Source organism: Stenotrophomonas sp. 610A2 (assembly GCF_030549615.1).
GTDB classification, from domain to species: domain Bacteria; phylum Pseudomonadota; class Gammaproteobacteria; order Xanthomonadales; family Xanthomonadaceae; genus Stenotrophomonas; species Stenotrophomonas pigmentata.
Window position 1 is genome coordinate 4110283 of sequence record NZ_CP130832.1, and the last position, 114506, is coordinate 4224788.

Genomic DNA, 114506 nt, shown 5'->3' on the forward strand with positions numbered 1-114506 from the left:
GCCTCGCTGCCCAGATCGGACTTGCGCTCGTGCAGGTTGGGATTGAACGCAACCTCGGGCGGGCGCCGTGCCTGCGCCGGTTGGATATCCGGACCATGGATCAAGCGCGCGCCCATCTGCCCAAGCGTTGGCGGCTTTTCCTTGTCCTCGAACATGCCGGAAACCATTTTCTCCAGCGGTCGATCACCAACCCCGGTCGCCAACTCGTCGCGGTGCTCGAACACCCGCTCGGTCGCGCTCTTCTGCCGCGTGGCGTTGCCGTCCGTGGGCACCGCCAATGTGCCGTCCTTGCCATACAGGCGTTGCGACCAGCCAGCCTGCGCTGCCGATGGCTTCGCTGCAGGCACTGCAGTCACCGCAAGCTGCGGAGTTGCAGGCGGTGCATCGACGGTAGGCGCGTTGTTGGTGGCTGCTGTCGGCGCACGCTGTGGACTATCCGGCAGCGCTGAAGCTGCGCGTTGCTGCGGCGGTGCAAGTGCGGCCGCCTGCGGTGAGGTCAGCAACCAACGCAGCTGGATCCGCGTTTCTTCCCGTGCAAGGTTCAGCTCCGGCAACTGCAGCAACAAGCGCACCAGCCCGGACATGAATGCAAGGGCAATCATGCCGGCAGTCAGTCGGGTCCATAGCGGTTCGGCAGCAGATTCGGAACGCATGCAACTCCATCAAGAACACGACGCAGGGGAACAACCGCCCTGTCACGGTACATCGGCACACTGCAAAGACCGATAAGAGCACAACGAGTTCCACGATTGTGCCCATTGAATGTGTGAACCTGTGGCAAGAGTGGGTCATCATCGGGCAAACGCCGTCACCGTTCGCAGCACAAGGAGCCGTACGTGAATACCGTTGCAGCACAGAACCTGGATGAAAGCATCGCCAAGCAGCTGTTCTTTGGCCATATCGCCGAAGATGTGTTGTTCCCCTACCCGCAGATCCGTGAGCGCGACCGCGAGATGCTGGGCGCGATGACCGACGCCATCGACCAGTTCCTGGCCGACAAGACCGCCGACCTGCGCCAGTACGACCGCGACGCCGAGCAGCCACCGGAGTTCATCCAGGCGTTGCGCGACATGGGCCTGTTCGGACTGATCATTCCCGAGGAATACGGCGGACTGGAGCTCTCCAACGGCGCCTATGCGCGCGTGCTGGGCCAAACCAGCAGCCATGACAGCTCGGTATCGCTGACCATCGGCGCGCACAGCTCGATCGGCATGAAGGGCCTGCTGTTGTTCGGCAACGACGAGCAGAAGCAGCGCTACCTGCCCAAACTGGCCAGCGGCGAGATGATCGCCGCGTTCTGCCTGACCGAATCCGGCGCTGGCTCCGACGCGGCAGCCATCCGTACCAAGGCGCATCGCAACGATGACGGCAGCTGGACGCTGAGCGGTGAGAAGATCTGGATCACCAATGGCGGCATCGCCGATTTCTACACCGTGTTCGCACGCACCGACACGCCGGAAGGCAAGGTCACCGCCTTCATTGTCGAAGCCGGCTGGGAAGGCGTGAGCCACGGCCCGCACGAAGACAAGATGGGCATCCGCGCCTCGTCCACCACCACCGTCGCCTTCAGCGATGTACGTGTGCCCGCAGCCAATGTGCTGGGTCCGGTTGGCAAGGGCTTCAAGGTTGCAATGAACATCCTCAACAGCGGCCGCACCGGTCTTGGCGGCGGCGCTGTCGGCGGCATGCGCGCATTGATACGCATGACCTGCGCCCAAGCCAGCGAGCGCAAGCAGTTCGGCCAGCCGATTGCCGAGTTCGGCCTCGTGCGCGAGAAGATCGCGCAGATGACTGCCGATTGCTTCGCCGCCGAAAGCACGGTGTGGATGGTGGCGCACCTGATCGACAGCGGCCGCACCGACTACTCGGTGGAAGCTGCAATGAGCAAGATCTTCGCCAGCGAGGCGGTTCAGCGCAGCTGCTACGAAGCACTGCAGATTGCTGCCGGCAATGGCTTCATGCGCGAACTGCCCTACGAGCAGATGACCCGCGACACCCGCATCCTGTCGATCTTCGAAGGCACCAACGAGATCCTGCGCCTGTATGTGGCACTGAATGGCCTGAAGGGCGTGGGCGCAACCCTGAGCGAACTGCAGAGCGCGGTCGGCGGCATCTTCAACGACCCGATCAAGGGCTTCGGCGTGCTCAGCGACTATGCCGGACGCCGCGTACGTGAAGCCACGGGCTATGGCACCGGCCGCATCCGCGCGCCACTCAACGATGCGCTGCGACCGCTGGCGCGCTTGTGCGAGAAGTACACGGTGGAGCTGTCCAAGGCCTCGGACCGGCTGCTGCGCAAGCACGGCAAGAAGATCGCAGACCAGCAGCACGCGCAGAAGCGCGTGGCGGATATCGCCATCGACCTGTTTGTCGGGCTGTGTGTTCTTTCACGCGTTGAGAGCCTGCTGCAAGCGGGTCACCCTGCTGCGGACGACGCGGTGAAGATCGCCCGTCTATTCGCCCGCCAGGCACGCCGGCGCATGGCGCGTAACGTACGCGGACTTGAGCGCAACGAAGATGAGATCGTCGAATCGCTGGCCGCATCGGTACTGGAGCGCGGCGGCTACGCCTGGGACGTGATGTAAGCCCCCGGATGTTTGCAGGAGCGGCGTAAGCCGCGAAGCTGGCGCGCCATCCGCCAAGGGAGTTCTTGCAATTGCAAACTCCCAGGCAACCGGCAAGTGCATCAGCTTCGCGGCGGATGCCGCTCCCACAACAGCAACACGCGCGGCCAACGCTTGTGGGAGCGGTGTAAACCGCGAAGCAACCGAGCTATCCGCCGAAGAAGATTCTGCAATTGCAATCAACCCGGTAATCGGCAGCTCCACCGGCTTCGCGGCTTACGCCGCTCCTACAAAGCTGGGTCATCCGCCGCCAACTCACCGTCACGCAGTACCCGCCGCAGCAGTGCCCGACCCTGTCGGTCCAGCCCCAGCACGCGCGGCTTCACGCCATGATGGCGATAGCGACTGACCACTTTTTCCAAAGCCGCCACCGCAGTGATATCCCACAGCTGTGCGCCGGACAGATCAATCACCACAGCGCGTCCTTCAGCAACACGCGGATCGAACGCATCAATGAAGGCGTCGGCAGACGCAAAGAACACCTGCCCGCGCACCACATAGCGAAGGCTGCCATCGGCCTGATCCTGTGCTTCCACGCGCAGCAGGCGCGCCACCTTCAGCGCGAAGAACACCCCGCTCAGCAGCACGCCTACGCCAACACCGGCCGCCAGATTGTGCGTACCCAAGGTCACCGCCACCGTCGCCAGCATCACCACACCGGACAGGCGTGGATGCCTCACCAATGCACCCAGGCTGCGCCAGTCAAACGTGGACACGCTGACCATCACCATGATCGCGACCAGCGCGATCACCGGCACCTGGCCAACACAGGGCTTGAGCAACACCATCAGCACCAGCAGGAACACGCCAGCAAACAAGGTCGAAAGCCGGCCTCGGCCACCGTACTTCACGTTGCCGACGGTCTGCCCGATCATGCCGCAGCCGGCAATGCCACCGAACAGGCTGGCGGCGATATTGGCCACGCCCAGACCCGTGCACTCCCGGTCCTTGGAACTGGGCGTATCAGTGAGCTCATCGACCACCCGCGCCGTCATCATCGATTCCAGCAAACCCACCATCGCGATCGCCAACGCCGGCATCGCGATGATACGCAGTGTGTCCAGATCGAACGGCAGCGAGGGCAGGCCCAACCACTGCGGCAGCGCATCCGGCAACTTGCCAAGATCGGCAACCGTAGGCAGATCCAGCTTCAGCCAGGATGCCAGCAGGCTCAGCACAACGATGCAGATCAGCGGCGAGGGAATCGCACGGACGCCGGGCAAAGGCAGCCGTGGCAGCCCATAGATCACCAGCAAGCCCAAGGCCAGCATCGCCCAGGTAGCAGCGGTGGCACCGTGCAGCTGCGGTAGCTGGGCAGCAAAGATAAGAATGGCCAGCGCATTGACGAAGCCGGTACGCACCGAGCTGCTGACAAAGCGCATCAGCACGCCCAGGCGCAACACGCCGAACACGATCTGGATGACGCCCGCCAGCAGGCCGGCGGCAAACAGATACGGCAGACCATGCGCGCTGATCAGCGGCGCCGCCACCAAGGCCACCGAACCGGCAGCCGCCGTGATCATCGCCGGCCGCCCGCCGAACACCGCAATGACGATGCTCAGCACGAAGGAAGCGAACAGGCCAACCTGCGGGTCCACCCCGGCCACGAATGAGAACGCGATGACCTCGGGGATCAGCGCAAACGTGGCCACGGCTCCGGCCAACATTTCACGCAGGGGATTGGCGCGCCATTGCGCCAGTTCAGAATGCAGGGAGGACATACGGGCTGGCCGCCGGTGCTGGCAAAGCAGGCGGAATCAAAGTAAGGGGCGCGAATTATGCCTGCTTGGGTTGCTGGGCGCTGGTTAGGGCAGCTTCCGTGAACGTCCAAAGCTACCCCTCCCCAGCCCTCCCCTTTTCTACGCAAAAGGGAGGGGGCAGAAGCTCCCTCCCTTTGCCGCAGGCAAGGGGAGGGCTGGGGAGGGGTGTTCTTCGAGCAGAACCAAAGCCCCAAATTTCCCCCTGCGGTAGCATTCCCTCCCCCGCATCACCTTCGCCCCCCCATGCCCCACTACACCGGCCCCCTGCTCACCCGCCCGCTGCTCGAGCAGCTGCAAAACGCCCTGAAGAAGGGCAACAGCGAGCTCGGCACCTCACTCGACCTGGGCCGCAGCCAGGAAAGCATCAGCGTCAGCGCCGACAGCTGGCAATACAAGGGTCAGCACTACCCGTGGCCGGCCAAGCTCAAGGACCGCACCATCTACTACTGGGACGGCGAGGAGTTCAGCGCTGCCTCGCGCTTCGGCAGCGGCTTGTACAAATTGGTACCCACTGATTGGGGCATCCCCACCTTCGAGATCGACGGCATCAAGATGCTGGTCAGCGCGCAGATCTCGCCGCTGGACGACGCCCGCCGCAAGGTGGCGCTGGTGCAGCCACGCGGCAAGCAGCTGCTCGATACCTGCGGAGGCATGGGGTATTTCGCCGCCTGCTGCCTGGACGAAGGTGTGGCCAGCATCCGCTCGTTCGAGAAGAGCCCGGAGGTGCTGTGGCTGCGCACCCTCAACCCATGGTCGCCGGATCCCGATGCTGAACACGCAGGCGGCCGGCTGCAGTTGAACCACGGTGATGTCTCCAAGGAAATCGAAGGCATCGCTGACGCCTCGATGGATGCGGTGCTGCATGACCCGCCGCGCTTCGGCATCGCCGGCGAACTGTATTCACAGGTGTTCTACGATCACCTTGCCCGCGTGCTGCGCAAGGGCGGCCGTCTGTTCCATTACACCGGCGCCCCCAACAAGCTGACCAGCGGCCGCGACGTGCCGCGCGAAGTCGCCACCCGCCTGCAGAAAGCCGGCTTCAAGGCCGAACTGGCGCTGGATGGCGTGCTGGCGATACGTAAATAGCCGACCTTTGTAGGAGCGGCGTAAGCCGCGAAGCTCGTACCCCTTCATGCCCCAGCCCAATGGCTGTCTCATTGGCACCAGCTTCGCGGCTTACGCCGCTCCTACAAAAAGACGCCAAGCTGTATACGCAAGCCTTCACCTCGCCTGCGCGACACTGCGCATTCCGAAGCGGAGGCAGCCCATGGCAACCGAAACCGTACGCGGCAAAACCGTCACCATCCATTTCGACAGCGAGCGTTGCATCCACTCACGCAACTGCGTGTTAAGCCATCCGGATGTGTTCGTACCCAACGTGGTGGGGGAATGGATCCACCCCGACGCGGTCGCCCCGGAAGAGGTGGAGCTGATCGCCCGCAACTGCCCCTCAGGCGCCATCCGCTACGAATACAACGACGGCACGCACAGCGAACCGGCACCGGTGGTGAACCTGGTGCATATCCGTGAGAACGGCCCCCTCGCCTTCAACGCGCCCCTGCTGATCGCCGGCAAGGATGAAGGCATGCGCGCGACGCTATGCCGCTGTGGCGAATCGCATAACAAACCGTTCTGCGATCACCGCCATGTAGAGTGCGGTTTCGTCGCTACTGGCGAACCCGCTGAAAAGAAGTCAGAGGCACTATCGCAGCGCGATGGTCCACTGCAGATCAAGCCGACCACGAACGGTCCCTTGCACGTGATTGGCAACCTCGAAGTCGTCAGCGGCACCGGCCGCACCATCGACCGCCTCAGCGAGACCTGGCTATGCCGCTGCGGTCACTCCAACAACAAGCCCTTTTGCGATGGCAGCCATAAGAAAGTTGGGTTTCAGGCTGAGGGTGAGTAAGTCGCTGCATTGCCCGACTCGATCCGAGCCGAGCCAGTGGCTTCAATTAGAACGCTGCAATTTCAACAACCGGACCGACAATATTTCTGTCCGCGTCTCCTGAAGATACTGAAAGCCACTGATACGAAAGCAGATCGACTAGAGATCGTAAGACAGCAGGTCATACCCTGTAACCGAACGCACCACCCGTTGGTGCACCAGCGAACCGCTGCCGCCGTTGGTCAGGACCACGATGCCGCGCCGTCGCTGCGCATCACCTATCGCGAAATTCTTGAAGATGCCGCTGTTGCTGCCTGAGTGGTAGAACACCGGTCCGTCACGGGTCTGCTCGGTGTTCCAGCCCAGGCATTTCTCGGTCCATCGACCGGGCAAGCTGATCTGTGGCGTCAACATTGCCTGTCGTGAGGCTTCGCTTATTTCCCATGTCGCACACTTGCGGCCGGCCATCATCAAACTGAGGAAGGTCGCGTAGTCCTGCACTGTCGTACGCAGGCTTGCAGCGGCATTGGCGAGGATATCGCCAGGCCATGCCACCAGACCGGCAGGGGCCAGCGCCAGCACTTCGGGCATTGCACGTTCGGCATCGGCGTACTTCCATGCGGACAATGGCTTACCCCAGCGGTCCGCGACCTGCTGAGCGACGCTCCACTGCTCGCGGATCACCTGTCGTGGCGCGCCGCCATCGGTACGATCATGCGCTGGATATCCAAAGACAGAGCGCGCAGCCAGGTCCGCATTCCACGTGTAACTGCTGTCCTTCATCCCGGCCGGGCCAAACAGATACATCTGCATAGCCTCATCCAGACTCTGCCCGGTGATGCCCTCAACCACAAGTTGCAGCCAGACGAACGCCTCGCCGGAGTAGTTGATGCGCGTACCAGGCTTGACCATCGGCACCAGCTTCTCGGTCGCTGGCGATTTGCGCCAATCCGGAAGACCCGTCGTATGCCGCAATACATCGCGTGCGGTGATCAGCGCAAGCCACGGGTGATCACCGAGGTAATCAGGCCTGCGATAAGCCACCAGCGGCGCATCCAGATCAATCTTCCCCTGCTCCACCAACTGCATCACCAGATAGGCAAACACCGGCTTGCTGAGTGATGCATCCTCGAACACCGTGCGTGCATCCACAGGTATTTTCGCCTGCACATTTGCCAGGCCGAAGCCTCGACTCCACGCCACTTCGCCGTCCTCGACAACGGCGATGCCAACACCTGGAACCGCGAAGGCCTGCATGATTCGCGGGAGCTCGGCGAGGAGTGTTTCATCAGGAATCCACGAACTGCTGCTGGTGTCCTTGCGCGGCGCGGCCAGCGCTCGCACCGACGGCAGTGCGGCGAGCATGCCCATCGTGGCAGATTGCATAATGAAGCGACGGCGGCTTGGAACTGTGCGAGTAGGCATTGCCAGCGGTCTCCCTGGTGATTGCTGAGCTTAGCCGGTGTTCCGCCAGTGTTGGCGGACAAACACCGCGATAAATGCCCGAACCCGCCGGGGATGGCCCCGAGGCCGTCGCCTCTGGCGTCCCATAGGAACCAGAAACGCACGCGAGCAACATCAATTGCTGCGAGGTGAGCCATTGTTTACCACCGCCGCCAGCGAACGCTAGCGCGCCGTAGTTTTACCTAGACCGCATCAGCAATCTTGCGCATGAAGTCCCCGCGAGCGGCGCTCAGCATTGGCGTGGTCGAATCACGACGCTTGATACTCTGGTGAATGACGTGGCCCCTACCGCATCGACTGCCTCCAAAGGCAAACCCAATATCCTGGTGATCTTCGGCGACGATATCGGCATTCCACAGATCAGCGCGTATACGCGCGGGCTGATGGGTTACCAGACGCCAAACATCGATCGCATTGCCAATGAAGGCGCTTTTTGTACCGACTCGTATGGGCAGCAAAGCTGCACCGCCGGGCGCGCCTCATTCATTCTTGGCCAGGAGCCGTTTCGAACCGGCTTGTTGACCATCGGCATGCCCGGCGATCCGCACGGCATCGCCGAATGGATGCCGACGATTGCCGACGTGCTAAAGAGCGAAGGCTATGCAACCGGCCAGTTCGGCAAGAATCACCTGGGCGACCAGGATCAGCATCTGCCGACCAACCATGGATTCGATGAGTTCTTCGGAAATCTCTATCACCTCAACGCCGAGGAAGAGCCGGAAAGCTACTTCTATCCCAAGGATCCCGCGTTCAAGAAGAAGTACGGGCCGCGCGGCGTGATCCACTCCTATGGCGATGGCAAGGTCGAGGACACCGGCCCGCTCAACAAGGCGCGCATGCCAACCGTGGATGAAGAATTCCTCGGTGCGGCGCAGACCTTCATCAAGAAGAGCGTCAAGGACAAGTCACCGTTCTTCGTCTGGTTCAACACCACGCGCATGCACGTGTTCACCCACCTCAAAGAGGAGTCGCTGGGCAAGACCGGCAAGGGCATGCATGCAGACGGCATGGTCGAGCACGACGGCCACGTCGGCCAGCTACTCGACCTGCTGGACAAGCTTGGCGTCGACGACAACACCATTGTGGTCTACACCACCGACAACGGCGCAGAAATCGCATTGTGGCCCGACGGCGCAATGACCATGTTCCGTGGCGAGAAGGGCTCGACCTGGGAAGGCGGCTTCCGCATTCCGATGGCGATCCGTTGGCCTGGCGTGATCAAACCTGGCACGGTAGTCAACGAGCCAATTTCCCTGATCGATATGTTCCCAACGCTATGTGCGGCGGCTGGGGTACCGGACATCAAGGAGAAGCTGGCCAAGGGTGTCACGCTCGGCAAGAAGAAGTTCAAGGTGAAGCTGGACGGCTACAACTTCATGCCCTTCCTGCAAGGGAAGGAAAAGGAAGGCCCACGCAAATCGATCTTCTACTTCGACCAGGGCGGAAACCTCAACGCCGTGCGTTACCAAGACTGGAAGCTGAGCTTCGCCGTGCAGGCGCACGGCAATATCGCCACCGGCTCAAGAACGGTGACCAACTGGGCCACGATCACCAACCTGCGCATGGACCCGTACGAACGCGGCCTGGAGGACGGCGGCGGCGCGGTGGATTTCCTGGCCCGGCAGATGTGGTTGATCGTGCCGGTGATGGGTGCCATCAAGTCCTTCTTCTCGGACTTCAAGGACTTCCCCTATCAGCCCGGCAGTTCACTCAATGCAGGCAGCATCAACTACGACCTGATCCGGCAGACTGAAGCGCTGACTCGGCTGAAGGATTTGGAATCGCTGCATCCGAGCAGTTGAGCGCTACGGGAACAATCCCCCGTGAAAGAAAGCAGCGCAGAGCTCACGCTCTGCGCTGCTGCCATTGCCCCGGAGGCAATGAACTCAGCCCCCGCGACTCAAAACGAGTACGCGACGGTGACCCGGGCATTGCGGCCCGGCTCGCTGTAACGCCCGATGCCGTCATCGTTGACGTAGCCGTACAGGGTGTTGGTGCCCTTGTTGATCACCCGTACGCGCTGCCACAGGTAGTATTCGCGATCGGTCAGGTTGTAGATGCCTGCCGTCACCCGCAGCTGCGGAGTGATGTTCCAGCTGCCGGTCAGGTCCAGCACCGTGTAGCCATCGGCCTTGCCTGTCCATGCCGGCACCACCTGCGTGCCATTGGCCGACGTGGTGTAGGCGTCGCTGGCACTCTTGCCCCAGGCGTGGGTCAGGTTGGCGCTGACGTTCCACAGCGGCGAAGGTGCATAGCGCACGCCCAGCACCGCGCTGGCCGGCACGATGCTCTCCAGCGGATCACCATTGTGCTTCTCGCCCTTGCTGTACGCCGCCGCCACTCGCGACGACCACGCGTCGGCGATCTGCCAGCGCCCTTCCAGCTCGGCGCCCTTCACCGTCACCTTGCCTGCATTGACCGGCATCGTGCTGTTGTAGCTGTACTGCACGGGGCCGGTTGCCGTTGTGCGGTAGCCATTAGCATACGGCACCGCCGTGGTCACCGTCTCGATGAAGTTGTCGTACTGGTCGCGGAACACCGAGAACCCCAACTGCGCGCGATCGGTGGTCCAACGGTAGCCCAGTTCGATGTTCAGGCTCTTCTCCGCATCCAGATCAGGATTGGACATGGAAGTGTCGAGTTGGATCGGTGCACCGCTCACTGCATCAAACGCGGCGCTGGCGCTGGTCGGCGAGTACAGATCTGCCACGCTCGGTGCACGGAAGCCACGGCCCAGCTGCGCCCACAGTGCATGGTCGGGCAGGAAGCGGAACTCCGCCCCCACCTGCCAGCTCGGCGCCGAGAAGCGAAGGTCGCGCACGCTGCCGGTCTTGTCGACGAACGTACTGTCTACCTGCGGCGAGTAATCGTAGCGGTCATAGCGCAGGCCACCGCTGAGCTGCAGGCGCTCGTCGAACAGGCTCAGGCTGTCGCGCAGGTACAGGTTCCAGGAGCGGGCATCGGTCTTGGGCACCTGGCGCGGATCATGCTCCACGCTTGCGATGTCACCGGCCGCATTCCAACGGGTATCCACCGCGGTGTAGTCGATGTCGCGCTGCTGCCAGGCCAGGCCGTAGCCGATGTCATGCCGCACCGGACCTTCCACCACCTTGCTGAAATCCAGCGCTGCGCGGTCCAGGGTCTGCTCGGTCGCGCGGTCTTCACTGCGCTTGCAGGGAGCACCACCACCCGGGCAGCCGCTGCCGGCCAGAATTCGGGTAACGCCGCGGCTGTCGGTGATCTGGCGGTCCAGCTGCGCATCAAGGGTGTCGAACAGAGCATTGCCTGCACGCCACTGCCAGGTCACGCCATAGCGATCACGGTCATTGCGATCGTCGCCCTTGCGCTCCAGGTAGCCCGGCGCGTACACGCGTGAAAGATTGTCGACCTCGTTGTGGGCGCGGCCGCGCTCGTACATGAAGCCCAGCGTGTGCGCGTCCGACAACTGCAGATCAACCTTGCCCAGCAGGTTGTCGCGCGTGCTGTCGACCGGATCCGGCGTGCGCCGACCGACACCGATGCGGTCCACCGTACTGTCGTACCAGCTTTCACTTTCATGGCCTTCGCGGCGGGTGTAGACCAGCATCGACTCGACGATGCCAGTGCGGTTGGCCAAGCTCAGCGTGCCCATGCTCTCGTCGTTGGAGCCGCTGTAACCGAACTTCACCCCGACATGGGTGTCGTTGCCTTCGGGCTTGAGGTAGTCCGCCGGGTCCTTGGTGGTGAACACCACCGCACCGCCGAGCGCACCGCTGCCGGAGGTGATCGAATCGGCGCCCTTGACCACCTGCAGGCTCTTCAGCGTATCGATATCCACATCGCCGCGACCGCTGCGGAAGAACTCGTAGGAACGCGCCGTCTCCACCGATTCGGCCAGGCTCAGGCCATCGACGGTGATTGCCACGCGATCGCTTTCCAGGCCACGGATGTTGAAGCCGTTGTCACCGAAGCGGCCCATGTCCACGACGCTCACGCCCGGTATGTAGCGGATGGCCTCTTCCATGTTGTTGGCCATCTCGGCATCGAGATCGGCGGCGCTTAGAACGGTCACGTTCTGGTTGCGCGACTTGCTCTTCTTTGCCCGTTCGGCCTCGACCCGGACGGTGTCCAGGTTCGACGCGTCCGGCGCCTCGGCACGGGCGACGCCGGACAGGCTGGCCAGCACGGCCAGCGCAAGCACGGATACAGCTGCATTCATCAGAGATCTCCACAGAAAGGTAATGGCGGGGACTACGCCGTTCCTGGCTGCTCGATCACGTGGACCATGCCGGCTGGGGGGGCAACGGCGCCACACCGGCGCCGTGTCATTGCAGAAACTGGGGTGACCGGTCGCAGGCAGCGACCGGTACGCGGGGCTCAACGGTTGCCGTTGGCCGAATGGGCACCGGCAACCGGCTCCGGATCGCGTGCGTCAACGATGCCGTCGCGATTGCTGTCAGCACGGTCAAACAGGCGCTTGCCGGAAACCTGATACTCGGCAAAGGTCATGCGACCATCTTTATCGGCATCCAGCGAATCGAAACGTACGCCGGCCTGGCGGCTTGCCGCGTCGCGAACCTTGCTGCGTTGTGCATCCAGCCGACCTTCGAACTCGGCGGTGTATTCGGCCAGGTCCAGCACGCCATCGCCGTTGGTATCGGCAGCAGCAAAAGTCGCACTGCGTGCGGCGTCGAACTCGGCGCGCTCCACCAGTCCGTCGCCATTGCGGTCGTACAGCTCGATCATGCCGTTGGCGGTATGCGAGGTAGGCATCTTCAGCGGATCACGGTTGTCGCTGGCGGCGGTCTCCTGCGTCGCGTCCTGACTCTTCTCGTAGCCGGCCCAGGTACGCTCACCGGCGGCATCGAACTCGGCCCGGCTGATGCTGCCGTTCTTGTCGCGGTCCAGCGCCTTGAAACGGGTATCGGTCTGACGCAGATGGCCGGCACGCGCGTCGGCCAGCCGAACATCAAAGCGCTGCAGGTATTCGTCTACGTACTCCTGGCGATCGACGTGCCCGTCATTGTTCGCATCGGTGGCGTCATAACGCTGCCGACGGAACTGCTCGAAGGCTTCCCAGCTCACTGCGCCGGTCTTGTCCGGATCGAACTGGGCCAGGAAGGCGGTAACTGTCGGCGATACCACGGGCGGCGCGGCGGCCTGCGCCGAGGCAAGCGGGGCCAGCACCGCTGCCAGCATCGTGGCAACAGCAAAGGAGGTTTTCATCGGGGATATCCCTGTTGGAAAGCGGCTTAGGGTTCGAGCACGCGGAAGCTGAGCGTGTAGTTGTTGCCGTGCTCCGGCGCTGCGGCCCCGGCCGGTGCCGGTCCGCGGTGGCGGATCAGGGCCAGGTAGGTGCCCGCTTGCTGCAAGGCGAACGAGGTCTTGCCGGCAGCGTCGGTGGTCAGCTCGACCGGAGCCGGCTGGATTTCGTCATCACCGCGTGCGGCGTGGATTTCCACCTTCTGTGCCGGCAACGGCTTGCCGTCGTAATGCACCTCGAAGACGAATTGCTCACCGACATACAGGTCCGATGGATGGGTCACCGGCACCAGTTCCAGACCCTTGCCGTAGGGCGTCAAGGCCTGCCGGGTCGGTGCACCGGCCGTCAGGTAAACCTCGGAGCGCGACAGGCTCTGGTAATGCGAGAGCACGGTGGCACCAGCCGGCAGCGGCTTGGCCGGATCGCGGCTGGTTTCCTTGCGGCCATCCACTTCCCAGGTGCGGAACACCGCGCCAAGGCGGTTGCCGGTAGAGAAGCGGTACGTGCCCTTCTTGCCCGGCAGGGTCTGTTCGACCACGGCACGGGTCTTCAGTCGCTGCACCACATCGGGCGCATGCTGCACGCCATCAGGATCGGTGACGACGAACTCGCTGTTGTCGAACACCACTTCGGGCACGAAGAAATGCTCGGCGAAGCTGGCATCCAAGGTAACCGTGCTGGTCGGCTGCACCTTGAAGGTGGCCGGGGCGAGGTACGGCGTATGCGCCTGGGCAGGCAGTACCGCAGCGGCCAGCAGCAGGCAGGCCAAAGGACGGAAGTTCATCGAAGGGTCTCATGGAGGTGACCGGCGCGATGCCGGCGGCCGATACGTTAAGTCAATTGCGAATGATTCGCAATCCCGTTTATCCATGAGCGGCAGGGAATGGCCGGCCTCTGATGGCTGGCCGTAGTGCGGAGCCGGACCAATGGCAACGGCTGCAACAACCGATTCGCACTGGTCGACCGACGCCCTCCCAACCTTCCTCGCGCCATACCGCAATTTGACCGCACGGTGGACGCGGCAAGATGCCCTACGTCAGGCATTACTGCAGTGAGGACCGCGGAAGCAGCAGCTTGGCATCTCCTTGCAAGGATCTCAGCGGCTCAGCGAAAAATGCCCGGCGGAGCAACGCGTGGAATTCGGGCGCCTCAGGCATGGGGACGGTGCCGAGCTGATGGACAGCGACGCAAGGCGTCCAGGAATTCATCACTGCTGCACCTTTCAGGCCTGGCAGGCTATCGATCCCGATCTCCATGTTCCGCTGGGGAATTCCCATGGCTTCCAACTGCCGCTTAACGATGGACATCGTCGTACCGAGCAACATACGGGCTTGGGGCCACACCACGCTTTGACCATCCCAGAACACGATGTTCCAGATGGTCCCCTCGCTGATGTGTCCCTGCCTATTGAGGAAAACAGCGTCATCAAAGCCCCGCGCCACCGCTTGGCGCAGCAGATACTTTTTGGCGATCTCACCCACATGTTTGAGGTGCGGTAGCATCCGCTCGTGCACTACCAAGGCCATCCTCATCGGCCCAACTGGACCATTCGAAGGCGCACTTACTCGCACCAACACATCCGGTACATGCCGATCCACCGCCGCTGTGAACTCGCCAGCGGGGGAGTACACGGTAGCGGTCAAGGAAACATCAGCATCTTCACTTGGCAGCGCAGCGCTGAGATGGCCCAGAATCGTTTCATTGGGCAGCGTGTGGTCAAACATCGCCTGCGATGCCGCTCGCAAGCGCGCCAGATGCAGATCGAGGCCACGCACCTGACCGCCGCGAACCTGCATGGCGGTGAAGTGCGCATAACCGGCGAAGGCCAGTGGCGCGAGGTCGCTGGCGCTGGCGAGATGCCCGTTACGCTGGGCTGGATTCAATGTGGACGGTTGTGGATCTTCGATGGACATGCGCGTCTCCTTTCAAAGGCAGCATCCAGCCTAAACCTTGACAGCGCTGTTAAAGTCAAGCGCCGATGGAAGGAGTGTGAGATGCGTATTGGAGAACTGGCCCGACGCAGTGGGGTGAGCGAAAGGATGCTGCGCTACTACGAACAGCAGGGACTCCTGCGACCAGCACGCACCGAAGCGCGCTACCGTGACTACGGGCAGGCCGAGCTACAAGCTGTCCAGCGCATCAAGCTCCTGAGCGAATCTGGAATCAAGCTCGACGCCGTCAAAGTATTGCTGCCCTGCATGGTTGACGGACCAGAAGTCTTCGATCTGTGCGACGACATCGTCGCCACCCTTCGCGAGGAAGTAAGAAGGCTGGACGAGAAACTGGATGCACTGACCGAAAGCAGGCGGATCGTTGCCAACTTTCTAGCAGGCCTTGATGGCGCCGCACTGGATCCTCGGGCCTGAGCAGCGCCCCATCTTCATCGCCGAGAGCGGCAACCAGCTGACGAATACGGTTTGGATACGGCGTGGCAGAAGATGATTACATCTGCGATGGCCGACGGCGTCATTGCACAAACCGAGCGATTCAACCTGCACGGACTCAAGCACCGCGGCTTCACTGACACGCCTGTCTACGGAGCCGATAGACAGCAGGGTAGCGGGTACAAGTGCGAGAGCATGCTCGACACCATCTCTTGAGTCGGATGTGCGCCGTATTGTCGACACGCTCCCTGCGTCACTAAGATCAAACTGTATCAAGGGAAGATTCCATCGGGCATGAGTAGTGTAACCGCCCCTCGGGGCCGTCTTTTAAGTAGGTTGGCAATATGAGATATGCACCCGAGTTCCATGAGGCGATGGCACGAATGTATCGCTCCATCGATGTTTCACCAAAGAACGAAGCGGCGCTAAAGCGTGCCAAGCAACTTATGTTTGCCAGGAGCATGGATGCTCTCTTGGAGAAGCTCGAAGGGAAGCCTGTCATTGAGTTCATTGGCAAAGAATTTGTCACATCAAATGTGAAAGTCAGATTCTCCGTTGCCAAACTTCAAGAATTACTGGACAGCTATGCTGCCTGAAAATTCTTTCCAGCCGGACCTGCTGCGCAGGTCGGCTTGATTCCAGAGTTATACGTCTGCTCCTGCTCGGCACAGAACCAGAGCAGCTCTGAAATTATCCTGTTGGCGCAGCCATGAGATGGTCTGCGCCCGCGCGCTCCAATGCATCAGTCAAGATCAGCGATGGGATTTTCCGAAAAAAAGCATCCCTGCATCTGCTTCAAGCAGAGAAAAGCAGTGCTAAGCAATTGATTCCACGCTATCCGCATTGGACGGAGCTGATGTATCAACCGCAGAATTCTTCCACGAATTTTTCCAAAAAACCTTGTTCTAACTCGATAAGAGCAGAGCTAAGCGACTGATTTCATGGTGGGCCCACCACCAATCAAAAAGACGACCTATCCAACTGAATTTAAACGATATTAAGCCAGAGAACTATAAGCGTTACTCACTCAGTTACTCACACCGGAAAAACCAAACCAACTTCGAATCCAGCACACAGTAGAAGCTCTTTTCGGCGCGGGAAGCAGTGTTCCGTTAGGGCACTTTCGCGGCGACCAGCAACGAGGGCTCGAGCGTCACCACTGTTGATGGAAAGGCGGCACAGCTAGCGGGTCGCGGACGGCCGTGGGACCATCTTGCCAGCAGGAAAAGAGGTCGCTGTTTACGAGGTTTTTGTCAAATCCTACCGGAGCATTCTTGGGGGAACCGGACACGTAGAGACTCTGGTTCCGCCCAAGGCCTACTACTTCGAGGAGCGAGCCTCTGAAGCGGCCGACTTTGCTCCGTCATCCGGCTGACCGCCAAAAGCGATACCTCTCCCGCCAACGAGACTTGGCCTGCATGGAGCCACACTAGTATTCTCCATTGGGATCAACCGAGTTGTCTCGGAGATCTGCCCTGTCTTCGGGTCAAATGGTTTCAGAATCCACTGGTCAGATCGGACTCCTGCAACCAGCTGGTCCGCCAGAGCACAATCGAACATCGAGCGTCCGCTCACTGAAGTAGCCGAAGCCCGACACCAGCCACGCTCCCATGAGCGACATGAAGGCCAGCCAAAGCACATTGGGAACCCAAGGTGGCAATTTAGGCCGATCTGCCGGCTCTGCTTTTTCGGTCGCGTCAGGGTCCATGCCAAGCGCCAGGAAGAAGGGGAACAGCAACGAAGCTACAACGGTGGACCACGTTGTCGAATGGAACAACGAGGGAAGTCCAAAGACGATGAAGGCAGAAAGGTAGATCGGCAGCGATCTCCCAAATCTAGTTTTCGAGGTCATCCAGCGGCTCATGAATGCCACCAGCGCGAGCAATGCCGTAAGCAATACAGCAAGGCCGACTCCCCCCATCAGCAGGCGATTTACGGGTAGATCTATTAGCTCAGTCGGCACCATAAGGAACCGATAACGGCCAGATTCGTAGGCGTAGACGCCGATCAGCCCGATGCCAGGAGCAATAGCGGCCACGTACGTCTCTTTCTTCCAAATGCTCAATGCCCTTCCCTCCATGGTGTTTAAGAAGCTGATATCCACCCACGCAGACCGCGAAGACAAGCATCTTGAAGCGGAACGTGCGCTTTTTTTACAAAGAGCAAATGGCAGGGGCCTTGTGCCCCGCATATACGCCCCCAATTGGATAAAATCCTGACCGCTTCTGAGAGAGCCGCTATGCCCGAGTACACCATTCCCTGCCCCGATGGTACCGACCGCAAGTGCTGGGGTGAAGTCACCATTGAGATCGATAAGAAGCTCCACCCAAGCGAAGTTGAGCAGTACATCGAGGACAACAGCATCATTGTCGATTCGTGCGGAGCTTGCGGCTCCGACTCAAATCACGAGGACGAAGATGACGAATATTGAGCCTGCTTGAACTAGCAGCCCCCACAGCCCCGCCAAGTGCGGGGCTTTTTCAAAGCTATACGGTCTAGCTCTTCACGCATATGCGCGTTTTTTCCCAAGTACATCTTCGAAAGCCTTCGGGGCCCCTAACCCTCGAGATCCCTGCAACCCTAGCGCAGCCTATCAACCGCGCAGAGCTACCGGTAGCAGATCTTTCAAAGGAATGCCCCTATCCCGTTTCCACAAGAATCTGCACACGCTCGTTCGATGAGATCCAGTGCGACGTTTTTGCGATCGGCCCATTCCGCCAACGCCAAGGCGATTAACTCAGGGCCATTGTCCAGGCGAAGCTTTGCGCGGTACCGGCAGGCACCGACACATCAGCCGAACCGGAAACGCATCGCGGCAACGTTCGATCACCTGATACCTCAGGATGATCCCTTAGCAAAGAACGTGGCCGCTTCTCGCAAAAAATCCCGTTCCTTCTTCACCCATGCCAGCTCGCGTTTGAGCTGGGCCAGTTTCTCGTCCCACGGTGTGCCTGCACCTCAAAGGCCACTTGGCCCTGGCTCAGGACCTCACGCCTCTAGCGGGTCAACAGTGTGTCCCGAATCCCCAATTCCGTGCTATTTGTGCACAACTGACCCCGGGATGGTTTGCCTGTTCAACTGCGCAACGTTTGAACTCTGCACTGAACTTCCTTCGCTTCGACATGAACACTCATCAAGGCCTCGGTTGGACCGTCTCGTAAGTGTCCGTGATAAAGGGGATGAACCCGCAATAGCATCATCCACCAAGTATCGGCGGGCAGCTCCTTGCACAATCTTTGGTCTCGCAGACCGCAAACTCATACACCCAGCCTGCTAGCGCTGACATCGCCTGCGTGATCCTGGTTCTAGCCGTGAATTGCTGATGCTTGTTCTTCAGGAATACATGCAAGACCTGCCCTGACCATGCGGCCAGGTCATTCTCTATCGTTGGGAATGGCTCATGGGCAAGTCTATTGCGCAATTTATTCAAGCCCGCCAGGAAATCAAGCGCCTCCATCAGGCCATGATCATCCTCAGCCAGCATCGCAAGCTCATTGATTTTCTGGCGAAATGACAACTTTCTGATCTGCGGATCAGTTAGTGAAAGACGTGTCCGTAGAACCTCAGAAAGCATGACCTCCAGCAGCAGGTGACCTTTTAGCAAGATCAGCTCAATGTCTCGATAACGATCAAGTTTTGACCAGACTGCCCAATCGATAAGTGGTGTTGGAATCACAAACAGAGTCCTTTTGACTACCCTGTCAGGCAGGTGGCAATGGAGAGATTATTGACCACCTTCTAGCTTTACGGTAGCGCCATACCTTCCTCAACTCCCTTCCGAGTCGATCCAAACCTAATGGCCCTAGGCCAAGTGCGCTTGCATGCCACTCCCGCCGATTGAATGCAGCCCCCTTACGAGCAATCGTCTCGGCGCGCACCTCTAGCCAGGTCCCTTCACCAAGCTTGTAGGAAGGAGCCTGAGCAGGCCACGCCAAGTAGCGTGAGACCTCCATGGTAGCCGAGCCCCTATCAAAACCCGAGGCTCGCATGATTACCTTAACCGCACGCTCATAAGTCCAAGCGGTGCCGGCACCATCGAGCCCCTTGGGAATAGGCCGACCGGTATGCAAACCGATGTAATGACCCACTGATTTCCTGCTCAGGTGTTACTTTCCCCGAAGGAGACACCGATGAGCGAAGTGATGGGAGAAGAGATCAAGCGTTGGACGGCCCGTCGCAAGTCGGCACTGGTCCTTGAGATCATCCAGGGCAAGACCACCGTGGCTGCGGCCAGTCGCCAGTTCGACCTGACGCCGGCGGAGATCGAGAGCTGGGTGGACGATGGCAAGCGCGGCATGGAGAACGCGCTGCGGGCCAAGCCGGAGGACGTGCGCGAGCAGTATGAGCGCCAGCTCAAAGACCTGCAGGAAGCCTACGGCGAGGCCATGCTGGAGATCCGCGCCCGAAAAAAGCTGGCGTCCCTGTTGGGAAAGGACGAGAGCTGATGCTCTCGGTCCAGCAGGGGCTGAAGGACGAAGGTGTAGCGATACCGATGACCAAGCTGTGCCAGTGGTTCGGCGTGGCGCGGCGGACGACGTACTACAAGCCGACCCGTTCGCCTGCAAAGGTCAAAGCGGAGCTTGCCGAGCCGATCAGGGAGATGATCGAGGCGGAGCCGTCGTTCGGCTACCGCACGGTGGCTGCATTGCTGGGCATGAACAAGAACACCGTCCAGCGGATCTTCCAGCTCAAGGGCTGGCAGGTGCGCAAGCGCGCACTTGGGCAACGGCCCAGGATCCAGGCAAAGGTCTCTCGTGCCGAACGACCCGACCAGCGATGGGCCACGGACCTGTGCCGTGTATGGGGCGGCAAGGACGGCTGGCTGAGTCTGGCGCTGGTGATCGACTGCAGCACGCGGCAGCTGCTGGGCTGGCACCTGTCACGCACCGGCAAGGCGAGCACTGCCTCAGCCGCTCTGGAGCAGGCCTTGATCACCCGCTTTGGCACGCTGGGACGTGTGCCGGAGCCTTTCCTGCTGCGCTCGGATAACGGTCTGGTCTTCACCAGCCGTGACTACACGCGCCTGGTGCGCAGCTACGGCCTGAAACAGGAATTCATCACACCGCACTGCCCGCAGCAGAACGGGATGGTGGAGCGCGTAATCCGGACACTCAAGGAGCAGTGCGTGCATCGCCACCGCTTTGAGAGCCAAGTCCATGCCCTGCGGATCATTGGCGACTGGATTGGCTTCTACAACCAACAGCGCCCACATCAGGCGCTGAAGATGATGACCCCGGACGCGGCTTATGCCGCTACATTAACCGCATGACCTGAGCAGAAACCGGTGGGTCATTACACCAGTGAAGTCGCTGAAAAAGTGGCTCATTGCCAGCAACAGATCACCCGCCAAACCAGTCGTACCATCTGCGCGGGTGAACGTTCCGCGGTTATCGACCACATTCCCATTGCCTAGGTCTAGATCGACCGTTGTGGAGGGAGTCAAGTTAATGGACGCGATGCCTAGTTGGTCAAGCGTGAATAGCTCTCCCGCTTGAGAAATGCCGTCCTGATTCAGATCCCTCCAAACCCGGACGTCAGCGAACTCAGAGTCGCCAGCGTCAAAGACGCCGTCTTCGTTACTGTCCAAGTCCGCCAGCGCAGCAAAACCTGAAGCGGCCTTACTATCGTCAGACAAAACGGTGTCTGCACCGAACAACTCACCACCGTTGTCTATCAATCCATTGCCGTTGCGATCGAGCACTAACATTCCGTCATCGCGAGCGATCCAACCCGTGCCGCTTCTTATTCCATCACCATCATGATCGAAGAGAACAGCCCCTGTTGCAGCTACGGTTTCGATGCCGTCCCCGTCCAGGTCCAGCACAAGCGGATCTCTGCGCGGAATGAACTTTTTTGCATTGTCGAACAAATCGCGAACCGAGTCGTATACGTCCTCGATGGTATCTCTTATCGAATCAGTTAACTCCCTAAGCTTTTCTAGTGCAGCTCGACGCACATCATCCAGCAAATCCAAAACTGCATCCGTGGCATACTTAATAACCTCTTGGGCCCACTCCCACCCTCGCTTCACGAATTCGGCAATCGTGTCATATATCGTCTCGGCCAGTGTCTGTGATGCCTCAACGAATCCAATGTCATCAAAAACATCGGAAGGAACGATTCTATCCGGATCCATATCTAGCGCATGTGGCCAATCATAATCCCCACCCGTTACTGTGCCGACAGATTGTGTAAAAACACCATCAAAAGCGGTCGAAGGTGGTAGCCCGTAAAATTCGACGGATTGTCGATAGCTACCTTCAATTTGTTCCGACGTGGGCCATCCACCAGTATTTTCCATTACCGTCAGGTAATTATTGAGATGCATCGACGCAACGCTATCGAAGTATTGGCTGTAAGCCGATTCGCCAGCGGTATTTTCCCAGTGCTGGCGGACCATCTCATTCATGAATTCCCCATAAAAATCAGAGGGCGCCCCAGTCACATTGGCTGCGTCGTCAGCGTATGTATCACCCCACTTCGACAGCTGCCGCCAAGCCTCCGCATAGTTTCCTTGCTGCTGAAGCGACCTCAAGGTACTCAGTTGCGCACTATTCAGATTATGAGCCGGAATCGCCATGATCCATCCCCTATATGCAATGATTACTTTATGTGATCACTTGACCATAAAACTTTCAATTGACTTAGCGACATCATCATCTATCTCCCTCCACGACCTCAGATGAGAAATGGAAAAAACATACTCGACCTGCAAACCGCTATTGGTTACCGTCATGACGGTGCATGAAGGAGAGGGACCCCCTACCCGCGGACATTGCAACCTGAAATACTCGCCATCGCCCTCCTTGATATAGAGGTCAGCGCCCTTACTTTTGTCGCTCGCTCCTTGGTTATCCCAGTAGTGCGCAAGTCCATTCAGATCACTGGGAAGAAGGTCTAACCTATTCATACCCCTCATGCGCTGAACATACTCATCGCTTGGGTATAAGCTAATTCTTGGGCTTATTATTATTGATATCTTGTTGCCGTGCCCAAGCCGCTCAAACTCCGCCCGAACCGACTCATCATACGGCCTTACCCCCGGGATCAAACCAGTTATGGATATACCCCCCGCCTCAGTGAATTCATCCTTTGGATTTGGCCACCTATTTTTCCTCTTCAAGAAATCATCATAGTGATATCCGAGAGGAACCTCATATTTCTTTCCCGCAAGCATATACCTAACGGGCTCATTAAGGTTTACTTCTTCACTCATACGCCCCCCGCAACCAGAAAGAAAAATTGAAATAGCGGCAACACTCTGCCACCAGATCGCTATGTTTAAGTAAGGAAATTTCACCAACTCTCCCGATTAGCAATATTAGAAATACTAGATTTCGCCAATCCCACAGCTAAGCGGCAAGGAATTAGCTTGTAGCGAATAGCGCCTGCAACCGTTTCGCTCATCGTTCTCGCATTGCCTCAACACCATGCCGTTTTAGAGGACTAAGCAGGTAATCGATCACCCGCCGCTTGCCGGTCTTGATCTCCGCGCTCAGCGTCATGCCCGGCGTCAGCGTTGCTTCGACACCGTCAATCACCAGACCCGCATCTGCCAGCTTGATCCGTGCCGGAAAGACTAGTCCAAGGTTTTCGTCCTGCGCGGCATCGTGTGAGACCGTTTCCACGATGCCTTCTAGATAGCCATAGCGGGTGTAGGGGAAGCTTTCCACCTTGAGTGTCACCGGTTGCCCCCGCTTGATGAAGCCAATGTCCTTATTCAATATCGTTGCCTCCACTTCCAGCGATTCCTGATTCGGTACTACCGCCATCAGAGCCTGAGCTGGCGTCACAACACCGCCATTGGTATGAATCACCAACTGTTGCACCGTGCCGTCTACAGGCGCCCGTAGCAGCATGAGTTGATCGCGCTGCTTGGCCTTCGTTACCTGCGGCGCATACTGCCCAACCTGCTCGCGGGCCTGGCGCAAACCATCTAGGGTTTGCTGGCGGGTATCAGCCTCGAGCACGCGCAACTCTTCGCGTGCACCGACCAAAGCAGAGCGAGTTTCCAGCAAAGCAGCCCTTTGGGCAGCCAGTGCTCGCTCTAACTCGACCATTTCCTGCTGACGGGCGAGGTATTCATGACGGCTGACGTATTGCCCACCCAGTAGTCGCTTCAAGTCGGCTACCCGCTCGCGCGAGATAGCCAGACTCTGCTCCATCGGTCCGATCTGTGAGCGTACGGTGTTGGCTTGTGCTTCACGCTGGGCTATGGCCGCAAGCAAGTTCTGGCGCCTTGCCTGATATTCAGCAAACTCACTGTTGGCCAAGTCCCCCGCTGCTCGCAAGCGCGGAGAAGGTACAGACGGGTCATCCGGTAAAACCGGCAGCATGCCGGTGTCCAGCGATTGCATCATGGCGGTTTGGCGCAATTCGGCCAGCTTTGCCGCAACCAGTGCATCGCCTGCCTGCTGGGCATCCGCACCGGTGGCCGTGGCATCTAGCTCGACCAGAACTTCCCCCCGTTTCACGACTTGGCCGTCGCGGACCAAGATGCGGCGGACCACGGCTGTTTCCATCGACTGGATCACCTTGGTTCGCCCCCCCACGACAGTCTTGCCGGGGGCGACGGCCACCACGTCCACCTTGCCGATACATGCCCACAGCAGCGCAATACAAAAGAAGCTGACAATGATGCGCAGAGTCCAGCGTGCCGCAGGGGAAACTGGGGTTTCCGTCAGTTCCAGGTGTGCTGGCAGAAAGGCGATTTCGTCCTGTGTGCGTGACGGTGAATCCAGTGACTTCCGCTCCGACCATACGGCACGAAAGATCGCGGTGTAACGTCGTAGGAAGTCCCCCACGCCTTGCAAGACATGCCTCATGAAGCCGTACCTCCTTGTTGCAGGCGGTGCAGATGTGCGTAATAGCCATCGGGTCGCGCCAACAGGGCTTCATGGTTGCCGGCTTCGACGATCTCCCCCTTCTCCACCACCACGATGCGGTTGGCATGACGCACGGTGGAGAGGCGATGAGCAATGATGAGCACCGTGCGTCCCTTGCAGATGGCGCGCATGTTGGACATGACCGCGTGTTCGGACTCGTAGTCCAACGCACTGGTCGCCTCATCGAAGATCAGAATACGGGGATCGGCGATAAGCGCACGGGCGATGGCGACACGTTGACGTTGGCCGCCGGAAAGCCCCGCACCATGCTCGCCCACCTTGGTGTCGTAGCCCTCGGGCAGTTCCATGATGAAATCGTGCGCACCGGCCAGCTTAGCGGCGCGAATAACCCGTTCCAACGGCATGCCCGGCTCGGCCAGCGCAATGTTCTCACGGACGGATCGGTTGAACAGGAAGTTCTCCTGCAACACCACGCCCAACTGGCGGCGCAGCCAGGCCGGATCGGCCACGGCTAGGTCCTGCCCGTCTACTAATACCCGGCCGCGCTCGGGGGCGTACAGCCGCTGCACCAACTTGGTTAGGGTGCTCTTACCGGATCCGGAGCGACCAACGATGCCGATGACCTCACCCGCCTGAATGTCCAGATCAATGCTACGCAGAATCTCGGGAGCATCGGGTCGGTACCGAAAAGTAACCCGCTCGAAAGTTACCCGCCCGTGGATGGGCGGCAATGCCAAACGACTCCCTGGAACTTCGGTCTTGGTGTTGAGGATGTCACCAAGGCGTTCTACCGAGATTCCCACTTGCTGAAAGTCCTGCCAGAGCTGTGCCAGCCGGATAATCGGTGCGGCGACTTGCCCTGACAGCATGTTGAAAGCGATCAACTGGCCAAGTGTTAGTTTGTTCTCGATGACCAGCTTGGCACCGAAGTACAGGATGGCGACACTGACCACCTTCTGGGTCAACTGCACGCCTTGCTGACCCAGTGTTGCGATCTTGGTGACGCGGAAGCTGGCGCCCACGTACCCGGCCAGTTGGTTGTCCCAGGTACGGATCATGCGCGGCGAAACCGCCGTGGCCTTGACCGTGCCGATACCACTGACCGTTTCCACCAGGAAAGCTTGGTTGTCGGCACCGCGTGCGAACTTCTCGTCCAGGCGCTTACGCAGTACTGGCGTGATGCCGCCGGAGATTAGTGCATAGACGGGGAGAGACAGCACCACGACCAAGGTCAGCCAGCCGCTGTACCAGAACATCACCGCAAGGAAGACCACAGTGAACAGCAGGTCAAGCACCGAGGTCAGTGCCTGCCCGGTCAAGAACTGGCGGATGTTCTCCAACTCGCGCACGCGGGCGATGGTGTCGCCTACACGCCGCGATTCGAAGTAGGCCAACGGTAGGTTGAGCACATGGCGGAACAAACGCGCGCCCAATTCCACATCGATCTTGCTGGTGGTGTGGGCGAACACATAAGTACGCAGGCCATTCATCACCACGTCGAACACTGCCATTGCGATCAGACCGATGGCGATAACGTGCAAGGTAGTCATCGCGTGATGCACCAGCACCTTGTCCATCACAACCTGGTAGAACAACGGCGTGACCAGCGCGAAAAGCTGTATGAACAGTGAGACGACGAAAACCTCGGTCAACAGCTTGCGGTACTTGACCACAGCCGGGACGAACCAAGTGAAATCGAACTTGGCCAGCTCCCCGAGCACTGACGCGCGCGAGGCAACCTGCAACAGACGCCCGGCATAGCGAGCTTCGAACTCGTCACGCGTCAACGCTTTTGGACGGCGTTCGACCAGATCGTGGATCAGTATCTGCGTGCCATCGTGCGAGACTTTGGCCACCACGAAGGGCGGTTCTTCCTCCATGCCCCACGCGAGTGCCGGGAGGTTGGTGCTCCCGATACGGGAAGCCGGGTGAAGATGGAATTTGGCCTTTAAGCCAAGCTGTTTGGCCGCCAGCAGCAGGGTGCTCTCGTCGAACGCCTCACCGCCACGACCAAAATCATGGGTTAACTGCTGCTCGTCGGCTGCTATACCGTGGAACTGTGCCAGCAGCACCAGTCCACGCAGACCATAGTCAGGCTGTGGCCCATGCAGCGGCAAAGGCACGACCACATTGGGCGAACCATCGACATCCATGTCTTGCTTCCCAGCCCAATCAGGACAATGAAGATGTCGAATCTATACGCTTGAGGAAAGACAAGCGCAAGTCGAAGAATTGACAAGCACATCATCGGTAGCGCGAGGCAACTGTGTAACCCCATGAAATATAAATAGAATATTCCTATCCGTGATGAGTATCACGCATGAAAGACGCGCCACTGTGGCTCGCCGCCGATTACCGGTGCATTTCAAATGGGAGAACCTGATGCTGTACGGTTCCGAGGAATTCACTTGAGGCCCGTGTTTCAGGGCGAATTCCGGCAAAGACCAATGCTCATTTAGGTAGGGTTTGAACCATCCGCTCAGCGCTCGATCTCTTCATCCATAACTTCGCTCATCGGAGTCCTCTGCAGGGTTGTAACACCCGAACGGTTTTCAGTTGGTCATTCCTCCGAGCCTGACCTCAGGGCATTGGTGCTCGGCTAACGCCAGCTACGACGAAGTCCTGCGCAGCACCTGACGGTTTGCACCGCACCCCTCCTGAAACCTTCCCCCACGGCCCGCTTACGCACCTCAAACCTCGCCTCTTCGGCGGTTGGCAGAGCGCCGACTAGCAACTCGGACGTCTTTGGATCTCGTCAAATTAACCCCGTAGACCGCCTCACAGCGCTCCGCTTACACGGCATCTACATCGTGGTTGTCCCGATCTGAAACACTTCTCTCAAGTGGGTGGCGAGTCCGAAGTCTTCGGAAGTTTCGGCAAAAACTTCGCAAGAAATCGGCGTAGGTGGCAGCCTTACCTCCGACCTCACTGGACGCTTTATCCATGAACTACCGTGAACCCTGCCATTCATCGAACGACTGCGATTCGGCTCCGACCGCCAAGTCCGAGCTGTGGGCTGCCGTCCCAGCTATCCGTGACACCGGCCCCCTGCGTCTGGCCACGACGTCGCTGGCAAGCAGTCAGCGATATGCCGAGGCGAACCATGCGTTTGATGCTGACTCCTTCCTGCGCATGAAAGTCGTGATTGAGCTGAGCGGCTTGAGCCGCTCCACGATCTACAGTTTCATCAAGGACGGCAAGTTCCCCGCGCAGTGCAAGATTGGTGAGCGTGCAGTCGGCTGGCGTGCAAGCGAAATCTTCGAATGGATCTCCACGCGCGCACGTGGCGTGTAGTGAAAAAGCGTTAATTTAACGAGCACACGCTCGAGTGTTACACAGGCACCGCGCCATCGTCACAACTTCCCCGCGGGGAAAACCCATTGATTCCGGCCTGAATCAATTCCGGTATTTATTTAATAGCAATGGCACTGGCACTGGCACTGGCAATTAGTAGCAGCTAGAAATAAGTAGCCGCAGCTTGCAGCCATAGCCAGTTAACGATGCATCTACTTATGCCAACCCGCCACACCCACACGTGAGCGGAGAGATTGGCAACACCTTGCACTCAGCTTCACCGGTGCAACCGCTAGTAGCGAGCCGTCCTAGTTCAGGCATGACCTTTACCGAGGTCACACCCGATGCCGGAAGTCCTGGTACGTCAACGCTCTCGCTTCGCCACTAAATTCATTTACTACGGAACGCCTGTTAATGAACAAGCTCAATGATGACTGTTGCATTTACCCCGGTATGCCCGACCGCGAACCAGCTGAACTCTCGGAAAAAAACAAACGCGCCGTGCGCCACCCTGCTCAGCCGATGCTGCAGATGGCTGCGCGACGGGCTGCGCAGGTTGAAGCGCTGCACAATCGCTTCTCGGATGGCTACATGGTCCAGGAAGGCCCCAACCATGCGACTTTCCGCGGTGAGACAGCGGATACCAAGTTGAATCACCTGTTCCGCCTATTGGAGCTCTCCCATGAATACGTCATGGGTAGCACTACGACGGCATGCCGACGGATACGGACGAGAGCTATCAGCAGTCGCACGCTGCACTACTGCTACCGGCTCAGCACGGTTGGCAAGGAAGTTCTCGCATGCTGCAAGATCTACGTTCTGCGCACAGATGAGCTGAAGGACTGGACCACCAAGCACAGCAACGACCTCTTTAGCCCGACCATGACCGTAATGCTGCGCGCGATGGGCCGCTGGGCCAAGGACGCCTGCCACTGGCTGAACAAGAACGACGATGTGATCGAGGGCAGCTTAGATATGGATGCCGTCACCGCTCTCGAGCGCATTCTCGCCTTCGTGCGTCGGGCTTGCGGCACTTGGCGCTTCAAGAACGCCCGAGCCGAGTACGAGCGCCAAGCTGGCAGTAACTTTGCCAGCGCTTGCAAACTGATCCTCGACTGCTTCGCCCGTCCCACAACACGTTTACTGATCTTGCGTGTGGACCTGTATCTGCGCAAGGGCGAGCACCTTTGGGATATGGCCAAGGAGGGTGATCGAGCAGCAGCTCGCTTCCGCCGCCTACTGTATGACGGCAAGCGCTTCCCCAAAGCCATGAGCTGGATCTGCAAGTGCGTGCACGGCATTGACCGAGGCCTTCACTGGCATTGGATGGTGATTCTGGACGGCAGCCCGCACCGCAACGCCATGGACCTGACGAAGCAGCTGGGCCTCTTGTGGCAGCAGATCGTTGGCCCGGACCGAGGTAGCTACTTCAACTGTTACGTGCGCCGAAACCATCACAAGTTCAACGGCCTGGGTCTGGTGCATGCCACGGAAGCCCATAAGCTCTTGGACATACGTCATGCCATCTATTACATGACCAAGCGCGATTGCGTGCTCAGAACCACGACGGACAAGCACCAGGACTTCCGGCGCAGCAAACCGCGCTGGAAGCCCGTCTCCACGCGCGGTGCGCCCCGCAAGAACGAGGATGACCTCGACTTGGCTCGACGCCTTTTAGGGGGGCAGCGTAGTGAGTACCCGAAAGACTATGTTTTGCCTTGAGCCCCATGCCCACCATGCTGCCCTACCCGAATACCTCAACCCACTGCCCCATTGATGCACTGCCGGATCTGCTTTACGACGCAGCCTTTGCAGTGCACGCAATGGATGACGAAATTCCCGCCCCGATTCTCTTGCTTGAAGCAGTTGCAGCCAGCGCTGCGGCGGTACACCTGAGCTACGACGTGCGTGGCTTAGACGAAAGAACCATGCCGACGACCATCAATACATTGCTACTGGCCCCGAGCGGCCATGGCAAGGGCTCGTCGTATCAGGCCTTTTTTATGCCCTTTATGCAGTTTGAAGGGCATTCTGACCTTGACCCTATGCAGCAGGACGTGACGTACCGAGCACTGATGGAAACGCTCAACGGCCGTCTCCGAGGCACCAACATCCAACATGAAGACGGAGTCGACTTCCTGCAGAGCGACCTGTTCAAGAAGCACCTCGGGAAACTGACGCAGCTGTACAGCGGAATCATTCAGCTTAGCCACAAAGTGCACCGAACTGAGTTGATTGCCATGTACGCACGTTGCTCTCTTGGATTTCGTTCACAGCAGGACATCTTCTACCCAACCCTTAGGAAGCCCTTGGACGTCAGCTACGCTCAGGGACTCTGGCCGCGAACGATTGCTGTTCAGTGGCTTCCCGGAGACGGCATCTGGAGGCCTGCATATCTCCCAACTTCGGAGGACGGCCTGATCCGCCTCCGTGGCCGAATCGTGGAACTTCTGGAGCGCGCAGCTGAGCTAAGCACTGACACCAACGGCGCTCGACAGTGCATACAGTTGGACCGCCGGGCCGACGCCTTTATGAGAGAGCTCAAGTACCGCCTGAAGGACTGGAGGGAACATGACTACCAGGATGTCCGCGAGGCGGCGTCCCGAGCTTGGGAAAACACTCTGCGGCTTGCCGCTGTGTTTCATGTCATCTGCAACCAAGATGGGGATATCAGCTTGGATTTCGCACAACGCGCCTGGGAGATAGTGCAATGGTCCCTGACTCAGCATCGCATTATCTTGACCGAGATCAGATACGTTCCAACGAAAACCCAAATCGTTCAGACGAAGCTCCTGCTGAAGAAGACTAAGGTACCGCGCCCCGCGCAGAACGCACGTGAACTGATCCAATGCTTGGAGCATCTCTGCCGCAGCCGCTGCATCTCTTGGGTCAACAGAGATGAGGTCGAGTTTCTCGCCAACTTGACCCCAAAGCAGGTCCCAGCGGCATGGAAATGGCTGACGGTTGAGGGGGCAGTCGAGTTCCGTGGTAGTGGCGGCCGGACACTTGTTCGCAAGTTATGGACTTCCAATTCTGGAGCGCTCTGATTCGCCTCACGCTCTCGACGAAAGTCGATCATCATGACCTGAAGTATTCAGGGGCTGGCCTTCCAAAAGAAGGCCAGCCCCTAAGTTTACTCCGAAATTCTGGTGTCTACGAAGGCTGTTTTTTGAAAAACCTGACACTTCTGGGCTCCCTACCCGTCTCCTCCATCCATTTTCGCAACATGTTGTTCTGCTCTTCCGTAACTACAGACCCACTAATCAGCCGAACTAGATCACCAATCTCTAGGCCGGCAAATCCGTTCAACACAAAGTTCTTGGCAAGGTCGATGATCATGAAATCGCTACCTTTCCTCCGCCCGGACCACCAGTCGGCGATGGCCAAAGTCATGGAGAGCCCCTCGCTCGCAAATGGAAAATCATAATCCTCCCTATGCGCTCGAAATCCTTTTATATCATCAAGATCCATCGGATCCCTCTGAGGACCACCCTGAGAACGATTCACCTCCTTCCTAATAAACTTGAAAGTAGTCTCCAGCGTAGAATGCGTGAAAACCCCCCTCTTATTACACCGCCGCTTTAGCCACCCGCAAACCTGATCTCTATTCAACTCAAAATTTGAACCAGAGCCATTGAATCGATGTGCAGCCTGAAACATCCAGTAAATCCCAGGCATTCTTAATCCAAATTCATAAGGAAAATCTGCAAGGTCATCTACAGGCTTTAGGAACTGATCAAGACCTGAGACATCCTTAACATCCAGAAAGAGATCTTCCTTGTGGACCTTCATTTCCTTCGCAACATAGTACCGCCGATACGCGGGATCCTTCAGTAAGCCGAGAGCATTACCACTGCCCCATGCCTCGCGATCAATGAGAAATGCCTCATAAAACCCCTCACGCTTCAAGCCATGAATGCGATCTATGACCCGTGAAGATTTCCTTTGCCCCCGCGCCTTGGGGCGATTGTCCTGATCGATAGACAGGCCGAATTCGCAGAACTGTGGAGACTCGCACAAACCAGAATGCCCTAACTCCTCCAGTGAGCTATCGTCCAACCGGAGGTACATCAAATCATCACTAAACCCATGCATATCAAAGCTCAGAGCGTTAGCCGAGCGGTTCTCAAGATCGTCCAACGCACCGTCGCCCGGGCTCCCAGGGGGTGACAGCAGATACCCATTGAAAGATCGATAGACCTTGTAGCGAACTTGATCGACCTTGAGGTAGATCGGAATTTTCCTACTGAGGAGAAGGGAGAGTGGCTGGTCCTCATCAGGAAAGTAGCGCTTCCGCGCTTCATCAAAAGGGAGCATTCGCCCTTCACCGCTAATTGCCTCCATCACCGAACATCCTCCAAGCCCACACATCCGAGCTGGTGAGTATCAAAGATATCTGGTGTTTTCGGAACACGAAAAGCGCAGGCCTCCGCGCACCAAGCCTGCGAGCAAGGCGAGAGTTTCGCATGGGGAGGGCGGATCAAGCGGGCTCGCTACGACCGGCACGCTGCCGGCAAAGCCATCCGGGCTTTCCCGCTCGATCCCCCCATGAAGTCGTATATCGATAGGCAGGCGTTGAAACCTACCTGCATGCCTAGAGAACGTCAAAGTTCGCCTGCCTACTACTCACCTGTGTCCAGAACACCGCCACAGCCGCGCAGCCAAACGCTTGATTGAGTTCAACCCCGCCTTCGTTGATCGCTCCGGGGCGCTCTGACCTCAGTTGTCCGCACAATAAAGGCCGCCCCCTGAGGGGCGGCCTTTCTCTATTCTGGCGACCACCAGGGCGGAGCGGCATCGGACTTTCACACAGAACGAGCATGCACACGATGCGACAATGCCCCCGTTGGGGCAGAATCGCTCGGTTTTCCAGGTTCCTGGTCCATCCCTAGTCAAAGCTCGCCTCGCCCGCGCATGACTTGCCTGGCGATCACGTAGGCTAGCCGCTCGTCGCCGGACATCCCCTGAATCCGGAATGCTCCCAAGTGACGCTCAGCCTGACGTTCGATGCCCTGCTCTTTCAGTGTCCGGTGATCAACACGCTCCGCAATGCCATTGCGTTCCAAGTGCTCGTTGATGATCTTCGCAACCATGTAACGGCTTTCAATCACGCTCTCACTGACCTGCACGTTGGTTCTTCCGCACGCATCCTTCCTGCGTCCGCCCGCTTCGGGTCTGTCAGGGTTGTACCTGCGGAACATCTGCGACGCCGGTCGATCGATCCCATCCGGCATGCGATCTGAAATCATCAAGTGCAGGTGCAAGTTGATCCCCCCTTCGAGGGATGCCTCGGGTGCATGGACCGCGAACTGATAGGGCTTCGTACCTGCCAGGTAACAAATGAGATCCTGCACTAGGTCCCTCGACCCGCTGCCGACAAGCTCATTTGGGAGCGCAATGATGAACTCCCTGTACGCGACACCATTCATGCGCTCGTGTGCATCCGCTGCGGCCCAGAACGCTCGAGCATTACCCTCTGCCCAAGAAGGTAGGTTCCCGCACCCAACGTCGATCAAGTCTTCCCGTGACCGATACCTTCCTTCGCGGCGTATGTAGTCACTATGCCCTACGGCTTTACCCTTGGCGCCAGTCTTTAGCTGTAAATGGAAGATCTTCATGGTTAACCTCTATGTCGGGAATGAAAAAGGCCAGTGACGTTGGTCACTGGCCTCTGTGGGGTGGCTTGAAAGCTACTTAGCCTGATGGTTTTGGAGAAACGGTAAGTGCGCGCTCTGCATTCCCCCCTCCCTTCTATTGCATGTAGTGCACGTCATTGGGGGTAGTCATGTAAGTACCAGTAGCCGGCTTCTCTCATACCTTATGCACCTAGGAGTAAGAAACTACTCACCCTGCTCCGAGCAGTAGTTCAATCAGTACGCCGCACTGACAGGCTTAGCCTCAATCAACTTCCCGTTATGAATAACGTAGTTCACATTCTTCTCCACAGAGGGACAGCAGGTAGCATCACCCGGTCCTTGGACCAGTATCTTCATGACAACCATTCCGCCCTGCACTGCGAACTCCTGAACTCCCTCCCCATACCCCGACACAGGCAATGAGTCTGCATACGTCAAACCATTACCTTCTTTGAGGAAGACCGCCAGGTGCGTGGCGTAAGCGTTACCGCCATCAGTGGCCTGCAGTACGAACAGCACGGCCTTGTCACTGACACCGTCGCCATTGAGGTCACCCTCTGCGAAGCGCCTAGCTTCGACGTCTTCCTCTGACTGATTGAAGATGAAAGCATCTCGAGCCAGTGCTTCATTGATGACACTCTCCACCGGAGCAGCTGCAGAGGGCTCTGCTATGATCTGCGGCTCTGCTTGCGCAGGTGCGCAGCTAACCGCTTCTGCCTGCACGGGCGTCAAACCCGCCGGCACTTCGCATCCAGCAAGGTTGATGTCACCTGCCTGGGTGAGGGTCGATTCCTTCTTGCAGCCCACCAGCGCCAGGACGGCCCACATGGCGCCTACCAACATACCTACCTTCTTCATCGTCTCTCCTGAGATTCTTTGGCAAAAATCAAAACACGCGCACGCAGCGGGCGTGCATCGGCACGCCCGCTATGTACCCTCTTTACCCCGTCAGTTCCTTTTGTCCGATCCGTCACAGACCCAGCAGTCCGGATCGAGTCCGCGAGCGATCTTGTCGGCCCGGATGCTCTCCTGCTCCGCCTGGTACTTCGCTTCGCGCTGGGCTGGCGTCAGCAGGCGTACTGCGTTGTATCGTTTCTCCGCCTCTGTAAGCAGAACTTCCTGCTTGGGCGTCAGAGTGAAATCATTACTTTCCGAGATCGAACGATGGAGCGCCCACATCTCCGGTTCCGTCAGGTATTCAGTACCGTCTTGCAGATAGTGGGTCTGTGAGACCAGCTTTCCACCCTCGTACAGGCCCCGCTCCGAGACGGCTCCGTTCTCCTCCCAGTAGGCTTCCCACAGCCCTACAGGCACGCTGCCTTTGAAGTTGGCCTTTACCTTGACCTGACCATTCAGGTAGTAGCTGATCGCTTCTCCTTCCAGACCGTTGTTCACAGCCGTGGCCTGGTAGGAGAGTTGTCCAGGCTTCTCGGCGAAGTAGATCTTGATCGGCCCTTCCACGCGCCCGTTCTGCATCGTCAGGATGACGCCAGGACTGCCCGTTTTTGTGTGGAACACGGTCTCCCCATCCAGACCGCCGTCGGTCCGCTTACCTTCGTAGGCGACAACCTGTGACTGCGGATAGCGGCAGGTGTACTTGCCGCCTACCAATCCTTCTTCCACATCCACATCGCAGACATAGTTCAAGTTACCCAGCAGTGCGGTCATGCTGGTGGCCTGATTGGTGTTCAGGTTCTGAAGGATGGTCCTTAGAGAGCCCAGGAGCGGTTCGAGCTGCTTGTGCGGCACACCGGTAACCCGTCCATCAAAGGGTTCATTGGAGCCGGCTTCGTAGATTTTGCCGTTACTCAGCTCTGCGTTGCGCCAGTCCAGGACTGGCTTGCTGCAACCCCCAAGAAGAAGCGCAGCCAGCATGGCTGCAACGTAGTTGATGCGTTTCATGAAATTCCTTGTATGTATTGGTTGAACGGCCAACGTTAGGCCACCAGGGTTAACCAGCGTCCTTGTCGGCACGCTATTTCTTGAACATGGCGCCATGGGTGCGTCAGCGGTTTCGACACTGACCCGCTGCTACAAAGAGCCGGTCGGAAAGATCAGGTGGCGGGGTGCTCTGCTTCTCGATAGCCAGCAACCCCTGTTCCCCGTAGTGTTCCTGCAACTTGTCAAAGGCACATTTACAGCTGGATTTCGGTGCCCCACCGGCCACACAGTTATCGACGAATTGACCACGCAACTTGTCCAGCTCGCTGCTGCAGGCACTGAGTGCCAGCACGACGATCACCATTGGGAGAAGTGCTCGTTTCCGAAGAGTCATGTCTATCGCCTCTTCACCAGGACAAGCAGGGCGAAGATCACCACGATCCAGACCACACCGCCGATCAGCTTTCCGAATGACGGGAAGACCACTACGGGCCAGACCAGGCCCTGCCCGAGGTTGTAGAAGAACCCCTTGTAGGCATAACGTCCCCAGATATCGAAACATATGGCCGCGATCAGCACGGTCACGCCGTATAGGCCTATCAGGTACTTCATGTAATTCCCCTGTTGGTTGAGATCAGTTGGCTTCTTGCAAGTAATGGCTGACGGCGCTGAACAGCCGTCGCAGGTCATCGGCGTTGGGAACACTCAATGTGATGAAGGGCTCGCCATGGATCCGGATGTGCGCCCCCTGGGCGGTGATCTCCGTCAGACAACCCAGTAACCGGATCTCAGCCTGCTCGAACTTGGCCTTGCGCCGAATCTGGGTTTCGGTAATCAGTACGCCCTCGCTGGCACCGCCGAACACGGTGTCGTCGATGAGCACGACAACGTCCTGGGCCCGCAGCCTCTCTCCGTAGCTGTCCAGAGCGCCCAGGAGCTTCTTCCTGGGGATGTGCGGAGCCACGAACACGCGTTCGAAGGGCTCGTTACTGAACTCCAGCCCTTCTAGTGCTTCTCGGAGTGAGCGGAGCGGTGGAGGCTCTGGGGCCGTGGCTCGCTCCGTCCGGGGGCCTGGATCAGCCGGCTTCGCCGACGCTTGCGTACGGTCGAAGCGCTCGCGTTGGTCCGGGTCCTTGAGGACCGAATATGCCCTGTTGACCGCCTGCATCTTGGCCGTCGCCCATGCGACGGCGGCCTCGTCCCCTGCCTCATATCGGTCCGGGTGGTACTGGCTCCGTCGGCCTTTGTAGGCCAGCTCAATTTCCCAGAGCGGCGCCTCGGGGCGGACCCCGAGGACTTCGTAGTGGTTTTCATCCGCCATCAGGCCCTCTCCTGAGGATGAGCCATCGATGTGCCTCCATTCGTTGTGCCGGCTATTTCCATGGCCATAGCTCTCCCACTTCTTCCTTCCTCAACATGACCGCTCGATTCCCCCACAACGCAGTAGCGAACACAGAGCTAAGTTCAAGGCTTGCAATAAACTTACGTGATACGTAGAGTCTACCCGGGGCGTAGATCATCCGTCATCCTGTTGGTATGACTACATCGGTCACCTCCTGCTAATGGCCGGCCCTGCCCTCGAACCCCGGGGCGTAGTGGCTGCGCGCCTGCGCCAAGCCCGACTGCTTCGAGGGCTTAGCCAACGCGAAGTCGGAGTTCGAATGGGACTTGATAAGGACACTGCCTCGGCACGCATAAGCCGCTACGAGAGCGAGTCCATGGCCATAAGCTTGGAATCACTATTTTCGTTGGCTGACGCTCTTCAAGTGCCGGCCGCGTATTTGCTGGCGTCATCGGCAGCTATGGCAGACGCTATCCTTTTGATAGGTGATGAAAGCGAAGTACAGCAGGCTCGTCTCGCTCAGGCCTTGGCCGCTCTTGCTAGCCTTCCAGCAGTACGCCGGAAGGCACTACTCGAAGAGATCTTGGGTAAGCCGGGCATCTAGCCCTTCTTCTAGTTTCAGGGCCTTCACCAAGTATCGGCCTGCCATTCGCCGTAGACGTTCCGCAGCCTCTCTAGCCCGCGCCTTCGTGCGCCAGTTTCCGTCGGTAGCTGAGCGCTCTACCTCCCGTGCCTGTCGGTCTAGATCAGCCGCTTTGGCACGAGCTATTGCCGCCCTGGTCGATGCCCAGGACGTCTCCGTTTCCTTCATGCTGTTCTCCTGGTATCCGGGCCTTATATCTGCCCGAGCTGAGCCATCGAGGTACCTTGGCTTGCCGAAACCACAAGGTGATCGACGACCCTCACTTCCACCATCGCCAGGACCTCCTTCAACCGCTTGGTGATGGCTCGATCCGCTGCTGACGGCTCGCAATGCCCGCTAGGGTGGTTGTGAGCCAGTAGGACCGCTGCTGCGTTCAGGGCCAAGGCACGTTGGACGACAATCCGGGGATGGATCTCAGCACCATCTATCGAGCCTGAGAACAACCTTTCTACGGCGATCAGGCGGTTGCGGGCATCGAGGAACGCCACCTCGAAGTGCTCGCGGATCTCATTCCCAAGACGCAGGCGGAAGAACCTGCCGGCAACATCGGGATCTCCCAATAGAAGGCCACTGACCATTGCTCTGCTCTCAAGAATTTCCAATGCTTGAGCGAGGACGGAGCTGTCACGTTCGTTCAAACCGCGAGGTAGCTCTTCCAGGCGTTGCTTCTGCAGCGAGACATTCATGCGGCTTCCCCTAGCAGTTCCTTCCAAGCCTTCTGCTTTACCAATGCCCCTTGGCCGAACCACGCAGCATCCAAGCGGTTCTCCGTACTCTGCGCCCGCCGATGATGGTCTACGAACTCGGTAATGCTGTTGAGCAAACCAAAAGCCGTGCCCTTGCTGGTCTTCAAGCTAGCTCCCCTACCCTGCCCGTCATACAGCGCCCGTACCTTGGCAACAGCCTGCTCATTCACGACTGCCCTCCCATTCTGAGCAGCCGGATACGTGAGCAAATTCCGCAGCACCCCATCAACCGAATCAGGGTTCACAGGTGTCTCACAGAGAATCCGCATCCGCTCCACGAAGCCGTGCCAACCCTCAACAGCAATACCTAACTGACTTTTGACCCTGTCAGCATCGAAGGCACTGCGGTGCGGGACCTTGATGGCTCCAGTTCGATCCCCAACAGCGATCTGCAGCGTGTTGTTACACACCACGCGAACTGAGGTGAACTGAGCGGTGGTAGCCAGCGTTCCGTCACAGGCCGTAGCCAGAAGAAGATAGCCATTTACCTGATCTTGGCCCTTTAAGGCCACACCCTGCCCAGTACGGGCCAACGCCCAGAACTTCCGCCCGCCGCGAAGCACGCCTGCCGTTTCCAGCTCGAAACCACTGTACCGCGTCAGGTCGCGGTAGAACTCAAGAATCTCCTGCGGCTGGACTACTTGATAGCGCTTGGACACCACGGCCAGCGGTCGCTTGGTGTCAGAGCGATAAAGCACCTTCTGCCCGGGGAATGCCCGAACCGGATACTGATCTTCAGCATCGGCGGCGAATCGCACTTCGGCTTCCTCCAAGGACCAGTTCATGCCGGCGCGCTCGCGCCATACTTCAATGGACTGCCCTGGATCCAGCTGGCTTCCGATGCCATGCCATGGGACTTGGCCTGCATAGGCCATGGTTTCAACGTGATGCATCTCGGTCTCCTTTCTTAGACGGCATAACGCGCAAGGCCCGGACAGTGCCGGGCCTTGCGGGTCTATCTAGATAGTTGGTTTAGTCGTAGGAATCCCGGCCGAATTGGTCGGGGCGGGTGAACGAACAACGGGCCACGGCCGACAAGATGGCCGCAGCCACAATGAAGACGCAGTAGAGGAACTCGGATTTATCTTTCATGCTTAGTACTCGAAGCGATACGCCAATGCGCGGCGCACACGCAAAGCAGGGGGATCCTGCTTCACTGTGGTACTAAGGGTCTGAAACAAGTTTCAATCAAAGACAGCATCTCGATGAGGCACAACATTCAAGCTCGACACGCCGAACGGCAACTCCCGGCCAGAAGCAGACGTTAGGTTGCGCTGCCAAAACGCGCCTCACCGAACTGGCGGCGTTACCACGTCATCGCCCAACCCGCCATGGCAGCCAGTAACACGACCAGGACCGGCGGAGCACGCGCAACGACCAGCAGCCCGAATGCGACCAGTGCCATCGCGATATCCCATCGGTCATGGATCGCGCTCGTCCACACCGGGTCATACAACGCCGCCAGCAGGATGCCGACTATCCCGGCATTGACGCCTGCAATCGAAGCTTGGAGATCCTTGCGGTGGCGCAGGGACTCCCAGAACGGCAGCACCCCCACGAGCACAAGAAGGGCTGGCAGGAAAATGACCACCAGCAGTGCAAGGCCGCCTGCCCAGCCACCCAGCGGCCCCTCGGCCATAGCCCCCAGATACGCTGCAAAGGAGAAGAGAGGGCCCGGCACCGCCTGCGCCGCACCGTACCCGGCGAGGAGATCCGCCGTGCTCACGGTGCCGCTCTGGACGACCGCGGTCTGCAGCAACGGCAGCACGACATGGCCGCCGCCGAAGACCAGGGCGCCAGCGCGGTACACACCCTCCAACAGCACGGCCAAGGGGGAGCCGCTAACCACCGCCCACACGGGCAGCAGAACAAGCGGCAGCACCAGTAGCACCAGTGCCACTGTGCCGGTTCTTCGCGAGACGGGATAGCCGCCGTCTGATTGGCCGGAAGCAGGTTCGATCTTCAGCATCCAGCGACCGAGCAGTCCGCTGAAGATGATCACCACGATCTGGCCGACGACCGAGGGTATGGACAAAGTCAACACAGCGGCAAAAAGCGCCATCCCTGCCCTCAGACGGTCCGGGCACAGGGATCGGGCCATTCCCCATACTGCTTGAGCCACCACAGCAACTGCCACGATCTTCAGGCCATGCAGCCAGCCGGATTCAACGATGCCCTGGTATTTGGCAACCCCCAAAGCGAACAGGATCATCAGCACGGCCGAAGGCAGCGTAAAGCCAGCCCAAGCAGCCAACAGGCCAGACCAGCCAGCGCGGCGCAAGCCCAACGCCATCCCAACCTGGCTGCTGGCCGGGCCTGGCAGTAACTGGCACAGGGCCGCCAAATCAGAGTAGCTACGGTCCGTCAGCCAACGGCGGCGTTCGACGAACTCGAGGCGGAAGTAGCCCAGATGGGCGATCGGACCGCCGAACGACGTCAGCCCCAGCCGCAGGAATACCAGGAAGACGCGCCACGCGCTGTCGCTTGTTGTGGGATCGAGCGCCGACATGGACCATGACCTCCTGTGGTTCTCAGCGGCGGCAAGCCCAGCCAGGCACTGGGATCACGGCGTGGAGCTTCCGGCGTGCCCGGTCACCAGCTCTCCATCTTCCTTTCGGAACGGCCCGGGCAGCGGCGACAGGATCTCCAGCACCACTTCCGAAGGCCGGCACAGACGAGTACCCCTATCGGTTTGTACGAGAGGACGATTGATGAGTATCGGGTGCGCCAGCATCGCATCAAGCAGCGCGTCGTCGCTCAGTCCTGCGTCGCCTAGCCCGAGCGCTTCATACGGCGTCCCCTTCTGCCGGATGGCATCGCGCATGCTCAACCCCGCCGCCGTAATGAGCTCGACTAGGCGCGCACGGCTGGGTGGGTTGGCCAGGTAGTCGATCACTTCCGGCTCGATGCCGACGAAGCGAATCAGTGCCAAAGTATTGCGCGAAGTGCCGCAGTTGGGGTTGTGATAGATGACAGCGTTCACGCACTTTCCTCTTTGTTCAAAACGGTCTCCACCACGCCTGCGGCAGCGGCCAGCGCCGTCGCCTCAACGGCCCCCTTGCGCTCGCTGTATCGGTCCACCAGGTAGTCGCTACGCCCGCGCACCAGAAGGGTGAACTTGATCAGTTCCTCCATCACGTCCACGACGCGATCGTAGTACGCCGAAGGCTTCATTCGACCGTCGTCATCGAACTCCTGCCAGGCCTTGGCCACCGAGGATTGGTTCGGGATCGTGACCATGCGCATCCAACGGCCGAGCACGCGCAGCGCGTTGACCACGTTGAACGACTGAGAACCGCCGCAGACCTGCATCACAGCCAGCGTCCGGCCCTGAGTGGGTCGCACGCTGCCCTCTTCTAGTGGCAGCCAGTCGATCTGATTCTTGAATACTGCAGTAAGGGTGCCGTGGCGTTCCGGGCTGATCCACACGTGTCCTTCTGACCACAGCGAGGCCCTACGCAGCTCCTGCACCTTCGAGTGAGTGGCCGGCACCGAGTCAAGCATCGGTAGCTCATGTGGATCAAAGAGGCGGGTTTCCGCCCCAAGCTGCTCCAGCAGCCGCTGCGACTCAAGCGCCAGCTTGCGGCTGAACGACTGCGGGCGCAGCGACCCATACAGGATCAGGATGCGTGGTCGGTGTGGCTGGGCGACCGGATCGCTGAGCTTGGCGGCCGTGGGGATGTCCAAGGCACCCGAGACCACGTTAGGGATCTGCTGCACGGGGGTTGTCCTGTCATTTTAATTTGATTATTCTAGAATCATGGAACACAAAAAAGCAACCCACGCCTTGGCTGCCCTGGGTCATGCCACCCGCCTGTCGATCTTCCGCCTCCTGGTTCAGGCGGGGAGCGTCGGCAAGCTGGCTGGCGATATTGCGCATGCGCTCTCTTTGCCTGGCGCCACACTCTCTTTCCACCTGAAGGAACTGCTTGCTGCGGGACTGATCAGCGCCGAGCAACGTGGCCGGACCATCTGCTACCGAGCCGAGTTCGTGGCGATGAACGAGCTGGTGGCCTACCTGACTGAAAACTGCTGTGCAGAGGAACAGGCCTGTGAACGCCCCGCAGGATGCTGACCCCATATCCCAGAGTTCGCCAAAATGACCCGTCGTGTTCTCTTTCTTTGTACCGGCAATTACGCGCGCAGCGTGTTGGCCGAATCGACCCTGACAAAGTGGGGCGAAGGCCGCTATCGGTCCTTCAGTGCAGGCAGCCAGCCGGCCGGTCGGGTCAATCCGTTCGCCATTGCTCAGTTGCAGCGCGAGGGCTTCCCGGTGGAGGGCCTGCGTAGCAAGTCCTGGGATGAATTTGCCGAAGCGGATGCTGCTGCCATGGACCTGATAGTCACCGTGTGCGACAGCGCGGCTGCCGAAGCGTGCCCGGTCGTGTTTGGCGATTTCGTGCGCGTGCACTGGGGCTTGTCCGATCCGGCCGGCGTAGAAGGCTCGGATGCACAGAAGGCTGAAGCATTCGATCGGGCACATCAGATCATCAAGGCCCGCCTGAAGGCCTTCCTGGAGATTCCTGACGGGGCATGGGATGACCGTAAAGCTCTCAAGGCACAGCTCGATCAGATTGCGCAGATCAACTGACCGTCCTCCCGGAAACTCCCATGACTACTGAAACCTCCCGCCTGTCCTTCCTGGACCGGTATCTCACGCTCTGGATCTTCGCCGCCATGGCGCTCGGCGTCGGCCTGGGCGCGTTGTTCGAGGGCGTGCCCAACGCGTTGAACAGCCTTTCGATAGGGTCGACCAACATTCCGATCGCGATCGGCTTGATTCTGATGATGTATCCGCCGCTGGCCAAGGTGAAGTACGAGGAACTGCCCACGGTCTTTGCCGACAAGTGCGTGCTGATGCTCTCGCTGCTGCAGAACTGGATCGTGGGCCCGTTCCTGATGTTCGGCCTGGCGGTGCTGTTCCTGCGCGACTACCCCGAGTACATGACCGGCCTGATCCTGATCGGCCTGGCGCGCTGCATTGCCATGGTGCTGGTGTGGAACCAGCTGGCACGCGGCGACGGCCAGTACGTGGCCGGCCTGGTGGCATTCAATTCGATCTTCCAGATAGGGCTGTTCAGCGTTTACGCATGGTTCTTCCTTTCCTGGTTGCCGCCAGTGTTCGGCCTGCAGAGCAGCGTCATCGATGTCAGTGTCTGGACCATCGCCGAGGCGGTGCTGATCTACCTGGGCATCCCATTCCTGGCCGGCTTCCTCACCCGTCGATGGCTGAAGGCTCGCAAGGGCGTGCAGTGGTATGAAGAGAAGTTCCTACCTGCCATCAGCCCGATAACGCTCGCCGCACTGCTGTTCACCATCGTGGCGATGTTCAGCCTGAAAGGCGGTGACGTGCTGCGGATTCCCATGGACGCGGTGCGCATCGCGATCCCGCTGACGCTTTACTTCATCATCCAGTTCGTCATCAGCTTCTTCATGGGCAAGCTGATCGCCAAGGACTATCCGCGCACCACTGCGATCGCGTTCACCGCGGCAGGCAACAACTTCGAACTGGCCATCGCGGTAGCCATCGCGGCATTCGGTCTGGCCTCGCCGGTCGCCTTCGCCGCCGTCATCGGCCCGCTGGTGGAAGTGCCGGTATTGATCCTGCTGGTCCATGTTGCCTTGCGACTGGGCAAGCGTCACTTTCCTGCTGATGCACGGAGCCGCTGATCTACAGTAACTCTTGGTATGTTCATACCGTTAAACCTTCCGTTCCAGTACAAGGAGCGACCGGGATGTATTGCACCAAGCGTCCATTTCTGCACATCGGCTAGCTGACGTTTCTCTCGTCACGATCACAATCGCCGCATCGGCACAGGCACCGGAGTTTGATCACATCAACACTTGATTCTGAACGAGACGTCTACTGCGAAACGGGAAGACCGCTCAAGTACGAGAAGCTGGGAACCAACGCAAAAAACGCGCTAGCGGCCACTTTGATTACCAGGTAACCCGCATTCCTGTCGCCTAAAGGCAACCTCACTGCCTGGCGCCACCCAACTTCGTCACACACGGACGCTAGAAAGGGCCTATGGTGGTTGCTCAAACGCGCACTTCGCGCACGGATCAGCCATGAACCATGACGATGCACGGGCCGACTTAGATGATTTCGCGGCCGATATGATGGCGTCTACCCATTCTTGGAGCTATTCCAAACGGCTGGACACCTTACGCTCTCTGGAAATCCTCTCAAAGAAGGCTCTGCGCTCGATAGTGGGTCTACCCAATGAAGCTGAGTGCCGAAATGGCATTGAAGCAGTGCTGGATAGGATCAAAAGCATGCTGACAGCCACCGAGCAGCTCGAGTTGCTGAGAAGCAAGTATCGGCATTGAGCCATCAATCTGGTTCCAGGGAAGAATTCGCTGCATTCATTGGCTCGTGAAGCGTATTCAGCAGCCAACCCTCTTTTCTCCCAAAGTAGTGGTACATCGGCGTATCTCTCAACTTGCATCCTCTCGCGTGAAGCGGTCGCGCCCTTTGCGAACCCGAACTGCCCACATCATTCAGTCTGCAGCCGGGTGATCGTCACAAAAAACACAGAGTTATCTGCGGCACACGGGTACTGAATTCGGCTTTGCCATACGTGGAGCTAAGGATCAATCCTGAGACGTGCTAGCATCAGATCACAGGTCTAGCCTGCTTCGCGTTCGGTGCAGCTGTTTTGATAGTTGCGCATATCGCTCCTTTTCATGCGTTACCTGCCCAGATCCTTGGGTGGTCGCTCGACGGGAGTGCGCAATGCCCGCTTTTAAGACACGAAACGTGAAAGTCACCATCGGTGGCGACTCCTACTTGCTACGCATCCTCAGCGATAAGCAGCAGGTCAGCGACTTGGAGGGGCATAGGAAGCGTCTTCATATTTCCTCGGCGCAATGGGGCTTGTTTGGTCAGCTGTGGCCATCAGGTCAATTACTTGCCCAGGCCATGTGCCGCTTCGAAATTTCGGGCAAGCGAGTACTTCAGCTTTCTTGTGGAATCGGGCTCGCTAGCATTGTGCTGATGCGACGCGGCGTCGAGGTAATTGCCTGCGATGAGCATCCATTGGCCGAGCCTTTTCTAGCTCACAACGCTGCTCTGAACGGATTGCCACCCGTACAATTCCATCACTTTCGTCACGGGCGGGAACCAACCGCGCTAGGTGCCTTTGACTTGATCATAGCCAGTGACGCTCTACATGATCGATCACAAGCTGAAGTCATAGCGAATGTCGTGCTCCACCATGCCAAACCTAGAGCCGAGGTCGTGATAACGGATCCTGGCTTGAGTAGCAGCGAAGAATTCTCCCAGATGTTGATCAAGCAAAGGTTCGCTCTCAAATCGACAAGATGTCGAATGGATGACTCCGACCAAGAGCCATATCGCGGCCAGCTGTTGCACTACTCGCGCAACATGATCACGGCTACGACATGAACCGTGCTAAGCGGGAAAGCAACGCCAGTATCACGTGCGCTACTTGTGATTCATTGTGCTGCAAACTCACAGTCATTTTGGGCAAAGATGATTCAGTGCCTGCCCATCTAACAACCCATCAGGTAGGAGGCTTGCATGTCATGGCCAAGGACCAAGATGGGTGGTGCGCAGCACTAGATGGGAAACAGATGAAGTGTCGCATTTATTCCAGCAGACCTATCGTCTGCAAATCCTTTGCCATGGGCGGCCCCTACTGCCGCGCTGAACGCGAAGAACATGCCAAGCAGAGTGCTCGCCTCATCGCAATGAAACTCATAGGAGAAACAAGTCATGATGGCAACAAAGCGCACTAAAGGTCGATACCCGGCTACAAAATCGGACTCGGTCTACGCCCCGAAGGCCCATACCAATGATCTAAGTCACGACCGCATCGCCGAAGATGTCGCAGAATTTCAAACATCGGGAGGGAAGATTGAAGTGCTCGGCAACACACCATTCCGGTGGAAGCCTCCTGTTACCAAAGCTACGACTAATGGCCGAATGCCCTACCGCGCAACAACAGATGGTGCAGCTGCTCCGAAGCGAACAGAACCTAAACCGTAACACAAGGTGGTTCCTCTGTGTCCACTGCCACCTAGTTCGGCTAGAAGCCTGCGTATCCAGGCGACGCAGCGCTAGCTCAGTCCGTGCCATCGTGGGCAGCAGCATTAGCTAATCGGGCAGAAAGCGCAGGAGGAACTGGTACGCCAGCTACTTTCATATGCGAATGCAGGCCTTCGAGATGTCGTCCAGCGCCATGCGGGCACTTCGTGTAAATCCATTCCAGCTCGGGAGAGCTTATAGCAACGCTCCGGAACGGTCAGGGGACGCGACTGGAATCAATGACGACCGCTTCCGACCAGATCGCGACCTTGGTCGAGCGCAGCACGCGCTACGCGATGCTGGTAATCCCCACGGCACAATCGTAGCCTGCGCATACCTCGATCGCTTTGGGCATTCCCTTCCACACCTTTCGGGGGATGATGCGAGGTCACCAAGCCCTCGATCCCGCAGCCGTCAAACGCTTCATTGCGGGGGAGCGGAAGCGCCGAAATGTACATTCAATGAACTAGCTCCAGTTCGCACTTACTCGATCTTCACAGAGATGAAGGAATCATCTGCGCTCCCTCCTGCGGGACCGGAGGATGTCTTGAAAAATTCAAAGGGAGATTTTCCATGGGGTCAGTCGCAATGTACCTGGAAGGGCCAGGTCAGCAACGCCGTTCGGTGAGCATTCTGTCGCGCCAAAACAAGCGATTGTTTACCGGCAGTGTCGACAGCATTCGCATCAAGAATCGCTCGATCTCAGAGATCGAAGTGAAGACGTTGGTAGACGAGAATGGAAACATTGCCGTTCAGTCTGACTACGACGGATTCCGCTTCAAATACCCGGACTCTGAAATCCACTGGAGCCTGGTAATTGGCTGACCAAAAGCCCGGCTCCCGCCGGGCTTTTTCTTTGGTGAGAGCAGCAGGTAAGGACACATCAACTTCACCCCCCTGAATCGCCCAGGATTTCGTAGACACCTCGCAGCCATAAACTATGGCTTAGGCGGAGGTGGTTATGAGCACGAAGCGTTATACGGATGAATTCAAGATCGAGGCGGTTCGGCAGATTGTCGAGTACGGCCGACCGGTAGCTGAGGTGGCTGAGCGACTAGGTGTGTCGGTCCATAGCTTGTATGGGTGGAGACGTCAGCACGGCCAGGGAGAGGTAGGGCGTCGCGTTGAGCAGGACCAGAACGCTGAGGTTCGTCGACTTAAGGCTGAGTTGCGTCGCGTCACTGAAGAGCGAGACATCTTAAAAAAAGCCGCGGCGCTCTCAACCGGTCGATGCAACATCATAGGTGTTGCTGCTGACCGGGAGGGCAAGTGCGATGATGGGTCGACCTGGATTGTCATTGGCGCAGAAGCAGGCACTGTGGATGCGCTGGCGAGAAGGTGCTTCGTGCAGCGAGATTGCCCGTGATCTGGGCAAACATCCGGCTTCGGTATGGGGTGTGCTCGCCTCGCGAGGCGGTATCGCTCCAGCGCCTCGCACGCGCTCGCCTCGTACGCTGACGCTACATGAGCGTGAAGAGATCTCGCGCGGCCTGGCAGGCAGCCTTTCCCTGAGCGAGATTGCCAGGCGCTTGGGGCGACCAACGTCTACCGTCAGTCGCGAGGTGAGGCGCCACGGCGGCATCAAGGGGTATCGCGCGACGTGGGCCGATGAGCGCGCCTGGGATAACGCCCGTCGCCCGAAGCCTTGCCGTCTGGCCCGATATGGCACACTGCGGCGGCGGGTAGCAGGCAAGCTTTCGCTGCAATGGTCGCCCCAGCAGATAGCCCGCTGGCTGAAGCGGCATTTTCCTCATGACGAGACACATCAGGTGTCGCACGAGACCATTTACCGGAGCCTGTTCATCCAGGCGCGTGGCGTGCTGAAGAAGGAGCTGGTGGCTCATCTGCGCACCCATCGCCTGATGCGCCGCTCGCAGAAGGCCACACGCCAGCCACGAGGCGGTATCAGGGACGCCGTTTCCATCCGCGACAGACCTGCCGACGTATCGGATCGGGCCGTGCCCGGCCACTGGGAGGGCGACCTGCTCAGTGGTGCCAGGAACAGCCACATTGCCACGCTGGTGGAGCGACACTCGCGCTTCACGATGCTTGTCAAAGTCGATGGGAAGGACACGCAAAGCGTGGTCAGTGCGCTGAGTCGTCAGGTGCGTCGTCTGCCAGCGCGCCTGCGAAAATCACTGACATGGGATCGCGGCATGGAAATGGCCAGCCACCGCGACTTCACGATCGCCACGCAGGTGGCCGTGTACTTCTGTGATCCACAGAGCCCCTGGCAGCGCGGCAGCAACGAGAACACCAACGGGTTGCTACGCCAGTACTTCCCCAATGGAACGGATCTGTCGGTCTACTCGCAGGCGGAACTGAACAAAGTTGCGTTACGATTGAATCAACGTCCGCGACAGACATTGGACTTCATGACGCCGGCTGAGAAGCTCAGCCAGGCGTTGCAATGACCGGTTGAGAGCGCCGCCGCGTACTTTGCCAAGGGGTAAGAGCAAAGTACGCCTTCATGAAGTGCCATGTGGATCAGTTCGGGTTGGCAGCCATGTGTCGGGTACTGAGTGTCCATCGCAGCGGTTACTACGCTTGGCTTCGAGGCCCAATAAGCCCCCGAGAACGGGATGACCAACGACTGCTTGGACTGATCAAGCACAGCTGGCTTGAGAGTGGCTCGGTCTACGGACATCGCAAGATCACTTCGGATCTTCGCGAGCTAGGGGAGACGTGTAGCAGGCATCGCGTAGCGCGATTGATGAAGAACGAAGGGCTTCGGGCGATGGTTGGCTATGGCCGTAGACCGCGCCCATTGAGCGGGCCCGTGGGCTCAGTGGCAAAGAACGTCTTGGCGCGCGGTTTCAAAGTAAGTGAACCGAATCGCGCATGGGTAACGGACATCACCTACATCCGAACCTACGACGGCTTCATGTACTTAGCCGTTGTGCTCGATCTGTTCTCACGCCAGGTGGTGGGTTGGGCGACGCGCCCCACGCAGCACACCGACTTGGTTCTGCAAGCGCTGCTCGCTGCGGTTTGGAGGCGCAAACCCGCTCCAGGTTTGCTTCTGCACTCTGACCAAGGAACGCAGTTCACCAGCGAAGACTGGCAGTGCTTCCTGCGTGAGCACGACATCGTATGCAGCATGAGCCGACGAGGAAATTGCCACGACAACGCAGCAATGGAGCGCTTCTTCCAGCTGTTGAAACGCGAACGGATTAAGCGGCGGATCTACAGCAATCACGACGAGGCACGCGCCGATGTCTTCCAGTACATCGAGATGTTTTACAACCCGACACGGCGACACGGTTCCAATGGCGGCCTGTCCCCGATAGAGTTTGAACGGCAGTACGCACTAAACGGCTGAAGAGTGTCTACAAAAGCCTGGGCGATTCAGTCGATGGGAGCACGAACACGTACTTGAGGCGATGCAGCTCCGCCTCAACGCTAGGCCACAAGTCGCTATCTTGCGAAAGCAGACCGTAGAGCACGTGTTCGGCACGCTCAAGGCGTGGTTGGGTACGACGCCACTGCTCACGAAGACGCTTCCGAAGGTCAGAACAGAGATCAGCCTGGCGGTTCTGGCTTACAACATGAAGCGCATGATCAAGATTATCGGAATGCAAGGCATGCTGAGAGCGATCGCGGCTTGAGAACTCCGGATGATTGTTTTGACCAAACTGCGTGAGTCGTATGCGCTCTCCCCGAAAGATCATCCGCAAAGGGTTTTTACACAGCCTCGGCCAAGAGCGGACGTAAGGCTGGGAAAACGCGTTTGCCAGAGGGAAATCGAGCAGCGCCTCGGTCAGCGTGAGTACAGCGCGCGCTGCAGGTAAGGCGCTGTGGCTCCGACGCCCCGGCTCGCTACGTCCTGCGGCACGCCCTCGGCGACGATACGACCCCCCTTCTCCCCGGCGCCCGGGCCTACGTCGATCATCCAGTCGCTGTCGGCGACGACCCGCATGTCATGTTCGACGACGACCACGGTGTTGCCTGCGTCAACCAGTTCGTGCAATTGCACCATCAGCTTGTCCACGTCGAAAGGGTGCAGTCCAGTGGTCGGCTCGTCGAGCACGTATAGCGAGTCGCCACGCTGACTGCGCTGCAGCTCGGTGGCCAGCTTGATGCGCTGGGCCTCGCCGCCGGACAGTTCCGTCGCAGGCTGCCCGAGCCGCAGGTAACCCAAGCCAATGCCGTGGAGCAATGCCAGTGCACGGTGCACGGGCACTTCGTCGGCAAAGAACGACAGCGCCTCGTCCACCGTCATCCCCAGCACTTGGGCGATGTTGCGCCCGTTCCACTCGATTTCGAGGGTCTTTTCGTTGTAACGCTTGCCGTGGCAGGTAGGGCATGGCGCGTAGACGCTCGGCATGAAGAGCAGTTCGATGCTGACGAAGCCTTCGCCCTCGCAAGTGGGGCAACGTCCCTGCGCCACGTTGAAGGAGAAGCGACCCACGCCATAGCGGCGCGCCTTCGCAGCGCGCGTGGCTGCGAACAGCTTGCGCACATGGTCGAACAGGCCGGTGTAGGTCGCCAGGTTGGACCGCGGCGTGCGGCCGATGGGCTTCTGGTCGACGTTGACCAGGCGGCGGATGGCACCCACGCCCGCACCCAGCCGGCCCGCAGTACGCGTTATTGCGTCGGGCAGCGGCATGTCGTCGCTGCTTTCCTCCACCGCCGGCTCGTGGCCGAGGTGCTCGCTCACGAGTTCCACCAGCGCCTGGCTGACCAGGCTAGACTTGCCCGAACCGGACACGCCAGTGACCGCAGTGAAGACCCCCAGTGGGATCCGCACATCGAGGCCATGCAGGTTGTTGCGTTGGATGCCGAGGAGCTCGAGCCAGCCTGACGGGCGCCGAGGCGTGCGCCGACGCGTGGGCACGGAGTCGAACAGATAGCGCCGCGTGTGCGACGCCTCGATGTCGCGCAACCCCAACGGCGGCCCGCTGTAGAGCACGCGGCCACCATGCTGGCCTGCATCCGGCCCCACATCGACAAGCCAGTCGGCGCGGCGCAGCGTATCCAGGTCGTGCTCGACGACGAACAGGGTGTTGCCGGCCGCCTTGAGCTGGCCCAGCACCGCGTGCAGGGCTTCCGCATCGGCGGGATGCAGCCCTGCCGACGGCTCGTCCAGCACGTAGACCACGCCGAACAAATTGGAGCGCGCCTGCGTCGCCAGGCGCAGCCGCTGTAGCTCGCCCGAGGAGAGCGTGGGCGTAGACCGGTCCAGCGCGAGGTAACCGAGACCCAGCCCCTGCAACGCCTCAATCCGCTCGATCAGGTCGCGAGTGATGCGTTGTGCTGCGATCCGCTTCTCCTCGGACAGGTTCGCGGTGCGCCGCACGTCCGTGCCGCCGGTATGCGGCGATCCGCCGGCGGCCACGCGACGGGCGATGTCCTTGCGTCCAGCGGCGCGGCTGCGCGTGGCGGTGGCAACTGGCGTGTCGAACCGGTGCTTCGCCGCGGGCGCCAGGAGTTCGGCGATATCAGCGAGCGGCAAACGCGACAAGGTGCCGATATCCAACCCGGCGAATGTGACCGACAGCGCTTCGCGCTTGAGGCGGCGACCGTCGCACGTCGCGCACGTGGTACCGGACATGAAGCGCGCGACACGCTTCTTCATCAGCGCGCTCTGCGTGTTGGCGAAGGTGTCTAGCACGTAGCGGCGCGCGCCGGTAAAGGTGCCCATGTAGCTGGGCTCGGTTTTGCGGCGCAGCGCCGCGCGCGTTTCAGCAGGTGTGAAACCCGCGTACACCGGAACCACTGGCTGCTCGTCGGTGTGCAGGATCCAGTCGCGGTCCTTCTTCGGGAGCTCGCGCCAGGGTTTGTCGATGTCATACCCCAACGTCACCAGGATGTCGCGCAGGTTTTGCCCTTGCCACGCCGGTGGCCACGCTGCGATCGCCCGGTCGCGGATCGACAGCGACGGGTCGGGAACCATGGCCTCGTCCTTGACTGTGTAAACGTAGCCCAGCCCGTGGCAGGTAGGGCAAGCACCCTGCGGCGTGTTGGGCGAGAAATCTTCCGCATACAGCATGGGTTGCCGGGGCGGATAGGCGCCGGCGCGCGAATACAGAATGCGTAGCAGGCTCGACAGCGTGGTGATGCTGCCCACAGTGGAGCGGACGTTCGGCGTACCGCGCTGCTGCTGCAGCGCGACTGCCGGCGGCATACCGTCGATGGCGTCAATGTCGGGTACGCCAACCTGGTCGATCAGGCGCCGCGCATAGGGCGACAGCGATTCCAGGTAGCGCCGCTGCGCCTCGGCATAGAGCGTGCCAAACGCCAGCGAAGATTTGCCCGATCCCGAGATGCCGGAGAACACGACGATTGCATCCCTCGGGAGGTCGACATCGACATCCTTGAGGTTGTGCTCACGCGCGCCTCGCACGTGCACGAAGGCGTCGAACCCGACCGGCGACGGGGACTGGTGTGGCATGGGTTCGCACTCCTGCAGATTCGTGACTATGGTAAATCTGCGCTCGCCGTCCGCGTGAAGGGGGCGTCGAGCCATCCTCACACCGTCGCAACACATCGCTCCACGGAAGCGACTAGTTTGTCAGGCAATAGCGGCCAACTGGCTAGGCGCGCCGATCCGTTGATTTCTTGGCTCAATCAAGTCCTAGGCTTCCAAGTAAGGGAGGGGACGTCGTTACTCCGTCAGACCAACAGGAGACAGCTCATGGTCAAGGTTGCGCTATTCGTTCGCTTCGAAGCGAAAATCGGCAAGGAGAAAGAAGTTGAAAGCTTTCTCCTGAGTGGTCTGCCACTAGTTATGGACGAGCCCGCCACGACCGTCTGGTTCGGAATTCGCCTCGGGCCAACAACCTTCGGCATTTTCGATGCCTTTCCCGACGATGCGGGCCGGGAGGCCCATCTCGCCGGCAAGGTTGCAGCGGCCTTGATGGCCAAGGCCGGGGAAATGTTCTCCGAGCCGCCGACCATCGAGAAAGTCGACGTGCTCGCGGCAAAGCTACCCAGCTAGGCAAGTGGGGCAAGCCGCCACTCGGAGACGCCTTCGGGCGGCTTCGTTGTTTGCCCAACCAAGTCATTGCCATGCCCTCCCCGTCCCTACGTTCGAAATCCATCCCACGGCTCTGCAGCAACCAAGCCGTGCCTCGGAAATCACTGGTCTCTTAGACGGTCGCACCGCACACGGGCTTGTGTATCGACTTATGCGCGACCCGCGTCCGATTTCTACGATGCCTCCTGCATTTCCCTAGCCTCTCAATCGTTGGCTTCGCCGAGGGCCAAGGCCGACGCCAGAGGCCTCGACGATTCCAGCCTCCTGTGGAGCGGGACTTCGCCCAACGCGATTCCACAGGGCGTGGCTCCGGGACTTGTGACCTGCGTGCTCGCAGGGATTGCCTAAGTTGTCGCTGTCCGCTTCGGGTCGCACGCCCTGCGGCCCGATGCACTCGTTGCGAGACGTAAACCGAAGGTGGCCTGGTCGAACTCTATCGAGGAAGCCACATCACTCTCCGTTGACACTTCAGCAAAGGCAGTCTCGGTTCCAGTCGGTACTGGGACTGGCATCACGAACCTAAGCTGCCTCTAGATCGCTAAATACCTCGAGCGGAATCCGTACAAGCAGCAGATTGCAGAGCGAGCACCCGCTGCTTCCGGATGAGCCTGCACTTATGTCCTGCGCGCTGCCGAAAACCCGGAGGTTTGCTCAAGCCCCATGAGATCGGCCCGACGACCGCTAGCAGACGCTCAATCGCTTGGTCGTCGCCGGTACGGCGCGAACCAGCATCCGATCGGCAAGAGCCGGGACGGGGAGATGCCGCCCCAGTAGTGGCGTTACCTGCTGGTCGGCGAGAAATTGTGAGCTCCACGCGTCCTTCGCCACTGGATCCACGCGATCGCGGCGACGAAGAAAACGCTGCACAGGTAACTACCTTCCGGCCCTTGTGCGCCACCGGTGAAGGTGTCGAGGCCTTGCGGGCGCAGCGCCACCAGGAGTGCCGGCAAGTGCGCATGCATACCGGCGACGGGCAGTTCGAAGCCGGTTGCGAGCAACCAGTTCCACCCCGCGTGCCAGCCCATCACGCCCCAGATACTGCCAGTCCACAGTGCCCAGGCGCAGGCGCAGGCGAACAGCGAGAACAGGGACGTGCTGAGGATGATCAGGGGCGGCTGGTGCGGACTGAAATGCAGGAAGCAGAAAACGAGCGACACAAGCAGCACTGCCACGGCGACATTAGTCTTGCGCGGCACCACCGACAGCATCCAACCGCGGAAGATGACTTCCTCCACGGTCGCTTGGAACATGAAACTTACTAGCAGCAGACTCACGGGCGAGCGCCATGCTTGCCCCAAGCCTGCGGCCTGCATGCCGCCTGCCATCCAGATCGTGACTACGACCAGCGCGACTGTGCCGAATCCAACGGCAAGTCCGCGCAGGACGGTTTTCAGCCGTACCGGACCGGTCAGCCCGATGCTCGCCAGCGAGCGCCCTTCGACCAAGCGTACCCAGGCGAGCACGCCCGCCAGCGTTGGCGGGAAGGCGCAGTCCGCGAGGAAGGGTTCGACCCGAGCGATCTGTTCCAGCGTGGGCCTGTCCTCGGGTCGTTTCGTGTGTTCGATGGCCCGCTCTACGGTTTCCCGCGCATCGGCCTCGCCATCGAGGTCGGCCACCAGCACGTAGAAAATTGCACCGGCAGCACCAGCATCGAGGCCCGTCTCCGTGCGTCAGAAGTCCAGCGCATAGGCGCCGACGGAAGGCGATGAACCGAAGGCCTTTACGTAGCCTTTGCTGAGGACGACGGGGACATTCTCGAAGGCGATCGCACCCTTGTGCTTCAGATTAAGGAGTCGCTCCTTGAGGAAGCTGTAGACCTCGCGTTCCAGCGTCGCGAGCGCGCTGCCCTTCTGGCCGATGAAGGCCTCGGCCTGTGACCAGCAGGGTTGGAACTTTGGCACGTGGTACTGGTCTTGCGGGAGCCCCTACGCGAAATTACAGCACCCAAAGTTGCATCCCCGCCCTCGCTGGTCCATGCTGGGGGGGAGCGCTTGTGGGGCCAAATCATGGTTACGCGTTCTTTTAACTACTTTGCTCTTCGATCAGACTTTGATCGTTCAGCCCACCATCTCGTCGCCACCTGCACAGCATTGGCGTCTAACGAGCGTCAGGCGTTGCTCGAGGGCTTGGCTGATTTAGCAGCGAAAATTGCAGACGGAGTCCAAGGTCATCGGGAAGAAGCGGCCATCCTCATAAGCATTCAACGAGTAATGCAGAGGGTGAAGCGTGAGGTATTCACACACGCAACTTCCCCACTCGACCACAATCCTTCATGGCTCCCTGCCTATCAGTGTGTTATCGAAGCAAGCCAAGAACGATGAAACCGTGCCTCACAGAAACCGAGTTGGAAATGATCCAGAGTGCCTACAAGCTCTATGGGGCAAGTGACGGTTTCTGGATTACTTTCAATATCATCACAGAAGCGGTTACTCAAAGAAGCGATTGTTCCGGGAAGGAAGTGACAGACATGGTCAAGAGTGCGTTTAAAGAGTTGGCTCGAACAGACAGCGCGTTCGATGAAGCTTTTTGAATAACAGTAGAGAAAAAGAGCCCGGCGTACCGGGCTCACGGTGCTACTCCCCAGTAGATGCCTCGGATCATGGCCCCCGCCCTCAGTTCAGTCAACCATTTCTGCGCCCTCGGCCAGGAGCTCGGCTGGGTTGCTCTTAAAGCAAGCCGAGCTGCAAATGGGGGATATATAAGGCCCTCACCCGCCCGCTGCGCCATGGGATTGAGTCTGTGCGGGTCCGGTGCTCGTTCGGTCTGGATATGCAGCACTTGGTGACCCCGGTGCACTAGAAGGTCCGAAATCAACCGCCGATGGCAGCGCCACCACAGTAGCTCTGCACACATCAATGCCGTCCGACTTCTCGCGGCAGCAGCCAAGGCTTGTTCAAGCCCATCAGCAAACCCTGCGCTGGCCATGTGGTCTGCGTAGCCCTGAAACGATGAGTTCCTCCACCCGCCGTTCGCCGACCTTGACTGCACTGTTCGCCGCCCCCTAGCCGGGAACCCAATGATAGCCAATGCCTTCCCGAGGCAATTGCGCACTCATCGCGTCGCTGCCGAACCAAGGAAACTTTCGGAAGCCAGGAAACCGTCTGACACCCGGAACTGAGTCGATTTGGTTGGCTTGCAGAACATCGATAAAAGCGCCCCACGTGCCCGTTGAGTACCCCATCGTCCAAACAGTCAAGGGTTTTTCCTGCCATCGATCTCAACCCGACTACGCTGGAATTCTTTGCCCAAAGAGCGGGGGCGGGTAGTCTAGAACTTACCTCGACACCTTCGCCTCAGCTGCCCGCTCACCTCTGGCAACAGCGCCAGACCCGGTGATAGGATTTTCCGGTCCGACCGCCTGGCACCTTTCATGAACGAGCACACTTCAACTCAGTGCTTAACTCTGTCCGAGCTTGCCCAGCTGCGGCTCGCGTTTGAGCGCTACGGGACCGGGGATGGGTTCTGGCTCGCTTATACCGACATCCTTGATGCAGCCACCAACAGGCTTGGGTGCGACCGAAATATCGTGAACGAAGAAATGCGGAACGCTTTCCGGAAGTGGGCTAGGGAGGACCCTCAGTTCCTCTGATCGGCCAGAAGCGCCGGCCGTTCCGTCCCCCTGATCAGCGCCTGCCAGACCGTTCCAACGACGGATGCCTATCGGACGATGAGCTGACCGCGCTGCGCCAAGCCTTCGAGCGCTACGGTTCGGGCGATGGGTTCTGGATGGCCTTTGAGGACGTTATGGAACAGGCTGCTACTCGGCGGCGTTGCAGCTGCCAGATCGTGCTCAATGAAATGCGGGCCACCTTCCGCACCTGGTCGAAGAGCGACCCCCGATTCTAGTAGGGGCAAAATGCCTTTCGCCTCCCCTCTGCCAAGCATGGCCAGCCGCCCGGTCGCATGCCCCTCTTGCGGGACGGCGGCCGGAGGTTTCAAATACCGTCTTTCATACCTGTACCGCCGATGGCCTCCTCCCCTCATTTCCAGCTCCTGGAAGAGCTCGTCCACTCAATGGAAAATGAAGTGCAAGACCTCTCGACTGGCGACCGCGTCAGCAAACTCGAGGCCGTACGTCAAGCTGCAGCCCGAGCATTTGCTTGCTGTGAGCAAGCAGATGAGGAGGCAATAGATGCGCTGGTACAGCGCGCCTGCGAAGCGAGCGTGTGCAGATTTTTGTGTAAACGGGATTCGGGTTACAGCTGAGGGAGCCGCCCCTCAAACTGGATGGTAAATCGGTTCAGGGCTGCCTTCCAATCACGGATGGGTAAGGTCCATCGTTTGCTGATGTTGCGCAACGCGAGGTAGAGCAGTTTGACGAGAGCTTCGTCGCTCGGAAACGCGCCGCGGTGCTTGGTTAATTTTCGTAGCCCCATGTTCACCGACTCGATTGCGTTGGTTGTATAGATGACCTTACGGATCTCGGGTGGATAGTCGAAAAATGGGGTTAACCGTGTCCAGTTACGCCGCCAAGACTGGCCAATCGGCAGGTACTCCTTGTCCCAGCGTGCCTCGAACTCGGTGAGCCGTTGCTCAGCTTCCTCGGCGGTGGCGCAGGTGTAGATGCGCTTGAGGTCGGCCGCCACTTCTAGTCGCCGCTTCCACGACACATAGTTCAAGCTGTGCCTGACCATATGCACGATGCATAGTTGCACCGTGGTGTACGGAAACACTGCCTCGATAGCCTCAGGGAAGCCCTTCAGGCCGTCGACACAGGCGATGAAGATGTCTTGCACGCCACGATTACGTAGCTCCGTCACCACTTGCAACCAGAACTTCGCACCCTCGGTTTGGGCCAGCCACAGGCCCAGAACTTCCTTCTCACCGCTCATCGTTATACCGATGGCCAGGTAGACCGCCTTGACTCGAACTGCACCGTCTCGAACTTTGACGTGGATGCAGTCCAAGTACACGATCGGATAGACCGGATCGAGCGGGCGCGCCTGCCACGCCTTGACCTCATCCACCACTGCGTCTGTGACCGATGAAATTAAGCTCGGCGACACCTCGGCCCCGTACATCTCCTCCAGGTGTGCCTGGATCTCGCGCACGGTCATCCCGCGTGCGTACAGTGACAGGATCTTGTCGTCGAACCCACTCCAACGGGTCTGGTGCTTCGGAATTAGCTTGGGCTCGAAGGTGCCTTGGCGATCGCGTGGCACCTCGATAGGCAGCTCACCAAACTCACCCTTGAGCGTCTTACGACTGCGGCCGTTGCGGGTGTTGCCAGCACCGTTGGCCACCGGCTCGTGCTTCTCATGCCCCAAGTGCTCGGTCATCTCTGCATCGAGCGCCTTCTCTACCAGCAGCTTGGTCAACTGCTTTAGCAAGCCGTTCTCGCCGATCAGGTCCTCAGGTCTCTTGTAGTTCCGTGATGGCGGCGTCAGTGCGCAGAGCCAACGTTCGTGGCAACCTTTGTTGACATTCCTCTTCAACCAACCCATGGACTTGGATTGCATCATCGTCGGAGGCGGCCCAGCGGGCTTGACGGCCGCCACCTATCTTCGGCGCCTGCACCGGCGCGTCGTCGTGTTCGACGACCGCCGAAGCCGGGCACGTTGGATCCCAGAGAGCCACAACTGCCCTGGCTTCCCACTGGGCGTCTCGGGGACTGAACTCCTCCAACGCCTACGGGACCAAGCGGCCAACTACGGAGCTACCTTCCACCCCACTCGGGTCACATCCTTGCACCAGGTCAATGGAGGATGGGAAGCTGAATCGGACGACGGGCGGTTCGCGGCACCCGTTGTGCTGTTGGCCACGGGCGTGGTCGATCGGCTCCCGGAGCTCACGTCTGGGGACGCGGAAGAAGCCTTGAGGAGCGGCCTGCTGCGCTCGTGCGCGCTGTGCGACGGCTTCGAGGCTACTGATCGCCGCCTAGCCGTGGTGGGGCCACTCACCAGGGCAATTGCCCACGCCCGTTACATGCGTACGTTCTCCGGCGACGTCAGCGTCGTCCCGATTCCAGACCAAGGCGACAGCAACTCCCAGACCGAAACCGAGGGCCTGCTCGTTCTTCCCACCCTTCGGTCCTTGGCTTGCCGGGATGAAGGGTGGGACCTTATCGACGCCAACGGAGACACGCACCGCTTCGATTTCGTTTACGCGGCCATGGGAGCCCCCGCGCGCGGGGAGTTGGCGCGGCAAGCAGGGGTCGAGATTAACGACGAAGGTGCCGTGCTGACCAATGAGCACATGGAAACCTCTCGCGCAGGCCTTTACGCCATTGGAGACGTGGTCACCGACCTTAACCAGATTGCTGTAGCGTTCGGCCATGCCGCCATTGCTGCCAGTGCAATCCATCGCGCTTTGCCGCCGGCTCCCCGCCCTTCCTACAAAGCGGACGACAGCCCGCGCGTCGCCGAGGATTGACAGCCCCCCCGCCCGGCGCGATAGATCTCCCGCCGCGCAGGAGCTTACCCCAGGTGATTTGCCTGCTTAGTTCTGGCAACAGGCCCAAATCGATCTGACCTAGAGAAGCCAGGAATGCTGTTCCTGTTCTTCCTGAAACTAAGCATGCCCAAACTCCAACGCCTAGCGCTTTAAAAAGGCCGCGGCAACGAACCCTTCGGCGTGGGACGGTAGACGTGCCCAGCAAAGTAGGCGTAGCGGTCGGCGAATTGTTTGGCGGCGCGGACCTGGAAGGGTTTGAGCAATCTACATCCGTGCCACCTTCGTTGTTGTATGCGTCGCTCGTGCGTCCGAGCCGATGCGCACCAACACTTTGTCGGGAACTAGGGCGTGGAGAGGGACCGTGTTTGAGCAGTTGGGAGCGCCGCTGTAAATGAGACAGACCGAGGTCCACTAGTCAGTTTTCTGACCTCGCAGATTATCCAGATAGTCAGCCCATCCCTGCATCATCTTCCTACGCTCTTTTAGGTGCGTCGTACGATTGTACGCTCGGCCAAGAGGGTCTCGAACCGCATGGGCGAGCTGATGCTCGATGAAGTCTGGCCTAAACCCAAGAACCTCGTCTAACAACGTTCGAGCCATGGCTCGGAAACCGTGAGCAGTCATCATCGTGCCGTCGAAGCCCAGATTTCGCAGGGCAGCATTGATCGTGTTCTCGCTGATCGACTTCGAAATACTCCGGACACTGGGAAGCACGTACTCACTGCGCCTCGAGTACGGGCGGACCTCCTCCAGAACTTCGATGGCCTGACGTGCCAGAGGGACGATGTGCGCCGTATGGGTCTTACTGGTGGTGTAGCGCCACTCAGCAGCTTGCAGATCGATGTCTGACCAACGCGCTGCTCGGAGCTCCCCGGGGCGAACAAACAGGAGCGCAGATAGCTTCAAGGCCGCAGAAACAATAGGGGATCCCTGGTAGCCATAAATGGCTATGAGCAACTTGGCGACCTCTTCTGGCTCGGTCAGGCTCGAGAAATGCGTCGTCTTCGCTGGAGACAAAGCACCCACAAGGCTAAGAGCAGGGTTGTTCTCAGCGCGCCCCGTAGCAATGGCGTAGCGGAAAACAAGGCCTGCTGCAGCCCTGGTGCGGTGCGCCGTCTCCACCGCTCCGCGCGTTTCAATCTTCCTGAGTGCCTTCAACAGCATCGGCGCAGTGATACTGCGGATCGGCAACTCAGCGATGCCTCCGAGATCTCTCTCAAGCATCCGACGCTCGCGAACAACCGAACCAGGACTGAGCGTCTTCGCACGTTGAAGCATCAGCTCTTCGGCGAGGCTACCGAACGTGTTGCCTGCTTCTTCTTGCTTAGCAGCACGCTCCACTTTCGCCACCAGACTCGGATCCACACCTTTTTTTACCAATGTTCGGGCGCGATCACGCTCAGCGCGCGCCTCCGCCAGAGAGACAAGCGGATACTCCCCGATAGTCAGCATGTTGGCCTTGTCGCCAAATCGGTAGCGGTAGCGCCAGATCTTGGCGCCCGTCGTCCGCACTTCGATGCAAAGCCCATTGGCATCTGCGAGTCGAAAAACCTTGTTCTGAGGCCTGAGACTACGGAGCTTGGTGTCAGTCAGCATGTGTGTGAGTAACGCAATTGTGAGTAACGGAGGCCAGCCCCGCAATCTTACTCACACCGTTACTCACAATCCAATCGGATGCCGCCGGACGACATCGAACTAGATCGGACGAAAAACCCCTATAAAACCCTATATTTCAGTCACTTTCCGGGCTTCACTGGACTTCGCCGGACTATGAAATGGTGGGCCCACCAGGATTCGAACCTGGAACCAAAGGATTATGAGTCCTCTGCTCTAACCGTTGAGCTATAGGCCCGTAGCGACGACACAGTGTAGTGGAGCGCGCTGCGTGCGACTACTTCCATGTGTCTGCTTTTGATGTGCGCCTGTTGTGCAAAGCGCAACGCCCGCGCATGGCTGCAGTATTGGCCAGGTCCTTGCGATGATTCCCGCCCAATGCGCCGCCACCCACCCAAAAGAAAACCCCCGCCAAGGCGGGGTTTTCTTTCCAGCGCTTACGCGCCAGCAATCACTTGCAAGCCACCACTTACTCGATGTCGAGGAAGCTGCGCAGCTGCTCCGAACGGCTTGGGTGACGCAGCTTGCGCAGCGCCTTGGCCTCGATCTGGCGGATGCGCTCGCGGGTCACGTCGAACTGCTTGCCCACTTCTTCCAGCGTGTGATCGGTGTTCATGTCGATGCCGAAGCGCATGCGCAGCACCTTGGCTTCCCTCGGGGTGAGGCCAGCCAGCACGTCACGCACGGTTTCAGACAAGTTGATGTTGGTGGTGTTCTCGATCGGGGACTCCACGTTGGTGTCCTCGATGAAGTCGCCCAGATGCGAATCCTCGTCGTCGCCGATCGGGGTTTCCATCGAGATCGGCTCCTTGGCGATCTTCATCACCTTGCGGATCTTGTCTTCCGGCATGTCCATTTCCTTGGCCAGCTCCTCCGGCGTGGCCTCGCGGCCGTACTGCTGGAGCATCTGGCGGGAAATGCGGTTCAACTTGTTGATCGTCTCGATCATGTGCACCGGGATACGGATGGTGCGGGCCTGGTCGGCGATCGAACGGGTGATCGCCTGGCGGATCCACCAGGTGGCATAGGTCGAGAACTTGTAACCACGACGGTATTCGAACTTGTCGACGGCCTTCATCAGGCCGATGTTGCCCTCCTGGATCAGATCCAGGAACTGCAGGCCGCGGTTGGTGTACTTCTTGGCAATGGAGATGACCAGGCGCAGGTTGGCCTCGACCATTTCCTTCTTGGCCTTGCGCGCCTTGGCTTCGCCGTAGGCCATGACGCGGCTGATTTCCTTCAGCTCGTCCAGGCTCAGCTGGGTGTCCTTCTCAAGGTCGATGGTGGCCTGCTGTTCGGCAACAATCTGGTCCTTGACGTCACGCAGGGCCGACGACCACTTCTGCTTACGCTTGATGGCGTCTTCCACCCACTCCAGATTCGTCTGGTTGCCTTCCCACGAGCGGATGAAATCCTTACGCGGCATGCGGGCAGTAATGGTGGCGAGGTGCAGCACGCGGCGCTCCTGCGACTTGACCTGGGCCATGGTGTCGCGCAGCAGGCGCACCAGCACGTCGGTCAGCGGCAGCGGCAGCTTCAGGGTCACGAACGTGGCGGAGATCTCCTCGCGCAGCTTGGCCTGGGCCTTGACGTCGCCCTTGGCGTGGGCCTTCTTGAACTTGGCCATGTCGGCGGCCAGCTGTTCCATGCGGGCAGCCACTTCCACCGGGTCCGGACCGGTCGGGCCGGCTTCTTCCTCGACGTCGTCGCCGTCATCGTCTTCGTCGCCGTCTGCATCAGCGTCGTCGCTGGTGTCTTCGGCAACGGCCGGTGCCGGCGCTTCCTCGACCAGGTCGTTGAAGCCGACGATCACTTCGGCCAGGCGCTTCTTGCCTTCCTTGTGCAGTTCGTAATCGGCCAACACCGATTCAACGGCGAGCGGGAAGGTGCCCAGTGCAGCCTGCACCTGGCCCAGGCCTTCTTCGATGCGCTTGGCGATGGCGATTTCGCCTTCGCGGGTCAGCAGCTCGACCGTACCCATTTCGCGCATGTACATGCGCACCGGGTCGGTGGTGCGGCCACCTTCGGTGTCGAGTGCGGTAAGTGCAGCAGCAGCTTCTTCAGCAGCGGTATCATCGACTTCACGGTTGCCGGTGTTGCCGTCGCTGAGCATCAGCGTGTCGGCGTCGGGGGCAACTTCGTGGACATCGATGCCCATGCCGGTGATCAGGCCGATGATGTCTTCGATCTGCTCCGGATCGACCATGTCGTCGGGCAGATGATCGTTAACTTCGGCGTAGGTCAGGTAGCCCTGTTCCAGGCCCTTGCTGATCAGAAGCTTGATGTCGTTTTGCTGGGCAGGACGTTCGTTGGCCATGTAATGCTCGCGCCACCGGCGATTGTGAAGATGGGAACCTAGCATTATACCAGCGCAGCATAGCGCTTGCCGGGGCGGTGGGTTCGCGGCGCGCTACGGTCTGAGCAGAAAGGTTACGGGCCCATCATTGATCAGGCTGACAACCATATGGGCACCAAAGCGGCCGATTTCCACCCCAGAGCTGTGTTTTTCACGGCAGATAGCCACCAAACGGTTGAAAAGCCGTTCAGCCTCGGCCGGCGGCGCGGCACTGGTGAAGCTCGGGCGCATGCCTGAACGGGTGTCGGCGGCCAGGGTGAACTGGCTGACCAGCAGCAGCCCACCACCGGTATCGCGCAAGGAACGGTTCATCTTGCCGGCATCGTCGGCGAAAACCCGGTAACCGAGCAGCCTGTCCGCCATCCGCGACAGCATCGCCTCATCGTCTCCCGGCTCCACCCCCACCAGGGCCAGCAAGCCAGGGCCGATCTGCCCGACCACGGCATCGTCGACGGTGACCGAGGCCTGGGTGACACGTTGGATCAGGCAAAGCATTGGCAGCTCCTGCTGTGGGGCCGGGCACCATAGCACCGGGCGCCAGCGGCTAAACTTGCGGGAATGAAACCGCAATCCACCGCCAAGCTCTATTACCGCCTCGCCCGTGCCCTGACCCACCTGCCCTGGTCCTGGCAGCGGACCCTGGCCGACACGGTGGCCTGGCTGTGGCGCAGCATCAATGCCCGCGAAAGCCGGGTGACCCGCCGCAACCTGGAGCTGGTCTACCCGGAACTGGACCCCGCCCAGCGCGCGCGCCTGCACCGCGAGGTGCTGCGCACCACCGCCCGCCAGGCACTGGAAACCCTCTACCTGTGGACCCACGACCCCGCACAGAACCTGTCCCGGCACCTGCGCGAACGCCACGGCCAGGAGCTGTATGACGCTGCGCTGGCGTCGGGCAAGGGGGTGATCGTGATTGCCCCGCACTACGGCAACTGGGAGCTGCTGAACCAGTGGCTGGCCTCGCGCGGGCCGATCGCAATTGTTTACGCGCCGCCCGAGAACCCGGTCGGCGATGAATTCCTGCAGCTGTGCCGCGGCGGCGACAACGTGCGCCAGGTGCGTGCCGAAGGCCCGGCCGTGCGGCAATTGTTCAAGGTGCTCAAGGACGGCGGCGCCACCGGCATCCTGCCCGACCAGCAGCCCAAGAACGGCGACGGCGTATTCGTGCCGTTCTTTGGCATGCAGGCGCTGACCATGACCCTGGTCAACCGTCTGGCCGAACGTACCGGCGCCACCTTGTTGTACGGCTGGTGCGAGCGCACCGGGCCCAACCTGGACTTCGCCCTGCATATCGAACCGGCCGAGACCCAAATCGCCGACCCGGATCTGCAACTTGCCGCAGCTACCCTCAATGCCGGCATCGAACGCATCGCCCGCCGCGATCCTGCGCAGTACCAGTGGACCTACAAGCGCTACACGCTGCGGCCACCCGGCAGCGGCGAGCACGACCCCTACGCCACCGCCCGTCACCCGCACTGAACCTGCTGCTGCAACACTGCGTCACCCGTGCCGCTCGATTGATTCGACTGCCAACGGCCCCCATAAGGTTTCAAATGAACAACCCCGCTTCTGCCAGCCCGTCCTACTTCGGCCAGACCGCCGCCATCCGCTGCGAGCGCGCCGCCGCCGAATTGCGTGCTGGCCGCCCGGTAGTGATCAGCGATGGCCAGCAGCGTCTGGCCAGCATTGCCCTGGACAGCAGCTCGCCGGAAGGCTACGCCGCCTTTGCCGAGGCCGCGCAAGGCCGCCACTACCTGTTCCTGAGCGCAGCGCGCGCGCAGACGCTGGGCATCAACGCTGCCAACGGCATCCATCTGCCATTGGCTGATCGCGCGTTTGCAGAGCTGCCTGCACTGGCCTACCTGCGCGATGCGGTCGCGCCGGCTGACGCGCAAGCCAATGGCAATGCATTGGATGCAGCCACGGTGGAAGTGGCGCGACTGGGTTTGCTGTTGCCGGCCATGATTTCAGTGGAACTGGATGCTGCAAGCAGCCCATTCGATGATTGCCTGCAGCTGGACACCACCGCCCTGTACGAAGGTGCTGGCCAGGCCGGCCAGGACTACGAACTGGTGACGCGCTCGCCGGTGCCGCTGCGTGACGTCGGCATGAGCGAGTTCGCGGTATTCCGTGGCGGCGTGGCGCAGCGTGACCAGGTTGCGGTGATCGTTGGCAATCCGGACATGAGCGGCATCGTGCCGGTGCGCGTGCATTCGTCCTGCCTCACCGGCGACCTGTTCGGCTCGCTCAAATGCGATTGCGGCGACCAGCTGCGGCGCGGCCTGCGCACGCTCAAAGAGCTGGGCGGCGGCATCCTGCTGTATCTGGACCAGGAAGGCCGCGGCACCGGCATCGCCGCCAAGATGCGTGCCTACGGCTACCAGCACGAAGGCCTGGACACCATCGACGCCGATGCCCAACTGGGCTTCGGTGCCGACGAACGCCGCTATGGCAGCGCGGTGGCCATGCTGCGCGCGCTGGGCGTGCAACGCATCCAGCTGCTGACCAACAATCCCACCAAGGTGCAGCATCTGCGCAAGGCCGGCATCGAAGTCGTGGGCTGCGTACCGGTCACCGGCGAGATCACCCACGAGAACGAGCAGTACCTTCGCACCAAAGCCGCACGCGCCGGCCATCATCTGGATGTGGATGCGCTGATCATGGCGGCGCAGTAAGCGTTTTGATTTTTTTGTAGGAGCGGCGTCAGCCGCGAAGCCACAGATACATCCGGCGCCCACAATGGCGCCCCCACCTTGAAACTGCGAATGCAGGCCTTTCGGCGGCCTGCAGCCTCACCAGCTTCGCGGCTTACGCCGCTCCCACAACTGCGATTGCGGCCCCACCTACCGTTGTACGGCCCCGCCGGTATATCGTCTGCGCATGACTGAACCTCCTGCCTTCGATACGCCGCTGCCGGACGAGATCCAATGGCAGCCACTGCCGCCACGCGGCGCGCTGTTCGCAGCCGTCGGCGCGGCGCTGAGCATGGCCTTGCTGTTCGGCGCAGCCTGCGTGGTACTGATGCTGGCCACCAGGCAATCGAGCTGGCCGCTGATCCCCTCGGCTGGTGCCGTACTTGGTGCACTGCTCGGCGCATGGTTTGGCTGGCGCCGGCATCGGCTCACCTTCTGGCGACTGGACGCACAATCGCTGGGCGTACGCCGTGGCCATATGTGGCAAAGCGAAAGCCACGTTCCGGTCTCGCGCGTGCAGCACCTGGACCTGCGCCGTGGTCCGCTGGAGCGCATGGCTGGCCTGGCGACCCTGATCGTGCATACCGCCGGCACCCGCATGAACACCGTCGCCGTGGCCGGCCTGGCGCACGCCGATGCCGAACGCCTGCGTGATCGCCTGGCGCGGCAGCTGGACCACGACGACGACGCGCTGTGAGCGAACTGCCTCCACCCATCCCCAGCGACGAGCAGCGACTACATCCGTGGTCGTGGCTGTTCGCCCTGCAACAGCAGGTGCAGCAGTTCCTGCTGCCGCTGATTGCCTTGCTGGTGTTTGGCAGTCGCCGCGACGATGACCTGCCCTACCACCACTGGATCAGCGCCGCGATCGTGATCGCGCTGGTCGCCACTGCGGTGCTGCAATACCTGAGTTACCGCTACCGCATCGGCAATGATGCGTTGAGCATCCGCAGCGGCATCTTCGAACGCACCCGTCGCGAGATTCCGTTCGCGCGCATCCACAACGTCGTTGTGCACCAGAACCTGCTGCACCGCATGTTCGGTGTGGCCGAGCTGCGGCTGGAATCGGCCGGCGGCGACAAGCCCGAAGCGGAAATGCGCGTACTCAAGCTGGCGCAGGCGCTGGAGCTGGAACGGCTGATCCGCCAGGGCGGCAGCGAAGCAGCGATAGTCGAGCAGCGGGCCGACGTCCCCACCGATGGTGTACTGCTCAGCCTGCCCTTGTCCGAACTCGTGCGGCAGGGCCTGATCTCCAACCGCGCGATGGTCGTTGTGGCGGCAGCAATCGGTGCGGCCTACCAGCTGTTCCCACGCCGGGCTACCTCCGATTTCATCGAAGAACAGGGCCGCCATGCCTTCGGCTATGCCAGCCAGCTGCAGCTGGGCACGCTGACCATGGTCGCTACCGGCGTCCTGCTGCTGGCCTTCGCGCTGGTGCTGATGCGGCTGCTGTCGGTCGGTCTGGCGATCGTGCAGTACTACGGTTTCCGTCTGAGTGAGGCCGACCGACGCCTCACTGTCGAACGCGGCCTGTTCACCCGCGTGCGCAGCAGCGTGGCGCGCAGGCGCATCCAGGCCTGGACCTTGCGCGAAGGTGCGTTGCATCGTCTGTTCAAGCGCCGCCAGTTGCGCGTGGATATCGCCAGTGGCGGCCAGCAGCAGGAGCAGGACGGGCGCGCACTGAAGGAACTGGCACCGCTGGCAACGCCGGACACTTGCGACGGCCTGCTGCAGCACCTGCTGCCGCAGCTGCAGTGGCCGCCCACCCAATGGCTGCCGGTAAGCACACGCGGCTGGTGGCGATTGTGCCTGCCAGCACTGGTGTTGATGAGCCTGCTGTCTGCACTGCTGGTATACGAAACCGGCAGTGCATGGGGTCTGCTGCCACTGCTCTGGCTGCCATGGTCGGCGTTGAAGGCGCACCGCCAGGTAAGCCGCATCGGCTACAACATCGACGCGCAGCGCGTGGCCATCCGTGGTGGCTGGTGGAACCGCTGGTGGCGCGTGGCCGAGCTGGACAAGCTGCAGGCCCTGCGGCTGGATCGTTCACCGCTGGACCGGCGATTCGGCACCGCAACGCTGACCCTGGATACAGCCGGTGCAGGTGGCGCGCCGGCCCTGCAGCTGCGTTTTCTGGAAGAAGCGCAGGCGCGTACATTGATGGCGCAGCTTGAGCGGGAGATGGTGCGGCGCAAGCTGCGCTGGTGAGGCACCCCCTCTCCCGCAAAGGGAGAGGTGAACACTTCGCGCGATCAAACCCGCGCCGGGCCCCAATAACCAATGCGTTTGCGCAGCTTGATCTTGCGCCACCAGTTGCGCGGCTTGGGCTTGCGGTTGCGACCGCCCTTGGCGATGAAGTCGTCGATCGCCTGCAGGATGCGCTCGCTGGACTGCCCGTCGCGGTAGGGGTGCAGCTGGTCGGCGAACTGGCGCACCGCAGCCATCAGTTCCGGCGGCCGCGACAAGGCGGTACGGATTGCACCCTCAAACTGCGCCGGGTCGTCGATATCCAGCAACTGCGGGCCCGGGCGACGGTTCTTGAAAGTCACCACCGGCTTGTAGGTCAGCAGGAATTCGTTGAGTGCCGAGGAAGTGTCCGAACACATCATGTCCACCTGCGGGAACAGGTCCAGGATGTTGTCGTCATCGGCGAAGCGCAGGTACGGGCCTTCCAGCGCGCGGTACTTGGCAGTGATCTCCGGGTCCATCTTCGGGTGGAAGGTGACGATCCAGCGCCACTCGCCAGTCTGCGACAGCCGCTTGATCTCGTCGTACAGGATGCCGGCAGCACTCCAGGACGGTGAGAAAGTCGAGTGGTACAGGATCACCGGCGGTTCGCGCACCGGGTCGGGCTCGTCCTTCAGTTGGCTCATGAACGGGTCGATCTTCGGGAAGCCGGTCTCAACCACCGAAAAATGTCCGGTCTTTTGTGCCAGCTCCGAGAACGCAGCGGTATCGCGCGGGCCGGTGGTGCAGTACAGGTCGAAGAAGCCACGGATGTAGATGTGGCGCGGCTTGCCAGCATCGAAGCCGTGGAAGGTCTCCACCTTCACCCCGGGGAAGAAGTGCGGCACCGCGTTGGACGAGGTGATCACTGCGCAGGGGTTCCAGGCACGCACCTGCTCCACCGTCAGCAGGGTTTCGTCGGCGGTCAGGTCTGCCGCGCCCGGCCCATCGAAGAACCATGCCGCCTCATCGCCACGCGCGCGGATCGCCGCCTGCAGCGGGCGGAGGATGGCCAGCGCATAGCGCTCGGACCCGTACAGCAGATAGTGGCGTGGCACGGTGGGGAACTCCTGAATATCCCGGATATGCCGAAATTATCGCATCGCCAGTGAAAGCCGTCGCTGCTAGGCTTTGGCCCGATCCCACGCGCCAGACGCCGCATGCCCAGCCCAATCACCGACCAACCCAACCAGCGCCCGCGCCTGTCGGCCTGCATCATCGCCTTCAACGAAGCCGATCGCATTGGCGACTGCCTGACCTCGCTGGCGTTCTGCGACGAGATCGTGGTGGTGGACTCGTTTTCGACCGACGCCACCGTGGCCGTGGCCGAAGCCGCCGGTGCCCGCGTGGTGCAACGTGCTTTCAGCGGATTCCGCAGCCAGAAGGCGTTCTGCGTGGAACAGGCCAGCCACGACTGGGTGCTGTGCCTGGACGCCGATGAGCGGGTCAACCCGGAGCTGCGCGCCGCCATCGAAGCCGAACGTGACGCCGGCTTCCCCCGTGCCGTCGGCTACCGCTTCGCGCGCTGCTCGGAATACTTCGGCCGCTTCCTGCGCCACGGCACCGCATACCCGGATCGGGTGCTGCGCCTGTTCGACCGCCGCCATGGCGGCTGGCGCGGCGATCGCGAGATCCACGAAGCCGTCTCGCTGGACGGTCCGGCCGCCCTGCTCAAGGGCGACCTGCTGCATCACCCCTACCGCAGCTTCCTGCAACTGCTGGACAAGAAGCAGAAATACGCACGGATGATGGCCGAGCACGAATTCGCCAAGGGCAAGCACGCGAGCCTGGGCAAGCTGATCATCGCCCCGAGCTGGCGCTTCATCCGCAGCTACGTGGTCAAGCGCGGCTTCCTGGACGGCTGGCCGGGCCTGATCGAGGCCTTCGTCAGCGCCAACTACGTGCGGCAGAAGACCATCATGTTGTGGCTGCTGCAGAACGGGCAGCCTCTGGTGACGCCCTCGCCGAAGACAGACCAAGGCTGACGGTCAGCATTTTCTGTAACCACGCTTCCTCCAGCGCGGAGGCACCCGCGCCTGTCACCACGTACCGCCCAGTGAACAGACGGGGCAAGACCTGAACGACGATTCAGGCGGGGCGACAGCGCTCAACAGGGACTTTGGAACTCAACCAGAAAGGCGGACCCAGCTTTATCTTCTTGAACGCCAACGCCGCCAAACCTGCAGAAACAGGGAGCCTAGGTTAAAATTTCGGGACTTCTGGTCTGACTGGCCCGCCCCACATTGAGTACTGTCATGTCGCCGCCAAGGCCTACCATCTCGTTGATGATTTCCACTTATAACTGGAAAGAAGCGTTGACCCTGGTACTACGTAGCGCGGCCCAGCAAAGTCGGCTCCCCGATGAAGTGATTGTCGCCGATGACGGGTCGCGGGAAGACACCGCATCACTCCTGCAAGACTGTGCGCGTGAATTTCCCGTCCCGCTACGTCACGTGTGGCAACCCGATGACGGCTTCCGTCTCGCCCGCGCCCGCAACCGCGGCATTGCAGCAGCGCGCGGCGACTACCTGATACAACTGGACGGCGACATGATCATGCATCGGCACTTCGTGGCCGACCATATGCGCCTCGCTCGACCCGGGGTATTCCTGCAAGGCACCCGCATCCGCACCACGGAGGCAGAGACGGCGCGCCTGCTCTCCGGCGGCGCCCCCCACTTTGGCTGGTCGGTGGATGCGTACTACCGCAAGGAAGGCGACCGCAGCACCTACCATTTCGGGCGGCGCCACCACACCCTGCGCATTCCTGTGCTGGCAGCGCTCAAGGCACGTTCCTCCGGGCATCCCATGGGCTGCAACGTGAGCTTCTGGCGCAAGGATCTGCTTCAGGTCAACGGCTACGATGAGCGCATGGTTGGCTATGGCAGTGAAGACCTCGAGCTGGATCAGCGCCTTCGTCAGTCCGGCCTGCGTAGGTCGCAGATAAAATTCGCCGCATTGGCGCTGCACCTGGAGCACCACAGCTCAGCACCGCCAGACCCCAGCGCCCCGGAACTGCCCAACAACCAACTGTTGTATGCCAGCCGCGATGCACGGCGCGTGCGCTGCGAGGAAGGCTTGGACCATCACATGCCCGAGTTTTCCGTCACTCCGGCGGCGGATCTGCGTGCCACCAAATGAGTCTTTTTGACCGGCAACATGTGAACTCCCCCAGCAACTCACCTCTCGACGGCAAAGAAACCAGTCAGCTTGCAGTGCCGAGGTACCCGGCGGCACCAGTGACCCGCAACCTGCTGTTGAGCGGCCTGCTGTTGCTGATTGCCGGTATGTGCGCACTTCCCGCTGGCCCTTCGTTCAATCCGGGAAAGCCATTCCAATACCTGGTTGCACTAACCCTGTATCTGCCGGCACTGGTCCTCGGCTTCAGCTTCCCTCGACGATGGCTGGAACTTGCGCAGCGACCGCTGATGCCCTGGCTTCTGGCCTTGTTCGGGTGGGCGGCACTGAGCCTGCTATGGAGCAACGCACGCAGACCCGCCGATGAATTCATGCGCCTATTGAGCGTGCTGCTGTTTCTCCTGGCGTTCCTGCAGGGGGTTGGCAATGACCCCCTCCGGCAGCGTCGGCTCCTGCTATGGGCCGCAGGGATATTGTCCCTGACCGCAGCGGCATCGATGGTCGGCTTCTTTATCGCCCCACCAAGTGACGACCGACTGATCGGATTTGGTGTGATGGCCAATGCCAACCTTGTGGCTGCCGCCATGGGCGCAGGCATTTTGATGCTGTGGCCCTGGCGTTTTGAAAAGGGCTCACGTCGCCTCCTGAAGTGGGTGGCACTCGCGGTGATGGGCAGCGCACTGATACTCACTTATTCCCGCAGCGCCTGGATCGCGTTGTTCTTGACCGTATTCGCGCTGTTGACGATACGGCGCAGCAAGCGCGCGGGCCAGCGCCTGATACTACTGTCCGTAGTCGCGGGAGGCTTGGCCATGGCCGCCTACCCGGAGCTGACCGAACGCGGCATGTCGTTCAGGCCACAGATCTTTGCCTATGCCATGGACCTGTTCGCACAGCACCCCTTACGTGGCTGGGGACTGGGCGCCAACTTCATCATCCCAGTGGAGGCGGGTACTGGCACCCACCAGATCCACACCCATAATCTATTCACCCAGCTTGCCGTGGAGTTGGGCTTGCCTGGGCTGCTGCTATGGCTGGTGGTGTGGCTTGGACTGGGCTGGCGTGCCTGGCAGCATCGCGAGCTGGCGGTCGGCAGGACAACACTGGGCCTGTGGCTGTTTGCCAGCATAATGTTGCAGTTCGACCTTCCCCACCTGATCGACAGCCCCCGCCCGGGCTGGCTCATCATCTGGCTTCCACTGGCCCTCAGCCTATCTTTCCCCTCCAAGAGCTCATCCAAGTCAAACGACCCATGAAGATCTCCTTGGCGATCCTGACTTACAACTGGCCCGAAGCCTTGGAGTTGACGCTGCAAAGCGTCAGCAGGCAGCGTCAGTTGCCTGATGAGGTACTGGTAGCCGACGATGGCTCCGGCCCAGCAACCGCCGAGGTAATCGAGCGTTGGAGAGGGAAACTTGGGGCCCCGTTGCGACACATCTGGCAGGAAGACGCAGGTTTCCGTGCCGCCCGTTGCCGCAATCGAGCAATCGCCGCCAGCACCGGGGATTATGTGATTCTGCTGGATGGGGACATGATCCTGCATAGGGATTTCGTTGCCGATCATCGGATGCTCGCGTCCCCTGGCTTTTTCCTCCAAGGTGGCCGGTTGAAGGCCAGCATCAGCGAGAGTCAGCGCCTGCTTGCTGGTGGCCGGGCGCGGTTCGCACCCTGGATAGATGCCGCTTTCCATCACTTTGATGGCACACGCCGCCAATATGCCTTCCGCCAGCCTTGGCTTGCGCGCCTGAAGGCGCGCTCACGGCGCGGTGGCCGGGTGATGAGTTGCAACATGAGCTTCTGGCGACAAGACCTTATCAAGGTCAATGGCTTCGACGAGCGCATGGAAGGTTATGGCGCCGAAGACCGCGAGCTGGCCGAGCGCCTGCAGAATGCCGGCCTGCGCCGACGTCCGCTCAAATGGGCTGCACTGGCAGTCCACCTATGGCATAACTCGCGCGCACCACCAGATGTCAACGACATGAACTTGCCCAACAACCGCATCCTGCAGACGACTGTCGCCAACAAGATCACCCGCTGCGAGCAAGGCATCGACAACCACGACGAACTGCTGCAAGCACATCCGAATTCCTGATCATCCTGGACGCCCGCAGCCAATGAAACTGCTCTACACCAACTTTCACAGCGGCAGCGGAGGCGGACACACCACCTACATTCGTGACCTCGCGCAGGCGCTGAGTCCGCATCACGAAGTCCATGTCGCAGCCCCCGCAGGCAGCCGTTTGCTTGAGGAAGCGAAGGCACTGCATGGCGTCCACACCTTGGCACAGCCGTTTCCCAATGGCCTGCGCAAACTGCGCGAGCGTGCAAGGGCGGTACGCCAGCTTCGGGAGTACCTGCGCAAGCACCTTTTCGACATCGTCCATGTCAATGGCTCAGCGGATCACCGCCTCACCATCGCCGCGCTAAGCGGCCTGTCGACGCGCCCGCGTATCGTCCTGACCAAACACAACACCAAGCCGCTGCACGGCATTCAGCACATATGGCGTGCTCGCCTCCATACCGACAAAGTGATTGCGGTCAGTGAATACGTTCTCCGCCAGCTCCAGACAACTGCCTATCGCGCGTGTCAGCCGCAAACTGTCTACAACGGCATCGACACCGATCATTTCGCCCCGTTTGCAGGTGCTGAAGTCAGCGCGCTGCGTGCACGCTTCACCGATGACCCAGGCAGCTTGCTGATTGGCAGCAATGCCGGTACATCCGACTACAAAAGCTGGACCGACATTGCCGGCGCACTGGCGCTGCTTGGCGAAGACGAACGAAGCAAGGTGCAGGTGGTAGTCGCAGGGCACCCTCCCAGCGAGAAGCAGATGGCGATAGTCCGCGCTGCTGGACTTGAAACGCAGTTCCACTTTCCCGGCCTGCTGAAAGACGTTCGCCCGGTAGTGGCGGCGTTCGATGCCGGCTTCGTGGTTTCCCACGCGACCGAAGCACTCTCCTACGCTTGTCGCGAGATGATGTGCATGGGCAAGCCGGTGATGGTCACCGATTACTCTGGTCTGCCAGAAAACATCCGTATGGGCACCGACGGATGGATCGTGCCGGTGCATGACCACCAAGCCATGGCTGCGACGCTGCGCTGGATGTTGCAGCACCGCGAGGCGTTGCCGCGCATGGGTGCTGCAGCGCACGCGATTGCATCCGAAGAATTTGGCATGGAGCGCTTCATCAACGCCATCGTGGCCGTCTATGAAGAACTACTGGCTGTGCACCAAAGCAATATTGTCGGCAACAGCCAATCAAGCTGATACCTTCACCAGCCGCGCATAGAAGAATCCATCGCCACCCTGCTCGCCCGGCAAACGCTGACGGTTGCCGGCAACCTCGTGACCGAATGAATCAGGCAATGCCTGCACCTGTGCATCAGGTGTACGTGCGAGGAAGCTCGCTACCTGCTGGCCGTTTTCCTGGCGCAGGATCGAACAGGTCGAATACAGCAGCACGCCACCTGGGCGCAGCACCGTCCACAAGGCATCCAGCAGCCGTGCCTGCAATGCGGCCAAGGCGGTGATGTCCTCGGCGCGGCGGTGCAACAGCACGTCCGGCTGACGGCGGATGATGCCGGTGGCCGAACACGGCGCATCCAGCAACACCGCATCGAACGGCTTGCCGTCCCACCAGGCGGCGGTATCGGCGGCGTCCACCGCCAACACCTGCGCCTGCGCACCAACACCGGTACGCGCGAAGGTTTCACGGATGCGCTGCAGGCGCCGCGCATCGACATCCAGCGCGACCAGCTGCAGGGACGGATCGCGCTCCAGCAGGTGCGCGGATTTACCGCCCGGGGCCGCGCAGGCATCGAGCACCCGTGCCCCCGCCGGGGCCTGCAAGGCATCGGCCACCTGTTGCGCCGACAGATCCTGCACCGACACAGCGCCCTGCGCGAAGCCAGGCAGGCTGCTCACCGGCACCGCGACCGGTAGACGCACCGCGTCGGCCGACAGTGGCTCGGCAATCGCCTCGATACCAGCCTCGGCCAACAGGGTCAGGTAGGCGTCGCGCGCGTATTGCTGGCGATTGACCCGCAGCCACAACGGCGCTGGCTGCAGGCTCTGCGCGATGATTTCCGCTGCCTGCTGTGGCCAATCGCGCTGCACCTGGGCCAGCAGCCATTGCGGCCATGCGTCTTCGGCACGCGCTTCGGCAAAACCTTCGCGCTGTGCACGGCGCAGCAAGGCATTGACCATGCCGGCCTGGCGCTCACGGCCCAGCGCGCGCGCTGCATCCACCGTAGCCGACAACGCGGCGTGGGCAGGCAGCTGCAATACGTCCAGCTGCGCGAAACCCGCCATCAGCAGTGCGCGCAGGTCACCATCGCGCGCGCCCAGCGGCTTCTGCAGCCATTGCCGCAATGCCTGGTCATAGACCACGCGGCGGCGCAGCGCTGCAAAACAAATGGCTTCCAGCAACGCGCGATCACGGCTGTCATCGAGCTTGGGCAGGGCAGCGCCGAGCTCGGCTTTCAGCGAACGGCCCTTGCCGATCACTGCCGCCAGCACTTTGGCCGCCAGTGCACGGGTCTGCACGCCGGGCTGTGCCGCCGCGGATTTGCTGCCCCACGGTGAGGAAGTCGCCGCCGTCATCCGCTCAGCCCTCGATCCGCAGATCGCGGCGTGCGTTCAGATAGTCCGCCGCGGTGATCGCCTTGCCACCTTCGCGCTGCACTACGCGCAGGCGCAAAGCGCCTTGCCCGCAGGCGATATCGATACCTTCGCGGGCAGCACCGATCACCGTGCCCGGTGCCTTGCCACGGTTGTCCTCAATGGCTACCGCGCCGTGGATGCGTACGCGTTCGCCCGCCAACGTCGCCTCGGCGACCGGCCATGGATTGAAGGCGCGCACGCGGCGCGCCAGCGCGGCCGCCGGCTCGGCCCAATCGAGCTTGGCTTCAGCCTTGTCCAACTTGTGTGCATAGGTGACACCGGCTTCTGGCTGGCGCTGCGGCACCGGCTTCAGGCCGGCACGCAACAAGCCCAGGCCATCGGACAGCACCTGCGCACCCATCTGTGCCAGACGGTCATGCAGCTGGCCACCGGTATCGGTATCGCTGATCGGGGTGTGCTGGCGCAGCAGCACCGGTCCGGTATCCAGGCCCGCTTCCATCTGCATCAGGCACACGCCGGTTTCGGCGTCGCCTGCCTCGATCGCGCGCTGGATCGGGGCAGCGCCGCGCCAACGTGGCAGCAGCGAAGCGTGCACGTTCCAGCAGCCGTGGGTAGGGATGGCCAGCACCGCCTTGGGCAGGATCAGGCCATAGGCCACCACGATCATCAGATCCGGCTGCAGGTCGCGCAGCTGTTGCTGGGCTTCGGGCGTCTTCAGGCTTTCCGGTTGGAATACCGGAATACCGCGCGCGATGGCATCGAGCTTCACCGGCGAGGGCATCAGCCCGCGACCACGGCCCGCAGGACGATCCGGCTGGGTATAGACCGCCACCACTTCATGCTGGCGCGCGGCTGCACCCAGCGAGGCAACGGCAAATTCCGGCGTACCGGCGAAGATGATTCTCATAGGGCGGGGATTCGGTATTCGGGATCCGGGCTTGGCAAAAGCAGCGCAGCGGTGGCTGCTACCAATCGCGGATCGAAAGAAAGAACGTGCAGGTCAGGGATACAGAACAGAACGCCGGGACTGGAAGAAACGCAGCAATTCATGCCTCTCCAATCCCGGGCCCCCGATCCCCGCCTCAAATCAGGCGACGTGCTTGCGCGACTTGGCCAGCTTCTTGCGCACCATCTCGCGCTTGAGCGGCGAGAGGTAGTCAATGAACAGCTTGCCATCCAGGTGATCCATTTCGTGCTGGATGCAGGTGGCCAGCAGCTCGTCGGCCGCCAGCTCCTGCTGCTTGCCTTCGCGGTCCAGGAAGCGCACCACGATGGAATCGGCACGGGTGACATCGGCATAGATGCCCGGCACTGACAGGCAGCCTTCCTGGTAGACGCGGCCGCCTTCGCTGGCGCTGACGATCTGCGGGTTGATGAAAACCTGCGGCGCGTTGTGCTCTTCGCTGACGTCGATGACCATGAAGCGCTTATGGACGTCCACCTGGCTGGCAGCCAGGCCGATGCCCGGGGCGTCGTACATGGTCTGCAGCATGTCGTCGATCAACTGCTGGAAGGCCGGCGTGGTCACTTCTGCAGCCTCGACAAGGGCTGCCTTGGTGCGCAGGCGCGGGTCTGGGAACTCAAGAATGGGCAGGAGGGCCATGGTGGTACCGATCTGGGGATGCCGTTCAATTTCGGCAAGATGTCGCAATTCTACCGCCTGCGCTTGCCCGGCGCCCCCGTTTCTGCAATATAGTGCGACAACCTGTTGGGGAATCAGGCAGATCGCAACCATGTTGAAACAAATACGTACGGTCGCCGCCGTGGCGATGCTGACCGTCACGACCTATGCCGTGGCCGTCGAAATGAACGGTACGCACCCTGACACCTACGTGGTGCGCAAGGGCGATACTTTGTGGGACATATCGGCACGTTTCCTGAAAAAGCCGTGGCTTTGGCCGGAAATCTGGCAGGCCAACCCGCAGGTCAAGAACCCGCACCTGATCTATCCGGGGGACGTTCTGAGCTTGGCCTATCTGGACCGGGTAACGGCCCAGGCCGGCCCGCGCCAGGAGGCTCCGATCACCGGCGTACCGCTGGCGGACGTTGAGCCTTTCCTTAAGAACCTGAACGTGGTGGACAGCTTCGAGGACCTGCCCTATGTGGTCGGCCTGGAAGACAACCGCCTGCGCGCCAGCGCCGGACAGAAGGCATACGTAACCGGCCTGGACAACGCCCAGCCCGGCCAGCGCTACATGGTGCTGCGCCCGACCGTGCGTTTTGGCCAGCCCAAGCCCACGGATGACCTGGACAGCCGCGGCAAGGTCACGCCGGGCACCGGCAACATCTGGAGCAACTATGTTGCCTCCAATGACCGCAACGAGTTCCTTGGCTATGAGTTGGCCAAGGTCAACGTCGGCACCCTGACCCAGGTTGCCAGCGGCAATGTCCAGGCCTCCACGCTGCAGCTCGAAGACAGTGGCAGCGAAGTGCGCAGGGGCGACCGCCTGATGCCGGTGCAGATCAACCCGTATGACCTGCAGTTTGTTCCGCATGCGCCGGCCAACGCCGTGGTACCGGGCCAGCTGCGCGTGCTCGCGGTGACCGACACCTTCACCAGCGGCGGCCCGCGCGACGTGATCGCCATCTCCGGCGGCGCACGCGAAGGCATCAACAACGGCACGGTGTTCTCGGTCTGGCGCAGCGGCAGCTACGTCACCGACCGCATCCAGCACGCGCAAACCTCACGTGCGGACGATGCCTTGAAGACCGGCACCGGACGGGTCACCCTGCCTGACGAGTACGCTGCCCATGCGATGGTGTTCCGTACCTTCGACAAGGTCAGCTATGCACTGATCATGGAAGGCACCAAGCCGGCACGCCTTGGCTATGAGCTGAAGCACCCGGACGCCCAGTAAGCAGCTGCGGGCTAGCCTTACGATCCAAGACAACGGCGCCCGAGGGCGCCGTTGTTGTTTGCGGCGGCAGGCTGGGGCATGCACCCATCACCCACCCTGTCTGCCCCCACTCCGGCCTATTGCCCTGCGCTGCTGACCCTGGCGCTGGCCGGCGGCCCCCTCGAACCGCTGCGTCGACTGCTTGATCAATACGACAGCAGCGCGGCTGCGCTGGCTGCCGGCCCCGCGCAGTGGCGCGCCGCCGGCTGCACTTCGGCGCAGTGCCTGGCACTGTCGCGTCCCGATACGGACACCTGGAACAAGGCCGATGACTGGCTGCAGGCCGACGCGCATCACCTGGTCGGCTGGCGCGACCCGGACTACCCACCGCTACTGCGCGACAGCCCGAATCCCCCCATGGCCCTGTTCCTGGCCGGCGACCCGACCCTGCTCTGGCAACCGGCAATTGCCATCGTCGGCAGCCGCATTCCCACTGCCGGCGGCCGCGATATCGCCCGCGACTTCTCCACCGCCCTGGCTGGCGCGGGCCTCACCATCGCCAGCGGGCTGGCGGCCGGCATCGACGCGGCGGCGCATCGGGCGGCAATGGCCTGCGGTGGCAGCACCTATGCGGTGATCGGCACCGGCCCGGATCTGGCCTATCCGCGCCATCACCGCCAGTTGCAGGCGCAGATTGCCGCCGAAGGCGTGGTTGTCAGCGAGTACCCGCCCGGTACGGTGCCGCGCAGCGGCCAGTTCCCCGCCCGCAACCGCTTGCTGGCGGCGCTGGCATTGGGGACGGTGGTCATCGAGGCCGCCGAACGCTCCGGCGCCCTGATCACCGCGCGCCTGGCCAGCGAGGCCGGCCGCGAGATATTTGCCGTGCCCGGCTCCATCCACAACCCGATGGCACGCGGCTGCCACCGGCTGATACGCCAAGGTGCAACCCTGGTGACACAGAGCAACGACATTCTTGAAGGCGTGGCCAATCTGGCCGGCGAACTGGCCTGTGCCTTGCAAACCCGGCTCCAGACCCCCATCTCAGCGGTACCGTCCGGCCAGCACCCGGCCGTCACGCCACCGGACCCGGACTACCAGCGATTGTGGGACGCCTTGGGTTATGACCCAACCGGTATGGATTTACTGATCGAGCGCACTGGATTGACGGCCGCCAGCCTGTCCTCCATGCTGCTGCTCATGGAATTGGAAGGCAGGGTGTCGTCCGCGCACGGCCGCTACACCCGCACCTGAAAGTTTCTTCACCTCCACAGCGCCAATGGCGCAGGCCGAGGGGCAATGAAAGAGAGCATCCTGGACGTCCTGCTGTACCTGTTTGAACACTACTTCAGCGAAGACGCTGATCTCATCCGAGACCGCGACTCGCTACAGAACGGCCTGATCCAGGCCGGTTTCAGTCCCGCCGAAATCAACAAGGCCTTCGATTGGCTCGATGCCTTGGCCGAACAACGCCCAGCCGTGGCCCAACCACGCGTTGACGGGCCGGTACGTGTGTTCCACGGCCCCGAGCTCGACAAGCTGGACGTGGAGAGCCGTGGCTTCCTGTTGTTCCTGGAACAGCAGCGCGTGCTCGACGCCGACCAGCGCGAACTGGTGCTCGACCGTGCCATGGCACTGGACCAGGACGAGCTGGACCTGGACGACCTGAAGTGGGTGGTACTGATGGTGCTGTTCAACCAGCCCGGCGCGGAAGCCGCCTATGCCTGGATGGAAACCCAGATGTTTGTCGACGAACCCGAACCCCTGCACTAAGCCCAAAACCGGCGTGCAGGGATGCATAAGGACAACACCTACGTGAGCCAATGGTTCTACGCCGAGGGCAACCGCGAACGTCGCGGCCCGATCACCGATGACAACATCGTCGAGCTGTTCCAGTCCCGTCGCATAGACGAGGACACCCTGGTCTGGCGCGAAGGCACCGGCGACTGGCGGCCGCTGCGCGAATTTGCCGGCGAGCTCGGCCTGGACCTGCAGCACGCCGAACCGGCAGCCGCGCCGGCAGTGCCGCCGTCACTGCCGCCGGGCGTGCAGACCATCCACACCACGGCCGCCGCGCTGCCCCGGCAGGGTCTGTCCGGCTGCGCGATCGCCGGCATCATTGCTGCGGTAGTCGGCGTGATCCTGATTGCCATCCTCGCCATCCTGGCGGCCATCGCCATGCCCGCCTACCAGCAGTATGTGATGCGCTCCAAGACAACGATGGTTTCAGGGCAGATGCTGGGCTTGAAACATCAGGTGGCTGAGTTCGTCGCCGCCAACCAGCGCTGCCCGATCAATGATGACGAAGGCTTCGGCACCCCGGAAAGCTACGCCAGTGGTGATGTCGCCCAGGTCCATGTCGGCCGCTTTGAAGAGGGGCATTGCGGGCTGGAAGCCTTCCTGCGGGTTCCGTCTCATTCGCAACTTGACGGCAAAAGCATCTGGCTCGACTACGATATGCAGGCCGACAGCTGGGAATGCAGTTCCGATGTCGATGACAAATACCTGCCGATCGACTGTCGCGGCTGATTGGTAGCGTTCAGAACTTTTACGGGGAAAAAGATGAGCCAGTGGTACTACGCTGATGCCCAGCGCGAGCGGCATGGTCCGATTGAAGCGGAAGCACTCCGCGAGAAATTCCGCGCAGGCGAGATGGACCTGGGCACTTTGGTCTGGCGTGAAGGCATGCAGCAATGGCAGCCGCTCTCCGCCGTCGCCGACGAACTGCAGTTGATCACCCAGGCCAACACCGGCATCGACCTGCGCCAGGACTACGCCGCGATCGAAAGCGGCGAGGCCGTCGCCGCGCGCGCTGCCGCTGCCGAGGCCTATTCGCCTTACACCGCGCCAGCCAGCCGTCCGCAGGATGTCGATCCCGCCGCCGTGCAGGGCGGGCTGGTGGTGCAGGCAGGCTTCTGGAAGCGCGTGGCCGCCTACTTCATCGACTACGTGGTCATGACCGTTTTCACCTACATCGTGCTGATCCCGCTGAGCATCCTCGGCGCGATTGTCGGTGGCGTGTCCGGTAGCTCGGATTCGGCCGCAGGCTCCATTGGCATGTTGGTGACCATGGGCGTGGGCTATCTGTTCATCTTCGCCGGCAACCTGATGTATCCGGCCTGGATGCATTCGTCCAAGTACCAGGCCACGCTGGGCAAGATGGCGGTGGGCATCAAGGTGGTGCGCAGCAACGGCGAACGCCTGACCCTGGGCCGCGCCGTGGGCCGCTTCTTCGCCTACATCCTGAGCAGCATCACCCTGTGCATCGGCTTCGTCATGGCCGCCTTCACCGAGCGCAAGCAGGCCTTGCACGACATCATCTGCGACACCCTGGTGGTGGACAAGTTCGCGTTCACCGAGCACCCGGAGTGGCAGCAGCAGGGCCTGGGCACGGTCACCATCGTGATCCTGTCGCTGGTCGGCCTGGGCCTGCTTTGCCTGATCGGGCTGGTGGTGATCATTGGCATTGCCGCAGCTGGCTTCAACTGACAAATTGCCGGGGGCGGCTTGACACAAGCCCCTCTGGCATGATTCCTCTAATAAGGAACCAAGCTGAACGCCCGGGCCGCAACCCGGGCGTCGGCTTATGCACAACCCAAACATCGGCTTCACTATCGTCCCGGTTTAAGCCACCCTAGCGCCCCCACAAGGGCGTTCCGCCCCAAGAATGTACTGACATGCCCAAGCACCTGCTCATCGTCGAATCACCGGCCAAGGCCAAGACGATCAATAAATACCTCGGCAAGGACTACACGGTTCTGGCCTCGTATGGGCATGTGCGTGACCTGGTTCCCAAGGAAGGCGCGGTCGACCCCGAGAACGGGTTCGCCATGCGCTACGACCTGATCGAGAAGAACGAGAAGCACGTCGAAGCCATCGCAAAAGCCGCAAAGGGCGCCGATGACATCCTGCTGGCGACTGACCCGGATCGCGAGGGTGAGGCCATCAGCTGGCATATCGCCGAGATCCTGAAGCAGCGCGGCCTGTCCGACGGCAAGCCGATGCAGCGCGTGGTGTTCACCGAAATCACCCCGCGAGCGATCAAGGAAGCGATTGCCCAGCCACGTGAAATCGCCTCGGACCTGGTTGATGCCCAGCAGGCGCGTCGCGCGCTTGATTACCTGGTCGGCTTCAACCTGTCGCCGGTGCTGTGGCGCAAGGTGCAGCGCGGCCTGTCCGCTGGCCGCGTGCAGAGCCCGGCGCTGCGCATGATCGTCGAGCGCGAGGAAGAGATCGAAGCCTTCATCTCGCGCGAGTACTGGAGCATCGAGGCCGCCTGCGCGCATCCTTCGCAGCACTTCAACGCGCGCCTGATCAAGCTGGACGGGCAGAAGTTCGAGCAGTTCACCATCACCGACGGCGACACCGCGGAGGCCGCGCGCCTGCGCATCCAGCAGGCCGCACAGGGTTCGCTGCACGTCACCGACGTCGCCAGCAAGGAGCGCAAGCGCCGCCCGGCCGCGCCGTTCACCACCTCCACGCTGCAGCAGGAAGCCTCGCGCAAGCTCGGCTTCACCACCCGCAAGACCATGCAGGTGGCGCAGAAGCTCTATGAAGGCGTGAACATCGGCGATGAGGGCACGGTCGGCCTGATCACGTACATGCGTACCGACTCGGTGAGCCTGTCGCAGGATGCGCTGGCCGAGATCCGCGACGTGATCGCCCGCGATTACGGCATCAGTTCGCTGCCGGACAAGCCCAACACCTACACCACCAAATCCAAGAACGCGCAGGAAGCCCACGAAGCCGTGCGCCCGACCTCCGCGTTGCGCACCCCGGCACAGGTGGGCAAGTACCTCACCGACGATGAGCGCAAGCTGTACGAGCTGATCTGGAAGCGCGCCGTCGCCTGCCAGATGATCCCGGCCACCTTGAACACCGTCAGCGTCGACCTGTCGGCCGGTAGCGAGCACGTGTTCCGCGCCAGCGGCACCACCGTGGTGGTGCCCGGCTTCCTTGCCGTGTACGAGGAAGGCAAGGACAGCAAGAGCGCCGAGGACGAGGACGAGGGCCGCAAGCTGCCGCTGATGAAGCCCGGCGACCGCGTGCCGCTGGACCGCATCGTCGCCGACCAGCACTTCACCCAGCCGCCGCCGCGTTACACCGAAGCGGCGCTGGTCAAGGCACTTGAGGAATACGGCATCGGCCGTCCGTCCACCTACGCCTCGATCATCCAGACCCTGCTGTTCCGCAAGTACACCGAGATGGAGGGCCGCAGCTTCAAGCCGACCGACGTCGGCCGCGCGGTCAGCAAGTTCCTGTCCAGCCACTTCACCCAGTACGTCGATTACGACTTCACCGCCAAGCTCGAGGACGAGCTGGATGCGGTGTCGCGTGGCGAGGAAGAGTGGGTGCCGCTGATGGAGCGCTTCTGGGGCCCGTTCAAGGAACTGGTCACCGACAAGAGCGAATCGCTGGACCGTACCGACGCCGGCAGCGCGCGCGTGCTCGGACCGGACCCGGTCAGCGGCAAGGACGTCACCGCACGTATCGGCCGCTTCGGCCCGATGGTGCAGATCGGCACCGTCGAAGACGAAGAGAAGCCCAAGTTCGCCTCACTGCAGCCGGGCCAGAGCATTTACTCGATCTCGCTGGAAGAAGCACTGAAGCTGTTCGACATGCCGCGCAAGCTCGGCGCCGACGCCAATGGCGAGGAAGTCACCGTCGGCATCGGCCGCTTCGGGCCGTTCGCCAAACGCGGCAGCACCTATGCCTCGCTGACCAAGGAAGACGACCCGTACAAGATCGACCTGGCCCGCGCCGTTTTCCTGATCGAAGAGAAGGAAGAGATCGCACGCAACCGCATCATCAAGGAGTTCGAGGGTTCGGACATCCAGGTGTTGAACGGTCGCTTCGGCCCCTACATCAGCGACGGCAAGATGAACGGCAAGATCCCCAAGGACCGCGAACCCGCCTCGCTGACCCTGGCTGAGGTCGAGCAGCTGATGGCCGACACCGGCAAGCCGGTGCGCAAGGGCTTTGGCAAGAAGGCCGCCAAGAAGACCACGGTCAAGAAGGAAGCCGCACCGAAGAAGGCCGCCGCAAAGAAGGCCCCGGCCAAGAAGGCGGCAACCAAGAAAGCAGCGACCAAGAAGACCGCAGCAAAGAAGGCAACGAAGAAAGCCGTCGCCAAGAAGGCAGTGAAGAAGTCGGCCGCCGACGACGCACCACCCTTCTGATCTGCAGCTTTTTCCTTCTCCCTCCGGGAGAAGGTGCCCGAAGGGCGGAAGAGGGTCGGCCTTACCACCCGGAATCAGGAAGCAGCACTACACCGGCTTTCATCCCCTCCCCCGCCAACAAGCGGATAATCAGCACCACCCGCAGCAGGCCGCCCACCGGGCGGCCTTTGCTTTGCGTCCTTTCGCGGACCAGCGCCATCGAACGCACTGGCCCTCCAACGGTGCTGACCATGCTCGAACTCGACCTGCACAGTGTTGTCCCTGCCCTCAAGGCCGGCGGCGTGATCGCCTACCCGACCGAAGCGGTCTGGGGCCTGGGCTGTGATCCTTCCAACGAAACCGCGGTGATGAAGCTGCTGGCGCTGAAGCAACGCCCGGTCGAGAAAGGCATGATCCTGATCGCCGCCAGCCCGCAGCAGCTGGAAGGCTGGGTGCAGTTGGACGCCTTGGCAGACGACCGCCGGCAAGCAGTGCGGGACAGCTGGCCCGGCGCCAACACCTGGATCGTCCCAGCCGGCCCACGTGCGCCACGCTGGATAACCGGCGAGCACACCGGCATCGCCGTGCGGGTCACCGCCCATCCGCTGGTACAGGCCCTGTGCAAGGCCTGGGGCGGCCCGCTGGTCTCGACCAGTGCCAACCTTGCCGGTGAGCCCCCGGCGCGCTCCCGCGGACAGCTGGACCCGGCCCTGCTGGACCTGCTGGACGGCTTGCTGGACGGTGCCACCGGCGGCCTGTCCCAACCTACCCGCATCCGCGTGGCCGCCACCGGCGAAGTCCTGCGCGACTGAAAAGCCGAAAAACCAACCCCTCCCCAACCCTCCCCTTGGCTACGCCAAAGGGAGGGGGCACAAGCGTAGTGCCGAGCCATGCTCGGCAGGGGCTTCACCGGTAATGCCTCAGCCGAGCATGGCTCGGCTCTACACAGGAGCGCGGCCGGCAACACTGCCAGCTTCGCGGCTGACGCCGCTCCCACAACCACCCCGGCTGCGCCCGTGGCACACTGCCACCATGCGCCCTCGCCTGCCCCTGCTCGGTTGCCTGATCTGGTTGCCCGTCGCGGCCTTGGCGGTTGATCCGCCTCCCACCAGCTCGGCGGACAACGTTCGCATCTACCGCTGCGTTGGCAGCAACGGTGCGGTGTCGTTGCAGGATGCACCCTGCACCAAGTCACATCAGCAGCAGGTGCTGGACATGGCGCGGCCAAAGGACCCGCCAGCGCGCACAGCTGCAACAACACCAGCTCCGACGACGGCACCGCTCATCCAGCGCGAGGTGCGGGTGGTCACGGTGCAGCCGCCACAGCCGATGTACGAATGCGTCACCGAGGAAGGTGAGCGCTATACCAGCGACAACAACGACGGTAATCCGCGCTGGGTGCCAACCTGGGGTTATGCCTACCCGCGTCATCACGGCCCTGGCAATGGCGGTCCACGCCCGCCGCGCCCGCCCGCTGGCGGCGGTATTCCGTGGCAGGCAGGCGTCGCGGTGCCGATGGGGTCGGTGCTTGTGCGCGACAGCTGCCATGCCTTGCCGCCGCAGGAAGTCTGCGCACGGCTGCGCGACCGCCGCTGGGAATTGATCCGTCGCTACAACAGCGCGCTGCAAAGCGAGCGCCAGGAATTGACGCGCGAGCAACGCGGTATCGATGCGCGACTCGAGCAGGACTGCGGGGGAATCTGATGCGCGGCTTGATCCTGCTGATGCTTCTGGCCGGCCCCACCGCACACGCCGGCGAGGTCGTGTTCTATCGCTGCACCGATGCCAGCGGCGCACTTACCGTGCAGAACATGCCCTGCCCCAAAGGCACGCAGCTGCAGAGCAGAAAAGTCATGCAGGCGGTGGAAAACCCGCCACCGCCGCCAGCGCTTGCAAGTCCGGCACCCGCCGTGCTGCCGCAATTGCATGCCGCGCCAGCCTCGGCTGTTGCAACACCGGCTCCGGCTCCTGCACCAGCAAAGGCAACTGCAGCAGCGCCCGCCGTGCCGCTGCCCGAACTGTTCCAATGCCGCACCCGCGAAGGCCAGACCTACTTCAGCGAAAGCAGTGAGCCGCCATCGCGCTGCGTGGCGATGCAGGTCACCGGCCTGGACGGCAACCCCAACACCGGTGCCGGTGATGCCTGCGAAGTAGTGCGCGATACCTGCACCGCAGTCGATCCGCTGCAGCGCTGCGCCACCTGGCAACAATGGGTGGACGAAGCCGAATCGGAGTGGCGCTTCGCCTCGCCAAGCCAGGCCGAGGCACTGCAGAAGAAGCATAAACGCCTGCAATCGCTGCTCGACGGCAGCGACTGCGGGATTCAGAAGCCGTAACGCAGGAAGCCACCGTCCACCGCGATGCATTCGCCGGTGACATAGCTCGACGCCGGCAGGCACAGGAAGCTCACCGCCGCCGCTACTTCCTCCGGTTCACCGATGCGGCGCATCGGCGTACGCGCGATCACTTCATCGTAGTAATCGGCATCGGACAACGGCCCGGAAGTACGGCGGGTGCGGATGTACCACGGCGCCACCGAGTTGACGCGGATGCCGTCCTCGGCCCATTCACAGGCCAGGTTGCGGGTCATCTGCTGCATCGCCGCCTTGGTCATGCCGTAGACAACGCCGCTGCGCACATGGGTAATGCCGGAGACGCTGCCAACGTTGACGATGGCCGAGGAGGCATGGCGGGTCAGCAACGGGTGCGCATAGCGGCACAGCTCGAACGCCGAGAAAAGATTGGTCTCGAAGATGCCACGCCATTCGTCTTCGGAATACTCGGTTGCCGCCTTGGTGGTGTTGCCACCAGCGTTGTTGACCAGGATGTTCAGGCCATCGCTGTGGTCTTCGACCCAATCGAGGATTTCCTGCCGATCCTGGTCGTCACTGACGTCGGCGGAAAGTGCATGGATGGCACGCTCGGGAAATGTGTCGGCCAGTTCATCGCGCGCGGTTTCCAGTGCATCGGCATCGCGCCCGACGATCAGCACATCGGCACCGAAACCCAGCAGCTCGCGTGCAATTGCCAGGCCGATACCGGCACTGGCACCCGTGACCAAGGCGGTTTGCCCATCCAGGCGCCAACGCTGCTGGTTCATAGTGTTTCCTCATCGATGCTGGGTGCGGCGTCCGTGAAAGGACGCAGCGGGAAGATGGGGCTAGGATAGCCGCCTGAGCCCAGCGGAGCATGCCGATGAAGCGTCTTTCCCTGTTGATGGTGCCGTTGCTGCTTGCGCTGGCAGCGTGCAAGCCACAAGCGTCGGACACCGAGCGTCGTCCCGATCCGCAGGCCACGGCGCTGCGTGATGCGATGAAGAAGGACCTGGATCAGGCCAAGGCGACAGCTGCGGCGGCCGAGCAGGCCAGCAAGGCGCAGCAGGCTGAGTTGGATGCGGCGATTGGCGCCGCCGATACCGCCAAATAGCACAGCACCTGTAGTGCCGAGCCATGCTCGGCAGGGGCTTTACCGCAAAGACCCACATGTAGTGCCGAGCCATGCTCGGCATTGGGCGTTATCGGTGAAGCCTCTGCCGAGCATGGCTCGGCACTACATGACAAACAACAACGCCGCCCTTGGGCGGCGTTGTCGTTTCACATCACACAGATTCGCTTACAAACCGCAGAAGCAATACGCCAGCGACTTCACCGGTGCGCCGTTGCGGTCCTTCACTGCGTCTTCGACGAAGCGCAGCTGGGTGTCCAGCTCCGGCATCTGCTTGGCGATCAGCATGCGCGCCATGCCCGAGTCGGCCAGCATCCAGGCGCCGGCGCGGCTGCCGGCGAAGCCGGTCATGAACTGCGCGAACGGGGTGGCTGCCTTCTCGATGTAACGCACGCGGAACTTGTCGGAGTCACCCAGCTTGGCCAGCGTCGCGGCATGTTCAACCGCTGCCTTCAAACCACCGAAGGCATCGACCAGACCTCGTTCCTTGGCCTGCGCACCGCTCCACACGCGGCCGCGTGCGACTTCGTCCACCGCTTCAACCGGCTTGTTGCGTGCCGCTGCAACCTTGCCGGTGAAATCGGCGTAGCCCTTGTTGATCACCGACTGGATCACCTGGCCAACGGCCGGGTCCATCGGCCGGGTCACGTCGAACGCGCCGGCAAAACGGGTGGTGCCGACACCGTCGGTATGCACGCCGATCTTGTCCAGGCTGCGGGCGAAGTTCGGGATCATGCCGAAGATGCCGATCGAGCCGGTGATGGTGGATTCGTCGGCATAGATGCGGTCGGCGTTCATGCTGATCCAGTAACCACCGGATGCAGCCATGTCACCCATCGATACCACCACCGGCTTGCCGGCGGCCTTGAGTGCTTCCACTTCGCGGCGGATCTGCTCGGAGGCGAATACTTCACCGCCCGGCGAATCCACGCGCAGGACCACGGCCTTCACGTCGTCATCGTCGCGGGCTTCGCGCAGCAATGCCGAGGTCGACACGCCACCAATGCGGCCAGCCGGCAGGTCACCGCCGGAGATCTCACCTTCGGCCACCACCACGGCCACCTGCGGACGCGAATCCACCGGCGAGCGGCGTGCATCGATCTGGGTGAGGTAGTCACCCAGGCCGATCTGGCGATAGCCGCCATCGGCATCACCGTCGGCCACGCCACGCTCGGTCAACAAGGCGTCCACTTCCTCGCGGGTCTTCAGGCCGTCCACCAGCTTCTGCTGCAGGGCGAAGCGGGCAAGGTCGCCTTCGGCGGCGGCAATGCCTTCCGGCAGCGTGTCGATGCCAGCAGCCAACTGTGCTGCGTCCAGCTTGCGTGCCTTGGCGATGTCGCCCAGGTAGCGCTGCCACACGTCGTTCATCCAGAACAGGTCGGCTTCCTTGGCCTGCGGCGAGGCAGCATCGAGCACGTAGGGCTCGGCGGCAGACTTGAACTCACCAACCTTGAACAGGTGCACGTCCACGCCCAGCTTGTCCTGCAGGCCGCTGCGGAAATACTGGCGGTAACGGCCAAGGCCTTCCAGCAACAGGCCGCCCATCGGATCCAGGTAGACCTCATCGGCCTGCGCGGCCAGCAGGTACTGCGACTGGCCCATGTTCTCGCTGAAGGCGACGACCTGCTTCTTGGCCGCACGCAGATCCTGCAGCGCGGCGGTCACTTCACGCATCGAGGCGAAGCCACTGGGCTGCAGCTTGTCCAGCTGCAGCACCACGCGGTTGATCTTCTTGTCGTCCTTGGCCGCTTCGATGGCGCGGATCAGGTCGCGCAGCTGCAGCTCTTCGGCATTGGTTTCACCCAGCGCCTTGCCCAGCGCACGGCTGAGCGGGTCGGTGCTGTACTGCTCGACCAGCCGCCCTTCCGGTGCAATCACCAGGGTGGTGCCTTCCTGCAGCAGCGTCGTCGATGAAGCGCCCTTGCCCACGGCGACCATCAAGCCGATAAGGATCAGGAACAACAGGCCGAAGAACAGCAGGTTGAGGATCAACCGGCGGGTGAAGTTCATCACGTCCCAGATGCCGATGAAGAAGCTGGCAACGGGATTGCGGCGTGGCACTGGAGGGGGATTCATGGACGCTCCGGTTGGGGCTGGTTGCAAGTCAGGATACGCATAACCGGACGCTGCCGGCATGGCCTTTAAGTCAGGGGGCTGCCTGGGTGATCAGCCGGCCGCTGCTGACCCGCAGCCGCCAGCCCAACAGCACCGCGGCCACGGTCAAACCAAGGATCAGGCCGATCCACATGCCCTGCGGTCCCCAGCCCAGACCCAGTCCAAGCCCGGCACCGACCGGCATGCCCACGCCCCAATAGGCGAACATGGCGATGAACATCGGCACGCGGGTGTCCTTGAGCCCACGCAGGGCACCGGCCGACAACACCTGGATGCCATCGGGGATCTGGAAGGTGGCCGCATACAACAACAAGGTGGAGGCCAACGCGGCCACCGCAAGGTCATCGGTATACAGGCCGACCACCGCGTCATGGCCGAGCAGCAAGGCGGTGATCGATACCACCTGGGTCACCAGCACGATGGCGTAGCCGGCCCAGGTTGCGCGGCGCACGCCCAGCGGATCGTTGCTGCCGACGGCATGGCCGACCCGCACGGTAGTAGCTTCGGCCACGCCCATCGGGATCATGAAGCACAGCTGCGCCACGTTGATCGCGATCTGGTGGGCACTGGCCTCGGTGGCACCGATACGGCCGATCAGCAGCGCGGTGATGATGAACAGACCGCCTTCCATCAACACGGTGATGCCAATCGGCAGACCGGTACGCAGCAGGTCCCAGATCGCACGCGGACGCGGCAGTTCGAAGTGGCTGAACAACTGCAGGTGGGCGAAACGCTTGGTGGTCCACAGGTAGGTCGCAAAGGCCAGCGCCTGCACCCACATGGTCACCGAAGACGCGATGCCCAGGCCTGCGGCGCCCAGCTCGGGGAAGCCGAACTTGCCGTTGCACAGCGCATAGCCCAATGGCCCCAGCACCAGCAGGCCACCGAAACCGATCAACATCGTCGGCAAGGTCCAATGCATGCCTTCACTGAGATAGCGCATGCAGAAGTACAGGGTCAGCGCCGGCACGCCCCAACGGATGGCATGCAGGAAGTCGGTAGCACCGGGCACGATTTCAGGGGCAATACCGAACGCAGGCAGGAAGACAGGCACCACGCTGAGGAACAGGAACATCAGCGCGCTCAAGCCCACGCCCAGCCACAGTGCCTGGCGGAACAAGGGGCCGATTTCGCGATCACGGCCAGCGCCGTGCAGCTGCGATACCGAGGCGGTGAGCGAGATCAAGGTGCCGATCGGCACCAGCATCGGCAGCCATAGCAGGGCGGTACCGATGCTGACCGCAGCAAAGGTATCGGTGCCGTGGTGACCGGCAATGGTGTTGTCGACAAAGGCGATAAGACCGGTGGAAACGTGGCCCAGCACCAGAGGCAGGGCGAGCAGACCGGTCGTCCGCACTTCTTGCATGAAGCGCGGCGTGGCGGGAGACATGGACATAAAACACAGGGACGCGGACTACGGCCGGCGCAGGAAGCGCACAGATGCCGGGTTGCGGAGTGCGCCTATTCTAACGTGGCAGCGCTGCCATGCCGCCGCACCGCGGATGAACGAGCGGCGTGGGACAACAGTGCGTAGAACTCAGCCGCCCACTTTTTCACGCAACCAGGCATCGCGCTGGGCCGGCGCCAAGGCCAGCAGCTGGGTGCGCAGCTCGTCGCGCTGCTGCGGAGGCGTGCGCTGCGAGATCAGGCTCAACTGCTCCAGCTGGCCGGCAGTGAGCTGGCGCAACAAGGCAATCACCGGCTCGCGTTCGGCCGCTGGCAAGTAGCCAAACAACGGCTGCAGGCGCGGATACAAGGCCCCGAGCTGCGGGCCAAGCAACCACCCGTCGCGGTGCATCTTGTCGATGTCCATGTAGCGTGCACGCAGGGCTTGGCGCTGCTCAGCAGGCAGCGCCGCCAGCGTCGCCGCCGCCTGGCGGATGCGTTGTCGTTCGCTGTCCGGCAGTGCCTGCCAGGCCGCGTAGCGGCTGCGAACCTCGCGCCGCTGCGCCGGGCTCATCGAAGCCCAACTGTGCTGCGTGCCGACCGCGCTGCTGGCATCGGGTGCGGACGGCATGATCGGCACCGCGGTTGGCGCGGCGGCATGCAATGGCAGGGCGAGGAACAGGACCAGACCGGCCAAACCCAACTTACTCATCCGCATCTGTCGTCTCCAAGGCTGCACCGGCCGGCTCTGGACGACTCGGCTGCGGCTGCGACTCGTCCACCGGGATCGGGCCACCGGCCGCATACCAGGCATGGAAGTCGGCATCCCTGGCTGTGTCCAGGGCGGGATCGGCCAGCATCAGCGCGTCGGCCGCAGCGTGCGGGTCGTCACCCGGCCCGGCCGGTGTGCTGTCGTCAGGCAGTTCCTCAACCTGTACCGGACCGTTGTCGACCAGACCGTTGCCTTCATTCGGTGAAGCGGCCACCAGCGTATGCGAACGCCACCACCACAGCGCGACCACCGCCAGCAACAGCAGCGGCAGGCATAGCAGCAACCAGGTGCGCAGCGTCCAGGGTTTGGATTGCCTGCGGCGCGGTGCCGGCTTGCGACGGCGCAGGTCTTCGGCAGGCGGTGTGGCGGGCGCGGCTGCGCTCGACGCCGAGCGTGACGGCAAGGCACCGGTGATGACCGATTCACGCAGCTGCTCCAACTGCTGCAGGCGCGGCGGCGACAGATCACGGATCCGGGCCTGCACCTGCTCGGCCAACGCGCGCCAGCTGGCGGCATCCGGTCGACCACTGGCATCCAGGGGGCAGGCATCCGCCAGCGCCTGCCGATAGGCATTGGCATCCACACCCAGCACTGCCGATGCCGCCGCTTCATCCAGGCCGGCGCCGATGCGCAGCAACAGCGCCAGGCGTTCGCCCGCCGCCAAGCTGCCCAGGTGCGCCAGCTCCGGCTCCCAGCTGCCGGGGTTGGCCGGCTTCAGCAATTGCGGGGTGCTGCATAGCAGGCCCCAGAAGCGGGCCGGCCATTCGACCATCAGCAACTGCGCAGCGGGGCCGACAAAGGCGCGCATGGCGACCGCCACGGCACGCTCGCCGACGGCAACATCGCCAGCCTGCAATTCAGCAACGACCAGGGCGCGGCGTTCCACCCCGCGCAAGAAGGCGGACAGAGCATTGGCTGCGGCCGGCGAAAGAGGGGCTGGTGCAGCCATCATGTGAACTCCGTCATGCCGTGATGATACCGAGCACACACCGTGCTGCAGACGCCCCGGGCCAACACCGGGCCGATTCTGCAAGCGCCTGCAACAACTTGTGCACAGCGTCAATACGCTGTGACATTTCTGCCGCGCACAGCTCCACGAGACTGTGTTTCGTTTTTGTTTCACGGATAAGCCATTGATTTAAATGGCTAATTCAATGTGGCTATTTTTTGTCCAAGTTGACCCAGAGGCTTGATCCATCGCCCTGAGCGCGTGGAGCACATTACTCGCCCACAGAGTTATCCACAGGAAATGTGGATAAGAATAAATTCCCAAGCGCAGCCAGCGTTTACGCCTCATTTATGCAGGACTTCACAGCATCTGGACGAGGGTAAATAGCGGAGGCCAAACCGGCCGCTGCCGCTAAACTGGCGGCATGCCTGCCTGCCCCACCCTACGCATCGCCCTGCCGGTGCCCTTGCCGCAACTGTTCGACTACCTGCCCCCCGCCGGCAGCCCGCCGCCCCGGGAGGAGGATGTTGGCCGGCGATTGCGGGTGCCGTTCGGCCCGCGCGAGCTGGTCGGGGTGGTCGAGTCGATCGGCCAGGGGGATGATCCAGCTGCCCTGCGCCCGGCCCTGCAATGGCTGGATGACAGCGCGCTGCTGCAGGGTGAGCTGAGTGCGTCGCTGCGTTGGCTGGCGCGCTACACCCACGCCCCGCTCGGCGAGGTGTGCGCCACCGCGCTGCCGGCGCCGCTGCGCCGCGGCGATCCGCTGCCCGATACCCACGGCTGGGCCTGGGAACTGACCGAGGCCGGTCGCGCCGGTTACGACCGCCTGCGCAGCGGTACCCGCCCGCAACGGCTGGCCACACTGCTGCTGGACGGCGCAGTCAACGAAGATCTGCTGGACGAGCAACTGGAAGACTGGCGCACTGCCGCCCGCGCGCTGCTCAAGCGTGAGCACGCGCAGCGCATCGAAGTGCCAGCGGTGATTCCACAACCGCGCATCGTCGCCGGTCCGCAACCGAATCCGCAGCAGCAAGCGGCGATCGATGCGCTGCAGGCAGCCGACGGTTTCCAGCCCTTCCTGCTCGATGGCGTCACCGGCAGCGGCAAGACCGAGGTCTACCTGCAGGCGATCTGCCATTGCCTGCAGCAGGGCAAGCAGGCGCTGGTGCTGGTGCCGGAAATCGGCCTGACCCCGCAGACACTGCATCGTTTCCGCAGCCGCTTGGGCATTCCCGTGCATGCGCTGCATTCGGGCTTGAACGACAACGAGCGCGCACGTGTGTGGGCCGCCGCTTCGCGCGGCGAAGCGCGGGTGATCGTTGGTACGCGTTCGGCGATCTTCACCCCGTTGCCGCAGGCTGGCCTGATCGTCATCGACGAAGAGCACGATGGCAGCTACAAGCAGCAGGATGGGATCCGTTACCACGCACGGGATTTCGCGATGGTGCGCGGCAAGGCCCTGGACGTACCGGTGGTGCTGGGCAGCGCAACTCCGTCGCTGGAATCGTTGCACAACGCACGCAGCGGCCGTTACACCCATCTGCGCCTGCAGCAACGCGCCGGGGATGCCAAACCACCGGGTGTGCGCGTGTTCGATGTGCGCAAGCGACCATTGCAGGATGGGCTGTCACCGGAAGTATTGGTTGGCATCGAGCAGCACCTGAAAGCTGGCAGCCAGGTATTGGTGTTCAAGAACCGCCGCGGTTATGCGCCGGTACTGCTCTGCCATGACTGCGGCTGGACCGCACCATGCAAACGCTGCAGCACGCCGCTGCACAAGACGCCGATGACCGTGCATGGTGGCGGTCGCCGCCTGCAATGCCACCACTGCGGCGCACGCCAACCGGTGCCCTTGGCCTGCCCGGATTGCGCCAGCCTGGCATTGCAGCCGCAGGGTATTGGCACCGAGCGTCTGGAAGAACGTCTGCTGCAGTTGTTCCCGGACTATCCGGTGCTGCGTATCGACCGCAGCACCACCAGTCGCCGCGATGCGCTGGAACAGACGCTGGCAACGCTGGGAGACCAACCCGGCATCCTGGTAGGCACGCAGATCCTGGCCAAGGGCCACGACCTGCCGAAGCTGACCTTGGTGGTCGTGGTTGGCATTGATGAAGGCCTGTTCTCCGCCGACTTCCGCGCCAGTGAAAAACTCGCCCAGCAATTGATCCAGGTCGCCGGCCGCGCCGGTCGCGCCGAGCGCCCGGGCGAGGTCTGGTTGCAGACGCATCATCCGGATAACGCCTTGCTGCACACCTTGGTCAACGGTGGTTACCACGCCTTTGCCGACGCCGAACTGCTGCAACGTGAGGCCGCTGGATTTCCGCCATTCGCGCATATGGCCATGCTGCGTGCCGAGGCGAAGCAGGTGGAGCAGGCCAATGAATTCCTTGCCGCGCTCAAGCACCTGCTTCCCAAGCAGAACGATGTCGAACGCTTTGGGCCGATGCCTGCACCGATGCCGCGACGCGCCGGTTTCCAGCGCACGCAGTTGCTGTTGTCGGCCGATCAGCGGCGGCCGCTGCATGCAGCGCTGGATGGCCTGATGCTGCAGGCCTATGGCTTGCCGCAGGCACGCCGCGTGCGTTGGTCGTTGGATGTCGACCCGATGGATCTGTACTGATTGCTGTCGGAGCCTGTAGAGCCGAGCCGTGCTCGGCTGAGGCATTGCCGGTGAAGCCTCTTGCCGAGCATGGCTCGGCACTACATTGGCCTTTCTGCCGAGCATGGCTCGGCACTACATTGGCTTTTCTGCCGAGCATGGCTCGGCACTACATTGGCTTTTCTGCCGAGCATGGCTCGGCACTACGCTGCTATCTGTGGAAATCGGCGATCTGTGCGGTGAACTGCTGTGGGTTGGCACCGACCAGGTTGGTCAACACCACGACAGCCAGGCCCTCATCCGGGTAGACCAACAGCGCCGCGCGTGCGCCGCCAAAGCTGCTGATCTGGCGCCGCCCCTGCGCTTCGGACACCGGCCAACCTGCTGACCAGGCACCGACACTGCCGTCGTTCAAACGCTCAGGCGTCCACATGCGTGCAAGGCTGTCCGCGCTCAACACGCGATGCTGCAACAAGGCAGCCAACCATTGCGCCAGATCCCCTGCGCTGGCCTGGATGCCGCCGCCAGCCCATAGACCATGCGGCATGTCATAAAACCAGTGCGACAGCCGTGGCGGTGCATCGGCCGCATCGCTGCTGCGCGGGAAGAAGCTGTACATCGTTGCCGCATTCGGCACCAGGTCATAGCTGTCGCCGAACGTTACGTGGCCCATTCCCAACGGCTCGAACTGACCAGAGGCCAGATAGCCCTCGTAGGTCTTGCCACTGCGCTGGGCGATGATCCTGGCCAGCAAGCCATAGTTGGTCTGGTTGTAGACGAACTGCGCGCCGGGCAGCGCCTGCACCGGCTGCTGCTCCACCACTTGCCATGCCTGTGCTTCGGAGCCACCGCCTACAAGTCCATCCGCATCGACGATGTCCGGCAGGCCGGAGGTGTGCGCAAGCAACTGGCGTACGCGGATGCCCTGCCATGCGGCCGGCAGCTGCTGCAGGTAGGTGGATAGCGGAGCATCGAGATCCACCTTCCCCGCCTCGACCAGCTGCATGATCGCCACACCGGTGAATGCCTTGGTCGCGGAGTTGATCGGGAACAAGGTGCTCGCTGTCGCCGCCACCTTGTTCTCCACGTTGGCAAGGCCATGCGCTTCGGAAAACACCACGCGACCGTCCTTGACCACCGCCACCTGCATGCCTGGAATACCACGCTCCTTCATCGTCACGGTGATGAAGCGACGCGTTGCCTCATCTGCAGCGTCACGCGTTGCAGCGAGCGCGGATAGAGGATGGACGAGAAGCACGGCTAGCAGGCACAGCAGGACTCGTGGTGCGGCCAATTGCATTGTCTGGTTCCGGTTGTGGGCGGCAGGAGTATGTCGCAGCGGGGCGCTGTGCACACCCACTTCCGGTTTGGATGCAGGAAGCATTGAAAAGGTTTAAACCGGCGGCCGGCCCCCGCCCCCGGTTGGGCTGGAACCGGTCTGCTCAATGCTGCAATAGCGACTGGATGGCCAGCTGTTCGCGCACGATCACACGCCACGCCTCGCTGCCGGCGGTCCCTTCAACCAGGTTGCGGATGCAGGCGTCGTGGAAGATCCATCGGCTGCAGCATGCTCTCGACGCAGCCCGTTTCACCACCTGCCGCGACATGACGGATCGGTCGCTGGTTTCCCCGCCTTGTGCGTTGCGCACAACCGATGAGGCGCAGCCGTCCATTCGCCTGCGCCGGCATCAAAGATCGAGGCCAAAACCAAGGCCTGCGGATTTCTCCCCGCCACCGAAGGCGCCGCCCAACGAGAACGAGCCACGCGTCCCCACGCGCACCCCATAACCGACCGACAATGCCTGCTCACCGCCCTGGAAGCCCGCACCCACCGCAACCCGACCACGTGCGCTTTGCCCGCCGGCTGCATTCATCGCCATGTTGGTCATCGCCGATGTCATCGCTCCCATGCGGTCGATACGCCTGTCCTGATCATGCAGGCGTCGATTCACCCCATCGTTGAAACGGGTGAAGTCATCGCTGAACGCGGCAACGGCGGCATCGGTATACGCGCGCGCGCTGCCGAGCGACTGTGCCGTCGCTGTATCGGTGTACTGGTTGGCCGATGCCAGGGTTGCACTGTCGCCGGCATTCACTTCCGCACGCACCGCTGCCACGCGGGTGTCGGTATAGCCCGAGGCTGCCGCCAGGGTTGCCGTATCACCTGCGTCGGCATGGGCTTGCGCTGCTTGCAGGGCGACGGCCTGGCCGCCAGCCAACTGCTGGTCTGTGTACTGCATTGCAGAGACCAGAGTCGCCGCATCACCGCTGGCAGCGATCGCGGCCAAGCTGCTGTTCTGCGTGGACAACGCGCTGTCCAGCGCTCCCAGTGCGGCCCCCACCTGTTGGTAACTGACGTTCTGAACGACGTAGCTTGGTGCGGTGAAGCTGCCGCCAACGTAGCTCGCATTGCCGCCAAGCGCAGCTGCCAACGCACCCAGCTGGGTGAGATTGACCGCATCGCTGCCGTTGATGCCAGCAGCCACGTTGCTTATGCGCCTTTTCAGACTTGCCGAGCCCACCGAGACCACGTTGGCGGCGCCTTCATCGCTGCTGCCGGCGCCCAGCGCAACCGAGCCACCACCGGCAGCTACCGCGTTCCTGCCGATGGCGACGTTGTTGTCCGTGCCCGGAGCACCCGTGGGGGCCGTGAAACCACAGCACATGTCATTGCCGTTGCCGCCGTTGCCGGCCTGGCTGCCATTGCCCAACGCGATGTTGTAGTTGCCGCCGGCGCCACCATTGCCACCCGTGCCACCCGCGCTGCCCTGGCCGCCGCTGCCACCATTGCCCGCACTGCTGTTGGTACCGAACGCCAGGTTGTAGGTTCCTCCATTGCCACCGATACCACCGGTCCCCCCGGCGGTGCCATTTGAGCCCTGCCCGCCCATACCGACCGAACTGCCCTGCCCGAAGGCGGTGTTGCCGGTGGCATTGCCCAGTCCGCCAGCGGAGCTGCTCCAGCCCGGCATGTTCGGGCCTGCAGGGCCGTCGCTGCCCACCCGGCTCCCGTCCTGACAGGCGATGGCACCGGTGGCGGCGTCCTGGGTGCAGGGCGCCGTTGGCGCGGTGCCACCAACGACTTCAGCGGCCTGCGCCGGCAACAATGGCAGCAAGGCAAGCATGGCAACCGCCGCCAGCGGCCCAGCCTTGGTAACGACATGACGGTTCATGATGGAATCCCCCGAATCAGCAAGGGGGAAAGCTAACGCTGGGTGTACCTGTCCCGCATCCACGAAATCAGGTAATGGCCGGTTACCGGTCCGTCACCGGCTCACGCCATCAACGGCAACACCAAGGCCAGCCGGGTACCTGCACCGTTGGCAGCCGGTGATACCTGCAGCTCCCCGCCCAACCTGCGCGCCCGCAAGCGCATGCTCGCCAATCCTGCGCCTGTACGCGTCGCAACCGTTCCGTCAGCGCCCTGCGCCAGACCAATACCGTCGTCATCGATATGCAGTTGCAGCTGGTCGCCCTGCCTGCGCAAGTAGACATCCACGCGTTGCGCGCGGCTGTGTTTGAACACATTGGTCAGCGCTTCCTGCAGCAGACGCAGCAGGTCGAGGCTGCGGCTGGCGCCCAGCTCGATCCCGTTGATGTCCTGCAGATGCCAGTGCGCCTGGATATCGACCGCGTCCAGCAAACCACTGGCGCGATGTCGCAGCGGCACCAGCAGCTCGGCCAGATCGGCCTGCTCGCGGGCAGTGCTGTCGATGACCAGGCGCAGGTCGTCACGCATCTCGCGCAGCACGCCGATCACCTGCTCCCGCGGCGTATCTTCCGGCGCCTGCTCCAGGCGGGCGATTGCACCCACCAAGGTGCCGCCAAAGCCGTCGTGCAGGTCACGCACCAGTTGCAGGCGCTCACCGGCACGGCTGTGCGACAGCTCCAGGGCATGCTGTTGCTGCAAGGTGTCGGCCAACTGCGTGGTGGCTTGCTGCACCTCATGCCGCAGTTCGGCATTGAAGCCTTCCACACGCTGCATGGTGTTGGCGAAGCGATAGGCCAGCACGAAACCCATGCCAAGCAGCATCAACGGCGAGGTGAACGAGCCCAGATAACTGACCCCGCCATACCAGCCCATGTAGACGCCAAGATCGTGCAGCGACACCGCGATCGGCAGGATGATGCACAGTGCCAGCACCTGGTAATCACGCCGGCCACTGCACAGTGCATAGCCCATGAAAGTGAACGAGACCACGTACAGGAAGGCGATGGTCGGCACCAGATAGACATTGCGGTGCGGCCCCATCCATTGCGGCCACAGCAAGGCACCTGCCATCACCAGCACGGCGATGGCCAGCAGTACCCGCTCCAGGCGCGGCCAGCGCCGCTCGCAGAAGCGCAGCAGGAATACCGTATGGGCGGCGGCGCCGGCCACATAGCAGGCGCCAATGAAGGCCTGCCAGGCGTCGGTGGTGGCGAACGGCCACGGGCTGCTGGCAAAGAAGTTGCTGTCGTACAGACGGCCAAATACCGCGCTCAGCGCGTACCAGCCGTACATCGACTCCTTGCGCCGCAGCAGCCAGAACAAGCCGATCACCGCCGCCAGCACCAAGCCGATGGCGCTATCCAGGACCTGCAGGTCGTGCCGAACGAAAATCTCCTTGCGATAACGCGCCTGCAATTCTTTCGGATCGCCTACATCCACCACCCCGAGCGACGGCTGGTAAGCCGCCAGGCCGGACACCCGCACCAGCAACTCGTTCTCACCCTGTCGCAGCAGCGGCGACTGCAGCAGGAAGTAACGCGGCACATGCCAGCTGCGTGACAGCGGTTCGACCAGCGATGCATCGCGATCAATCAGGCTGCCATTGAGGTATACGGCCGCCGCCATGCAGGTGTAGTCGAGCAGCAAGCCGGTTGGCTGATTGGCGTCGCTCTGCTGCCAGCGCAGGCGATACCAGACCACTCCATCGTGATCCGGCCAGCGCGTCTGCCATTGGTCAGCCAGTGGCACCTGCACCCAGCCCTGCGCAGGCGCTGCCGGCGATTGCCAGTCAGCGCGCACAGCCTCCGCATGGGTGATTCGGGTGATGCCAGCTGTCTGCGCGCTTGCACTGCCCACACAGGCGGCCAACAGCAGCAGCAACAGCCAACGGATCAAGGCAGCAGCCCCAACGCACGCGCCTCGTATACCGCAGCGGTCCGCGACCCCACCGCCAGCTTGCGGTAGATGTTGCGGGTATGTGCCTCGATGGTGAGCCGTGACAGTCCGAGCAGGTCGGCGATCTCGCGGTTGCCATAGCCCTGTGCGACATGGCTGAGGATGCCGAGCTCGCGTTCCGACAGATGCACGTTGGGAATTGGCGGTGCGACGACAGGTGGCTGTGCGGCGGGCAACAAGGCGAGAATCCGCCGCGCGATCATCGGGTCGATCGGCGCGCCGCCGCGTTGCAGGCTGCGCAGCGCCACCGTCAGCTCGATATCGTCGCGGTCCTTGAGCAGGTAGCCGATGGCACCGGCGCGCAGCGCGCCGAAAATGGCTTCTTCCTCGGCGAACGCGGACACGATCACCGCCTGCAACTGCGGTACGTGCTGCTGCATCCAGCCGATCAGGTCGATTCCGGTACCGTCGGGCAGCTGCATGTCCACCAAGGCCAGGTCGAAGTGATGGGTCTGCAGGAGTGTGCGGGCGCTGCCGAGAGTGTCTGCGGTGTGGATCTGCGGCGCTTGCTCGACCAGCAATTCAGCCACGAGCCGAGCCAGCCTCGCCAGCGAAGCTGCGTCGTCGTCGATGATCAGGATGGAAGACAGCTCCATCGGCCCCCGCCATGGTCCGTGTTGTGGCGGAGTTTAGCGTGGTCTTACGGTTGGCTTGTGATGGGGGGCAGGCGCTTAAGCTGGTTAGGGCAGTCTGGCAACGCCCAGCCTTTCCACATTGGCAACCAAGGGGAGGAAGTCCAAGGGCACAAGCTGCCCTCACCCCAACCCCTCTCCCGCGTGCGGGAGAGGGGCTCAAGCGTTGCAACTGCTTGGCTTTACCAGGTACGGCGCAGCGGGTGGGCTTCGGTGTTGAAGACGATGCCGTCGAAGTCCAGGGTCTTGGCCGGGGCGAACAGCAGGTAGTAGTACTTGAACGTCTCGGCGAACAGGAAGCTCTCCATCGAGTCGTCCTTCTCCTTGCTGCGTACGTCCTTCAGCGCGGAGAAGCCATGATCGGTGCGGGTGTAGCGCACGAAGTCATCGAAGAATTCCTTGCCCATGCCACGGTAACGGGCGTCACCGGTGTAGTGGTGCAGGTAGTACGCCGACTCGACGATCTCCGGGCGCAGCGCGTAGCTCGGCGAACGCACTTCCATCTTGGCGTAGTCCAGCGACTCCGGCTCGATGTCATGCAGGCGCCACATCTTCAGGTTGGACTCCTGCAGGCGCTTGGCGCGGTCCAGATCGCCGCCCAAGGCCAGCAGGCCCGGCATGAAGGCATCCAGCGCACCGTAGGTGGTGGAGGTGCGGGCACCGGTGTCCATGTCAGCGTGGCCGTACCACAGCTCGCCTTCGCGGGATTCATCGGCCAGGTACTGGTTGATCGGGCCGATGCTCTCGTCCCACATCTTCTTGCAGTCCTCGTCGCCGAACAGCTTCCAGCACTTGAGCAGGTACTCGTAGTACGAGTCGATGCCACCGGCGATCGAGGCGTCCTTGTTGGTCCATTCACCGGTTTCGACGTTGATGTTCAAACCGACCAGGCCGATCTTGGAACGGCGCTTGTGGGTTTCCACCAGCGCACGCTTGGCCTTGTCGTAGTAGGCCTGCTTGCCGGTGAGCTTGGCCAGGGTGCCGAACTCCAGCAGCAGCGTGCCGGTTTCGGCCGGGTTGCTGATCTTGCCGCTGGTCTTGCCGGTGTGCAGGTTGACGTGGGTGTACGGCAGGCCGGTCGGGCTGTCGAAGACGGGCGACAAACGCGTACCCAGGTCATCGGCGAGCTTGAGCAGGCGCTCGTCGTTGGTCATCTGGTAGGCCGACAGCAGGCCACCGAGCAGGCGGATGGTGACCTCGAAGTTCTGCACGTCCATGTCCTGGTCGAAGGACAGCTGGGTGACGATCAGCTCACGCGCTTCGTTGGCTTCCTTGTCGAGGCCGAGCAGCAGCAGGGTGTCCAGTGCGTCGACCGGCGACATCAGCAGCGGCTTGGGATACCAGTCGCGCGGCTGGCCGCTGATCGGCTTGAGGTCGTCGTGGCCCTTGGCGTACTGCATGTAACCCTGCCAGGCGTGGCGGGTGGCCTCACGGACCTGCTCGGCCATGCGGGCGGCTTCGGCGTCATCGACGGCAGGAAGCGCGGCATCGGCCGGCGCGGCGGCAGCAGCCGGTGCAGCCGGGGTGGTGGCGGGAGCGGCAGCCTGCTGGCTGCAGGCGGACAGCGCCAGCATCAGCGCGGCGACCAGGGGGGCGGTACGCAGGGAACGGGTCATCAGTGGATCCTCTCGACGGAAGCGTTGTCTTGCGATGCAACGGGACGGGACTGCAGGGTGTCGCCCAGCGTCTGCAGGTGCAGGGCCGTGCGCAGGGTGGAAAGCGGTGCGGTGCTGCGCACGACCAGCGTGCGGGTCTGCCCGGGCAACAGATCGAAGGCGTTGTCCTCGACGCTGGCCTCGGCATTGTCGAAGCCGATCCAGATGCCGCGGACCAGTTTGTCGGCGCGCAGCTGCAGCAGGTAATGATCGCCGTCGGCGCGCAGCTCGCTGTGCAGCTGTGCGGGCTGCAAGGCTTGCTGCTTGGCGGGTACGAAGTAGACCAGGCGCTGTGCCACTACTGCGTCATCGCGCAGCAGTTCGAATACGGCGACGCTGTGGCTTGGATTGGCGCCCTGCAGCAACTCCGCATCGCTGAGGCGGATCACCTCGGTGGCTGACAACGCGGGCAAGCTCACAGGCTTGCGCTGCTGCTGCAGCTCGCGTCCATCAAAATCCAATACGCGAACACGCCACTGCCCCTGCACTACCTCGCGGCCATCATTGAGCAGGCTGAAACGCGTCCTACCTTCGTCGCGCAGCGCGGCCACCGCGACATCGGCGAAGAAGCGGCGTGCGTGGAAGTTCAGTGCCTTCCAATTGCCGTAGTAGTCCACGCTGGACCAGGATGCACCCGGCCAAACATCGTTGAGCTGCCAGTACAGCGAACCCATCGTGTACGGACGCGAGGCGCGGTGATGCAGTGCTGCAAGCTCGATGCCTTCAGCCTGCATCATCTGGCTGAGGTAGACGAAGTCGGGGAACGAACGCGGCGTACCGAACTCCATCTTGATGTAGTGCAGCAGGCGCTCATTGCCCTTACCAGCGAGGAACTTCTGGTGCGCCTCGATCACCGGCCCATCCACCTGCTGCTCTTCCGGCTTGGCAAAGGCGTTGATGGTCGACAACTGCGGCCAGGCCTGCAGGCCGTACTCGGACATGAACCGCGGGGTTTCCTTCAGGTAGGCGGTCGGCGGCAGCGCCGGGTTGCCCCAGACTTCCCAGTAATGCTTGTCACCGCGACGCGAGTCATTGGCCTTTACGTCAAGGTCATTGCTGGGCGAACTGGCCCAGTACGGCACACCCAGCGCTTCCTCGGCGACGACGCTGCGCAAGTCCTTGCCGAACAGGTCCACATAACCCTGCCAGACCTTCTCGGCGAACACCGGATCGGCCTCCTTCAATGTCTTGCCGTGGCCCCAATCCTTCCACGCGGTTTCTTCTTCGTTGTTGCCACACCACAGCACGATGCTGGGGTGATGGCGCAGGCGGCGAATGTTGTCGCGCGCTTCGGCCACCACATTGGCGCGGAACGCCGGGTCATAACCCGGTTGCATGCCGCCGCCGAACATGAAGTCCTGCCACACCAGCAAGCCGAGTTCATCGGCAATGTCGAAGAAGGCATCGTCTTCGTAGTAACCGCCGCCCCAGTTACGCAGCATGTTCATGTTGGCATCGCGTGCGGCCTGCAGGTCGCGGCGCAGACGCTCGCGGGTTACCCGAGCCGGGAAGGCATCAAACGGAATGACATTCGCACCCTTGGCGAATACCGGCACGCCATTGACGACGAAGCCGAAGCCCTGCCCGCCATCCTTGTCCTCTTCGCGCTGCAGCTGCACGGTGCGCAGGCCGATGCGGATGCTGGATTCCAATGCCTCCTGTTTGCCCTCGCCCAGCTGCGCCTGCACGGTATAGCGATCCTGCGCGCCATAGCCCACCGGCCACCAGCGGCGCGGTTTGTCGATCTGCAACGGTAGTGACACGCTGTTCTCGCCTGGTGCCAGCGCGACATCGCGCTTGATCTGCGCGACCGACTTGCCTTCCGGGTCACGCACATCGATGACGAGCTGTTGTGTAGCAGCCTTGTCCGCCTGCTCTACCTGCAGCAGCACGCTCAGCTCGGCCCTGCCCGCATCAAGCGCATCGGTGCGTACCGCCAGATCAGTGATGCGCTGTTGATTCCAGCTGTCCAGATGCACCTGTCGCCACACGCCGGCAGTGACATAGCGCGGGCCCCAATCCCAACCGAAGTGATAGGCCGGCTTGCGTGCGAAGTTGCCGACCATCGCGTCCTTGGGCTCATCGCCGTAGGGCGATGGATAATTGCCGGCGATCTTGTGCGGCATCGCCTGCACCTGCGGCAGCAGGGTGCGGATCGGTGAACGGAACACGATCTGCAGTTCATTGCCTTGTGCACGCAGGCGACCATCCACGCGTGCACGCCAGGTGCGGTGCGCATTGTCGGCCTTCAGCAGCGGCTGGCCGTTGAGGCGGACTTCAGCGAAGGTGTCCAGGCCATCGAAGCGCAGTTCGGCATGCGGGCGCGCAAGCGTTGTTGCATCAACATCGAAACGCGCGCGGTACTCCCAGTCAGCAAGGCCAATCCACTGCAGGCCGGCTTCGGCGGCACCGACATAGGGATCGCCGATCACGCCAGCAGCCATCAGATCGGTGTGCACGCTCCCCGGCACGGTTGCCTGCTTCCACGCATCCATGCCGGGATGTGCTTGCAGCTGTGCATCGCCGGGCAGCAGACGGAACTGCCATTGCGCCTGCAATTCCGCAGCCAGGCCATTGCCTGTCGCCGCCAGCAGCGCACACGACAACAAGGCACGCCACACACCGCGCATGCCAATTTGTATCGATCCAAATTTTTCCTGCAAACGCTGCCGCATAGCCCCTCCGCTAGTGCATGACGTTGCCGGGCCTCAGCCCGGCTGTTGTTCGCGCACCACGTTCAACACTTCGTGGCAGGCGCCCATGGTGTGGTAGTCGGTCTTGCCGGCCGGGCTCTTCTCGTCGTCGTACTTGCGGTTATCGGCATCGAGGATGCGGAACCACGCGCCGTAGCGATGGTCGACGAAGTACTGCCAGGAGTACGCCCACAAGCGGTCGTACCACTCCCAGTAGCCGCTATCACCGGTGCGCTTGGCCAGCAGCGCGGCCGCAGCCAGCGACTCGGCCTGCACCCAGAAGTATTTGTCGCCGTCGCAGACGAAGCTGTCGCCACCGATGGCTTCTCCGTCCATGTTGGGTTGACGGCGCGACTCCGGTGCGAAGCCGTAATAGAGGCCGCCGCGCGCTTCATCCCAGGAGCGCGTCATCGAGGTATCGAACAGGTGCCGTGCGGTTGGCACCAGCCAATCGGCATCGACGTGGCGATCGAGGATCATCAGCAACTTGGCCCATTCGGTCTGATGGCCAGGCTGGAAGCCCCACGGCCGGAACAGGTGCTTGGGGTTGTCCAGGTTGTAGTTCCAATCGATGTTCCAATCGATGTCGTAATGCTCCCAGACCAGGCCGCCGGCCTTGGCCGCCTGCCGGCGGGTCATGTTGTCGGCCAGCTGCAAGGCGCGCTGCAGGTAGCGCTGCTCGCCGCTGGCCTCGAACGCCGCCAGCATGGCTTCGCACATGTGCATGTTGGCGTTCTGGCCGCGATAGCCGGTGAAGTTCCAGTTGGCGTCGGCTTCGTCGCGGTACAGGCCGTGCTGCGGTTCCCAGAAGTGGCGCTCCAGCAGCTGCCAGGTCTCGTCCATCCACTCGCGGCCCTGTTCGATGCCAGCCTTCAACGCGCAGCTATAAGCCAGCAGCACGAAGGCGACACCGTAGCAGTGGTTCATGTCGTCCTCGACCTCGCCATCACGCAGGGTCCAGGCGTAACCGCCGGTGGTCGGGTTGCGGTGCTTCTCGCGCAGGTAGCGCACGCCATGCTTCACTGCATCCAGATACTCCGCGTTGCCGTACTCGCGGTAGGCCATGGCGTAGTTGAAGACGAAGCGCGTGCTGCTGACCAGGTGGCGATGGCTGCGGTCGTAGATGCTGCCGTCGTCGCGGTAATAGTGGAAGAAGCCACCGTCAGCATCGATGCAATGCGGGTGGTAGAAGGCCATCGTGTCGGCGATATGCGCGCGCAGGAAGGCCGGGGAGCGGAAATCGGGGTTGCTGGTCATGCGATGGCTTCCTGTTGCTGCAGCAGTTGCTGTACTTCGTCCAGACTCGGCATGGCGGCGAACGCGCCTTTGCGGGTCACTGCAAGCGCACCCACGGCTGCGCCGAAGCGCAAGGTGCTGTTGATTGCCTCAGGCTGCTCGCAGAACGCAGCGAAGCCGGCACCGGCACCGTCACGTTCAGCCAGACCAACCAGTACACCGCCGACAAAGGCATCGCCGGCAGCGGTAGTATCCACGGCCTGCACGCGGAAGCTCGGCACCTCGCCTTGGCCACCGCGCGTATACCAGCGCAGGATGCCCGCGCCATCGGTGACGATCACCCAGCGCGCTTGCGCGGCCAGCAGACGACGCAGCACCTGCGCATCACCATCGGCGCCCAGCGGCGCGGCGAGATAATCGAGCTCCTCGCGCGAGAGTTTGATCAGGTCGGCGCGTTCCAGCGCCTGCCACAGGCGCGGCGAGGGATCGACATCGGCCGGCCACAGCGCCGGCCGCAGGTTCAGGTCCAGGCTGACCACGGCGCCAGCGGCACGCGCGCGCTCCATGCCTGCAAACGTGGCTGCGGCGATGTCCGCTTCGGTCAGGCTGTTGGAGCAGACGTGGAAGCAAGCGGTGCCGTCGAAGCAGGCCGGCAGATAGTGCTCGGCGCGGAACAGCAGGTCCGCCGCCGGCGGCCGGTAGAAGCTGAAGCTGCGTTCGCCATGCGCGTCCAGCGCGACGAAGGCCAGCGCGGTCTTGGCTGCGTCGGTACGCACGATGCAGTCGGTCTCGACTCCGGACTGCTGCAGGCTCTCCAACAGGAAGTCACCAAACATGTCGCGACCCAGCATGCCGGCGAAATGGCTGCTGGCACCCAACCTCGCTGCGGCCACCGCGACGTTGGCGGGGGCACCGCCGGCGTACTGCAGGAACGCGCGCGGGGTGTCGGCCGAGGCCGGCGGTTGCGCTAATAGATCGATCAAAATTTCGCCGAAACAAACAATCTTGCCCATCTGGCCTCAGTCCTTTTGGCTGACACCGGCGCTGGTGCGTGAACCGACCAGCCCGTAGAAAATGATGTAGCCGTAGCACAGCAACGGCAGTACGAATGAATGGTGGACGCCGATCCGGTCGGCCAGCACGCCCTGCAGGAACGGCACCACCGCGCCGCCGACGATGGCCATGATCAGCAGGCTGGACGCCTTGTTGGTCAACGGCCCCAGGCGTTCGATGCCGAGCGCGAAGATGGTCGGGAACATGATCGAGTTGAACAGGCCAATCGCCACGATCGAGTACAGGGCTACCTGGCCTTCGCTGGCCATGGTCAGTGCCAGCAAGCCCACATTGATCAACGCGAACAGCGCAAGGAGCTTGCGCGGCGAGAAGCGCACCAGCAGCAGCGAACCGGCAAAGCGGCCGATCATCGCCATTGTCCAGTACAGCGACACGTAGTGCGTGGCCTGCTGCTCGCTGAAGCCGCCGATGTTGGGCTGCGACAGGTAGTTGACCAGGAAGCTGCCGATGGAGACCTCGGCACCCACGTAGAAGAAGATGCCCAGCACGCCAAACAGCAGATGCTTGTGCCGTAGCGCATCGCCATAGCTGTGGCGTGCGCTGTCAGCCTGTTCGCTGTTCTCGCTCAGCGACGGCAGCCGGAACAGGAACACGAACAGCGCCAGCAGGAACAGGGCCACTGCCAGACCGAGATACGGCCCCTGCACCGACTGCGCCTCCTGCGCGCGATAGGCCAACTGGTCAGCCAGCGGCAGCGCGGTCAGCTCATCGGCGCTCTTCACCGTATTGCCCAGGATCAACATGCCGCCAAAGATCGGCGCGATCGCGGTGCCCAGCGAGTTCAGCGCCTGTGCCAGCGTCAAGCGGCTGGAACTGGTGCGCTCCGGGCCAAGCAGCGCCACATAGGGATTGGCCGCTACCTGCAGCACGGTAATGCCGGTTGCCAGCACGAACAGGGCCGCCAGGAAGGCGCCATAGATGCGCAGCTCCGCCGCCGGCCAGAAGCCAAGCGCACCGATGCCGGCAATGACCAGACCGGCGACGATGCCCTGCTTGTAACCCAGTCGCGCCACCAGTCGACCTGCGGGCAGCGACATCAGGAAGTAGGCACCGAAGAAGGTGAACTGCACCAGCATCGCCTGGGTGTAGTTCAGTTCGAACACCGACTTCAGGTGCGGAATCAGGATGTCATTGAGGCAGGTCAGGAAGCCCCACATGAAGAAGATGGTCGTCGCCACCGCCATGGCCACGCGCGTATTGACCACGGGCGCCGACTGGCTTGATGTAGATGACGGCGATGTTGGTATATGCATGTGGGCTGCCTGGATACGGTAATCGGAAGGTTGGGGCGACGGAATCAACTCGGCCTTGCGGCACTGCTCTCGCGGATCCTCAGCTGCACCGGTGCGACGGTACGCATCGGTGCCGCATCGGGGTGCTCCAGACGCTGCAGCAACAAGGCTGCCGCCTGCCGCCCACGCTCACGCGGATCAGCGGTCAGCGTGGTCAACGGCGGCACCGCGACCGCGGCCTCGGAGATATCGTCGAAGCCGGTAACGGCGAAGTCACCGCCTGGACGGATGCCACGTGAGGTCAGGCCCAGCATCAGGCCCAAGGCAACCGTGTCGTTGTAGCAGACCGCCGCGCTGGGACGCTGTGCGCTTTCAAACAATTCACCAGTACGCGCTGCGGCTTCCAGACGGTTGGGTGCGGACTCGATCAACCAGTCCGCATGCAAGGGCAAGCCGGCTTCGCTCAAGGCCTGCTGGTAACCGAGGCGGCGCTGCGCGCAGGAGCTGGATGCGGCATGGCCACCGAAGAAGGCGATGGCACGATGACCGCGCTCGATAAGGTGACGGGTCGCCATGTAGGCGCCGTGCTGGTTGTCCAGGGTGAGGAAGTCCCAATCGGCGCCGGCCAACTCGCGGTTGAACAACAGCACGTTGGCATGCGCACCCAATACATGCCGCAGTTCTTCGGCGTCACTGCCTTCGGCTGGCGACAGGATGAAGCCGGTAGGCGTGTGCTCCATCAAGGTGCTCAACACCGCCTGCTGGCGCCGCGGCGATTCGCCGGTGCTGCCAAGCAGGGTCACGAAGCCCTTGCCACCCAGTGCCTCGTCCACGCCGGAAGCAAACTCGGCGAAGAAGGGGTTGGACAGATCATTGATCACCAGCGCGATCGACGATGAAGTACGACGACGCAGGTTTGCAGCGGTGCGGTTGTACACATAACGCTGCTTGCGCAGCTCGGCCTCGACCTTGGCGCGGGTATCGACATTGACCAGGGGACTGCCACGCAGCACCAGCGATACGGTCGCCCGCGACACGCCCACCGCCTGCGCGATATCGGTGACGGTGACCGCGCGTTGGCCGGTCTTGCGTGCGCCCTTGGCGCCGTTAGAAGTCTCTTTCATCGTTTCCGCTGCGGTTCCGGGATGCGCCAAGCCTAAAGGATCACGGCCAGCGCTTGCGCTGCCCGTGCCCTTCTTTCCGGTCTTGGCGCTGCCCGAGCTCACGGCTGGGCGCTGCCCGGGGTGGCGCAGTACGACACCGGCAGGTCCGCCTGTGCAGTGCCCCAGCCCTGCTCCGGTGCCTGCGCACCGAGGGTGAAGCGCACATCGCCGCCCTGCTGCAGTTGCTGCCAATCCAGCCACACCGCCGGCTGCGGCTTGCCATCAACCTGCACGCTCTGGATGTACTGCAGGCTGCGCGGATCGGCGCCCGCTGCCTGCAGACGCAGCTTGCGACCATTGCCCAGGGTGATCTCGGCCTTGCTGTAGCGCGGCGCATGCAGCAGGAACTGGCCGCTGCCCGGCACTGCCGGGTACAGGCCCAGCGCACTGAACAGGTACCAGGCCGACATCGTGCCCAGATCATCATTGCCGGTGACGCCATTCGGCGCATTCGTGAACAGCTGCTGCGCGGCGCGAACCACAGTGGCGGTCTTCCACGGCTGGCCAATCAGCGTATACATCCACGGCGAATGCAGGTCAGGCTCGTTGTTCGGGTTGTAGCGGTACTGGTTGTAGTAGCTGTACGGGCCAACCACCCATTCCTTGCGTGCAGCGGTCAGCGGTGACTGCAGCAGCGCGTCATAGGCGAAGAACGCATCCAGACGCTTGCCGGCCTGTTCGCGGCCATGCATGGCCTGCAGCATGCCGGGCACGTCCTGCTGCACCAGCCACTGGTACTGCCAACCGGTGCCTTCATGGAAGCCGTGCTGCGAACGCGGGCTGTAATGACCATCGGCCGGCGTATACCACTTTCCGTTCTCGTCGCGTGGGCGCGGGAAGCCGGTGAAGCCGGTTTCGGCATCACGCACATCCGCATCCCACACCTTGTGCCAGTTGCCACCACGTGTGCGCAGCGTCGCTGCATCTTCGGCATGGCCGAGGCCATCGGCCATCTGCGCCAGCGCGCAATCGGCCAGTGCGTACTCCAGCGTTGCCGAGCCGCCGTGGTGCGGATCAACGTCCATGCCCTTGGATGGGTATGCACGGTCGTACGCGACATAGCCGTTGGCGAGATAGCTGGCGTTACCGGAGCGACCGGCATGACGCGAGTTGATCGGCGGCACTTCGAATGCATTGCGGCGCAGCGCGCCCCAGGCTTCCGACTCGCGGCCCTTCAGCGCGCCAAAGCGCCACAGGTCGACCATGAACGGCGTTACCGGGTCGCCGGTCATCACATTGGTTTCGAAGTTGGCGTAGCCCCAGCGCGGCAACCAACCACCTTGCTCGTTGATCGCCAGCAGGCTGCGACCGATATCTCGCGCGACTTCCGGGCGGGTCAGCGCCAGCCACTGGTTCTGCGTGCGGTAGGTATCCCACAGCGAGAAATACTCGTAGTACGTCCAACCATCTGCACGATGGATGACATCGTCATAACCGCGATAACGACCATCGGCATCGCTGCCGGTCATCGGCTGCAACAGTGCGTGATAGAGCGCGGTGTACAGCACGGTGCGATCATCGGCGTTTGCCCCTTCGACCTTGACGCTGCCCAGCTGTTCGCGCCACTGCGCCTGCGACAGCGCGCGCATGCGATCGAAGCTCAGCAGCTTGCCGCCTTGCATGCCATCACTGCGCAGGTTGTTGCGCGCACCTTCGGCATCCACATGCGAGATCGCGCTGGTGGCGGTAACGCTGCGGCCATCGGCCAGATCAAAGCTCAGCCACGCACCATTGGGCTTGGCTTCGCCTTCCATGCTGTGGCGCGCGCCCGGCAGGCCACCTTCTTCGCCCCAGGTGCCATGCGCCTTGAATGGGCGATCGAACTCGATGCGGAACCAGGTGGTGTACTGGTGGCCGCCGCAGAAACTCTTGGTGACCAGCTTGCCTTCCACCGCACGATCACCAACCACGTCGATGACGCTGCCGATCACCGAATGGCGCTCGTTGGCCTGGGCGACGTTGACCAGCACCTGGCCTTCATTGACGCCTGCGCTGAAGGTGTAGCGCTCGGCGGCTGCTCGGGTCAGCGCGGTGGTTTCCACGTCGATGCCGCGGTAATCGGTCAGGCGGACTTTGTAGTAGCCAGCCTGGCCAACTTCGCCGTCGTGGCTATAGGCCGACGCGTAGTTCTTGTGGTCGAAGCGCTTGGGGTCCTTGGTATCGAAATCACCACCCGGACCGATGCTGCCGGTCACTGGCAATACCGAGACCTGACCGCCCTGCTCCCAGCAACCGGCGCCGGAGATGAAGGAATGACCGAAGCCGCGGATCTTTTCGTCGTCATAGCGCCAGCCCGAGTAATGGCTGCCGATTGGGCTGACCTGGATCAGGCCGAACGGGGCCGATGCGCCCGGGAAGGTGTTGCCGTCATCCTTGCTGCCGATGAAGGTATTGACCTCACGCTCCAGCGCGGCCGACGGCGCGGCCTGCAGCAACGGCGCGAAACTCAGCGCCAGCAGGCAGGCAGCCGTTGCCAACGGGCGGCGACGGGAGTGGGCGGTGGAAGGCGATCGGCTCATGCATTGGATCCTTGGGTCGGTCGGTACGGCGGCGATGTAGCTACGGCAGAAGGTGGCCCGGACAAGCCGGGCCGCTGATGTCCAGCCCATCCGGGAACGGGATGGGGGAGAGATGCCAGGCATCAGCAAAACGGGTTGGCCCTGCACCTGCCCCCGACAGCCGTCACGACGACGGCAGGTGGGGTTTGAGCGGCGAACAACAGGCCTTTCAAAGCTTTATTCGGCTTTGTTTTCAGTGATTTGCAGGCCGCGAAGCGCTGTATAGCGCCGCCCAAGCTGCATCCCCCGATCTACATTGCCAAAAATTTAGATCGATCCAAGTAAAGCATGAGCATTTCGCCCAACGCATTCTGCGCCGCAACATCGAAGCGAAAACCCCCACCTGTAGTGCCGAGCCATGCTCGGCAGGGGCCCTATCGGTAAAGCTCCAAAAGCCGCCCTCACCCCAACCCCTCTCCCGTAAACGGGAGAGGGGCTTGTAGTGCCGAGCCATGCTCGGCAGGGGCTTTCCGGGTAAAGCCCCAACGGCCAACCCCTCCCCAGCCCTCCCCTTGGCCTGCGGCCAAAGGGAGGGAGCCAGCTGTAGTGCCGAGCCATGCTCGGCAGAGGCCTTCCCGGTGAAGCTCCAAAAACCAACCCATCCCCGCCCCTCCCCTTGGCCTCCGGCCAAAGGGAGGCAGCCAGGCGTAGTGCCGAGCCATGCTCGGCAGGGGGTTTACCGGTAAAGCTTCAAAAGCCAACCCCTCCCGAGCCCTCCCCTTGGCCTCCAGCCAAAGGGAGGGAGCAAGGCCATATTGCGAAGCAACATGCGTCAAACCTTTGGCTGTGCTAAAAAATGCGCGCCAATCGTTTAGATCGATCCAAATCGACACCCCCACGATCCCGGCAACGGAACCCTGCTCGAGCGCCAAAACAGTCGTTGAGCGAACGCAACAAGGCCCCGGTTTCACCCGTTTTTAGATCGATACAAGTCAACGTGACAGTTAACGATTCAATCCAGGAGAGGGAGAGAAATGAAACAGATCACACGCAAGCACGGCCGTGACACATTG

At 61.7% G+C, this 114506-nt stretch carries 99 protein-coding genes, 1 tRNA gene and 5 pseudogenes (2 of these 105 only partly in view); 48 read left to right on the plus strand and 57 right to left on the minus strand.

The annotated features are described in order from the left end of the window. Positions 1–653: the 5' portion of a superantigen-like protein SSL4 gene (locus tag Q5Z11_RS18220; RefSeq protein ID WP_303747709.1), read on the minus strand. Its footprint begins 319 nt before the window's first position; the window shows 653 of its 972 coding nt (coding positions 1–653); it begins with the start codon at positions 651–653; the stop codon falls past the left edge of the window. Positions 654–836: 183 nt separating this feature from the next. Here Q5Z11_RS18220 and Q5Z11_RS18225 point away from each other — a divergent pair, with 183 nt between their 5' ends. Further along, on the plus strand, positions 837–2585 hold the full coding sequence (locus Q5Z11_RS18225; RefSeq protein ID WP_303747710.1) for an acyl-CoA dehydrogenase family protein: 1749 nt from the start codon (positions 837–839) through the stop codon (positions 2583–2585). A gap of 266 nt (positions 2586–2851) precedes the next feature. Here Q5Z11_RS18225 and Q5Z11_RS18230 read toward each other — a convergent pair whose 3' ends face one another. Continuing rightward, complete coding sequence (locus Q5Z11_RS18230) at positions 2852–4345, minus strand: SulP family inorganic anion transporter (RefSeq protein ID WP_303747711.1); 1494 nt, start codon at positions 4343–4345, stop codon at positions 2852–2854. Between the two features lie 282 nt (positions 4346–4627). Between Q5Z11_RS18230 and Q5Z11_RS18235 the strand changes: the two genes are divergently transcribed. Together Q5Z11_RS18235 and Q5Z11_RS18240 are read left to right on the plus strand one after the other, a co-directional pair. Beyond that, a complete protein-coding gene (locus tag Q5Z11_RS18235) occupies positions 4628–5470 on the plus strand; it encodes a class I SAM-dependent methyltransferase (RefSeq protein ID WP_303747712.1) in 843 nt (280 codons plus the stop codon). 181 nt (positions 5471–5651) lie between these two features. Beyond that, the gene (locus Q5Z11_RS18240; protein WP_303747713.1) at positions 5652–6293 is read left to right on the plus strand and encodes a CDGSH iron-sulfur domain-containing protein; all 642 of its coding nucleotides are present in this window, start codon (positions 5652–5654) and stop codon (positions 6291–6293) included. Between the two features lie 138 nt (positions 6294–6431). Here Q5Z11_RS18240 and Q5Z11_RS18245 read toward each other — a convergent pair whose 3' ends face one another. After that, a complete protein-coding gene (locus Q5Z11_RS18245) occupies positions 6432–7643 on the minus strand; it encodes a serine hydrolase domain-containing protein (protein ID WP_303747714.1) in 1212 nt (403 codons plus the stop codon). A gap of 362 nt (positions 7644–8005) precedes the next feature. Here Q5Z11_RS18245 and Q5Z11_RS18250 point away from each other — a divergent pair, with 362 nt between their 5' ends. Continuing rightward, entirely contained in the window at positions 8006–9538 is a 1533-nt protein-coding gene (locus Q5Z11_RS18250) for an arylsulfatase (protein ID WP_303747715.1), read from the plus strand. Positions 9539–9636: 98 nt separating this feature from the next. Here the strand turns inward: Q5Z11_RS18250 and Q5Z11_RS18255 are convergent, their stop codons facing one another. The 4 genes from Q5Z11_RS18255 to Q5Z11_RS18270 all read right to left on the minus strand — a co-directional run bounded on the left by Q5Z11_RS18255 (position 9637) and on the right by Q5Z11_RS18270 (position 14891). Further along, on the minus strand, positions 9637–11934 hold the full coding sequence (locus Q5Z11_RS18255; protein ID WP_303747716.1) for a TonB-dependent hemoglobin/transferrin/lactoferrin family receptor: 2298 nt from the start codon (positions 11932–11934) through the stop codon (positions 9637–9639). 158 nt (positions 11935–12092) lie between these two features. After that, positions 12093–12941, minus strand: a complete 849-nt coding sequence (locus Q5Z11_RS18260; protein WP_303747717.1) for an EF-hand domain-containing protein — start codon at positions 12939–12941, stop codon at positions 12093–12095. 26 nt (positions 12942–12967) lie between these two features. Then, a complete protein-coding gene (locus Q5Z11_RS18265) occupies positions 12968–13762 on the minus strand; it encodes a DUF4198 domain-containing protein (protein WP_303747718.1) in 795 nt (264 codons plus the stop codon). A 259-nt stretch (positions 13763–14021) separates the two neighbouring features. Further along, entirely contained in the window at positions 14022–14891 is an 870-nt protein-coding gene (locus tag Q5Z11_RS18270) for an aminotransferase class IV family protein (protein ID WP_303747719.1), read from the minus strand. Between the two features lie 81 nt (positions 14892–14972). Here Q5Z11_RS18270 and Q5Z11_RS18275 point away from each other — a divergent pair, with 81 nt between their 5' ends. Beyond that, entirely contained in the window at positions 14973–15344 is a 372-nt protein-coding gene (locus Q5Z11_RS18275) for a MerR family transcriptional regulator (RefSeq protein WP_303747720.1), read from the plus strand. A gap of 401 nt (positions 15345–15745) precedes the next feature. Beyond that, a complete protein-coding gene (locus Q5Z11_RS18280) occupies positions 15746–15958 on the plus strand; it encodes a hypothetical protein (RefSeq protein WP_303747721.1) in 213 nt (70 codons plus the stop codon). A gap of 914 nt (positions 15959–16872) precedes the next feature. Here Q5Z11_RS18280 and Q5Z11_RS18285 read toward each other — a convergent pair. After that, entirely contained in the window at positions 16873–17427 is a 555-nt protein-coding gene (locus Q5Z11_RS18285; RefSeq protein WP_303747722.1) for a hypothetical protein, read from the minus strand. Between the two features lie 174 nt (positions 17428–17601). Here Q5Z11_RS18285 and Q5Z11_RS18290 point away from each other — a divergent pair, with 174 nt between their 5' ends. Next, entirely contained in the window at positions 17602–17793 is a 192-nt protein-coding gene (locus tag Q5Z11_RS18290; RefSeq protein ID WP_303747723.1) for a hypothetical protein, read from the plus strand. 573 nt (positions 17794–18366) lie between these two features. Here the strand turns inward: Q5Z11_RS18290 and Q5Z11_RS20765 are convergent. From Q5Z11_RS20765 to Q5Z11_RS20770, 3 genes are all read right to left on the minus strand, one after another. After that, positions 18367–18486, minus strand: coding sequence for a transposase (locus tag Q5Z11_RS20765; protein ID WP_405051619.1), 120 nt, complete (start codon positions 18484–18486; stop codon positions 18367–18369). A gap of 72 nt (positions 18487–18558) precedes the next feature. Then, the gene (locus Q5Z11_RS18300) at positions 18559–19038 is read right to left on the minus strand and encodes a hypothetical protein (RefSeq protein WP_303747724.1); all 480 of its coding nucleotides are present in this window, start codon (positions 19036–19038) and stop codon (positions 18559–18561) included. Positions 19039–19063: 25 nt separating this feature from the next. After that, positions 19064–19450, minus strand: coding sequence for a DUF885 family protein (locus tag Q5Z11_RS20770; protein WP_405051620.1), 387 nt, complete (start codon positions 19448–19450; stop codon positions 19064–19066). Positions 19451–19492: 42 nt separating this feature from the next. Between Q5Z11_RS20770 and Q5Z11_RS18305 the strand changes: the two genes are divergently transcribed. Together Q5Z11_RS18305 and Q5Z11_RS18310 are read left to right on the plus strand one after the other, a co-directional pair. After that, a complete protein-coding gene (locus Q5Z11_RS18305; protein WP_303747725.1) occupies positions 19493–19807 on the plus strand; it encodes a DUF1153 domain-containing protein in 315 nt (104 codons plus the stop codon). Further along, positions 19807–20631, plus strand: a complete 825-nt coding sequence (locus tag Q5Z11_RS18310) for an IS3 family transposase (RefSeq protein WP_303747726.1) — start codon at positions 19807–19809, stop codon at positions 20629–20631. Before Q5Z11_RS18305 ends, Q5Z11_RS18310 begins: the two co-directional genes overlap by 1 nt. Positions 20632–20658: 27 nt before the next feature. Here Q5Z11_RS18310 and Q5Z11_RS18315 read toward each other — a convergent pair. The 4 genes and pseudogenes from Q5Z11_RS18315 to Q5Z11_RS18330 all read right to left on the minus strand — a co-directional run. Beyond that, a pseudogene (locus Q5Z11_RS18315) lies at positions 20659–21246 on the minus strand (calcium-binding protein); the annotation flags it as partial. Positions 21247–21978: 732 nt separating this feature from the next. Continuing rightward, positions 21979–22662: a hypothetical protein gene (locus tag Q5Z11_RS18320; RefSeq protein ID WP_303747727.1), complete on the minus strand. Its 684-nt coding sequence runs from the start codon at positions 22660–22662 to the stop codon at positions 21979–21981. A gap of 103 nt (positions 22663–22765) precedes the next feature. Then, positions 22766–24187 carry an HlyD family type I secretion periplasmic adaptor subunit gene (locus Q5Z11_RS18325; protein WP_303747728.1) on the minus strand — a complete coding sequence of 474 codons (1422 nt, stop codon included), beginning with the start codon at positions 24185–24187 and terminating at the stop codon, positions 22766–22768. Beyond that, on the minus strand, positions 24184–26361 hold the full coding sequence (locus Q5Z11_RS18330; RefSeq protein WP_303747729.1) for a type I secretion system permease/ATPase: 2178 nt from the start codon (positions 26359–26361) through the stop codon (positions 24184–24186). The genes Q5Z11_RS18325 and Q5Z11_RS18330 overlap by 4 nt, the downstream gene beginning before the upstream one ends. A 790-nt stretch (positions 26362–27151) precedes the next feature. Between Q5Z11_RS18330 and Q5Z11_RS18335 the strand changes: the two genes are divergently transcribed. From Q5Z11_RS18335 to Q5Z11_RS18345, 3 genes are all read left to right on the plus strand, one after another. Beyond that, positions 27152–27502, plus strand: coding sequence for a helix-turn-helix transcriptional regulator (locus Q5Z11_RS18335; protein ID WP_303747730.1), 351 nt, complete (start codon positions 27152–27154; stop codon positions 27500–27502). Between the two features lie 414 nt (positions 27503–27916). Continuing rightward, the gene (locus Q5Z11_RS18340) at positions 27917–29224 is read left to right on the plus strand and encodes a hypothetical protein (RefSeq protein ID WP_303747731.1); all 1308 of its coding nucleotides are present in this window, start codon (positions 27917–27919) and stop codon (positions 29222–29224) included. Between the two features lie 5 nt (positions 29225–29229). Further along, positions 29230–30549, plus strand: coding sequence for a DUF3987 domain-containing protein (locus Q5Z11_RS18345; RefSeq protein ID WP_303747732.1), 1320 nt, complete (start codon positions 29230–29232; stop codon positions 30547–30549). A gap of 106 nt (positions 30550–30655) precedes the next feature. Here the strand turns inward: Q5Z11_RS18345 and Q5Z11_RS18350 are convergent, their stop codons facing one another. From Q5Z11_RS18350 to Q5Z11_RS18380, 7 genes are all read right to left on the minus strand, one after another. Beyond that, positions 30656–31849, minus strand: coding sequence for a hypothetical protein (locus tag Q5Z11_RS18350; RefSeq protein WP_303747733.1), 1194 nt, complete (start codon positions 31847–31849; stop codon positions 30656–30658). 545 nt (positions 31850–32394) lie between these two features. Next, positions 32395–33120 carry a MobA/MobL family protein gene (locus Q5Z11_RS18355; RefSeq protein ID WP_303747734.1) on the minus strand — a complete coding sequence of 242 codons (726 nt, stop codon included), beginning with the start codon at positions 33118–33120 and terminating at the stop codon, positions 32395–32397. Positions 33121–33372: 252 nt separating this feature from the next. Then, on the minus strand, positions 33373–33996 hold the full coding sequence (locus Q5Z11_RS18360; RefSeq protein WP_303747735.1) for a hypothetical protein: 624 nt from the start codon (positions 33994–33996) through the stop codon (positions 33373–33375). Between the two features lie 90 nt (positions 33997–34086). Further along, positions 34087–35040 (minus strand): toxin-antitoxin system YwqK family antitoxin, encoded by a 954-nt coding sequence (locus tag Q5Z11_RS18365; protein ID WP_303747736.1) that lies wholly within the window; start codon positions 35038–35040, stop codon positions 34087–34089. A 103-nt stretch (positions 35041–35143) separates the two neighbouring features. Next, the gene (locus tag Q5Z11_RS18370; RefSeq protein WP_303747737.1) at positions 35144–35383 is read right to left on the minus strand and encodes a hypothetical protein; all 240 of its coding nucleotides are present in this window, start codon (positions 35381–35383) and stop codon (positions 35144–35146) included. A 32-nt stretch (positions 35384–35415) separates the two neighbouring features. Then, a complete protein-coding gene (locus Q5Z11_RS18375; RefSeq protein WP_062168854.1) occupies positions 35416–35631 on the minus strand; it encodes a hypothetical protein in 216 nt (71 codons plus the stop codon). 22 nt (positions 35632–35653) lie between these two features. Then, on the minus strand, positions 35654–36340 hold the full coding sequence (locus Q5Z11_RS18380) for a J domain-containing protein (protein WP_303747738.1): 687 nt from the start codon (positions 36338–36340) through the stop codon (positions 35654–35656). Positions 36341–36581: 241 nt separating this feature from the next. On the opposite strand from Q5Z11_RS18380, the gene Q5Z11_RS18385 reads away from it, so the two are divergent. Beyond that, entirely contained in the window at positions 36582–36965 is a 384-nt protein-coding gene (locus tag Q5Z11_RS18385; RefSeq protein ID WP_062171252.1) for a helix-turn-helix domain-containing protein, read from the plus strand. 230 nt (positions 36966–37195) lie between these two features. On the opposite strand, the gene Q5Z11_RS18390 is transcribed toward Q5Z11_RS18385, so the two are convergent. The 5 genes from Q5Z11_RS18390 to arsH form a co-directional block, all read right to left on the minus strand. Then, on the minus strand, positions 37196–37690 hold the full coding sequence (locus Q5Z11_RS18390) for a JAB domain-containing protein (RefSeq protein ID WP_303747739.1): 495 nt from the start codon (positions 37688–37690) through the stop codon (positions 37196–37198). After that, the gene (locus Q5Z11_RS18395; RefSeq protein ID WP_303747740.1) at positions 37687–38643 is read right to left on the minus strand and encodes a DUF932 domain-containing protein; all 957 of its coding nucleotides are present in this window, start codon (positions 38641–38643) and stop codon (positions 37687–37689) included. The genes Q5Z11_RS18390 and Q5Z11_RS18395 overlap by 4 nt, the downstream gene beginning before the upstream one ends. Positions 38644–39056: 413 nt before the next feature. After that, positions 39057–40259, minus strand: coding sequence for a chromate efflux transporter (chrA, locus tag Q5Z11_RS18400; RefSeq protein WP_303747741.1), 1203 nt, complete (start codon positions 40257–40259; stop codon positions 39057–39059). A 54-nt stretch (positions 40260–40313) separates the two neighbouring features. Further along, positions 40314–40733, minus strand: coding sequence for an arsenate reductase (glutaredoxin) (gene arsC, locus Q5Z11_RS18405; RefSeq protein WP_062168864.1), 420 nt, complete (start codon positions 40731–40733; stop codon positions 40314–40316). Beyond that, on the minus strand, positions 40730–41470 hold the full coding sequence (gene arsH / locus Q5Z11_RS18410; protein ID WP_062168866.1) for an arsenical resistance protein ArsH: 741 nt from the start codon (positions 41468–41470) through the stop codon (positions 40730–40732). The genes arsC and arsH overlap by 4 nt, the downstream gene beginning before the upstream one ends. 40 nt (positions 41471–41510) lie before the next feature. Between arsH and Q5Z11_RS18415 the strand changes: the two genes are divergently transcribed. The 11 genes and pseudogenes from Q5Z11_RS18415 to Q5Z11_RS18465 form a co-directional block, all read left to right on the plus strand. Continuing rightward, positions 41511–41825: an ArsR/SmtB family transcription factor gene (locus Q5Z11_RS18415; protein ID WP_062168868.1), complete on the plus strand. Its 315-nt coding sequence runs from the start codon at positions 41511–41513 to the stop codon at positions 41823–41825. Between the two features lie 24 nt (positions 41826–41849). Then, positions 41850–42341, plus strand: a complete 492-nt coding sequence (locus tag Q5Z11_RS18420) for an arsenate reductase ArsC (RefSeq protein ID WP_303747742.1) — start codon at positions 41850–41852, stop codon at positions 42339–42341. A 20-nt stretch (positions 42342–42361) separates the two neighbouring features. Then, positions 42362–43420 (plus strand): ACR3 family arsenite efflux transporter, encoded by a 1059-nt coding sequence (gene arsB, locus Q5Z11_RS18425; protein ID WP_303747743.1) that lies wholly within the window; start codon positions 42362–42364, stop codon positions 43418–43420. Positions 43421–43822: 402 nt separating this feature from the next. Beyond that, positions 43823–44083: a hypothetical protein gene (locus tag Q5Z11_RS18430; RefSeq protein ID WP_303747744.1), complete on the plus strand. Its 261-nt coding sequence runs from the start codon at positions 43823–43825 to the stop codon at positions 44081–44083. A 430-nt stretch (positions 44084–44513) separates the two neighbouring features. Next, positions 44514–45161 carry a class I SAM-dependent methyltransferase gene (locus Q5Z11_RS18435; protein ID WP_303747745.1) on the plus strand — a complete coding sequence of 216 codons (648 nt, stop codon included), beginning with the start codon at positions 44514–44516 and terminating at the stop codon, positions 45159–45161. Then, positions 45158–45514: a YkgJ family cysteine cluster protein gene (locus Q5Z11_RS18440; protein WP_303747746.1), complete on the plus strand. Its 357-nt coding sequence runs from the start codon at positions 45158–45160 to the stop codon at positions 45512–45514. Before Q5Z11_RS18435 ends, Q5Z11_RS18440 begins: the two co-directional genes overlap by 4 nt. 862 nt (positions 45515–46376) lie before the next feature. Beyond that, complete coding sequence (locus Q5Z11_RS18445) at positions 46377–46628, plus strand: hypothetical protein (protein ID WP_065868077.1); 252 nt, start codon at positions 46377–46379, stop codon at positions 46626–46628. A gap of 136 nt (positions 46629–46764) precedes the next feature. Next, positions 46765–47010: pseudogene (locus Q5Z11_RS18450) on the plus strand (transposase); the annotation flags it as partial. 67 nt (positions 47011–47077) lie between these two features. Then, positions 47078–48217, plus strand: a complete 1140-nt coding sequence (locus Q5Z11_RS18455) for an IS30 family transposase (protein WP_164170565.1) — start codon at positions 47078–47080, stop codon at positions 48215–48217. A 14-nt stretch (positions 48218–48231) separates the two neighbouring features. Next, positions 48232–49125 (plus strand): annotated as a pseudogene (locus Q5Z11_RS18460) (IS3 family transposase); the annotation flags it as partial. Positions 49126–49156: 31 nt separating this feature from the next. Continuing rightward, positions 49157–49411: pseudogene (locus Q5Z11_RS18465) on the plus strand (transposase); the annotation flags it as partial. A 152-nt stretch (positions 49412–49563) separates the two neighbouring features. Here Q5Z11_RS18465 and Q5Z11_RS18470 read toward each other — a convergent pair. Next, a complete protein-coding gene (locus tag Q5Z11_RS18470; protein ID WP_303747747.1) occupies positions 49564–52197 on the minus strand; it encodes an excinuclease ABC subunit UvrA in 2634 nt (877 codons plus the stop codon). A 243-nt stretch (positions 52198–52440) separates the two neighbouring features. Between Q5Z11_RS18470 and Q5Z11_RS18475 the strand changes: the two genes are divergently transcribed. Then, entirely contained in the window at positions 52441–52743 is a 303-nt protein-coding gene (locus Q5Z11_RS18475; RefSeq protein ID WP_062171693.1) for a putative quinol monooxygenase, read from the plus strand. A gap of 818 nt (positions 52744–53561) precedes the next feature. Here the strand turns inward: Q5Z11_RS18475 and Q5Z11_RS18480 are convergent. Both Q5Z11_RS18480 and Q5Z11_RS18485 read right to left on the minus strand, forming a co-directional pair. Beyond that, positions 53562–54404, minus strand: a complete 843-nt coding sequence (locus Q5Z11_RS18480) for a CPBP family intramembrane glutamic endopeptidase (RefSeq protein WP_303747748.1) — start codon at positions 54402–54404, stop codon at positions 53562–53564. Between the two features lie 48 nt (positions 54405–54452). Then, complete coding sequence (locus Q5Z11_RS18485; protein ID WP_303747749.1) at positions 54453–54683, minus strand: hypothetical protein; 231 nt, start codon at positions 54681–54683, stop codon at positions 54453–54455. Between the two features lie 449 nt (positions 54684–55132). On the opposite strand from Q5Z11_RS18485, the gene Q5Z11_RS18490 reads away from it, so the two are divergent. Further along, on the plus strand, positions 55133–55312 hold the full coding sequence (locus Q5Z11_RS18490) for a hypothetical protein (RefSeq protein WP_156455860.1): 180 nt from the start codon (positions 55133–55135) through the stop codon (positions 55310–55312). Between the two features lie 35 nt (positions 55313–55347). Here Q5Z11_RS18490 and Q5Z11_RS18495 read toward each other — a convergent pair. Next, positions 55348–55963 (minus strand): annotated as a pseudogene (locus Q5Z11_RS18495) (DUF488 domain-containing protein). 1015 nt (positions 55964–56978) lie between these two features. Then, the gene (locus Q5Z11_RS18500) at positions 56979–58226 is read right to left on the minus strand and encodes an IS256 family transposase (RefSeq protein WP_303747750.1); all 1248 of its coding nucleotides are present in this window, start codon (positions 58224–58226) and stop codon (positions 56979–56981) included. Between Q5Z11_RS18500 and Q5Z11_RS18505 the strand changes: the two genes are divergently transcribed. Next, positions 58225–59154: an NAD(P)/FAD-dependent oxidoreductase gene (locus Q5Z11_RS18505; protein WP_303750085.1), complete on the plus strand. Its 930-nt coding sequence runs from the start codon at positions 58225–58227 to the stop codon at positions 59152–59154. The two genes, Q5Z11_RS18500 and Q5Z11_RS18505, sit on opposite strands and share 2 nt — an antisense overlap. A gap of 432 nt (positions 59155–59586) precedes the next feature. Here Q5Z11_RS18505 and Q5Z11_RS18510 read toward each other — a convergent pair whose 3' ends face one another. The 4 genes from Q5Z11_RS18510 to dtd form a co-directional block, all read right to left on the minus strand. Then, positions 59587–60771 carry a tyrosine-type recombinase/integrase gene (locus tag Q5Z11_RS18510; RefSeq protein WP_303747751.1) on the minus strand — a complete coding sequence of 395 codons (1185 nt, stop codon included), beginning with the start codon at positions 60769–60771 and terminating at the stop codon, positions 59587–59589. A gap of 180 nt (positions 60772–60951) precedes the next feature. Next, positions 60952–61027 (minus strand) — tRNA-Ile (locus Q5Z11_RS18515). A 231-nt stretch (positions 61028–61258) separates the two neighbouring features. Further along, positions 61259–63106, minus strand: a complete 1848-nt coding sequence (gene rpoD / locus Q5Z11_RS18520; RefSeq protein WP_303747752.1) for an RNA polymerase sigma factor RpoD — start codon at positions 63104–63106, stop codon at positions 61259–61261. A 93-nt stretch (positions 63107–63199) separates the two neighbouring features. Continuing rightward, positions 63200–63640, minus strand: coding sequence for a D-aminoacyl-tRNA deacylase (dtd, locus tag Q5Z11_RS18525; protein WP_303747753.1), 441 nt, complete (start codon positions 63638–63640; stop codon positions 63200–63202). A gap of 63 nt (positions 63641–63703) precedes the next feature. Between dtd and Q5Z11_RS18530 the strand changes: the two genes are divergently transcribed. The 4 genes from Q5Z11_RS18530 (at position 63704) to Q5Z11_RS18545 (ending at position 68046) form a co-directional block, all read left to right on the plus strand. Continuing rightward, positions 63704–64624 carry a lauroyl acyltransferase gene (locus Q5Z11_RS18530; RefSeq protein ID WP_303747754.1) on the plus strand — a complete coding sequence of 307 codons (921 nt, stop codon included), beginning with the start codon at positions 63704–63706 and terminating at the stop codon, positions 64622–64624. 74 nt (positions 64625–64698) lie between these two features. Further along, entirely contained in the window at positions 64699–65820 is a 1122-nt protein-coding gene (ribA, locus tag Q5Z11_RS18535) for a GTP cyclohydrolase II RibA (protein ID WP_303747755.1), read from the plus strand. Positions 65821–66025: 205 nt separating this feature from the next. After that, the gene (locus tag Q5Z11_RS18540) at positions 66026–66535 is read left to right on the plus strand and encodes a PH domain-containing protein (protein ID WP_303747756.1); all 510 of its coding nucleotides are present in this window, start codon (positions 66026–66028) and stop codon (positions 66533–66535) included. A 5-nt stretch (positions 66536–66540) separates the two neighbouring features. Beyond that, on the plus strand, positions 66541–68046 hold the full coding sequence (locus Q5Z11_RS18545) for a PH domain-containing protein (RefSeq protein WP_303750086.1): 1506 nt from the start codon (positions 66541–66543) through the stop codon (positions 68044–68046). Positions 68047–68090: 44 nt separating this feature from the next. Here the strand turns inward: Q5Z11_RS18545 and Q5Z11_RS18550 are convergent, their stop codons facing one another. Then, positions 68091–69122 carry a CDP-glycerol glycerophosphotransferase family protein gene (locus Q5Z11_RS18550; RefSeq protein ID WP_303747757.1) on the minus strand — a complete coding sequence of 344 codons (1032 nt, stop codon included), beginning with the start codon at positions 69120–69122 and terminating at the stop codon, positions 68091–68093. A gap of 102 nt (positions 69123–69224) precedes the next feature. Here Q5Z11_RS18550 and Q5Z11_RS18555 point away from each other — a divergent pair, with 102 nt between their 5' ends. From Q5Z11_RS18555 to Q5Z11_RS18575, 5 genes are all read left to right on the plus strand, one after another. Further along, complete coding sequence (locus tag Q5Z11_RS18555; protein WP_303747758.1) at positions 69225–70049, plus strand: glycosyltransferase family 2 protein; 825 nt, start codon at positions 69225–69227, stop codon at positions 70047–70049. A gap of 297 nt (positions 70050–70346) precedes the next feature. Then, positions 70347–71204: a glycosyltransferase family 2 protein gene (locus tag Q5Z11_RS18560; protein ID WP_405051621.1), complete on the plus strand. Its 858-nt coding sequence runs from the start codon at positions 70347–70349 to the stop codon at positions 71202–71204. A 98-nt stretch (positions 71205–71302) separates the two neighbouring features. After that, the gene (locus Q5Z11_RS18565) at positions 71303–72457 is read left to right on the plus strand and encodes an O-antigen ligase family protein (RefSeq protein WP_303747760.1); all 1155 of its coding nucleotides are present in this window, start codon (positions 71303–71305) and stop codon (positions 72455–72457) included. Next, positions 72454–73293, plus strand: a complete 840-nt coding sequence (locus Q5Z11_RS18570) for a glycosyltransferase family 2 protein (protein WP_303747761.1) — start codon at positions 72454–72456, stop codon at positions 73291–73293. The genes Q5Z11_RS18565 and Q5Z11_RS18570 overlap by 4 nt, the downstream gene beginning before the upstream one ends. Positions 73294–73315: 22 nt before the next feature. Continuing rightward, positions 73316–74470, plus strand: a complete 1155-nt coding sequence (locus Q5Z11_RS18575) for a glycosyltransferase family 4 protein (protein WP_303747762.1) — start codon at positions 73316–73318, stop codon at positions 74468–74470. Here the strand turns inward: Q5Z11_RS18575 and rsmB are convergent. From rsmB to def, 3 genes are all read right to left on the minus strand, one after another. After that, complete coding sequence (gene rsmB, locus Q5Z11_RS18580) at positions 74462–75805, minus strand: 16S rRNA (cytosine(967)-C(5))-methyltransferase RsmB (RefSeq protein WP_303747763.1); 1344 nt, start codon at positions 75803–75805, stop codon at positions 74462–74464. The genes Q5Z11_RS18575 and rsmB overlap by 9 nt on opposite strands. Before the next feature lie 4 nt (positions 75806–75809). Then, on the minus strand, positions 75810–76733 hold the full coding sequence (fmt, locus tag Q5Z11_RS18585) for a methionyl-tRNA formyltransferase (RefSeq protein ID WP_303747764.1): 924 nt from the start codon (positions 76731–76733) through the stop codon (positions 75810–75812). A gap of 180 nt (positions 76734–76913) precedes the next feature. Beyond that, positions 76914–77429 (minus strand): peptide deformylase, encoded by a 516-nt coding sequence (gene def / locus Q5Z11_RS18590; RefSeq protein ID WP_303747765.1) that lies wholly within the window; start codon positions 77427–77429, stop codon positions 76914–76916. Positions 77430–77559: 130 nt separating this feature from the next. Here def and Q5Z11_RS18595 point away from each other — a divergent pair, with 130 nt between their 5' ends. The 6 genes from Q5Z11_RS18595 to Q5Z11_RS18620 all read left to right on the plus strand — a co-directional run bounded on the left by Q5Z11_RS18595 (position 77560) and on the right by Q5Z11_RS18620 (position 84839). Next, positions 77560–78684: a LysM peptidoglycan-binding domain-containing protein gene (locus Q5Z11_RS18595; protein ID WP_303747766.1), complete on the plus strand. Its 1125-nt coding sequence runs from the start codon at positions 77560–77562 to the stop codon at positions 78682–78684. Between the two features lie 78 nt (positions 78685–78762). Then, positions 78763–79914 (plus strand): DNA-processing protein DprA, encoded by a 1152-nt coding sequence (gene dprA, locus Q5Z11_RS18600; protein ID WP_303747767.1) that lies wholly within the window; start codon positions 78763–78765, stop codon positions 79912–79914. 45 nt (positions 79915–79959) lie between these two features. Then, entirely contained in the window at positions 79960–80433 is a 474-nt protein-coding gene (locus tag Q5Z11_RS18605; RefSeq protein ID WP_282268100.1) for a DUF494 family protein, read from the plus strand. A gap of 21 nt (positions 80434–80454) precedes the next feature. Then, a complete protein-coding gene (locus tag Q5Z11_RS18610) occupies positions 80455–81189 on the plus strand; it encodes a GYF domain-containing protein (RefSeq protein WP_303747768.1) in 735 nt (244 codons plus the stop codon). A gap of 33 nt (positions 81190–81222) precedes the next feature. Continuing rightward, positions 81223–82149, plus strand: a complete 927-nt coding sequence (locus tag Q5Z11_RS18615; RefSeq protein WP_303747769.1) for an RDD family protein — start codon at positions 81223–81225, stop codon at positions 82147–82149. 188 nt (positions 82150–82337) lie between these two features. Continuing rightward, the gene (locus tag Q5Z11_RS18620; RefSeq protein ID WP_303747770.1) at positions 82338–84839 is read left to right on the plus strand and encodes a DNA topoisomerase I; all 2502 of its coding nucleotides are present in this window, start codon (positions 82338–82340) and stop codon (positions 84837–84839) included. A 61-nt stretch (positions 84840–84900) separates the two neighbouring features. On the opposite strand, the gene Q5Z11_RS18625 is transcribed toward Q5Z11_RS18620, so the two are convergent. Then, the gene (locus Q5Z11_RS18625; RefSeq protein ID WP_303747771.1) at positions 84901–85071 is read right to left on the minus strand and encodes a hypothetical protein; all 171 of its coding nucleotides are present in this window, start codon (positions 85069–85071) and stop codon (positions 84901–84903) included. On the opposite strand from Q5Z11_RS18625, the gene Q5Z11_RS18630 reads away from it, so the two are divergent. The 3 genes from Q5Z11_RS18630 (at position 85070) to Q5Z11_RS18640 (ending at position 87154) form a co-directional block, all read left to right on the plus strand. Further along, a complete protein-coding gene (locus tag Q5Z11_RS18630; protein ID WP_303747772.1) occupies positions 85070–85630 on the plus strand; it encodes a Sua5/YciO/YrdC/YwlC family protein in 561 nt (186 codons plus the stop codon). The two genes, Q5Z11_RS18625 and Q5Z11_RS18630, sit on opposite strands and share 2 nt — an antisense overlap. 220 nt (positions 85631–85850) lie before the next feature. Beyond that, complete coding sequence (locus tag Q5Z11_RS18635) at positions 85851–86522, plus strand: DUF4124 domain-containing protein (RefSeq protein ID WP_303747773.1); 672 nt, start codon at positions 85851–85853, stop codon at positions 86520–86522. Next, positions 86522–87154, plus strand: a complete 633-nt coding sequence (locus tag Q5Z11_RS18640) for a DUF4124 domain-containing protein (protein WP_303747774.1) — start codon at positions 86522–86524, stop codon at positions 87152–87154. Before Q5Z11_RS18635 ends, Q5Z11_RS18640 begins: the two co-directional genes overlap by 1 nt. Here the strand turns inward: Q5Z11_RS18640 and Q5Z11_RS18645 are convergent. Then, the gene (locus Q5Z11_RS18645; protein ID WP_303747775.1) at positions 87142–87918 is read right to left on the minus strand and encodes an SDR family oxidoreductase; all 777 of its coding nucleotides are present in this window, start codon (positions 87916–87918) and stop codon (positions 87142–87144) included. The genes Q5Z11_RS18640 and Q5Z11_RS18645 overlap by 13 nt on opposite strands. A gap of 95 nt (positions 87919–88013) precedes the next feature. Here Q5Z11_RS18645 and Q5Z11_RS18650 point away from each other — a divergent pair, with 95 nt between their 5' ends. After that, positions 88014–88244 (plus strand): hypothetical protein, encoded by a 231-nt coding sequence (locus Q5Z11_RS18650; RefSeq protein ID WP_303747776.1) that lies wholly within the window; start codon positions 88014–88016, stop codon positions 88242–88244. Positions 88245–88430: 186 nt separating this feature from the next. On the opposite strand, the gene sppA is transcribed toward Q5Z11_RS18650, so the two are convergent. The 4 genes from sppA to Q5Z11_RS18670 all read right to left on the minus strand — a co-directional run bounded on the left by sppA (position 88431) and on the right by Q5Z11_RS18670 (position 93487). Next, complete coding sequence (sppA, locus tag Q5Z11_RS18655; RefSeq protein ID WP_303747777.1) at positions 88431–90338, minus strand: signal peptide peptidase SppA; 1908 nt, start codon at positions 90336–90338, stop codon at positions 88431–88433. Positions 90339–90408: 70 nt separating this feature from the next. Next, positions 90409–91773: an MATE family efflux transporter gene (locus tag Q5Z11_RS18660; RefSeq protein ID WP_303747778.1), complete on the minus strand. Its 1365-nt coding sequence runs from the start codon at positions 91771–91773 to the stop codon at positions 90409–90411. Between the two features lie 141 nt (positions 91774–91914). Then, complete coding sequence (locus Q5Z11_RS18665) at positions 91915–92475, minus strand: DUF3106 domain-containing protein (protein ID WP_303747779.1); 561 nt, start codon at positions 92473–92475, stop codon at positions 91915–91917. Beyond that, positions 92468–93487: a hypothetical protein gene (locus Q5Z11_RS18670; protein WP_303747780.1), complete on the minus strand. Its 1020-nt coding sequence runs from the start codon at positions 93485–93487 to the stop codon at positions 92468–92470. Before Q5Z11_RS18670 ends, Q5Z11_RS18665 begins: the two co-directional genes overlap by 8 nt. A gap of 421 nt (positions 93488–93908) precedes the next feature. On the opposite strand from Q5Z11_RS18670, the gene Q5Z11_RS18675 reads away from it, so the two are divergent. Then, positions 93909–96104, plus strand: coding sequence for a primosomal protein N' (locus tag Q5Z11_RS18675; protein WP_303747781.1), 2196 nt, complete (start codon positions 93909–93911; stop codon positions 96102–96104). Positions 96105–96294: 190 nt separating this feature from the next. Here the strand turns inward: Q5Z11_RS18675 and Q5Z11_RS18680 are convergent, their stop codons facing one another. The 11 genes from Q5Z11_RS18680 to Q5Z11_RS18730 form a co-directional block, all read right to left on the minus strand. Next, entirely contained in the window at positions 96295–97383 is a 1089-nt protein-coding gene (locus Q5Z11_RS18680; RefSeq protein ID WP_303747782.1) for a serine hydrolase domain-containing protein, read from the minus strand. Between the two features lie 388 nt (positions 97384–97771). Next, positions 97772–99256, minus strand: coding sequence for a hypothetical protein (locus tag Q5Z11_RS18685; RefSeq protein ID WP_303747783.1), 1485 nt, complete (start codon positions 99254–99256; stop codon positions 97772–97774). Positions 99257–99357: 101 nt separating this feature from the next. Then, positions 99358–101190, minus strand: coding sequence for a sensor histidine kinase (locus Q5Z11_RS18690; protein WP_303747784.1), 1833 nt, complete (start codon positions 101188–101190; stop codon positions 99358–99360). After that, positions 101187–101846: a response regulator transcription factor gene (locus Q5Z11_RS18695; protein WP_303747785.1), complete on the minus strand. Its 660-nt coding sequence runs from the start codon at positions 101844–101846 to the stop codon at positions 101187–101189. The genes Q5Z11_RS18690 and Q5Z11_RS18695 overlap by 4 nt, the downstream gene beginning before the upstream one ends. A gap of 218 nt (positions 101847–102064) precedes the next feature. Further along, a complete protein-coding gene (locus tag Q5Z11_RS18700) occupies positions 102065–103498 on the minus strand; it encodes a glycoside hydrolase family 47 protein (RefSeq protein ID WP_303747786.1) in 1434 nt (477 codons plus the stop codon). Beyond that, the gene (locus tag Q5Z11_RS18705) at positions 103498–106167 is read right to left on the minus strand and encodes a beta-mannosidase (protein WP_303747787.1); all 2670 of its coding nucleotides are present in this window, start codon (positions 106165–106167) and stop codon (positions 103498–103500) included. The genes Q5Z11_RS18700 and Q5Z11_RS18705 overlap by 1 nt, the downstream gene beginning before the upstream one ends. 78 nt (positions 106168–106245) lie before the next feature. Next, positions 106246–107487, minus strand: coding sequence for an AGE family epimerase/isomerase (locus tag Q5Z11_RS18710; protein ID WP_303747788.1), 1242 nt, complete (start codon positions 107485–107487; stop codon positions 106246–106248). Further along, positions 107484–108479: a carbohydrate kinase family protein gene (locus tag Q5Z11_RS18715; protein ID WP_303747789.1), complete on the minus strand. Its 996-nt coding sequence runs from the start codon at positions 108477–108479 to the stop codon at positions 107484–107486. The genes Q5Z11_RS18710 and Q5Z11_RS18715 overlap by 4 nt, the downstream gene beginning before the upstream one ends. 6 nt (positions 108480–108485) lie before the next feature. After that, positions 108486–109793 (minus strand): L-fucose:H+ symporter permease, encoded by a 1308-nt coding sequence (gene fucP, locus Q5Z11_RS18720; protein ID WP_303747790.1) that lies wholly within the window; start codon positions 109791–109793, stop codon positions 108486–108488. Positions 109794–109837: 44 nt separating this feature from the next. Beyond that, positions 109838–110896, minus strand: a complete 1059-nt coding sequence (locus Q5Z11_RS18725) for a LacI family DNA-binding transcriptional regulator (RefSeq protein ID WP_303747791.1) — start codon at positions 110894–110896, stop codon at positions 109838–109840. A 98-nt stretch (positions 110897–110994) separates the two neighbouring features. Continuing rightward, the gene (locus Q5Z11_RS18730) at positions 110995–113454 is read right to left on the minus strand and encodes a GH92 family glycosyl hydrolase (RefSeq protein WP_303747792.1); all 2460 of its coding nucleotides are present in this window, start codon (positions 113452–113454) and stop codon (positions 110995–110997) included. Positions 113455–114467: 1013 nt separating this feature from the next. On the opposite strand from Q5Z11_RS18730, the gene Q5Z11_RS18735 reads away from it, so the two are divergent. Continuing rightward, positions 114468–114506: the 5' portion of a TonB-dependent receptor gene (locus Q5Z11_RS18735; RefSeq protein WP_303747793.1), read on the plus strand. 3054 nt of this gene lie beyond the right edge of the window; 39 of the gene's 3093 nt are visible here — the first part of the coding sequence; the start codon lies at positions 114468–114470; its stop codon lies off the right edge, out of view.

What these genes read in the sequence shown, in the direction of transcription:
- Q5Z11_RS18230 (WP_303747711.1), bottom strand. Translation starts at nt 4,345, where the DNA reads ATGTCCTCCCTGCATTCTGAACTGGCGCAATGGCGCGCCAATCCCCTG.
- Q5Z11_RS18235 (WP_303747712.1), top strand. Translation starts at nt 4,628, where the DNA reads ATGCCCCACTACACCGGCCCCCTGCTCACCCGCCCGCTGCTCGAGCAG.
- Q5Z11_RS18240 (WP_303747713.1), top strand. Translation starts at nt 5,652, where the DNA reads ATGGCAACCGAAACCGTACGCGGCAAAACCGTCACCATCCATTTCGAC.
- Q5Z11_RS18245 (WP_303747714.1), bottom strand. Translation starts at nt 7,643, where the DNA reads ATGGGCATGCTCGCCGCACTGCCGTCGGTGCGAGCGCTGGCCGCGCCG.
- Q5Z11_RS18255 (WP_303747716.1), bottom strand. Translation starts at nt 11,934, where the DNA reads ATGAATGCAGCTGTATCCGTGCTTGCGCTGGCCGTGCTGGCCAGCCTG.
- Q5Z11_RS18260 (WP_303747717.1), bottom strand. Translation starts at nt 12,941, where the DNA reads ATGAAAACCTCCTTTGCTGTTGCCACGATGCTGGCAGCGGTGCTGGCC.
- Q5Z11_RS18265 (WP_303747718.1), bottom strand. Translation starts at nt 13,762, where the DNA reads ATGAACTTCCGTCCTTTGGCCTGCCTGCTGCTGGCCGCTGCGGTACTG.
- Q5Z11_RS18270 (WP_303747719.1), bottom strand. Translation starts at nt 14,891, where the DNA reads ATGTCCATCGAAGATCCACAACCGTCCACATTGAATCCAGCCCAGCGT.
- Q5Z11_RS18275 (WP_303747720.1), top strand. Translation starts at nt 14,973, where the DNA reads ATGCGTATTGGAGAACTGGCCCGACGCAGTGGGGTGAGCGAAAGGATG.
- Q5Z11_RS18280 (WP_303747721.1), top strand. Translation starts at nt 15,746, where the DNA reads ATGTATCGCTCCATCGATGTTTCACCAAAGAACGAAGCGGCGCTAAAG.
- Q5Z11_RS18290 (WP_303747723.1), top strand. Translation starts at nt 17,602, where the DNA reads ATGCCCGAGTACACCATTCCCTGCCCCGATGGTACCGACCGCAAGTGC.
- Q5Z11_RS20765 (WP_405051619.1), bottom strand. Translation starts at nt 18,486, where the DNA reads ATGTCGAAGCGAAGGAAGTTCAGTGCAGAGTTCAAACGTTGCGCAGTT.
- Q5Z11_RS18305 (WP_303747725.1), top strand. Translation starts at nt 19,493, where the DNA reads ATGAGCGAAGTGATGGGAGAAGAGATCAAGCGTTGGACGGCCCGTCGC.
- Q5Z11_RS18310 (WP_303747726.1), top strand. Translation starts at nt 19,807, where the DNA reads ATGCTCTCGGTCCAGCAGGGGCTGAAGGACGAAGGTGTAGCGATACCG.
- Q5Z11_RS18325 (WP_303747728.1), bottom strand. Translation starts at nt 24,187, where the DNA reads ATGAGGCATGTCTTGCAAGGCGTGGGGGACTTCCTACGACGTTACACC.
- Q5Z11_RS18330 (WP_303747729.1), bottom strand. Translation starts at nt 26,361, where the DNA reads ATGGATGTCGATGGTTCGCCCAATGTGGTCGTGCCTTTGCCGCTGCAT.
- Q5Z11_RS18335 (WP_303747730.1), top strand. Translation starts at nt 27,152, where the DNA reads ATGAACTACCGTGAACCCTGCCATTCATCGAACGACTGCGATTCGGCT.
- Q5Z11_RS18340 (WP_303747731.1), top strand. Translation starts at nt 27,917, where the DNA reads ATGAACAAGCTCAATGATGACTGTTGCATTTACCCCGGTATGCCCGAC.
- Q5Z11_RS18345 (WP_303747732.1), top strand. Translation starts at nt 29,230, where the DNA reads ATGCCCACCATGCTGCCCTACCCGAATACCTCAACCCACTGCCCCATT.
- Q5Z11_RS18355 (WP_303747734.1), bottom strand. Translation starts at nt 33,120, where the DNA reads ATGAAGATCTTCCATTTACAGCTAAAGACTGGCGCCAAGGGTAAAGCC.
- Q5Z11_RS18360 (WP_303747735.1), bottom strand. Translation starts at nt 33,996, where the DNA reads ATGAAGAAGGTAGGTATGTTGGTAGGCGCCATGTGGGCCGTCCTGGCG.
- Q5Z11_RS18365 (WP_303747736.1), bottom strand. Translation starts at nt 35,040, where the DNA reads ATGAAACGCATCAACTACGTTGCAGCCATGCTGGCTGCGCTTCTTCTT.
- Q5Z11_RS18370 (WP_303747737.1), bottom strand. Translation starts at nt 35,383, where the DNA reads ATGGTGATCGTCGTGCTGGCACTCAGTGCCTGCAGCAGCGAGCTGGAC.
- Q5Z11_RS18375 (WP_062168854.1), bottom strand. Translation starts at nt 35,631, where the DNA reads ATGAAGTACCTGATAGGCCTATACGGCGTGACCGTGCTGATCGCGGCC.
- Q5Z11_RS18380 (WP_303747738.1), bottom strand. Translation starts at nt 36,340, where the DNA reads ATGGCGGATGAAAACCACTACGAAGTCCTCGGGGTCCGCCCCGAGGCG.
- Q5Z11_RS18385 (WP_062171252.1), top strand. Translation starts at nt 36,582, where the DNA reads ATGGCCGGCCCTGCCCTCGAACCCCGGGGCGTAGTGGCTGCGCGCCTG.
- Q5Z11_RS18390 (WP_303747739.1), bottom strand. Translation starts at nt 37,690, where the DNA reads ATGAATGTCTCGCTGCAGAAGCAACGCCTGGAAGAGCTACCTCGCGGT.
- Q5Z11_RS18395 (WP_303747740.1), bottom strand. Translation starts at nt 38,643, where the DNA reads ATGCATCACGTTGAAACCATGGCCTATGCAGGCCAAGTCCCATGGCAT.
- chrA (WP_303747741.1), bottom strand. Translation starts at nt 40,259, where the DNA reads ATGTCGGCGCTCGATCCCACAACAAGCGACAGCGCGTGGCGCGTCTTC.
- Q5Z11_RS18415 (WP_062168868.1), top strand. Translation starts at nt 41,511, where the DNA reads ATGGAACACAAAAAAGCAACCCACGCCTTGGCTGCCCTGGGTCATGCC.
- Q5Z11_RS18420 (WP_303747742.1), top strand. Translation starts at nt 41,850, where the DNA reads ATGACCCGTCGTGTTCTCTTTCTTTGTACCGGCAATTACGCGCGCAGC.
- arsB (WP_303747743.1), top strand. Translation starts at nt 42,362, where the DNA reads ATGACTACTGAAACCTCCCGCCTGTCCTTCCTGGACCGGTATCTCACG.
- Q5Z11_RS18430 (WP_303747744.1), top strand. Translation starts at nt 43,823, where the DNA reads ATGAACCATGACGATGCACGGGCCGACTTAGATGATTTCGCGGCCGAT.
- Q5Z11_RS18440 (WP_303747746.1), top strand. Translation starts at nt 45,158, where the DNA reads ATGAACCGTGCTAAGCGGGAAAGCAACGCCAGTATCACGTGCGCTACT.
- Q5Z11_RS18445 (WP_065868077.1), top strand. Translation starts at nt 46,377, where the DNA reads ATGGGGTCAGTCGCAATGTACCTGGAAGGGCCAGGTCAGCAACGCCGT.
- Q5Z11_RS18455 (WP_164170565.1), top strand. Translation starts at nt 47,078, where the DNA reads ATGATGGGTCGACCTGGATTGTCATTGGCGCAGAAGCAGGCACTGTGG.
- Q5Z11_RS18470 (WP_303747747.1), bottom strand. Translation starts at nt 52,197, where the DNA reads ATGCCACACCAGTCCCCGTCGCCGGTCGGGTTCGACGCCTTCGTGCAC.
- Q5Z11_RS18475 (WP_062171693.1), top strand. Translation starts at nt 52,441, where the DNA reads ATGGTCAAGGTTGCGCTATTCGTTCGCTTCGAAGCGAAAATCGGCAAG.
- Q5Z11_RS18490 (WP_156455860.1), top strand. Translation starts at nt 55,133, where the DNA reads ATGATCCAGAGTGCCTACAAGCTCTATGGGGCAAGTGACGGTTTCTGG.
- Q5Z11_RS18505 (WP_303750085.1), top strand. Translation starts at nt 58,225, where the DNA reads ATGGACTTGGATTGCATCATCGTCGGAGGCGGCCCAGCGGGCTTGACG.
- Q5Z11_RS18500 (WP_303747750.1), bottom strand. Translation starts at nt 58,226, where the DNA reads ATGGGTTGGTTGAAGAGGAATGTCAACAAAGGTTGCCACGAACGTTGG.
- Q5Z11_RS18510 (WP_303747751.1), bottom strand. Translation starts at nt 60,771, where the DNA reads ATGCTGACTGACACCAAGCTCCGTAGTCTCAGGCCTCAGAACAAGGTT.
- rpoD (WP_303747752.1), bottom strand. Translation starts at nt 63,106, where the DNA reads ATGGCCAACGAACGTCCTGCCCAGCAAAACGACATCAAGCTTCTGATC.
- dtd (WP_303747753.1), bottom strand. Translation starts at nt 63,640, where the DNA reads ATGCTTTGCCTGATCCAACGTGTCACCCAGGCCTCGGTCACCGTCGAC.
- Q5Z11_RS18530 (WP_303747754.1), top strand. Translation starts at nt 63,704, where the DNA reads ATGAAACCGCAATCCACCGCCAAGCTCTATTACCGCCTCGCCCGTGCC.
- ribA (WP_303747755.1), top strand. Translation starts at nt 64,699, where the DNA reads ATGAACAACCCCGCTTCTGCCAGCCCGTCCTACTTCGGCCAGACCGCC.
- Q5Z11_RS18540 (WP_303747756.1), top strand. Translation starts at nt 66,026, where the DNA reads ATGACTGAACCTCCTGCCTTCGATACGCCGCTGCCGGACGAGATCCAA.
- Q5Z11_RS18555 (WP_303747758.1), top strand. Translation starts at nt 69,225, where the DNA reads ATGCCCAGCCCAATCACCGACCAACCCAACCAGCGCCCGCGCCTGTCG.
- Q5Z11_RS18570 (WP_303747761.1), top strand. Translation starts at nt 72,454, where the DNA reads ATGAAGATCTCCTTGGCGATCCTGACTTACAACTGGCCCGAAGCCTTG.
- Q5Z11_RS18575 (WP_303747762.1), top strand. Translation starts at nt 73,316, where the DNA reads ATGAAACTGCTCTACACCAACTTTCACAGCGGCAGCGGAGGCGGACAC.
- rsmB (WP_303747763.1), bottom strand. Translation starts at nt 75,805, where the DNA reads ATGACGGCGGCGACTTCCTCACCGTGGGGCAGCAAATCCGCGGCGGCA.
- fmt (WP_303747764.1), bottom strand. Translation starts at nt 76,733, where the DNA reads ATGAGAATCATCTTCGCCGGTACGCCGGAATTTGCCGTTGCCTCGCTG.
- def (WP_303747765.1), bottom strand. Translation starts at nt 77,429, where the DNA reads ATGGCCCTCCTGCCCATTCTTGAGTTCCCAGACCCGCGCCTGCGCACC.
- Q5Z11_RS18595 (WP_303747766.1), top strand. Translation starts at nt 77,560, where the DNA reads ATGTTGAAACAAATACGTACGGTCGCCGCCGTGGCGATGCTGACCGTC.
- dprA (WP_303747767.1), top strand. Translation starts at nt 78,763, where the DNA reads ATGCACCCATCACCCACCCTGTCTGCCCCCACTCCGGCCTATTGCCCT.
- Q5Z11_RS18605 (WP_282268100.1), top strand. Translation starts at nt 79,960, where the DNA reads ATGAAAGAGAGCATCCTGGACGTCCTGCTGTACCTGTTTGAACACTAC.
- Q5Z11_RS18610 (WP_303747768.1), top strand. Translation starts at nt 80,455, where the DNA reads ATGCATAAGGACAACACCTACGTGAGCCAATGGTTCTACGCCGAGGGC.
- Q5Z11_RS18615 (WP_303747769.1), top strand. Translation starts at nt 81,223, where the DNA reads ATGAGCCAGTGGTACTACGCTGATGCCCAGCGCGAGCGGCATGGTCCG.
- Q5Z11_RS18620 (WP_303747770.1), top strand. Translation starts at nt 82,338, where the DNA reads ATGCCCAAGCACCTGCTCATCGTCGAATCACCGGCCAAGGCCAAGACG.
- Q5Z11_RS18630 (WP_303747772.1), top strand. Translation starts at nt 85,070, where the DNA reads ATGCTCGAACTCGACCTGCACAGTGTTGTCCCTGCCCTCAAGGCCGGC.
- Q5Z11_RS18625 (WP_303747771.1), bottom strand. Translation starts at nt 85,071, where the DNA reads ATGGTCAGCACCGTTGGAGGGCCAGTGCGTTCGATGGCGCTGGTCCGC.
- Q5Z11_RS18635 (WP_303747773.1), top strand. Translation starts at nt 85,851, where the DNA reads ATGCGCCCTCGCCTGCCCCTGCTCGGTTGCCTGATCTGGTTGCCCGTC.
- Q5Z11_RS18640 (WP_303747774.1), top strand. Translation starts at nt 86,522, where the DNA reads ATGCGCGGCTTGATCCTGCTGATGCTTCTGGCCGGCCCCACCGCACAC.
- Q5Z11_RS18645 (WP_303747775.1), bottom strand. Translation starts at nt 87,918, where the DNA reads ATGAACCAGCAGCGTTGGCGCCTGGATGGGCAAACCGCCTTGGTCACG.
- Q5Z11_RS18650 (WP_303747776.1), top strand. Translation starts at nt 88,014, where the DNA reads ATGAAGCGTCTTTCCCTGTTGATGGTGCCGTTGCTGCTTGCGCTGGCA.
- sppA (WP_303747777.1), bottom strand. Translation starts at nt 90,338, where the DNA reads ATGAATCCCCCTCCAGTGCCACGCCGCAATCCCGTTGCCAGCTTCTTC.
- Q5Z11_RS18660 (WP_303747778.1), bottom strand. Translation starts at nt 91,773, where the DNA reads ATGTCCATGTCTCCCGCCACGCCGCGCTTCATGCAAGAAGTGCGGACG.
- Q5Z11_RS18665 (WP_303747779.1), bottom strand. Translation starts at nt 92,475, where the DNA reads ATGAGTAAGTTGGGTTTGGCCGGTCTGGTCCTGTTCCTCGCCCTGCCA.
- Q5Z11_RS18670 (WP_303747780.1), bottom strand. Translation starts at nt 93,487, where the DNA reads ATGATGGCTGCACCAGCCCCTCTTTCGCCGGCCGCAGCCAATGCTCTG.
- Q5Z11_RS18675 (WP_303747781.1), top strand. Translation starts at nt 93,909, where the DNA reads ATGCCTGCCTGCCCCACCCTACGCATCGCCCTGCCGGTGCCCTTGCCG.
- Q5Z11_RS18680 (WP_303747782.1), bottom strand. Translation starts at nt 97,383, where the DNA reads ATGCAATTGGCCGCACCACGAGTCCTGCTGTGCCTGCTAGCCGTGCTT.
- Q5Z11_RS18685 (WP_303747783.1), bottom strand. Translation starts at nt 99,256, where the DNA reads ATGAACCGTCATGTCGTTACCAAGGCTGGGCCGCTGGCGGCGGTTGCC.
- Q5Z11_RS18695 (WP_303747785.1), bottom strand. Translation starts at nt 101,846, where the DNA reads ATGGAGCTGTCTTCCATCCTGATCATCGACGACGACGCAGCTTCGCTG.
- Q5Z11_RS18700 (WP_303747786.1), bottom strand. Translation starts at nt 103,498, where the DNA reads ATGACCCGTTCCCTGCGTACCGCCCCCCTGGTCGCCGCGCTGATGCTG.
- Q5Z11_RS18705 (WP_303747787.1), bottom strand. Translation starts at nt 106,167, where the DNA reads ATGCGCGGTGTGTGGCGTGCCTTGTTGTCGTGTGCGCTGCTGGCGGCG.
- Q5Z11_RS18710 (WP_303747788.1), bottom strand. Translation starts at nt 107,487, where the DNA reads ATGACCAGCAACCCCGATTTCCGCTCCCCGGCCTTCCTGCGCGCGCAT.
- Q5Z11_RS18715 (WP_303747789.1), bottom strand. Translation starts at nt 108,479, where the DNA reads ATGGGCAAGATTGTTTGTTTCGGCGAAATTTTGATCGATCTATTAGCG.
- fucP (WP_303747790.1), bottom strand. Translation starts at nt 109,793, where the DNA reads ATGCATATACCAACATCGCCGTCATCTACATCAAGCCAGTCGGCGCCC.
- Q5Z11_RS18725 (WP_303747791.1), bottom strand. Translation starts at nt 110,896, where the DNA reads ATGAAAGAGACTTCTAACGGCGCCAAGGGCGCACGCAAGACCGGCCAA.
- Q5Z11_RS18730 (WP_303747792.1), bottom strand. Translation starts at nt 113,454, where the DNA reads ATGAGCCGATCGCCTTCCACCGCCCACTCCCGTCGCCGCCCGTTGGCA.